110 protein-coding genes, 2 tRNA genes and 1 pseudogene (2 of these 113 only partly in view) are annotated in these 113,038 nt (G+C 60.6%); 48 read left to right on the forward strand and 65 right to left on the reverse strand.

Annotated features, from left to right (window positions below):
- On the forward strand, positions 1-591 hold the 3' portion of the coding sequence (locus tag FFM53_RS09755) for a sensor histidine kinase (RefSeq protein ID WP_138334391.1). It extends 126 nt beyond the left edge of the window; 591 of the gene's 717 nt are visible here — the last part of the coding sequence; its start codon lies beyond the left edge, outside the window; the stop codon is at positions 589-591.
- Between the two features lie 2 nt (positions 592-593).
- On the opposite strand, the gene FFM53_RS09760 is transcribed toward FFM53_RS09755, so the two are convergent.
- From FFM53_RS09760 to FFM53_RS09770, 3 genes are all read right to left on the reverse strand, one after another.
- A complete protein-coding gene (locus tag FFM53_RS09760) occupies positions 594-1,031 on the reverse strand; it encodes a response regulator (protein WP_138334392.1) in 438 nt (145 codons plus the stop codon).
- 30 nt (positions 1,032-1,061) lie between these two features.
- Entirely contained in the window at positions 1,062-1,766 is a 705-nt protein-coding gene (locus FFM53_RS09765; protein WP_138334393.1) for a helix-turn-helix transcriptional regulator, read from the reverse strand.
- A gap of 480 nt (positions 1,767-2,246) precedes the next feature.
- Positions 2,247-2,624 carry a response regulator gene (locus FFM53_RS09770; RefSeq protein WP_138334394.1) on the reverse strand — a complete coding sequence of 126 codons (378 nt, stop codon included), beginning with the start codon at positions 2,622-2,624 and terminating at the stop codon, positions 2,247-2,249.
- 28 nt (positions 2,625-2,652) lie between these two features.
- Between FFM53_RS09770 and FFM53_RS09775 the strand changes: the two genes are divergently transcribed.
- The 4 genes from FFM53_RS09775 to FFM53_RS09790 are packed head-to-tail and all read left to right on the forward strand — an operon-like array spanning position 2,653 to position 8,612.
- Positions 2,653-4,959, forward strand: coding sequence for a sensor histidine kinase (locus tag FFM53_RS09775; RefSeq protein ID WP_173883568.1), 2,307 nt, complete (start codon positions 2,653-2,655; stop codon positions 4,957-4,959).
- Positions 4,946-5,371 (forward strand): response regulator, encoded by a 426-nt coding sequence (locus FFM53_RS09780; RefSeq protein WP_003545468.1) that lies wholly within the window; start codon positions 4,946-4,948, stop codon positions 5,369-5,371. The genes FFM53_RS09775 and FFM53_RS09780 overlap by 14 nt, the downstream gene beginning before the upstream one ends.
- 4 nt (positions 5,372-5,375) lie before the next feature.
- Entirely contained in the window at positions 5,376-6,971 is a 1,596-nt protein-coding gene (locus FFM53_RS09785; protein WP_138388102.1) for a response regulator, read from the forward strand.
- Between the two features lie 21 nt (positions 6,972-6,992).
- Positions 6,993-8,612 carry a VOC family protein gene (locus tag FFM53_RS09790; RefSeq protein ID WP_173883569.1) on the forward strand — a complete coding sequence of 540 codons (1,620 nt, stop codon included), beginning with the start codon at positions 6,993-6,995 and terminating at the stop codon, positions 8,610-8,612.
- A gap of 3 nt (positions 8,613-8,615) precedes the next feature.
- On the opposite strand, the gene FFM53_RS09795 is transcribed toward FFM53_RS09790, so the two are convergent.
- From FFM53_RS09795 to FFM53_RS09805, 3 genes are all read right to left on the reverse strand, one after another.
- On the reverse strand, positions 8,616-9,509 hold the full coding sequence (locus FFM53_RS09795; RefSeq protein ID WP_138334397.1) for a DMT family transporter: 894 nt from the start codon (positions 9,507-9,509) through the stop codon (positions 8,616-8,618).
- A 216-nt stretch (positions 9,510-9,725) separates the two neighbouring features.
- On the reverse strand, positions 9,726-11,210 hold the full coding sequence (locus FFM53_RS09800) for an FAD/NAD(P)-binding protein (RefSeq protein ID WP_171599687.1): 1,485 nt from the start codon (positions 11,208-11,210) through the stop codon (positions 9,726-9,728).
- 54 nt (positions 11,211-11,264) lie between these two features.
- Positions 11,265-11,693, reverse strand: coding sequence for an OsmC family protein (locus FFM53_RS09805; RefSeq protein ID WP_138388103.1), 429 nt, complete (start codon positions 11,691-11,693; stop codon positions 11,265-11,267).
- Positions 11,694-11,838: 145 nt separating this feature from the next.
- On the opposite strand from FFM53_RS09805, the gene FFM53_RS09810 reads away from it, so the two are divergent.
- Genes FFM53_RS09810 through ku (FFM53_RS09820) form a run of 3 tightly spaced genes read left to right on the forward strand, consistent with a single transcriptional unit; the run spans position 11,839 to position 13,252 of the window.
- Positions 11,839-12,099, forward strand: coding sequence for a hypothetical protein (locus FFM53_RS09810; RefSeq protein WP_138388104.1), 261 nt, complete (start codon positions 11,839-11,841; stop codon positions 12,097-12,099).
- Positions 12,100-12,145: 46 nt separating this feature from the next.
- Positions 12,146-12,379, forward strand: a complete 234-nt coding sequence (locus tag FFM53_RS09815; RefSeq protein ID WP_138334400.1) for a DUF2188 domain-containing protein — start codon at positions 12,146-12,148, stop codon at positions 12,377-12,379.
- Between the two features lie 18 nt (positions 12,380-12,397).
- Positions 12,398-13,252, forward strand: a complete 855-nt coding sequence (ku, locus tag FFM53_RS09820; RefSeq protein ID WP_138388105.1) for a non-homologous end joining protein Ku — start codon at positions 12,398-12,400, stop codon at positions 13,250-13,252.
- 179 nt (positions 13,253-13,431) lie between these two features.
- On the opposite strand, the gene ku (FFM53_RS09825) is transcribed toward ku (FFM53_RS09820), so the two are convergent.
- Positions 13,432-14,238: a non-homologous end joining protein Ku gene (gene ku, locus FFM53_RS09825; RefSeq protein WP_138388106.1), complete on the reverse strand. Its 807-nt coding sequence runs from the start codon at positions 14,236-14,238 to the stop codon at positions 13,432-13,434.
- Between the two features lie 235 nt (positions 14,239-14,473).
- Here ku (FFM53_RS09825) and FFM53_RS09830 point away from each other — a divergent pair, with 235 nt between their 5' ends.
- The 3 genes from FFM53_RS09830 (at position 14,474) to FFM53_RS09840 (ending at position 17,700) form a co-directional block, all read left to right on the forward strand.
- Positions 14,474-15,208 (forward strand): GDSL-type esterase/lipase family protein, encoded by a 735-nt coding sequence (locus FFM53_RS09830; RefSeq protein ID WP_138388107.1) that lies wholly within the window; start codon positions 14,474-14,476, stop codon positions 15,206-15,208.
- A 43-nt stretch (positions 15,209-15,251) separates the two neighbouring features.
- Positions 15,252-16,607, forward strand: coding sequence for an O-antigen ligase family protein (locus tag FFM53_RS09835; protein ID WP_138388108.1), 1,356 nt, complete (start codon positions 15,252-15,254; stop codon positions 16,605-16,607).
- Positions 16,608-16,674: 67 nt separating this feature from the next.
- Positions 16,675-17,700, forward strand: a complete 1,026-nt coding sequence (locus tag FFM53_RS09840; RefSeq protein WP_343075046.1) for an acyltransferase family protein — start codon at positions 16,675-16,677, stop codon at positions 17,698-17,700.
- 74 nt (positions 17,701-17,774) lie between these two features.
- Here FFM53_RS09840 and FFM53_RS09845 read toward each other — a convergent pair whose 3' ends face one another.
- The 3 genes from FFM53_RS09845 to FFM53_RS09855 all read right to left on the reverse strand — a co-directional run bounded on the left by FFM53_RS09845 (position 17,775) and on the right by FFM53_RS09855 (position 20,530).
- Positions 17,775-18,920: a right-handed parallel beta-helix repeat-containing protein gene (locus FFM53_RS09845; RefSeq protein WP_138334405.1), complete on the reverse strand. Its 1,146-nt coding sequence runs from the start codon at positions 18,918-18,920 to the stop codon at positions 17,775-17,777.
- 74 nt (positions 18,921-18,994) lie between these two features.
- Complete coding sequence (locus FFM53_RS09850) at positions 18,995-19,645, reverse strand: esterase/lipase family protein (protein WP_138334406.1); 651 nt, start codon at positions 19,643-19,645, stop codon at positions 18,995-18,997.
- A gap of 189 nt (positions 19,646-19,834) precedes the next feature.
- Positions 19,835-20,530: an alpha/beta hydrolase gene (locus FFM53_RS09855; protein WP_138388110.1), complete on the reverse strand. Its 696-nt coding sequence runs from the start codon at positions 20,528-20,530 to the stop codon at positions 19,835-19,837.
- Between the two features lie 551 nt (positions 20,531-21,081).
- Here FFM53_RS09855 and FFM53_RS09860 point away from each other — a divergent pair.
- The 9 genes from FFM53_RS09860 (at position 21,082) to FFM53_RS09900 (ending at position 28,840) form a co-directional block, all read left to right on the forward strand.
- Positions 21,082-21,564: an MSMEG_0572/Sll0783 family nitrogen starvation response protein gene (locus tag FFM53_RS09860; RefSeq protein ID WP_138388111.1), complete on the forward strand. Its 483-nt coding sequence runs from the start codon at positions 21,082-21,084 to the stop codon at positions 21,562-21,564.
- Positions 21,565-21,639: 75 nt separating this feature from the next.
- Positions 21,640-22,686: a Nit6803 family nitrilase gene (locus tag FFM53_RS09865; RefSeq protein ID WP_138388112.1), complete on the forward strand. Its 1,047-nt coding sequence runs from the start codon at positions 21,640-21,642 to the stop codon at positions 22,684-22,686.
- The gene (locus FFM53_RS09870; protein ID WP_138388113.1) at positions 22,613-23,731 is read left to right on the forward strand and encodes an MSMEG_0568 family radical SAM protein; all 1,119 of its coding nucleotides are present in this window, start codon (positions 22,613-22,615) and stop codon (positions 23,729-23,731) included. Before FFM53_RS09865 ends, FFM53_RS09870 begins: the two co-directional genes overlap by 74 nt.
- A complete protein-coding gene (locus FFM53_RS09875) occupies positions 23,728-24,270 on the forward strand; it encodes an MSMEG_0567/Sll0786 family nitrogen starvation N-acetyltransferase (RefSeq protein ID WP_138334410.1) in 543 nt (180 codons plus the stop codon). Before FFM53_RS09870 ends, FFM53_RS09875 begins: the two co-directional genes overlap by 4 nt.
- A gap of 2 nt (positions 24,271-24,272) precedes the next feature.
- A complete protein-coding gene (locus tag FFM53_RS09880; RefSeq protein WP_138388114.1) occupies positions 24,273-25,247 on the forward strand; it encodes a sll0787 family AIR synthase-like protein in 975 nt (324 codons plus the stop codon).
- Positions 25,244-26,413, forward strand: coding sequence for an MSMEG_0565 family glycosyltransferase (locus tag FFM53_RS09885; protein WP_138388115.1), 1,170 nt, complete (start codon positions 25,244-25,246; stop codon positions 26,411-26,413). Before FFM53_RS09880 ends, FFM53_RS09885 begins: the two co-directional genes overlap by 4 nt.
- A complete protein-coding gene (locus tag FFM53_RS09890; protein WP_138388116.1) occupies positions 26,406-26,693 on the forward strand; it encodes an MSMEG_0570 family nitrogen starvation response protein in 288 nt (95 codons plus the stop codon). Before FFM53_RS09885 ends, FFM53_RS09890 begins: the two co-directional genes overlap by 8 nt.
- Before the next feature lie 12 nt (positions 26,694-26,705).
- The gene (locus FFM53_RS09895; protein ID WP_138388117.1) at positions 26,706-27,977 is read left to right on the forward strand and encodes an MSMEG_0569 family flavin-dependent oxidoreductase; all 1,272 of its coding nucleotides are present in this window, start codon (positions 26,706-26,708) and stop codon (positions 27,975-27,977) included.
- Between the two features lie 2 nt (positions 27,978-27,979).
- Entirely contained in the window at positions 27,980-28,840 is an 861-nt protein-coding gene (locus FFM53_RS09900) for a Pnap_2097 family protein (RefSeq protein ID WP_138388118.1), read from the forward strand.
- A gap of 70 nt (positions 28,841-28,910) precedes the next feature.
- On the opposite strand, the gene FFM53_RS09905 is transcribed toward FFM53_RS09900, so the two are convergent.
- The 4 genes from FFM53_RS09905 to FFM53_RS09920 all read right to left on the reverse strand — a co-directional run bounded on the left by FFM53_RS09905 (position 28,911) and on the right by FFM53_RS09920 (position 32,698).
- A complete protein-coding gene (locus FFM53_RS09905; RefSeq protein WP_138388119.1) occupies positions 28,911-29,684 on the reverse strand; it encodes an SDR family NAD(P)-dependent oxidoreductase in 774 nt (257 codons plus the stop codon).
- 39 nt (positions 29,685-29,723) lie between these two features.
- Positions 29,724-30,413, reverse strand: a complete 690-nt coding sequence (locus tag FFM53_RS09910) for a class II aldolase/adducin family protein (RefSeq protein WP_138388120.1) — start codon at positions 30,411-30,413, stop codon at positions 29,724-29,726.
- 90 nt (positions 30,414-30,503) lie between these two features.
- Complete coding sequence (locus tag FFM53_RS09915) at positions 30,504-31,259, reverse strand: DeoR/GlpR family DNA-binding transcription regulator (RefSeq protein ID WP_138388121.1); 756 nt, start codon at positions 31,257-31,259, stop codon at positions 30,504-30,506.
- A 20-nt stretch (positions 31,260-31,279) separates the two neighbouring features.
- Positions 31,280-32,698: a rhamnulokinase gene (locus FFM53_RS09920; RefSeq protein ID WP_138388122.1), complete on the reverse strand. Its 1,419-nt coding sequence runs from the start codon at positions 32,696-32,698 to the stop codon at positions 31,280-31,282.
- 319 nt (positions 32,699-33,017) lie between these two features.
- Here FFM53_RS09920 and FFM53_RS09925 point away from each other — a divergent pair, with 319 nt between their 5' ends.
- On the forward strand, positions 33,018-34,037 hold the full coding sequence (locus FFM53_RS09925) for a LacI family DNA-binding transcriptional regulator (RefSeq protein ID WP_138388123.1): 1,020 nt from the start codon (positions 33,018-33,020) through the stop codon (positions 34,035-34,037).
- Between the two features lie 15 nt (positions 34,038-34,052).
- On the opposite strand, the gene FFM53_RS09930 is transcribed toward FFM53_RS09925, so the two are convergent.
- The 12 genes from FFM53_RS09930 to FFM53_RS09985 all read right to left on the reverse strand — a co-directional run bounded on the left by FFM53_RS09930 (position 34,053) and on the right by FFM53_RS09985 (position 45,939).
- Positions 34,053-35,063 (reverse strand): zinc-dependent alcohol dehydrogenase family protein, encoded by a 1,011-nt coding sequence (locus FFM53_RS09930; RefSeq protein ID WP_138388124.1) that lies wholly within the window; start codon positions 35,061-35,063, stop codon positions 34,053-34,055.
- 89 nt (positions 35,064-35,152) lie between these two features.
- Entirely contained in the window at positions 35,153-35,941 is a 789-nt protein-coding gene (locus FFM53_RS09935) for an L-iditol 2-dehydrogenase (RefSeq protein ID WP_138388125.1), read from the reverse strand.
- A gap of 131 nt (positions 35,942-36,072) precedes the next feature.
- Complete coding sequence (locus FFM53_RS09940) at positions 36,073-37,131, reverse strand: carbohydrate kinase family protein (protein ID WP_138388126.1); 1,059 nt, start codon at positions 37,129-37,131, stop codon at positions 36,073-36,075.
- A complete protein-coding gene (locus FFM53_RS09945; RefSeq protein ID WP_138388127.1) occupies positions 37,131-37,802 on the reverse strand; it encodes a D-lyxose/D-mannose family sugar isomerase in 672 nt (223 codons plus the stop codon). Before FFM53_RS09945 ends, FFM53_RS09940 begins: the two co-directional genes overlap by 1 nt.
- A complete protein-coding gene (locus tag FFM53_RS09950) occupies positions 37,802-38,956 on the reverse strand; it encodes a Gfo/Idh/MocA family protein (RefSeq protein WP_138388128.1) in 1,155 nt (384 codons plus the stop codon). Before FFM53_RS09950 ends, FFM53_RS09945 begins: the two co-directional genes overlap by 1 nt.
- 22 nt (positions 38,957-38,978) lie before the next feature.
- Complete coding sequence (locus FFM53_RS09955; protein ID WP_138388129.1) at positions 38,979-39,803, reverse strand: class I fructose-bisphosphate aldolase; 825 nt, start codon at positions 39,801-39,803, stop codon at positions 38,979-38,981.
- A gap of 136 nt (positions 39,804-39,939) precedes the next feature.
- Positions 39,940-40,713 (reverse strand): SDR family NAD(P)-dependent oxidoreductase, encoded by a 774-nt coding sequence (locus tag FFM53_RS09960; protein ID WP_138388130.1) that lies wholly within the window; start codon positions 40,711-40,713, stop codon positions 39,940-39,942.
- Positions 40,714-40,724: 11 nt separating this feature from the next.
- Entirely contained in the window at positions 40,725-41,450 is a 726-nt protein-coding gene (locus FFM53_RS09965) for an SDR family oxidoreductase (RefSeq protein WP_138388131.1), read from the reverse strand.
- A gap of 30 nt (positions 41,451-41,480) precedes the next feature.
- The gene (locus FFM53_RS09970; RefSeq protein WP_138388559.1) at positions 41,481-42,758 is read right to left on the reverse strand and encodes a D-tagatose-bisphosphate aldolase, class II, non-catalytic subunit; all 1,278 of its coding nucleotides are present in this window, start codon (positions 42,756-42,758) and stop codon (positions 41,481-41,483) included.
- Positions 42,758-43,735, reverse strand: a complete 978-nt coding sequence (locus FFM53_RS09975; RefSeq protein ID WP_138388132.1) for a tagatose kinase — start codon at positions 43,733-43,735, stop codon at positions 42,758-42,760. The genes FFM53_RS09970 and FFM53_RS09975 overlap by 1 nt, the downstream gene beginning before the upstream one ends.
- Positions 43,736-43,765: 30 nt before the next feature.
- Positions 43,766-44,992 (reverse strand): ROK family transcriptional regulator, encoded by a 1,227-nt coding sequence (locus FFM53_RS09980; protein WP_138388133.1) that lies wholly within the window; start codon positions 44,990-44,992, stop codon positions 43,766-43,768.
- Between the two features lie 62 nt (positions 44,993-45,054).
- Entirely contained in the window at positions 45,055-45,939 is an 885-nt protein-coding gene (locus FFM53_RS09985) for a sugar phosphate isomerase/epimerase family protein (RefSeq protein ID WP_138388560.1), read from the reverse strand.
- A 297-nt stretch (positions 45,940-46,236) separates the two neighbouring features.
- Between FFM53_RS09985 and FFM53_RS09990 the strand changes: the two genes are divergently transcribed.
- The 6 genes from FFM53_RS09990 to FFM53_RS10015 all read left to right on the forward strand — a co-directional run bounded on the left by FFM53_RS09990 (position 46,237) and on the right by FFM53_RS10015 (position 51,553).
- A complete protein-coding gene (locus FFM53_RS09990; RefSeq protein WP_064647819.1) occupies positions 46,237-47,670 on the forward strand; it encodes an extracellular solute-binding protein in 1,434 nt (477 codons plus the stop codon).
- Between the two features lie 97 nt (positions 47,671-47,767).
- Positions 47,768-48,643, forward strand: a complete 876-nt coding sequence (locus FFM53_RS09995) for a carbohydrate ABC transporter permease (protein WP_003545408.1) — start codon at positions 47,768-47,770, stop codon at positions 48,641-48,643.
- A gap of 4 nt (positions 48,644-48,647) precedes the next feature.
- Positions 48,648-49,484, forward strand: coding sequence for a carbohydrate ABC transporter permease (locus FFM53_RS10000; RefSeq protein WP_003556379.1), 837 nt, complete (start codon positions 48,648-48,650; stop codon positions 49,482-49,484).
- 4 nt (positions 49,485-49,488) lie between these two features.
- A complete protein-coding gene (locus tag FFM53_RS10005; protein WP_003556377.1) occupies positions 49,489-49,695 on the forward strand; it encodes a DUF2160 family membrane protein in 207 nt (68 codons plus the stop codon).
- Positions 49,696-49,754: 59 nt separating this feature from the next.
- Positions 49,755-50,816, forward strand: coding sequence for an ABC transporter ATP-binding protein (locus tag FFM53_RS10010; RefSeq protein WP_017992891.1), 1,062 nt, complete (start codon positions 49,755-49,757; stop codon positions 50,814-50,816).
- A gap of 11 nt (positions 50,817-50,827) precedes the next feature.
- Positions 50,828-51,553 (forward strand): SDR family oxidoreductase, encoded by a 726-nt coding sequence (locus tag FFM53_RS10015; RefSeq protein WP_138388134.1) that lies wholly within the window; start codon positions 50,828-50,830, stop codon positions 51,551-51,553.
- A 3-nt stretch (positions 51,554-51,556) separates the two neighbouring features.
- On the opposite strand, the gene FFM53_RS10020 is transcribed toward FFM53_RS10015, so the two are convergent.
- The 5 genes from FFM53_RS10020 to FFM53_RS10040 all read right to left on the reverse strand — a co-directional run bounded on the left by FFM53_RS10020 (position 51,557) and on the right by FFM53_RS10040 (position 57,348).
- A complete protein-coding gene (locus FFM53_RS10020; RefSeq protein ID WP_064647809.1) occupies positions 51,557-51,814 on the reverse strand; it encodes a hypothetical protein in 258 nt (85 codons plus the stop codon).
- Positions 51,815-52,139: 325 nt separating this feature from the next.
- Positions 52,140-53,567, reverse strand: coding sequence for an L-arabinose isomerase family protein (locus FFM53_RS10025; protein ID WP_138388135.1), 1,428 nt, complete (start codon positions 53,565-53,567; stop codon positions 52,140-52,142).
- A gap of 28 nt (positions 53,568-53,595) precedes the next feature.
- Positions 53,596-54,600 (reverse strand): ABC transporter permease, encoded by a 1,005-nt coding sequence (locus FFM53_RS10030; RefSeq protein WP_138388136.1) that lies wholly within the window; start codon positions 54,598-54,600, stop codon positions 53,596-53,598.
- On the reverse strand, positions 54,597-56,156 hold the full coding sequence (locus FFM53_RS10035) for a sugar ABC transporter ATP-binding protein (protein ID WP_138388137.1): 1,560 nt from the start codon (positions 56,154-56,156) through the stop codon (positions 54,597-54,599). The genes FFM53_RS10030 and FFM53_RS10035 overlap by 4 nt, the downstream gene beginning before the upstream one ends.
- 22 nt (positions 56,157-56,178) lie before the next feature.
- Positions 56,179-57,348, reverse strand: coding sequence for a sugar ABC transporter substrate-binding protein (locus FFM53_RS10040; protein ID WP_138388138.1), 1,170 nt, complete (start codon positions 57,346-57,348; stop codon positions 56,179-56,181).
- Positions 57,349-57,538: 190 nt separating this feature from the next.
- Here FFM53_RS10040 and FFM53_RS10045 point away from each other — a divergent pair, with 190 nt between their 5' ends.
- Entirely contained in the window at positions 57,539-58,408 is an 870-nt protein-coding gene (locus tag FFM53_RS10045) for a helix-turn-helix domain-containing protein (protein ID WP_246413133.1), read from the forward strand.
- 550 nt (positions 58,409-58,958) lie between these two features.
- On the opposite strand, the pseudogene FFM53_RS36270 reads toward FFM53_RS10045, so the two are convergent.
- From FFM53_RS36270 to FFM53_RS10055, 3 genes and pseudogenes are all read right to left on the reverse strand, one after another.
- Positions 58,959-59,042: pseudogene (locus tag FFM53_RS36270) on the reverse strand (LysR family substrate-binding domain-containing protein); the annotation flags it as partial.
- Positions 59,043-59,097: 55 nt separating this feature from the next.
- On the reverse strand, positions 59,098-59,862 hold the full coding sequence (locus tag FFM53_RS10050) for a LuxR family transcriptional regulator (RefSeq protein ID WP_138388139.1): 765 nt from the start codon (positions 59,860-59,862) through the stop codon (positions 59,098-59,100).
- Positions 59,863-60,674: 812 nt separating this feature from the next.
- On the reverse strand, positions 60,675-61,763 hold the full coding sequence (locus FFM53_RS10055; protein ID WP_138388140.1) for a hypothetical protein: 1,089 nt from the start codon (positions 61,761-61,763) through the stop codon (positions 60,675-60,677).
- Between the two features lie 746 nt (positions 61,764-62,509).
- Between FFM53_RS10055 and FFM53_RS10060 the strand changes: the two genes are divergently transcribed.
- From FFM53_RS10060 to FFM53_RS10075, 4 genes are all read left to right on the forward strand, one after another.
- Positions 62,510-63,085, forward strand: a complete 576-nt coding sequence (locus FFM53_RS10060; protein ID WP_138334522.1) for a PE-PGRS family protein — start codon at positions 62,510-62,512, stop codon at positions 63,083-63,085.
- 103 nt (positions 63,086-63,188) lie between these two features.
- Positions 63,189-64,904, forward strand: coding sequence for a type I secretion system permease/ATPase (locus tag FFM53_RS10065; protein WP_138388141.1), 1,716 nt, complete (start codon positions 63,189-63,191; stop codon positions 64,902-64,904).
- A gap of 14 nt (positions 64,905-64,918) precedes the next feature.
- Entirely contained in the window at positions 64,919-66,343 is a 1,425-nt protein-coding gene (locus FFM53_RS10070; RefSeq protein ID WP_138388142.1) for an HlyD family type I secretion periplasmic adaptor subunit, read from the forward strand.
- Between the two features lie 7 nt (positions 66,344-66,350).
- Entirely contained in the window at positions 66,351-66,629 is a 279-nt protein-coding gene (locus FFM53_RS10075) for a transposase (RefSeq protein WP_164986455.1), read from the forward strand.
- A gap of 155 nt (positions 66,630-66,784) precedes the next feature.
- On the opposite strand, the gene FFM53_RS10080 is transcribed toward FFM53_RS10075, so the two are convergent.
- The 12 genes from FFM53_RS10080 to FFM53_RS10135 form a co-directional block, all read right to left on the reverse strand.
- A complete protein-coding gene (locus tag FFM53_RS10080) occupies positions 66,785-67,132 on the reverse strand; it encodes a helix-turn-helix domain-containing protein (protein ID WP_138388143.1) in 348 nt (115 codons plus the stop codon).
- Between the two features lie 8 nt (positions 67,133-67,140).
- Complete coding sequence (locus FFM53_RS10085; protein ID WP_138388144.1) at positions 67,141-67,386, reverse strand: type II toxin-antitoxin system RelE family toxin; 246 nt, start codon at positions 67,384-67,386, stop codon at positions 67,141-67,143.
- A 148-nt stretch (positions 67,387-67,534) separates the two neighbouring features.
- Positions 67,535-67,610 (reverse strand) — tRNA-Phe (locus tag FFM53_RS10090).
- Between the two features lie 179 nt (positions 67,611-67,789).
- A complete protein-coding gene (gene yacG, locus FFM53_RS10095; protein ID WP_138388145.1) occupies positions 67,790-68,002 on the reverse strand; it encodes a DNA gyrase inhibitor YacG in 213 nt (70 codons plus the stop codon).
- 32 nt (positions 68,003-68,034) lie between these two features.
- Positions 68,035-68,655 carry a Maf-like protein gene (locus FFM53_RS10100; RefSeq protein WP_138388146.1) on the reverse strand — a complete coding sequence of 207 codons (621 nt, stop codon included), beginning with the start codon at positions 68,653-68,655 and terminating at the stop codon, positions 68,035-68,037.
- Between the two features lie 57 nt (positions 68,656-68,712).
- Positions 68,713-68,931: a translation initiation factor IF-1 gene (gene infA, locus FFM53_RS10105; protein WP_003545338.1), complete on the reverse strand. Its 219-nt coding sequence runs from the start codon at positions 68,929-68,931 to the stop codon at positions 68,713-68,715.
- Between the two features lie 123 nt (positions 68,932-69,054).
- Entirely contained in the window at positions 69,055-69,540 is a 486-nt protein-coding gene (locus tag FFM53_RS10110) for an arsenate-mycothiol transferase ArsC (protein ID WP_171599721.1), read from the reverse strand.
- Entirely contained in the window at positions 69,537-70,010 is a 474-nt protein-coding gene (locus FFM53_RS10115) for a UPF0262 family protein (RefSeq protein ID WP_003545319.1), read from the reverse strand. The genes FFM53_RS10110 and FFM53_RS10115 overlap by 4 nt, the downstream gene beginning before the upstream one ends.
- 4 nt (positions 70,011-70,014) lie before the next feature.
- A complete protein-coding gene (gene hisD, locus FFM53_RS10120) occupies positions 70,015-71,313 on the reverse strand; it encodes a histidinol dehydrogenase (protein WP_138388148.1) in 1,299 nt (432 codons plus the stop codon).
- Positions 71,314-71,368: 55 nt separating this feature from the next.
- Positions 71,369-71,800: a DUF2948 family protein gene (locus FFM53_RS10125; RefSeq protein WP_138388149.1), complete on the reverse strand. Its 432-nt coding sequence runs from the start codon at positions 71,798-71,800 to the stop codon at positions 71,369-71,371.
- A 108-nt stretch (positions 71,801-71,908) separates the two neighbouring features.
- A complete protein-coding gene (murA, locus tag FFM53_RS10130; RefSeq protein WP_003545312.1) occupies positions 71,909-73,201 on the reverse strand; it encodes a UDP-N-acetylglucosamine 1-carboxyvinyltransferase in 1,293 nt (430 codons plus the stop codon).
- A gap of 107 nt (positions 73,202-73,308) precedes the next feature.
- Positions 73,309-73,503: a hypothetical protein gene (locus FFM53_RS10135; RefSeq protein WP_138388150.1), complete on the reverse strand. Its 195-nt coding sequence runs from the start codon at positions 73,501-73,503 to the stop codon at positions 73,309-73,311.
- A 154-nt stretch (positions 73,504-73,657) separates the two neighbouring features.
- Between FFM53_RS10135 and FFM53_RS10140 the strand changes: the two genes are divergently transcribed.
- Both FFM53_RS10140 and FFM53_RS10145 read left to right on the forward strand, forming a co-directional pair.
- Positions 73,658-73,732 (forward strand) — tRNA-Thr (locus tag FFM53_RS10140).
- A gap of 244 nt (positions 73,733-73,976) precedes the next feature.
- Entirely contained in the window at positions 73,977-74,219 is a 243-nt protein-coding gene (locus FFM53_RS10145; protein ID WP_011650393.1) for a DUF982 domain-containing protein, read from the forward strand.
- Between the two features lie 241 nt (positions 74,220-74,460).
- Here FFM53_RS10145 and FFM53_RS10150 read toward each other — a convergent pair whose 3' ends face one another.
- Positions 74,461-74,724, reverse strand: a complete 264-nt coding sequence (locus tag FFM53_RS10150) for a hypothetical protein (RefSeq protein ID WP_138388151.1) — start codon at positions 74,722-74,724, stop codon at positions 74,461-74,463.
- A gap of 170 nt (positions 74,725-74,894) precedes the next feature.
- Positions 74,895-75,155, reverse strand: coding sequence for a BON domain-containing protein (locus FFM53_RS10155; RefSeq protein ID WP_138388152.1), 261 nt, complete (start codon positions 75,153-75,155; stop codon positions 74,895-74,897).
- A gap of 177 nt (positions 75,156-75,332) precedes the next feature.
- Here FFM53_RS10155 and FFM53_RS10160 point away from each other — a divergent pair, with 177 nt between their 5' ends.
- On the forward strand, positions 75,333-75,608 hold the full coding sequence (locus FFM53_RS10160; protein WP_138388153.1) for a hypothetical protein: 276 nt from the start codon (positions 75,333-75,335) through the stop codon (positions 75,606-75,608).
- A gap of 107 nt (positions 75,609-75,715) precedes the next feature.
- Positions 75,716-77,776, forward strand: a complete 2,061-nt coding sequence (locus FFM53_RS10165) for an ATP-dependent helicase (protein ID WP_138388154.1) — start codon at positions 75,716-75,718, stop codon at positions 77,774-77,776.
- Between the two features lie 11 nt (positions 77,777-77,787).
- On the opposite strand, the gene FFM53_RS10170 is transcribed toward FFM53_RS10165, so the two are convergent.
- The 5 genes from FFM53_RS10170 to mscL all read right to left on the reverse strand — a co-directional run bounded on the left by FFM53_RS10170 (position 77,788) and on the right by mscL (position 83,973).
- Positions 77,788-78,852 carry an enoyl-CoA hydratase/isomerase family protein gene (locus FFM53_RS10170; protein ID WP_138388155.1) on the reverse strand — a complete coding sequence of 355 codons (1,065 nt, stop codon included), beginning with the start codon at positions 78,850-78,852 and terminating at the stop codon, positions 77,788-77,790.
- Positions 78,853-78,922: 70 nt separating this feature from the next.
- The gene (locus FFM53_RS10175; protein ID WP_138388156.1) at positions 78,923-80,884 is read right to left on the reverse strand and encodes a putative bifunctional diguanylate cyclase/phosphodiesterase; all 1,962 of its coding nucleotides are present in this window, start codon (positions 80,882-80,884) and stop codon (positions 78,923-78,925) included.
- 108 nt (positions 80,885-80,992) lie between these two features.
- A complete protein-coding gene (gene galE, locus FFM53_RS10180) occupies positions 80,993-82,027 on the reverse strand; it encodes a UDP-glucose 4-epimerase GalE (protein WP_138388157.1) in 1,035 nt (344 codons plus the stop codon).
- A gap of 220 nt (positions 82,028-82,247) precedes the next feature.
- Positions 82,248-83,414, reverse strand: coding sequence for a pyridoxal phosphate-dependent aminotransferase (locus FFM53_RS10185; protein ID WP_138334484.1), 1,167 nt, complete (start codon positions 83,412-83,414; stop codon positions 82,248-82,250).
- Between the two features lie 121 nt (positions 83,415-83,535).
- A complete protein-coding gene (gene mscL, locus FFM53_RS10190; RefSeq protein WP_138334485.1) occupies positions 83,536-83,973 on the reverse strand; it encodes a large conductance mechanosensitive channel protein MscL in 438 nt (145 codons plus the stop codon).
- A gap of 222 nt (positions 83,974-84,195) precedes the next feature.
- Between mscL and FFM53_RS10195 the strand changes: the two genes are divergently transcribed.
- The gene (locus FFM53_RS10195) at positions 84,196-87,711 is read left to right on the forward strand and encodes a PAS domain-containing hybrid sensor histidine kinase/response regulator (protein ID WP_138388158.1); all 3,516 of its coding nucleotides are present in this window, start codon (positions 84,196-84,198) and stop codon (positions 87,709-87,711) included.
- Positions 87,712-87,822: 111 nt separating this feature from the next.
- On the opposite strand, the gene FFM53_RS10200 is transcribed toward FFM53_RS10195, so the two are convergent.
- Positions 87,823-88,380 carry a TetR/AcrR family transcriptional regulator gene (locus FFM53_RS10200; protein WP_138388159.1) on the reverse strand — a complete coding sequence of 186 codons (558 nt, stop codon included), beginning with the start codon at positions 88,378-88,380 and terminating at the stop codon, positions 87,823-87,825.
- Positions 88,381-88,517: 137 nt separating this feature from the next.
- Here FFM53_RS10200 and FFM53_RS10205 point away from each other — a divergent pair, with 137 nt between their 5' ends.
- A complete protein-coding gene (locus tag FFM53_RS10205) occupies positions 88,518-89,720 on the forward strand; it encodes an MFS transporter (protein WP_138388160.1) in 1,203 nt (400 codons plus the stop codon).
- Between the two features lie 6 nt (positions 89,721-89,726).
- Here the strand turns inward: FFM53_RS10205 and FFM53_RS10210 are convergent, their stop codons facing one another.
- Both FFM53_RS10210 and FFM53_RS10215 read right to left on the reverse strand, forming a co-directional pair.
- Entirely contained in the window at positions 89,727-90,170 is a 444-nt protein-coding gene (locus FFM53_RS10210; protein WP_138388161.1) for a YybH family protein, read from the reverse strand.
- A 113-nt stretch (positions 90,171-90,283) separates the two neighbouring features.
- Positions 90,284-90,688 (reverse strand): GFA family protein, encoded by a 405-nt coding sequence (locus FFM53_RS10215; protein WP_138388162.1) that lies wholly within the window; start codon positions 90,686-90,688, stop codon positions 90,284-90,286.
- 58 nt (positions 90,689-90,746) lie between these two features.
- Between FFM53_RS10215 and FFM53_RS10220 the strand changes: the two genes are divergently transcribed.
- Positions 90,747-91,247: a MarR family winged helix-turn-helix transcriptional regulator gene (locus FFM53_RS10220; RefSeq protein WP_138388163.1), complete on the forward strand. Its 501-nt coding sequence runs from the start codon at positions 90,747-90,749 to the stop codon at positions 91,245-91,247.
- Positions 91,248-91,655: 408 nt separating this feature from the next.
- On the opposite strand, the gene FFM53_RS10225 is transcribed toward FFM53_RS10220, so the two are convergent.
- The 6 genes from FFM53_RS10225 to FFM53_RS10250 all read right to left on the reverse strand — a co-directional run bounded on the left by FFM53_RS10225 (position 91,656) and on the right by FFM53_RS10250 (position 98,549).
- Entirely contained in the window at positions 91,656-91,865 is a 210-nt protein-coding gene (locus FFM53_RS10225; protein ID WP_003545273.1) for a cold-shock protein, read from the reverse strand.
- Between the two features lie 281 nt (positions 91,866-92,146).
- Positions 92,147-92,710, reverse strand: coding sequence for a YdeI/OmpD-associated family protein (locus tag FFM53_RS10230; protein ID WP_138388165.1), 564 nt, complete (start codon positions 92,708-92,710; stop codon positions 92,147-92,149).
- A 117-nt stretch (positions 92,711-92,827) separates the two neighbouring features.
- Positions 92,828-95,041 carry a 3-hydroxyacyl-CoA dehydrogenase NAD-binding domain-containing protein gene (locus tag FFM53_RS10235; RefSeq protein WP_138388166.1) on the reverse strand — a complete coding sequence of 738 codons (2,214 nt, stop codon included), beginning with the start codon at positions 95,039-95,041 and terminating at the stop codon, positions 92,828-92,830.
- Positions 95,042-95,057: 16 nt separating this feature from the next.
- A complete protein-coding gene (locus FFM53_RS10240; protein WP_138388167.1) occupies positions 95,058-95,441 on the reverse strand; it encodes a cupin domain-containing protein in 384 nt (127 codons plus the stop codon).
- A 2-nt stretch (positions 95,442-95,443) separates the two neighbouring features.
- Positions 95,444-96,652, reverse strand: coding sequence for an acetyl-CoA C-acetyltransferase (locus tag FFM53_RS10245; protein WP_138388168.1), 1,209 nt, complete (start codon positions 96,650-96,652; stop codon positions 95,444-95,446).
- A 100-nt stretch (positions 96,653-96,752) separates the two neighbouring features.
- The gene (locus FFM53_RS10250) at positions 96,753-98,549 is read right to left on the reverse strand and encodes an acyl-CoA dehydrogenase C-terminal domain-containing protein (protein ID WP_138388169.1); all 1,797 of its coding nucleotides are present in this window, start codon (positions 98,547-98,549) and stop codon (positions 96,753-96,755) included.
- A gap of 272 nt (positions 98,550-98,821) precedes the next feature.
- On the opposite strand from FFM53_RS10250, the gene FFM53_RS10255 reads away from it, so the two are divergent.
- The 7 genes from FFM53_RS10255 (at position 98,822) to FFM53_RS10285 (ending at position 107,617) form a co-directional block, all read left to right on the forward strand.
- Positions 98,822-99,523 carry an SDR family NAD(P)-dependent oxidoreductase gene (locus tag FFM53_RS10255; protein ID WP_138388170.1) on the forward strand — a complete coding sequence of 234 codons (702 nt, stop codon included), beginning with the start codon at positions 98,822-98,824 and terminating at the stop codon, positions 99,521-99,523.
- 101 nt (positions 99,524-99,624) lie between these two features.
- Positions 99,625-99,990 carry a VOC family protein gene (locus tag FFM53_RS10260; protein WP_138388171.1) on the forward strand — a complete coding sequence of 122 codons (366 nt, stop codon included), beginning with the start codon at positions 99,625-99,627 and terminating at the stop codon, positions 99,988-99,990.
- Positions 99,991-100,317: 327 nt separating this feature from the next.
- On the forward strand, positions 100,318-104,094 hold the full coding sequence (locus tag FFM53_RS10265; protein ID WP_138388172.1) for a peptidoglycan-binding protein: 3,777 nt from the start codon (positions 100,318-100,320) through the stop codon (positions 104,092-104,094).
- Positions 104,095-104,410: 316 nt separating this feature from the next.
- On the forward strand, positions 104,411-105,334 hold the full coding sequence (locus FFM53_RS10270; RefSeq protein WP_003545257.1) for a sulfite exporter TauE/SafE family protein: 924 nt from the start codon (positions 104,411-104,413) through the stop codon (positions 105,332-105,334).
- On the forward strand, positions 105,334-106,134 hold the full coding sequence (locus FFM53_RS10275) for a TIGR02186 family protein (protein WP_138334500.1): 801 nt from the start codon (positions 105,334-105,336) through the stop codon (positions 106,132-106,134). The genes FFM53_RS10270 and FFM53_RS10275 overlap by 1 nt, the downstream gene beginning before the upstream one ends.
- Before the next feature lie 200 nt (positions 106,135-106,334).
- Positions 106,335-106,892, forward strand: a complete 558-nt coding sequence (locus tag FFM53_RS10280; RefSeq protein WP_138388173.1) for a dihydrofolate reductase family protein — start codon at positions 106,335-106,337, stop codon at positions 106,890-106,892.
- 143 nt (positions 106,893-107,035) lie between these two features.
- A complete protein-coding gene (locus tag FFM53_RS10285; RefSeq protein WP_003545252.1) occupies positions 107,036-107,617 on the forward strand; it encodes a transglycosylase SLT domain-containing protein in 582 nt (193 codons plus the stop codon).
- Positions 107,618-107,849: 232 nt separating this feature from the next.
- Here FFM53_RS10285 and pdeM read toward each other — a convergent pair whose 3' ends face one another.
- From pdeM to FFM53_RS10300, 3 genes are all read right to left on the reverse strand, one after another.
- Positions 107,850-108,587 (reverse strand): ligase-associated DNA damage response endonuclease PdeM, encoded by a 738-nt coding sequence (pdeM, locus tag FFM53_RS10290; RefSeq protein WP_173883570.1) that lies wholly within the window; start codon positions 108,585-108,587, stop codon positions 107,850-107,852.
- 77 nt (positions 108,588-108,664) lie between these two features.
- The gene (locus FFM53_RS10295) at positions 108,665-111,175 is read right to left on the reverse strand and encodes a ligase-associated DNA damage response DEXH box helicase (protein ID WP_138388174.1); all 2,511 of its coding nucleotides are present in this window, start codon (positions 111,173-111,175) and stop codon (positions 108,665-108,667) included.
- A 152-nt stretch (positions 111,176-111,327) separates the two neighbouring features.
- Positions 111,328-111,960 carry a YitT family protein gene (locus FFM53_RS10300; protein ID WP_138334503.1) on the reverse strand — a complete coding sequence of 211 codons (633 nt, stop codon included), beginning with the start codon at positions 111,958-111,960 and terminating at the stop codon, positions 111,328-111,330.
- Positions 111,961-112,093: 133 nt separating this feature from the next.
- Between FFM53_RS10300 and FFM53_RS10305 the strand changes: the two genes are divergently transcribed.
- Together FFM53_RS10305 and FFM53_RS10310 are read left to right on the forward strand one after the other, a co-directional pair.
- The gene (locus FFM53_RS10305; protein ID WP_003545245.1) at positions 112,094-112,594 is read left to right on the forward strand and encodes an RrF2 family transcriptional regulator; all 501 of its coding nucleotides are present in this window, start codon (positions 112,094-112,096) and stop codon (positions 112,592-112,594) included.
- 22 nt (positions 112,595-112,616) lie between these two features.
- Positions 112,617-113,038, forward strand: partial view of a carboxymuconolactone decarboxylase family protein gene (locus tag FFM53_RS10310; protein ID WP_011650365.1) — the 5' portion only. It continues 40 nt past the right edge of the window; 422 of the gene's 462 nt are visible here — the first part of the coding sequence; its start codon is at positions 112,617-112,619; its stop codon lies off the right edge, out of view.

Raw genomic sequence — 113,038 nt, forward strand, 5'->3', positions numbered from 1 at the left:
GCCGAACTGCTGCTCGACGATCTCGAGGAGACGCTCGACGGCGAACAGCTTCAGAGCCTGCGGATGATCATGGAAAAGGCGCAGACGGCGCAGCGCCTCACCAAGGCATTGATGAGCCTTGCCGGCGGCACACCCCAGGTGACGCCTGAAGAGGTCGATCTGCAGGCGCTCGCCGAAAATGTCTGGGGCGAACTGACCGACGAGACGGCGGTCGGCGAGGCGACGCTTGAAAGCGACGGCCTGCCCTCCATCCGTACCGACCCTGCCCTCTTCGGTCTGGTGCTGCGGCATCTGCTGACCAATGCCCTCATGTATCGCAGCGAAGCGCCGCCGCATGTGGCCATTGCCGCGGAGCGCGAGGGGACGGACTGGTTCATCCGGATTTCCGACAACGGCACGGGCATCGATCCCGCCTATCGGGAGCGGATATTTGAGCCTTTCTGGAAATTGCCGAAGCCCGGAACGGTCCAGGGCGCCGGTCTCGGATTGACCACGACGCGGGAGTTTCTGACGGCGCTCGGCGGCGATATCAGCCTCGAACATTCGGATGAAAGCGGCAGCCGCTTCATCATCCGCCTTCCCATCGCTTGAGATCAGATGCTGTAATCGTCCTTCCAGAAATCCGGGACGTCATAGGTCACATATTCGCGAATGATGTGTTGCAGCGTCTGGGCATCGATTTCGTCCTTGCCGATGCGGAAATCGACGCCGTAATCCGGGAATTCCTGGAAATAACCGCCCGATATATCGGTCGAGACGACGCCGATCGGACCGGTGTAACCGATGCCGCGCAACTCCGGCACCGTGTCGCGGAAATCGGCATTGGGCAAAAGGCGATTGTCGAGCAGGATGAGATCGAAGCGCGCCGCGCGGATCTTTTCCAGCGCGTCACCGATCGATTGCGAATATTCAACCTCGACGGCCGGCTCGGAGAGATCGGCGATCTTCTTCTTGAGCGCGCGGAATTCGATGAATTCGTCGTCGACAAAGAGAACCTTTACGGCATTCCTCCGGCCCGTTTCGGTGATCATCGTCTCATTTCCCCAATCCCGAAACCAACTTCACGAAACCAAACCATTCCTCAAGGCGATCGCCACCATATGAACGCGGTTCACAGCGTCAAGTTTGCGCGCGGCCGCGGTGATGTGCGAATTGACCGTATGTTCGGAAAGACCGAGAATGATGGCGATTTCCGCCGACGTCTTGCCTTCGCTCGTCCATTTGACGATTTCCGATTCGCGCTGGGTCAGCCGTCCGGACATTTCCGGCGTCAGGATTTCCTCGTAGAGCTTGTCGAAAATGCGCATGGCGTCGAGAAGCATGTCGGCGATCTCACTCTGATCCGGCTCCTGACGCTCGCCGCTGAGCACGAGACAATATCGCCGACCTTCCGGCGTGAACAGCGGGATGAAGAGAAAGACGCCGCCGAGGAACTCGTTGAAAACAAGATCGGACGGATAATCTTCCGGCTGTGCGCTCCTGCCATGGACCGGCGTGGCCAGGAACTGGGCGGTCTTTGCCCGGACGGTGCCCAGCGCTTCCTTCAACGTCGTGATGAAAAGGCCGACACGCCGCTCGGCAACATTGGTGATGACGATATCGCGTTCACCGAAAGGGGCCGAAGCCTCGGAAATGCGGGCCAGCGCGAAATTATCGAAGTTGTAATGCTGTGCCGCCGATTTCAGCAGACGGAAAAAATCGGTGCGGTTGATCGCCCGGCTCAGCTCCGGTCCGGCATGAAAGGGAATTGCCGGGGCATTGTTCATTCCCACTCTTCCTCTCCTCCCGCCAATGCCTCTAATCCCGAAATCTTGGGATATACGTCTTAAACGCGAAGAGCTACAAAAATTGCGAGACGATTGATGAGAGATATCGAAAACGGGGACTTTCGATATGTAAGGCGGAAATCATCAATTATCTCAACGACAGGTGATGCACGGGCAGATTTTACTGAGGGGCAGTAGTTCTTACCTGGGTATCGTATTCTTCCTGCATTCAACATCCATGAATGCGAGAAGGCAGTGCCAGACGTAAGCGCGAGAGAGCCGATAGACCCATTCAGCTAAGGGGTTGGCTGATGTTCGTGGCGGCGAACGCGGGTTGATCGGTTCTCTCAGCGCTTATTTTGCGTTCCATATTCTTCGCTTCGGTTGCATCTTGTGATGCGTCCTCGACCTTGTCAATTGCGGTTTGTCAGATGGCTTGGACGAATGGTAGGGAATAGGGCATACGGCTTTCGCCGTTTTCTACATCTCAAGATTGAGAATGATCTTGGCAAGGTCAAGTGGCTTTTCCAGATAGACATCGGCGCCGGCATCGAGTGAGCGCGCGCGGTCCTCGGCAGCATCCGATCCGCTGCAGATAGCAAGCCGCATCGCCTTGAAACGATCATCCAGGCGCAACCGAGTGATCAGGCCGATTCCGCTATCGAGCGGCATGTAGAGATCGGCGACCAGCAGATCGGGCGAGGTCTTGCCTTCCGCCGCGCGCGTCTCCAGTGCCTCCAGCGCCAATTCGGCGGTCGAAAAACAGAATAGATCGACGTCTAACTGCTGTTTTTTGCTCATATAGTCGACATAGAAGAGGTCATCCTTGCTATCGTCGACATAAAATAGGGTGGTCATCTAGCACCGTTATCTGGATATTGTTCGAATGAACCTCGCTGTCCTTCGACATCACCATACCGCGGTTCCACTAAAATTCGATATACCTCATCGCAGATCATTTCGCAAAAAGCGCGGCACCGCCCTGCCTTGCCTATTGAGTATTCCTCGATTTCGGAAAAGATGGCCGCGCAAACCGAAGGAGGACACACGGGTGCAGGATCAGGGCAACGTGGACCTGCAGGACCAGCCAAGGCGGCACTACCGTGCCTTTGCGATAGCCGTCGGCTGCCTGATGTTGCTTCTCGGCGTAACGGCGCTTACCGGCTGGCTGCTGCAGATCGAGATTGTCATTTCGCTGGTTCCCGGCTTTCCATCGATGGCCTTCAATACGGCGCTCTGCTTCGTGCTTTCCGGCGTGGGACTTGCCACTTCGACACTCGCCGCCCGCCGTTTTCGAGCAACGGCGGCGATCACGGCGGGGCTTGCGGCGGCGATCGCCGCTGCCCGGCTCGTGGAAATCGTCATGATCGGGCGAACTTTTCACAATGTCGACGTGTTGATCTCGCGCTTCCTGGTTTCGCCGGATTTCATCGCGGAGATCGGCGGCGGCATGGGGCCGAACACGGCGCTGGTCTTCCTGATCGCCAATCTCTCGCTGCTGCTCTCGCTCCAGGTGGAGAGGTCCAGAAGCCAGGTGGTGCAGGAATTGACGAGCTACGTCGTCATCACGCTCGGCATGATCGCGCTGGCCAGCTATGTCACCGATGCCGAACAGGGCTACCGCTGGGGACCCTATGCGGCGATGGCGCTGCATACGGCGGTCGGCATGGTGATCTTCGGCTCCGGGCTTCTCGCCCGCTCCTGGTGGATGCAGCCGGCAAACCGGGCGCAGATCCCGCTGTGGATCCCGGCTGCGGTCTGCTTCACCGGCCTTCTCGTCGATCTCTATACGCCGCTGGGTGTCGCCAACGGCATTCTCTATGTACCGCTGGTGCTGACGGCGCTCTGGTTCGGCAACAGAAATGCGCCGCTTTTCTTCGCCTTTGCCTGTACCGTGCTCCTGATGCTCGGCTTCTTCGCCGTCAAGCACGACGAGGCGGGGTTCTGGCAGGAGATCGCCAACCGCACCATTACGGCTGCCACGCTTTGGCTGATCGCGCTCTTCGTCTTCTATTTCATGCGCAACACCCATCATCTGGAAAGCGAGCGTGTCCGCTTCGGCGCGCTGGTGCGCGGCACGCCTGATGCCGTCGTCGTCATCGACGAGCGTGGAACGATCAAGAATTTCAATCCGGCGGCTGAAAGCATGTTCGGCTACTCCCCGCAGGAGACGATCGGCAAAAACATCAAGATGCTGATGCCCGAACCCTACCATTCCGAGCACGACGGCTATCTCGCGCATTACCGGCAGACCGGCGAGGAGCGCATCATCGGCACGACGCGCATGGTCTCCGGACGACGCAAGAACGGCATCGTCTTTCCGATCGATGTTTCCATCAGCGCCGTCGTCACCGGCCATACGAAAACCTTCGTTGGTATCGTGCGCGACATCAGCGAGCGCGTCCGGCAGGAAGAACGGATGAAAACGACGCTTTCTCAGCTCGAGGCCTATACGGCCGAGCTCGAGCGCAGCAACCACGACCTCGATGAATTCGCCTATATCGCCTCGCATGATCTCAAGGAGCCGCTGCGCGGCCTGCACAACCACTCCCGCTTCCTGTTGGAGGATTATGAAGACAAGCTCGATGCGGACGGCGTGCGCCGGCTGAACCGGCTCGTGCGTCTCAGCCAGCGCATGGAGAAACTCGTCAACGAGCTTCTTTATTTCTCCCGGCTCGGACGCCAGCAGCTGGCGGTCAAACGCACCGATATCGGCCTGATCGTCAAGGATGTCGTCGCGACGATGGAGTTGCTGCTGGAGGAACGGCACGCCAAGGTCATCATCGACGGCCGGCTGCCGGAGGTGGTCTGCGATGCGCCGCGGTTGACCGAAGTGTTCCGCAATCTCATTACCAACGCGATCAAATACAACGATAAACCGGCGCCGCTCGTCTCGATCGGCTATCTTGACCGGTTCGTCGGCAAGGACGGCACGGTTGCCCGCAACGTGTTTTTCGTTAAGGATAACGGCAAGGGCATTCCGCAGGAATTCCACGAGGATATTTTCCGCATTTTCAAACGGCTGGAAAAGTCGCAGGATTCCGACGACGGGACCGGAGCAGGCCTCACCTTCGTTCGCAAGATCATCGCGCGGCACAATGGCGATATCTGGCTGGAATCCGAGGTCGGCACCGGCACGACATTCTACTTCACTCTGGGAAAAAAGCGCGAGGGGCAGAATGCAGCAGCGTGATACGCAACCGATCCTGATCGTCGAGGACAGCGAAGACGATTTCGAAGCGACGATGCGCGCCTTCAAACGCACCAATCTGCGCAACTCGATCCGCTGGGCGGCCTCCGGTCAGGAAGCGCTCGACATGCTTGCCGAGATGGTGCCGAAACCGGGGCTGATCCTGCTCGACCTCAACATGCCGGGTCTTGACGGCCGCAAGACGCTGGAGGCGATCAAGTCGAACGCCGGCTGGCGCAAGATCCCGGTGGTGATCCTCACGACCTCCGACGACGAACGCGATATCGAAGGCTGCTATGCGCTCGGCGCCAATACATATGTGCAGAAGCCGGTGGATCTCGACGGGCTCTTCGCCGCGATCCAGCGGCTGAAGGAATACTGGTTCGAAATCGCGATCCTGCCACTCGAGGACTGACAGATTGGCGGAACACTGCTCTATTCTCATCATCGACGACAACATCGACGATCTCGAGGTCTATCGCCGCATATTGGGCCGCGTTTCCAGCACTGCCTATACCGTCGTGGAGGCGGAGACGGGCGAAGAGGGTCGTGCGCTGAATGGCCGGAAACGGCCGGACTGCATCCTGCTCGACTATTCGCTGCCGGGGCGAGACGGGCTGGGCGTTCTTGCCGATATCCTGGAGGATGATCCCGCCGCCAACGTCATCATGCTGACCGGCCAGGGCAACGAAACCGTCGCCGTCGAGGTGATGAAGAGCGGCGCACGCGACTATCTGACAAAGGATTCGCTGTCGCCCGAGACACTGCATCGCTGCATTCAGAACGCCATCATGCACGGCATGCTGGAAGCAAAGCTGGAGCAGAAGCGGCAATCGCTTGAGATCTTCACCCGCGCCATGGCCCATGATTTGAAGGAGCCGCTCCGGACGATCAAATCCTTCAGCCGCATCCTGCACGGTTCTGCGGCGCTCCCGGCCGAAGACCGGGAATTGCTCGATTACGTGCTCAGCGCCGCCGACCACATGGAAGACCTGATCGTCAAGGTCTCGGGCTTCACCAAGCTCGAGGCCTCCGGCGGGCTAGAGCTCAGGCCGGTCTCGCTCTCGGCCGTGCTCGACCAGGTGGAGGACAATCTTCGCCAGCAGACCGAAAGCCGCGGAGCCGTCATCATCCGCGGGGCGCTGCCGGAGGTCATGGGCGATGCGACGCTGCTGACCCAGCTCTTGCAGAACCTGGTGTCGAATGCCATCCGCTATTGCGAGCAGAAGGTTCCGGAGATCAGCATCACAGGCGAAGCGCTGGGCGATACCTGCCGCCTCACCGTGCGTGACAACGGGCCCGGCATCGACCCCGAGCACCGCGAGCTGATCTTCCAGCCGTTCAAGCGTCTCGTCGGGCGTGGCATCGAAGGCACCGGGCTCGGCCTTGCCATCTGCCGCCGCATCGCGCAGATGCATGGCGGCTCGATCTGGTGCGAGGCAGAAAATGGGCCGGGCGCCACCTTCGTTCTCGAAGTGCCGCTCGCCGAGGCGAGGCCCGTGCCATCATCCGCATCGGCCGTCCCGCACAGCGCCAGGCCGGCGGAGCAGTCAGGCGAAGGTTCGGGCAGGCTCGCCGAAGTGCTGCTGGTCGAAGACAGCCCGGCCGACATCCAGCTTCTGAAGATCAAGCTGATGCGGCGGGACAAGGTGAATTTCAACCTGCATGTCGCCACCAACGGACGCGAGGCGATGCGGCTGCTCGAAGAGCGCGCCGGCATCGCCGATGTGCCGCAGATCGACCTGATGCTGCTCGATATCAACATGCCGATCATGGACGGCTTCGAGGTGCTGCATGCGCTTTCAGCCGACATCCGCCTCAAGCAAATTCCCGTCTGTATCCTCAGCACCTCAAGCGACGAGAGCGACATGCGGCGGGCCAGAAATCTCGGCGCGCGCGCCTATATGGTCAAGCCGCCGACCCTGCAGCAACTGGAAGAGGCACTTGAAGATGTCGAACATTTGGAGTTGTTGCAGCGCGGCGATTCGCTTGCGCTTTGTGCGGAACAAAATTAAGCGATCGTCATTGGCAACGGTATGACCTTCGCAGCTCTCATACTCGCGCTCCTGACGACACCGCTTCAATCAGGACTGCTCTCGATGGTATCAGGCATACATCACATCACGGCCGTCACCCGCAAGGTGCAGGCGAATGTGGACTTCTACGCGGGATTTCTCGGCATGCGGCTCGTCAAGCAGACAGCCGGTTACGAGGACGCGACACAGCTTCATCTGTTCTACGGCGATGCAGTGGGGGCGCCGGGCTCGCTGCTGACCTTCCTCGCCTGGGAAGATGGCGCGCCCGGCCGGGCCGGTTACGGCCAGATCAGCGAAATATCGCTGTCGATCAATCCCACCAGCATCGGCTACTGGCTGACGCGCGCCATGAGCTTCGGTCTGAGCTCAGAGGGACCGGCCGACGAATTCGGCGAGCCAGTGCTCAGGCTGAAGGATCCTGACAACATCATCCTCAAGCTCGCGGGCGCAAAGAACCTCGCATCGCCGGCCGCCTGGGACGGCGCCTCGATCCCGGTCGAGCATGCCGTTCAGCGCGTGCGCGGCGCGACCATGCTGACGGAGAAGCCCGCCGAAAGCCGCAGTTTCCTCGAGACGCATTTCGGTTACCGCTTCCAGGCCAGCCGCGGCACGATCGACAGGCTGGTGTCGCAATCCGGTGACGTCATCGACGTGCGGGATGCGCGCGGCTTCTGGTCCGGCGCGCCGGGCACCGGGACGGTCGATCACGTCGCTTTCCGCGCTGCCGACGAGGAGACGCTGCTTTCCGTTCGCAAGGCTCTTGAGGCGACCGAGGCATCGCCGACCAACATGCATGACCGCAAATATTTCCGCTCGCTCTACGCCCGCGAGCCCGGCGGCACGCTGGTGGAACTCGCCACCGACAAGCCCGGCATGACCGTCGACGAAGAGCAGGCCGCCCTCGGGGGGAAGCTGTTCGCGCCACCCGAAGCCATCACCAACCTTCACGACCTGAAGGTGATGTTGCCGCAATTTTCAATGCCTGGCCAGCCGCGTGTCAATTATCGCGAGCTGCCATTCGTCCACCGGTTCTATACGCCCCCGGACCCCGATGGCAGCGTCTTCGTTTTGTTGCACGGCTCCGGCGGCAATGAGACGACGCTGATGCCGCTCCTGAACAAGGCGGCGCCGCGGGCGACGCTGCTCGGCGTGCGCGGCCGGGCGACGGAGGAAGGTTTTCCGCGCTGGTACAAGCGCATTACGCCCTTCTCCTTCGATCAGAACGACATCAAGACCGAGGCCGAAGCCTTCGCGGCCTTCATCGAAGGCGCCGTCAAATCCTACGGGCTCGATCCTCAGAAGGTCGTCTATGTCGGTTATTCCAATGGCGCCAACCTCCTGAACTCGCTGCTTTACCTGCACCCGAACCTGGTTCACAAGGCGGTGCTGCTCCGCTCCATGCCTGTACTCAGCGACTATCCGCATGCCGATCTGAAAGGCACGGACCTGCTCGTCATCAGCGGCAAGACGGATGCCTATGGCAAATATGCGAGCGAGTTGGAAGAAAGGCTGAAGAGTTCGGGCGCCACCGTCGATTCCGACGTCATCCCCGGCGGCCACGATCTCGGCGATGCCGACATTCCGATCATCCAGAAATGGCTGTTGCAGGAAAATCGCTGACGATCAGCCGCGGCGAGCAACCATGATGCCGGCAAGCACAACGGCGCCGCCGAGCGCCTGCATCGTCCCGATCGCCTCGTTGAGCAGAGCCCAGGCAAGGATTGCCGCAACGACCGGCTGCAACAGCAGCGTCAGCGAGGAAAAGGCCGCCGGCAGATAGGCGAGCGCATAGGTGATCGCCACCTGCCCGCCGGCATGGCTGATAAAAGCCAGGCCGAAGACGATCGACCAGCCATAGACGGTCGCGGGCAGCATATAGCCCTCGTAAATCAGGCCGATCGGGAAGATGCAGACGGCAGCGCAGGCCGTGCTCCACAGCATGATGCGGATCGTATCGAAGCGGCTGCGCAGCCTGCCGATCGCAAGGATGTAGCAGGCATAGAAGAAGGCGGCGATCATCGCCATGCCGTCGCCGCGAAGGTCGCCATTGCCGATGGCTGCCGGTCCGCCCTTCAGAATGACGACGCCTGATAGCGCCAGGACAAGCCCGAGCGCGAAGACGCGGCTGATCCTCGCGCTGAAAAAGGCGAAGGCGATCAGCGTGACGAAAACCGGTGCGAGATTGGCAAGCAGCGTTGCGTTGGCGACCGACGTCATGGTGAGCGAAAGGTGCCAAGCGGCGAGATCGAGCGCCAACATGACGCCCGGGAGAACCAGCATGCCATAGTCGGAAAGGCTTTGCGGCTTCGGCCCCCTTTCCTTCTTCATGAGCGCGACGATGACGATCGGGATCAACGCCAGCGCCACGCGCCAGAAGGCCGTCGCCATCGGACCGACTTCGGACAGCCTGACGAAAATCGGCGAGCCGCCGATCGCCGCCCCGCCGAGAAGGAGCGCGGCAAGAGCGAAACGATTGGAAGGCGAGGCTTCGGAAAGGGTGGGAGCGGCCTGCGACATGATCTCGATATTTCTGGTCGCCCAAATGCCGGGCCGGCGGGATATTACAGCGCCGCGCGTCTTTTCGAGAGCCGCAAAGGACGCTGTAACACTTTAAATTGCTGCATAATTTTATCCTTAAATCGATTTCGATTTAAGGAATTATGCAGTGATGGCCGACGGACTATCAGAAGTCGATCACCGGGGACAGTCGAAGAGCGACGTATTGGTGGAAAATCAGGCAGGATGCCTATTCGTCGTGCTGGTCCGCAGCTTTTCGGCGATCTCGGTCGCGACGAAGAAGGCATGCTCGGTCACCTGCGGCAGTCCCATCAGCTCGCCGAAGGTCCCGCGCGCCAGCGGACCGGAGATCAGCAGCGAAGGATCTGCGTTTCCTGACGGACCGATCGCCTCCGAGCGCTCGGTGCAGGCAAGGCCGAGGCCGGTCGGGTCGAGCGTCAGATGGCCACTTGCCGCCAAGGCTGCGAGCCAGGGCTGGGTTTGGAGAATACCGCCATGCGCCGGGCCGGTGGTGACGACGACGGCGTCATAGCGTCCCTCCAACGGCTGGCGCTGATGACGCGGCTGCAGGGTGCAAAGAATGAGCTCGCCCTCGATGCGCGTATCGGCAACCGACCCGGCCAGGATATCGAGGCGACCCGCAGCAACCGCCGCGTCGAGCACGGCCTCGACCTGCGGTGCGATACGGAAACGATGCACATCCCAATAGGGACGCAGATGGCGGACGAGACGGCGTCGTTCGGCAACCGGCAGCGTCTGCCAGAGATCGTATCCCTGCGCCCGCACCTGATCGATCACCCCATGCCAGCTGATGCCCTCTTCCTTCGCCGCATCTATGGCGGCGCGGATCCCTCTCAGCAGCGACACGGCGGAATGGGTCGCATCGGAGATGAAATCGCCGAAGAGCTCCTGCGGTACCGGCGGATGGCCGCGAGACCGCAGACCGCGGCGCGAGATCGCGGTCACCGGACCGTCATGCCCGCGCTCAGCCAGCGAGGCGATGACATCGGCGGCCGTCAGGCCGTTGCCGATGACCAGCACCCGGTCCTGCGGGCGGATCACGTCGAGCGCGCCGGGCTTGGTGGTGTCGGCGACGAAACGGGGATGGGCGGCAAGCCGGCTCGCAAGCCGGCCCGGGGCTGCCGGCGGCGGATGGCTGGTGGCGATCGCGACGATATCGGCCTCCGTCACGCCGCCTCTGTCGTCGAGGATCGACCAGCGGCCGGCACGGCGTTCGACAGCCGTCACTGCGGCGCGGCAATGACGCACGCTTCCGTCTTCCAGCAGCGGCTTCAGCAGCGAGGCGACATATTCGCCGAACAGCCGGCGCCGGGGGAAGAGCGAGCCATCGGGCTGCCTGGCCTCAGGGTCGCCGGCGACGGCGTCGCGGGCTTCGATCCAGGCCAGGAATTCGCCCAGGTCATCGGGCTGCAGGCTCATCTTGGCGGCTGGAACATTGATGCGGTGGGCCGGATCGGCCGTGTCATAGGCAAGGCCGCGGCCGAGTTCGGCGCGCGGCTCGAAGACCATAATGGCAGGGCGCTCGCCGCAGTTGGCTCTCGCGAGATGATAGGCGACACCGGCGCCGGAGACACCGCCGCCGATGATGGCGACGACGGGCTGTTCAGACGTCGGGAGAGGCTTGGGCTGCATGGTGGCCGGGATCATTGCTTTCGATGCCCGAGCATAGAAGCCGGGCATTGGTCACGCAATCCTCCGCCCCCGATTGTCTATAATTATTATGTAGATTTAGCCTTACCCCGATATCGTCGTCGAGAACTCGGGATTGCCGCGGATGGTGTTGCTCACCGTGCAGATCTCGTCTTCGGCGACATGGGCGATTTTCTGCCGGGTTTCTTCGTCGATATCGCCCTTGATCGAAAAAGCGATGTTAAACTTGGCAACGCGCGAAAGGCCTTCCGTCGCCTTCTCGCCGGTGACCTCGGCATTGATCTCGCTGATCTTGTCGAGAATACCCATCTGGCTGGCGGCGATGCGGGCGCTGAGCACCAGACAGGCCGAGAGCGAGGAATAGAGCAGATCGAGCGGATTGAAACCCGGCTGTGACGGCGCGGTGACGATATCGATCTCGCCCTTGGTGGCGGAAGTGACGTGCGGGAAACCGGTACGGCCGACAACGGCGGTGGCGCCGGTCGGGCGGGGACGAGCCTTGAGATCGGCCATGTTGAAAATCCTCTGACGAACATCTTGCAGATGGTGATTTCCGCCTGAGGCGGCAATGGCAAACGCCGCCCATGAGTTTCGGAACCTTTCCACCCGTCATCAGTTGAATACACCTGAACGAAATCCGTGACAAAGGTGGATTGCGATGCCTGACGTCCGCAGCATGGATAACCAAGGCCGGCGGTTGGATGCCCGCGATCGGCTGATCGTTGTGCTCTATGCGCAGCTGAAGGCCGAGCGCGAAACGCGCGAAACGCTGGAATGGGCGATCCGAAATGGCGCCGTCTCACGGGAGGTGCTGGAAGCAATCGCTGCCGATCCGGTTCCCGTCGTCACCAGCGAGGATATCGCATCGCTGGAGAAGATCATTGCGCTCGATGAACGCCGCAAACCAAATCGGAACTAGCCGACGACGACATGCACCCTATTTGAGTGAGAAGAGGAGATCCGAAATGGCCGATATCACCTATCAGGTCGTGCCGCATGACGATGGCTGGGCCTATAAGCTCGGCGACACACTTTCGGAAACCTATGCAACAGCTGATGAAGCGATTGTCCATGCCAAGGACGCCGCATCGCGCCAGAAGATCGGCAATGGCGATGCCCTGCTCGCCTATCCCGCGCCCGACGGCCGCGGCTGGGCTTTTCAGGAACTCGAAACCGACAAGAGCGGCAGCCGGCTCTGATCTGCAACGGAGGATGGAATGGCCGCTCGGGCAAGCTGGAAGGGTCATCTGAAGGTGGGTGACCTTGCCTGCGCCGTCGGGCTCTACACCGCCGTTTCCTCCTCCGACCGCGTCTCCTTCAACATTATCAACCGCAGGACCGGCCACCGGGTGGAACGGCAATTCGTCGACAGCGAGACCGGCAAACCGGTCGAGCGGGGCGACCAGGTCAAGGGCTACCAGATGGAGAATGGCGACTACATCGTCATCGAGGGCGACGAGATTGCCGAAATCATGCCGGAAAGCGACAAGGTCCTCAATATCAAGGCTTTCATCGCCTACGACGATATCGACAAGCTTTATTTCGACCGCCCTTACTATCTCGCGCCCGTCGACGAACATGACGAGGAGGCGCTGTCGCTGATCGCCAGGGGCATGCGTGACGGCAAGGTCGCGGCTCTGGCCGAAGCCGTGCTTTTCCGGCGCAACCGGACGCTGCTGATCCGCCCGCATGACGACTGCATCGTCGCGACCATGCTGAATTTCGACTACGAGGTGCGCTCGGCCGATACGGTTTTCAAGGACATTCCCGACATCCAGTTCGACAAGGAAATGATCGCGCTTGCGGGCCATATCATCGGCACCAAGCAGGGCAGTTTCGAACCGAGCACATACGAAGATCGCTACGAGGCTGCCCTCGTCGAGCTGGTGAAGGCGAAGATCGAGGGCCGGGCGCCACCGAAGAAGAAACCGGCTCCGGAACGCAAGGTCGTCGACCTGATGGAAGCGCTGCGCCAGAGCGCCAAGATGAGCGGCAAGGCGCCAGCAAAGAAGGCCCCGGCGAAGAAGAAGGCGCCGGCGCGCAGCGACAGCAGCAGCAAGAAGGCAAGCTGAGATGGCCTCGCCCCCTGGCGGGCGATGGGCAATCTCAGGCGCACCCGACCTCGCTCGAATGCATCGGTTTGTCGCGCCGGCGAAGCTACTGGACCTGAAGCGCGTCAAAGTAGATTCCCGCGGTGCGCTTTAAGTCCTTGATCTATTTATGTCGTTTCCCAAAATCGCTGGCCACTTTTTCATTGGCGCGGCTTCTCGCCGCCTTCCGCCGCCAGGCTCTTTTTCAGCGCATCCATGATATTGATGACGTTGCCGGTCGATTTCACCGGTGCAGGTTTTTGCGCGGGCGCTGCCTTCTTCAGGTTCTTCTGCTTGCCGCGGATCATCGACTTCAGACGTTTCTGGATCGGATCCTGCACCATGGTCGGGCTCCAATCCTTCGTCTCCTCCTTCACCAGTTGCGTCATCAGCGTCAGCAGCTTGGTGTCGATCTCGGTTTTGTCGTCGAGTTCAGCCACGGGATCACGCACCTCGTCGCCATAACGCAGGGTCCACAGAACGATGCCTTTGCCCAGCGGTTCCAGCAGCACCGCACGCTCGCGACGATAGAGGACAAGGCGGGCAATGCCGACAACGTCATTTGCCTTCATCGCCTCGCGGATGACGCAGAAGGCTTCCACCCCGACCTTGTCCTCCGGCGCCAGAAAATGCGGTTTGTCGTACCAGATCCAATCGATCGAGCCGCGCGGCACGAATGTGTCGATCTCGATGGTGCGGGTGCTTTCGAGCCCGATTTCCTCGATCTCCTCGTCTTCGAGAAGAACATAGTCGTCCTCGCCGCGCGGATAGCCCTTTACCTGGTCCCTCTCGGCCACCGGCTTGTGGGTGACGCTGTCGACATAGCGGCTTTCGACGCGGTTCTTCGTCTGGCGATTGAGGACGTGGAAACGGACCTTGTTGCTTTCGGTCGTCGCCGGCGTCAGCGAGACGGCGGCGGTGACAAGCGAGAGCTTGAGATAACCTTTCCAGAATGTCTGACGTGCCATGTCTGTCCTGTCTCCCGGACACGGTTGGGCATGGCAATCAACGGCGAGTTCGGTCTTTGGTTCCGGCAATTGAAGATTTCGTTGATCAGATACGGTCGGTGCATTTCCATTTCATGGATCGGCTGCCGTTGGGCCGAGCATTACGGGCGGAGAGCCAGAGCCACTCTTTCCTTGCCACCGCCATTTTCCTCTTCAATAATGAAAGCCCCAAGACGTCAGGATATCGGTAATCTGAATGTTGCGACTTTTCGCCAACCTCGTCATCGTCCTCGCATGCAATTTCTTTCTGATCGTCGGCAATGCTGGCCCGTCCTTCGCACAGGAATGCCCCGACCCGACAAAAGCGACGAATGCCTCGGCCCAACAAAAGCAGGCAAGCAAGCGATTAAATCGCGCTCTTCCCATCTATCGCGCCAGATCGGCCCGATACAATCTGGCTCTTGTCGGCGATTCGCTCGTCGAACTCTGGCAGCCCTGGATCAAGGACAGCTTTCCCACCCGCCCGGTGATGAACCTCGCGGTCGCCGGCGACACCACGCAAAATGCATTGTACCGCCTCGATGGTTTAGACCTTCCGGATTTCCATCCCGCGGATGTCGTCGTGCTGATCGGCACGAACAACCTGGGTGCGAAAACTGCGCCATGCGCAGTGGCAGCTGGTGTCGTGGCTGTTGTCAGCAAGGTTCGCGCTCTTTGGCCGGGCGCCCATATTTATGCGTTGTCCATACCGCCTCGGGGCAAGCGCTATGCCTTCTACGAGGATGTCAGAATTCCGGCCAACCAACTTGTCGCATCGTCATTGGCTGAAATGCCGGGTGTCACGTTTGTTCAAATGAACGATGATATGTTGCGGTGCGGTAAGCCAAGCGATAAGGATTGTTCCAACTACAAGCCTGACCATCTTCATTTCAATGAAGGGGCATACAAGCTGATCACGAGCTTCCTCGCCACAGCGGGTCTACAGCTTTGATTTTTGCCGCTCAGGTGGTTACCAAAACGTAAGGCGGAATGTCATGAGCACCTCATTTGACAGCTACCAACCGATTGGCCTGCAAAGACATAGACCCAGAGCTCGCGCGCAATATCGCATTCGGCGTGAAACCCTCGTTCGGATCCTCCTCTCGGTAATATTTTATGTTTCCCTCTGGAGAGCGACCGGCATGTGGTATGGGCTGCCCGCCGACTTCCAGGAGGGTGTCGGCAAAGATCCCATGCCAATGCGGCTCTTGCTGATGTCGCTCGTTCCACTCATTGGCCTCTACTGCTTGCTGGAGCCCAGGCGAGTCGTTGAATTGCTCCGCAGCGCTTCGCCGCTGGTCGGCATAGTCTGCTTATGCGTCTTTCTGTCGATTGCTTTTTCCGTCAGCGTTACAGCCTCGCTCCGGGCTCTCGTCGCCGTCGCATTGCTGACAGCTGGACCCCTTCTTTACAGAGCCCGTTATGGAGCAGTCGACACATTTGAAAGCCTGGCGAAATTTGCCATTGCGACGGCTTTCATCAATATTCTTTACACGGCAGCCTTTCCCCGGTTTGCGGTGATGAGAGGCAGTTATGCCGGGATGGTGAAGGGCGCGTTCTACCACAAAAACATGCTCGGCCAGTTTTCGGCAACAAACTTCATCCTGCTGCTTCCAGCCCTGCCGATGTGGCGTCTGCGCTATTATGATCTCCTGCGATGGGCGGCAATGCTGCTCTACCTCGTGCTCATCGTGCTGGCGAAATCATCAACGGCGATCATCCTGCTTTCGATCGGAATAGCCGTATACTACGGAATGAGCTGGATTCAGCGCTTTCCAGGCCGGATCTTCAGATCCTTCGTCGTTCTTCTTGCATTCGCCCTGCTGGGCTTTGTCGTCTCCGTCGCGTTGATGGGTGTGGCGCAGGCGATTGCCGAGTCATTCGGGAAAGACCTTACGCTCAGCGGACGTACGAATGTCTGGGAACAGTTGCTGCCGCTGATCTACGAGCGGCCGCTTTCAGGCTGGGGATTCGCCTTGTTTCGACAGCCCGATATCATGGAGCAATATGTTCGCCTTACGTGGGACGCTCAATCCACCCACAACACCTATATCGAACTTGCGTTGAACATGGGCATACCCGCCACCATCATCTGGACCTCGTTCGTCGTGGTGCGGCTCGTGGCGAAGATGACCTCGTCGCCCCTCAATCAAGCGCTCGCCATCACCAAGAGAAAGGAGGTTGTCATCATCCTCCTGATCTTGATCGGCGCGTTCACCGAAGCCGGAATGATGCTCGCCCCCTTCATCTTATGGCCCCATACCGTGATCGCACTTACGAGCCTCGGCCCGGAGTTCCTGTCCCGCTTCCGCAAACCGACCCAGGCAGGCGCGCAACATGCATCAGGCTAAAAAGATGACTTCAGATAATCGTAGACTGGTTGGCCTCGATGGGATTCGTGGCTTGGCGGCTATTTGTGTGGCAGTGCATCACACCGAAGGGTTTGTCGGATTTGATGCAGCACCTGCTGCCTACCTCGCCGTCGACCTTTTCTTTTGTCTCAGTGGCTTCGTGATCGGCCACGCCTATGAGAAGAAACTCATTCAAGAGTCTTCACTCTCTGCCAATGATTTCGCCATCAAGCGTCTCATCCGCCTATACCCCCTCTATCTGCTCGGTTTGTTGCTCGGCGTGCTTGCATATGCAGGCATGTCGCTCAGCAGAAATCAGCAAATGGATCCGATGCTGTTTGCCACCTCGTTGATTGCCTCGATGTTCTTCCTGCCGGCGATCGGTGGGACATCGCTGAAGGCGCCGAACCTGTTCCCCTTCAATGGTCCGTCATGGTCACTATTCCTGGAGATCGTGATCAACCTCGCCTACGGCTATACGGCAAGATTGCTGTCCAACGGTGTGCTCGCTGTCATCCTGCTTGCGTCATGGGTTTGGCTGGCGGCGCAAACGCTGGCCCATGGAAGCGCCGACCTGATCCCGCTCGACGGCGCCTTGCTCTCCGGATTTCCCCGCGTTCTCTTTTCTTTCAGCCTCGGCATCTTGATGTACCGCTACCGCGCGCGGCTTTCCCCTTCAGGCATCGGAAAAGCAGCCGCAGTGACAGTTATCGTCGTCGCGACTGCTCTTCTCGTCTTCCAGGCGCCAGCCGCCCTGGTTGGCATAAAGGACCTGATTGTCATCACTGCTTTATTTCCTCTCGCCGTGCTTGTCCTTTACACAGCCAACTTCGATGGCGTGCTGCGACAGCCCCTTCTTATTGCGGGGGAGGCGTCCTACGCGCTCTATGCAATTCATGTTCCGCTGCTGGGATTGCTGCTGGGAGCCTGGAAAGCTGCGGGCCTGGGACAACCGCCGGCCTGGGCGATCTTTGCCATCGTTCTTCCGCTGATCGTCGTATTGGCCATTGTCGTCACCCGCCTCTACGATGAACCGGTTCGCAAAGCGCTCAGCGCAGGAAAGGCCATGAGGCTTCGCTGGCGGCGATCCTGATTTTGGCGAATTAGAGCGTCCTTTCTCCGCCTGAACGGACGCTCTAATCCCCGTGTAGCCAAGCGATACGCCGCTTAAATCGAGAGATAGCGCTTCTGCCAAGGCAGCCTGTGTTCCTGCCATGCGCGCGGCGTGAAATCGTCATAGGCAGTTTCAGCGATCGCCAGCATCCAGTTCTGCGCCTTGCGGGCCAGCAGGACACATGACAATTCCATGCCAGGCTCGACCGCAATGGAGGGCCGGTTGGCGCCTGGGATATCGATCCCCTTGTTCCGCCATTGGATGCGGATTTCGTCGGGCTCGGATGTCCATTCGCCGGAGGCAACGGAGGCGTTGCCATCGGGCTTGAAGCGCAGCGGCGGCGGGGTAACATTCAGAAAGCTGCCATCGTTGCGATAGTTGCCATCGATATCACCCGCGGTCGCTTTGCCGTTTCCCTTGAGAACGATATCCTGTTCGCACCGCAGAAATATGTTGCGCCGAAAGCTGCCGGACCACCGACGGTTGGCGAAGAACGCGATGTCGCATTGGCTAATGACGTTGTCGTGGATATCGATGTCTTTGCGAAATGCCTGCTCCTGATCCGAAAAGCCGCTCAGGCTGACGCCGCGATTGGTGTTCTCGATCCAGTTGTCATAAATGTGATGGCCGGCGTGGTCGGCCTTGTCGCCGACGCCGTAGCCGAAGGAATAGTCATTCATCCTGCCGTCGCGCATGATGTTGCTGCGCACCACGGCGTCATCCCCGATCGACGAAAAGGAGAAATTCTTGCCGCCGATGAAATTGTACTCGACGAGGTATTTTCGCGTTTTGTCGCAGACCAGCGCGCCCTTGTTCGATGCGCTCGCCGGCGACTGCAGGAAGAGGTTGCCGCGGATCACGATATCGGAGCTGATATTGTCGTCGCTGTTTTGATAAGCGAACTGGCAGCAGTCTGCTCCCTCGCCCGGGGCAGCGCCGATGCGATTATTCTCCAGCAACACGTGCGTCGTCTTCGTCAGGTAGATGCCGTCGCCGTTCACATTCTCCGTTTCACAGCGCCTGACGGTGAGGTTCTTGCCATTGTGAAATTTGAAGCCTCGAGGAGAGTTCTTGACGATAACGTCTTCGATCACCGTATCGGAAAACACCTGATAGGCGACGCCAACATCCGGCGCACCATCGATGACCTGTCCGCGTGTAGACGCGCCGTGAACTTTCTTTCGCAGGATGGCGGTCATTGCATTTCCTTCGATACTGGTGCCGCGGGGAATTAAGCAGAGGGCATGTGGCGGATGTTTGAATATTTGGAAATTCAGCTTGTAAACCGCCCATCTTTCAGAAACGACAAGGCTTGGCTCCACATCATCTTGTTGACGGGCAAGAAAGTGTGGTTTGCCGGAATGACGATATGCGCCGCCGCGCCGTCGAGACGCGTGCTCTCCACCGAAACCTTCCCATCGTTCGGAACCCTGAGGCCGATGATAAGTGAAGAGACCGGATCAATGGTCCGGTTCCCAGCGATAATGCCAAGCTCGTAATCGACCGTGCCGAACAGCTCGGTCATTGCGGTTTGATCGGTAATCAGCTGCTGTCCCGCCGGTCCATAGACCTTTCTGTATAGCGGCCAGCTCTTGAGGAAATCGGCAATCTGACTGCCGTTGTTCGGCGTTCCGACCATCACAACTCTCCCCAGGTTGGCTGGGCGATAGCTCCTGAGAAACGCGCGGATGACCAGCCCACCCATCGAATAACCGACGAAATGGACCCGGCCATCGTCTGCTTTCTTCACGGCGTCGTCGATCTCCGGCCGAATGATGTCGACGAGGTCGCTGATCGAAAACCGGGTGGAGGGGTAACCGACATTCACAACCCGATAACCGTGGCCGGACAGGAAGCCGGCGAGCTTCGCCATGCTTTTTTTCGTCCGGGCGATGCCGTGAAAAAGGAGGACTGTGTCGTTCATCAGTGTCCGCTCAACTGCTATCGATCGGGTCTATCCTGTAGCTTTCAAGGTGAACCTTGTCGATCAATGCCGAATAGCCAGACATCCGAATAATTTCGTTGTGGCGCACATGTGCTCGAAGCCGGAGCATGCAGGGCGTGAAAGCAGGCGTGCGCTTATTCTCACACCCCCGCCACAAGCGCCTTGTTCTTATTTTGAGACGTCTACGGCCACCTCATCGATAAGGGCCGCGACCTCCAGGGGCTTTGATTGCGGCAAAGCATGACTTGCCTCCAAGGTCGCGACTTTCCGAGCATTGAGACGAGCCGACATCGCCTTTTGATTTTCAGGAGCAATCATTCTGTCTTCACTTGCTATTTGATACCAGGACGGCTTCTTCCTCCAAGCCGGGGCGGTGATGACGTCTCCAAAGGTGCCGGCGAGCGGCGCTTTTTGGGTCGCCGCCAAAACGAAAGCATCTTCCGGGGATATATCCTGGCAGAAGCTTTCGTGAAATTTGTCAGCCTTGAGCCATAGGTAGTTGTCGCTGTCCGGCTCGATATTGGCCATTGCCACAGGAGGATGCTGTTGGGTGATTCCGCCTGGACTTTCGCCTGCGTCGGGAGCGAATGCGGCGATATAAACAAGCCCCGCGACATTCGGTTGATCTCCCGCTTCGGTGATGACCGCGCCGCCGTAGGAATGACCCACGAGCAGGACCGGCCCTTTCTGCTGGGCCACCATCTTGCGTGTCCGTTCAGCGTCCTCAGCTAGCGAAGTCAACGGCAGTTCGACGGCGTGCACGGACTGATAACCCCTGCGCGCCAGTTCGAGTATGACCTTGCCCCAATGTGCGGCTCCACCCCAAAAGCCATGCACCAGAATGATTTTCGGTTTATTACTCATAGTTTTCTCCTGTTTCCTGGGAAGAGCGACACGGCCGTGATCGGCGACAAGGGAATCCGAGCCGCCTCCTTCCTCCGCCGTCGACGGATTTGGCGGCGTACTCCGGTGGCCGCCTTGCGAACGGTCCTACATATACATCCAACTGCATTAATTGATTGCATTCAATATAGCTAGATCTTTCCGATGGATGCGATAAGTCATCTTGCCGCAAACCGCGGCCGACACCAAAAAGCGGCCGCGAGTCGAGGCAGTCCCCTTCCTAAAGTCCCGCGTAAACAGGTGACAGAGGCTCGTGCTGCTCAAATATTCTGGCTCCTCCCAGTGATTGACGGCCAATTGAATGCATCTGATTTGGGCTTTCGTGCATTCGATTTTGGCGTTCTGTCGCACAGAAAAACAGCTATGAAATTTTCATTCTGAAAATTGATCGCATAAATGAATGCATTATAGGTCGATTTGACTGCTATTTATGCATAATCAATCTGGCATGGCGCTTGCAATTGGATGGATGCTCCCCGGATGGGGATCGGATTTCAATCAAGGAGCCATCCATGCCCGCAGTGACCAAGCCAGCCAATCAAAAAGGCGACTTTCTTGTCGATTACGAGGACAAGGTTTTCGAAGACATACAGGCCGGCGAAGGCGAAAAAGCCCTCGTCACCTTCCATACGGTGGCCTTCGAAGGTTCGATCGGATTCGTCAACCTGCTGCAGGCGACACGCCTGAAGCGGAAGGGTTTCGAGACCTCGATCCTTCTCTACGGCCCGGGCGTCACGCTCGGCGTCCAGCGCGGTTTTCCGACGCTCGGCGCGGAGGCTTTTCCCGGCCATCTGAATTTCAACAACCAGATCGTCAAGTTCATGGAGGAAGGCGGCAAGGTCTATGCCTGCCGTTTTGCCCTTCAGGCGCTTTACGGCCATGGCGAAGGCGCGTTGATCCCCGGCGTCACGCCGATCAGTCCACTCGACGTTCTCGACCTGATCCTGATCCATCGCCGCGACGGCGCCTTCATCCTTGATACCTGGACGCTCTAAGCAGCAAGCGACGCAAAGAATAAAGGGCGGAGCCTTGGCGCTCCGCCTCCCCACCCGTCAATCGAGGATTTCGTCATGGAGAAAAAACCGAGCGTCCGGGTTGCCGCTGCGCAGATCGCGCCGGATCTGACCTCGCGCGAGAAAACACTGGCCCGCGTGCTGGATGCAATTCGTGAAGCGGCAGCCAAAGGCGCCGAGCTGATCGTCTTTCCCGAAACCTTCGTCCCCTGGTACCCCTATTTTTCTTTCGTGCTGCCGCCTGTTCTCTCCGGCAAGGAGCACGTGCGACTTTACGAGGAAGCCGTCACGGTACCGAGCGCTGCCACCGATGCCGTCTCGGCAGCCGCCCGCGAACATGGCATCGTCGTGGCGCTTGGCGTCAACGAGCGTGACTACGGATCGCTCTATAATGCCCAGCTGCTGTTTGATGCCGATGGCACGCTCCTCCTCAAGCGTCGCAAGATCACCCCGACCTTTCACGAGCGGATGATCTGGGGCCAGGGCGACGCCTCCGGCCTGAAGGTGGTCGACAGCGCCGTCGGACGGCTTGGGGCGCTGGCCTGCTGGGAGCACTATAACCCTCTGGCCCGCTACGCCCTGATGGCACAGCACGAGGACATCCATATCGCCCAGTTTCCGGGGTCGATGGTCGGGCCGATTTTTGCCGACCAGATGGAGGTCACCATCCGCCACCACGCGCTGGAAAGCGGTTGCTTCGTGGTCAATGCCACAGGCTGGCTGACCGACGAGCAGATCGCCTCCATCACGTCCGACGCAGGGCTGCAGAAGGCCCTTCGCGGCGGCTGCATGACCGCGATCATCTCACCCGAAGGCAAACACGTCGTGCCGCCGCTCACAGAAGGCGAAGGCATCCTGATCGCCGATCTCGACATGAGCCTGATCGTCAAACGCAAGCGGATGATGGATTCCGTCGGCCATTATGCCCGGCCCGAGCTGCTGCATCTTGTCATGGATGGCCGCGCCACGGCGCCGATGGTCACCACCACCCAGCCATCCCTCCCCACAGCCGAAGCAAGGATCCTTTCCGATGGAGAATACGACACGTCTGCCGACCGAGGTTCTGATCAACGAATTGCAGTCCTACGGAGCCCGGCTCGTTGACCCCAAGGCCGGACATGAAAGCCGCCGCGGTGGTGCCGGACCTTCCGACCACAAGGCACTGACCATTGACGGCATGACGGTGATGGTGCCGGTTCACACCGCACCTGCGTTCGAGAGCCCCTATCTGGTCGAAAAGCCGGACGATATGGGCCGCAGCCGTATCAGCAGGGACGGCACGGTGCTGGGCGAGGTCTCCTTTCCCCTGCGCCCGCGCTTCTACGAGCGCTCGACCGCCGACGGCATTCCCTATTCGCAGATCGCCGTTCTGCACGGCAAGGACGTGCTCGCTACGACCGTGCTGCAGACCTGCATCCGCTATCAGAGCCGCACCAAGACCTGTCAGTTCTGCGCCATCGGCCAATCGCTGGCAGCCGGCCGTACCATCGCCCACAAGACGCCAGAGCAGCTCGCGGAAGTCGCCAAGGCCGCGGTCGAACTGGACGGCGTCAAACATATGGTGATGACCACCGGGACGCCGAAGGGCGACGACCGCGGTGCTGCGATCCTCGCCGACAGCGCCCGCGCCATCAAGGCGGCCGTCAACATTCCCATCCAGGCGCAATGTGAGCCGCCGGAAGACGATATATGGTTCACCCGCATGAAGGAGGCCCGCGTCGATGCTCTCGGGATGCATCTGGAAGCCGTGACACCGGAGGTGCGTGCCCGCATCATGCCGGGCAAGGCGCAGGTCTCGATCGCCAAATACATGGCCTCGTTCAAGGCCGCGGTGGAGGTCTTCGGGCGCGGCCAGGTCTCGACCTATATCCTGGCGGGGCTCGGCGACAGCCGTGAAGCCATTCTGGACATCTGCGAAAAGCTGGTTGCTCTCGGCGTCTATCCCTTCGTCGTGCCCTTCGTGCCGATCTCCGGCACGCCGCTCGAAAGCCATCAGGCGCCGAGGCCCGACTTCATGCACTCGATCCTCGGCCCCTTGTCCAGGATGCTGGTCGCCAGCGGCTTGAAGGCCGTCGACATCAAGGCCGGCTGCGGCAAATGCGGCGCCTGCTCCGCCCTTTCCACCTATGAAAGGATGCTCACCAAATGATGCTCGAAACCTTTGCTCCCTATCGCTCGAGCGAATTCCAGGTGAAGTTCGCGACCTCCGCCTGGGAACGCAGCCAAGCGCATGCGCTGCGCCGTGCCGTCTTCTGCGAGGAACAGCAGATCTTCGAGGGCGATGACCGCGACGCGATCGACGATCAGGCCATCCCGATCGTGGCGCTCTCCATGCTCGGCATTGCCGCCGATCAGCTGGTCGGAACAGTGCGCATTCATCAGGCCGAACCCGGCCTCTGGTGGGGCTCGCGACTGGCGGTCCACCAGGATTTCCGCAAGATCGGCGCCCTTGGAGCGACCCTGATCAAACTCGCCGTGTCCTCCGCCAATGCGATCGGATGCCACACGTTTCTCGCCAATGTGCAGGTGCAGAACGGTCTGCTGTTCCGCAGGCTGCACTGGGATGTGATCGAAGAGTTCGAGGTCTACGGCAAGCCGCATCTCAGGATGAAGGCCGACCTTGCCTATTATCCACCCTGCGCCACACCCGAGGCAGGCTTCACCGCCCTTTCCAGAAAGGCGGCGTGAGGATGGCCGCAATCGACATCAAGAGCCTGGCGGCAAAACTCTCGGCCAGCAGCGGCATCGCCGCCAAGCAGGATATCGGCACGATCGCGGCAAGGCTCGGTCTGCAGGGGCAGCAGATTGCCGTCGGCGACGATTGCGCCGCGCTGCCCGATGGCGACGGTTATCTGCTCTTTGCCATCGAAGGGTTCATGAACGAGTTCGTCGCCGCCGACCCCTGGTTCGCCGGCTGGTGCGGCGTCATGGTCAATATCTCCGACGTCGTTGCCATGGGCGGCCGACCGATCGCCGTGGTCGATGCCGTCTGGGCCGATGGCGAGGCTGGCGCGACACCCGTTCTGGAAGGCATGCGGGCGGCATCCAGCGCCTTTGGCGTGCCGATCGTCGGCGGCCATACCAATATCCGCAGCGAACGCGGCCAGCTATCGGTCGCCATTCTGGGTCGCGCCGGGAAGTTGCTGACGAGCTTCGATGCAAAGCCCGGCGATGTGCTGGTTGCAGCGATCGACCATCGCGGCCGTTACCGCGAACCCTTCAGCAACTGGGAAGCCGCCACCGATGCCGCGCCGGCGCGCTTGCGCGGCGACCTCGAGCTGCTGCCAGAGATCGCCGAGGCCGGGCTGGCGCTGTCTGCGAAGGATATCAGCCAGGGCGGCATCATCGGCACGGCCATCATGCTGGCCGAATGTTCGCATGTCGGCATCGATATCGACGTCACCGCCATTCCCCTGCCCGCCGGTGTCGCCCTCGACCGCTGGCTCGTCACCTTTCCGAGCTTCGGCTATCTGCTCTCGGTCGCGCCGGAACAGGCGGCCGAGGTCGTCACCCGCTTCACCGCGCGCGGCATCAGCGCTGCGGTCATCGGCGCAGTCGTGGCTGGCGCCGAGGTCGCGCTGGTCGATGGCGAGAGCCGTGCAGTGGTGCGCGATCATGCCGAAACACCGCTGCTGCAGCTTGGTCGGCAGGATGTCGCCGCATGAGCCTCCCGCCGCACCGAACGCTACGCATTGCCATGCTGACCCATTCCACCAACCCGCGTGGCGGCGTGGTTCATGCCATGCAGCTTTCGGAAGCGCTGACCTCGCTTGGCCATGAGGTGGTCTTGCATGCGCCCGATGCCAAGGGGGCGGGCTTCTTTCGTCAACCCTCCTGCGGCACCGCCTGCATTGCCGTGCCGCCGGCACCCGCGGACATGACGCAAATGGTCGAGCAGCGGATTGCCGATTATGTCGACTATTTCCAAAGAACCGGAACCAATGGCTTCGACCTCTTTCACGCCCATGACGGCATTTCCGGCAATGCGCTGGCGACGCTCAAGCTGGAAGGCTTGATCCCGAATTTTGCCCGCACTGTCCACCACATCGACCAGTTCGCCGACCCGCGCCTGATGGCTTTACAGGATCGCGCGATCGATGCGGCCGATATCTTCTTCGCCGTCAGCCGCCTCTGGCAGGACAGGCTGAGAGACGAGCGCGGCATCGCGGCGACAGTGGTCGGCAATGGCGTCGACACCAACCGTTTCTCGCCTGCCTGGAGCGGGGAGCAGGTCGCTCTGCGCGACAGGCTGCAGCTGGGAAGCGGGCCGATCTTCCTCAGTGTTGGCGGCATCGAGGCGCGAAAGAACACCCTTGGTATTCTCGAAGCCTTTCGTCAGGTCCGCGCCATCCGGCCGGATGCCCAGCTTGTCATTGCCGGCGGTGCCTCTCTCCTGGACCATGGCGACTATCAGGAGGAGTTCCGTTCGTGCCTCGCCTGCCTCGGTCGGGACGCCGCGGCGGTGCATATCTCCGGAGCGATCGCCGATGCCGACATGCCGAGCCTCTACCGGTTGGCGGATGCGCTGGTGTTTCCCTCGCTCAAGGAAGGCTTCGGCCTCGTCGTTCTGGAAGCCATGGCCAGCGGCATTCCGGTCGTGACATCCTCGATTGCGCCCTTCACCGAATATCTAGGCCCGGGTGACGCGATCTGGTGCGATCCGCATCATCCGGTCTCCATTGCCGAAGGCATGGCGCTGGCGCTGGTCGCACCGATCCGCGAGCAGATCATTCCCCGTGGTCTCGCGGTTGCCGCCCGCCATGGCTGGCAGCAAACCGCGACCGCCCATCTTGCCCGCTATCACACGCTGCTGGAGCCCGACCATGCCTGAAATGCGCTTTGTCATAACCTGGCCCGATGGCCAGGAAGAGAGCTGTTATTCCCCCTCGCTGATCATCCGTGAGTTTTTCACCGAGGGTGAAAGTTATTCGGTCGCCGATTTCGTCGATCGCAGCCGCAGGGCGCTTACCATCGCCAGCGATCGCGTGGAGGCGAAGTTTGGTTTTGCCTGTTCATCCGCAAACGAGCAACTCGCCCGAATTGAAAGCGCCGCTGTCGCCTTCCTGAATGACGCAGATGCCCGCGTCCACTGCAAAACCTTCATCCTCTGAAAGGACTAGTCCATGCCCCAGAACCTGAAGCAGCATTACAGCACCGCCGTCATCGGTGGCGGCCAGGCCGGCCTGTCCGCCAGTCACTACCTGAAGAGGCACGGCATCGATCATGTGGTTTTCGAGAAGAAGACCGTTGCGCATAAATGGAAGAATGAACGCTGGGACGCCTTCTGCCTGGTGACGCCGAACTGGCAGTGCCAGCTCCCCGATCATCCCTATGACGGCACGGATCCGCACGGTTTTATGGTCAAGGACGAGATCCTTGCCTATGTCGACCGCTTCGTGAAGAAGGTCGATGCTCCGATCTTCGAGCAAACCGGCGTGACGTCGCTCGAAAAGCATGGCGGCCTCTTCCGGCTCGAAACCTCGGCTGGCGCGGTGACCGCCGATGCCGTGGTGATCGCCACCAGCCTCTATGCGGATCCGGCCATTCCGCGTGCTGGCGAGCGCCTCCCCGAGGACATCACGCAGATCCATACCGCCGGCTACCGCAATGCCGGCCAACTGCCGGACGGCGGCGTCATCGTGGTCGGTTCCGGCCAGTCCGGCTGCCAGATTGCAGAGGATCTGCATCTTGCCGGCCGCAAGGTGCATCTCGTCACCGGCAACGCACCGCGTTGCGCCCGTTTCTATCGCGGTCGCGATGTGGTCGACTGGCTTTCCGATATCGGCCAATACGACATCACGGTCGAACATGATGGCATGACGAAGAAGAAGCACGACACCAACCATTACCTGACAGGACGCGACCGTGGACGCGATATCGATCTGCGCAAGTTCGCGCTGGAGGGCATGGCGCTATATGGCCGCATGTCCGGCATCGCCGCCGGCCGGATGCTGTTCGAGCCGAACCTGAAGGCCAATCTCGACGGCGCCGACCGTGTCTATAACGGCATCAATGCCCTGATTGACCGGCATATCGCCGAAAAAGGCATCGATGCTCCTGCCGGATCCCCCTATGTCCCTGTCTGGGAGCCTGAGGCGGAGATTGCCGAACTCGACCTGAAGGCGGAGGGGATCACCTCGGTGATCTGGGCCACGGGATTCAGCCCGGATTGGTCCTTCGTCGGTCTGCCGATCTTCGACGGCAACGCCTATCCTGTTCATCGCCGCGGCGTCACCGCCCTCGATGGCGTCTACGTGCTGGGACTTCCCTGGCTCTGGACCTGGGGCTCGGGCCGGTTCCTCAGCGTCGGCAGGGATGCCGAACATGTGGTCGGGCATCTTGCGGCTCGACGTTCGGCACAGACATCGTCTCTCAAGCAATCGGTCAGCGCCTGATCATGAGCGCAGCCCTTCTCGATTTTCCGCCCGCAGGGCCTTCGGCACGCGACCTGATGGAACGTACCCTTGATCCGCATGTGCTGCTCGGCATGCCCCATCTGAACGGAAGCGGGTTATCGGAGACCTGGCTGATGAAGGAACTCGGCCATCGTCACTGGCTGATGCTCGCCTGTCATCTTGGGCTCGAGAATGCGGATTTCAGAACGGCCGATGGAGAGGAGGCTTATGCCGCGATCTGTGCAACGTCCGTGACAGATGCATGTTTCGACGTCGTGCAGGCGAACGACATTTTGACCATTCATTCGAGATTGTCCGCAGTCTCACGAACCCGGACGTCGACCCGGCACGAGTTGTCCGTCCACGGACGAAGCGTCGGCGCGGTCGAACTCATCTCAACCTTCGTTTACAGAACGATCAAAGACAGCAATCACTCGATTGCCCGTGTGACGTTGCCTGAGCCGCAGGGACAGCGGTTCCAGCCCAGCCGTCTGGCCCAGAATGCTGCTGACATCCGGAGTGGGCGGTTAGGGACGCATTTCGGGTTTCCGGTCCCCGCCAACAAAGCGCTCCGAACCTTTCGGTTTGATCCCAGCACCTCCCAGGAGTTCAACGGCGCAGGACTATTTTACTTTGCCGAGTATCAGGCATTGGCCGATCGCGCTTTGGAAAACTGGTTTCCCCGCAAGGGGCCGGTCGTCCGAAAGGACGTCTTCTTCCTTGGAAATATCGAACAAAATGAAAGCGTTTTCTTCGACCTTGTTGATTTTTCTGACGAGCAAAAAGCTGTCCATGGGCAGTTGCGACGCGAAAATGGGAAAGTGATCGCCAAAATATTCGGGACGTGGACATGTCTTCGCTGAGGCATGCATTGCAGATTTCAGCCGCCTCTCACCTGTCGTTTGATCGCCGCCAAAATGCATTCGGAATAGACTACCAGCAGGTAAAACCAGCATCGGCAACGACTGTCGTACCGGTCATGAGGCTTGACGCATCCGATGCAAGAAAATGGACGACGGAAGCGATCTCGTCAGGTTTGCCGAGACGGTGCATCGGGGTATCTCGCAGCCAGACATCGATCATGCCCTCATTGTCGTGGCGATATGTGGTCATCGCAGTCTCGATATAGGTGGGCGCAACGGCGTTAACCCGGATGCCACGGTCGGCCCATTCCGCCGCGAGCGACGATGTCATCTGGTGCACGGCAGCCTTGGCGGCGTTATAGTAGGTTTGCTTCTGCGGGCGGTTCGATATCAGACCCGACATCGACCCGATGTTGACGATCGAGCCCGAATTGGCATTGAGCATATGCCGGGCGAAGGCGCGGTTACACCAAAATACGCCATTGTAGTTGACGTCATTGACGTGGAGCCAATGCTCGTCGGTCACCTCTTCTGCGGCGACGCCGGAACGAGCAATCCCTGCATTCGCAACCAGAATGTCCACCTTGCCATAGGTCGAGACCACCCAGTCGGCCAGCCCATCGACTTCCGCCGATTTCGTAACGTCGACCTGGTAGATGGCGACATCATATCCCTTAGCCTTCATTGCCGCCGCGCCCTCATCGGCGATTGCCTTATCAATATCGGCAATGACAACTTTTGCTCCGTGTTCGGCAAGCGCCTCGACGCAGCTTAGCCCTATGCCGCGTCCGCCACCGGTAACGACGGCGACCTTGCCATCCAGGCGAAACTTTTCTGCGTACATTGCGTCCTCCACATAGTCTTCAAAAGATCAATGATCTTCCTAACGAACTTGCTCTGCGAGATTCAAAAACGGATGGCGGCCCGGCTGGTTGAAGTGCTTGCGGCGAACATCGAGCAACCTCTCGATCTGATCTGCATTGAACTCCTTGGCGCCGCCGTAGGAGGCCGCGAGGTAGACGACCTTGGCGTAGTAATCGAGTGCTTCCATCTTGAAATAGGCGCTGTTCAAATCATGCCCGTAAGTCAGGGCACCATGGTTTTCGAGCAAAAGCGCATCGTGCCTTTGCAGGTAGGGTATGATGGCGTCGGACAGTTCCGGCGTGGACGGAAGGCCGTACGGGGTCAACGGGACTTCGCCCAAAAACATTGTCGACTCAGGCATGATCTGCTGGGTCAGCGGCTTGCCACAAATGGCATGCACGGTGGCGTAAAGCGGATGCGCATGCACGACGGAACGCACATCGTCTCGATGATCGTAGACACACAAATGCATGCCAATTTCGGTGGACGGACGATATAGCCCGTCACCGATGGGCTTTCCGCTGCGATCGATATGGCAGATCATTTCCGGCTTCATAAAGCCCTTGGAGACACCGGTCGGCGTGCAAAGAAGCGTACCATCATCCAGTAGAACGGAAATATTGCCGTCGTTGGCCGCGCCCATCTCACGCGCGTAGGCGCGTCGGCCCACCTCGCAGATAAATTCACGCAGTTCGAGATTATTTTCCATGATCCTCCCCTTCAATTCCGGATAGGACCATAACCGCAACAGCGATGCAGTCAACAAAAACAGAAATTTTAATGTTTGAAAATGTTGTTTTTAGTAGAGAACCGGGATATCAAGCTTCTGAAAATGTTTGATCCATTCGTCGGAAGGCTGACGATCGGTGATAACAGCGTTGATTTGATCAACAGGGCAGACGCTGGTGAGCGCCGAACCATCAAACTTGTCCCCGTCGACGAGGAGACACACCTTTCGGGCGGCGGCAATGAACGCACGCTTGACCTCAGCATCCGGAAGGCTCGCATCCATAACGCCTCCCGATATCGAGATGGCCTTGCAGCTGATGAGTGCGATATCGGCATTGAATTTGGCGATTGCCTGCGTCGCCAATGTTCCAACGAAGGTCATCGACTGCTTACGCAGCTCGCCGCCGACAGACACGATAGTGTGCTGGGTTGCTCCGGGATTGGCGGTAATGCGTACAGAATTGGTAATCAATGTTAGGTCGTGATGATCTTTAAGCGCGCTGAGCACTTCAAAAGCTGTCGATGAGGAGTCAATCATAACGGCATACGCATCGTGCACCAATGCAGCCGCGAGAGCGGCAATCTTCCGCTTCGCCTCGATATTGGTGACCTGACGCATCCGGTAGGGAAGATCTTCCGCTTCGGCTTCCCTTGCTACCGCCCCTCCGTGTGTGCGGCTCAGAAGTCCGCTTCCATCCAAGGTCTGCAGGTCGCGGCGGATCGTCTCTTCGGTGACGCCAAAAGACTTGCTGAGATCAGTGACCTGCACCGTTTTGTGACGATAGACCAGGTCAAGAATTTTCTGTCTTCGTTCGACTGCGAGCATTTTTTAGGGAAAACCCATTGTTATTTCTGAGGATAGTAATTCAGGATATCGGCCGACTTTTCAATCACGATGCGAGCCGCTGCAAGGTTTTCGATCAAACCAAGGCCAATCAGCTGCATTGCGATATTTCCCCAAGCACTTGCTTCGATTGGTCCGACGGTGACAATGCGGCTGGTGCGGTTTGCTATCATTTGGCACAAAAGAGCGTCCTGGCCCCCGCCACCACAGATCCGAAGGCGGGCCACAGGCTCGTTCGTCTGCCGTTCGAGCGCCAAAAGACTTTCTGCAACGTCTTCAATCAACCCGCGGTAAACGGCAAGTGCGAGAGTGCCGAGGTCGTCATTGGTGCATCCAGCGAGTTCGGGGCAGGTGCGCGTCAAAGCGGCCACAATGTCGGGCGGATCGAAGAAAACTGGATCCGACGGATTGATCGAGGCTGACATCCCACGTGCGGAGGCAATCGTCGCAAGGTCTGACATTTCAGCGAAGCTGATCTCCTGCCCGACGCGCTCCGACCAGTGCGCACGAAGCTTTTGCAGCAGATGTAACCCATTCAAACTTCGTAAGAAAAGCTGACGACCTTCAATGCCACCTTCGTTCCCGAAACCGCTTAACCGGGCGTCCTCCGAAGTGATCGCCTGACGCACCTCGCGGCCGATGATTGACCATGAACCACAGATCAGGAATGCTTCCTGCGTACGTAGTGGAAGTCCGCATACTGCGCTTGCAGTGTCGTGGGCCGCGACAGAGATCACGGGAATTCGGTTGTGTAGTTGAAGTTCCAATTGGAGCTCTTCCCGAAGCCGGCCAAGGACCGTGCCTGGCTGCTTTAACGGTGGAAGCAGGCCGAGGGGGATGCCGGCGCTGCTGCAGATGGAACGATCCCATTTTCCGTCCAACGAGAGAAGGCCGGAGGTGTGCGCAAGCGTAAGGTCGCCGCCGACTGCCCCGGTCAGGTAATAATTGACGGCATCGGCGATCATCAGCACGCGCTGGCTGGTAACGATCACCGATGGATCTTCCTTGCCTGCGCTGAAAAGCTGATAGACCGTGTTGATTGGGAGAACCTGCGAACCGGTCCGTTCGAACATTTCACCGGGTGTCATGGGAAAGGCGTCATAGCCTCGCTGGGAACGGGGATGCCGGTAGTGGTGAGGCGCAGCTTGCAGCTTTCCAGAGGCGTCAACGAGAGCATAATCTACCCCCCAACTATCCACGCCGATGGAATCGATCTTCGCGCAACGCTCGAGTGCCAGCTGCAAGCCTTTCTTGATTTCCTCAAGCAAACGATTGAGGTCCCAGTGAGGTCCATCATCGAGGCGCATCTCTATCCCGGAGACCCGGTGAACCTCCGAAAGATCGATCTTTTGTCCGTCGAAACGGCCCAGCATCGCCCGCCCGCTGCCAGCGCCCAAATCAACTACGAGGCAATTGATCATTTTGCTTCTCTCAATAAATGGCTCGGACGCCCGCCAAAGCGACAGTATCAGACCGCAAACACAAACCAATCTTTATAAATGTGACTTTATGTGATTTTATTTTTGACTTGTATAGCGCCCCGGTTTGCGGTTTCGAAGCGACAGAAAAGTCTTCGAACAGCGGCGCGCTTGATGCGGCGTTCCGCGAGTGATCTAGTGGACTGACAAATGGAAGTGAACTTCAGCAGTCCGTCTGATGAATGTTCGACCGCTCCTGTGCTAGCGTCCTTTGCGCGTCTGAAAAGACGCGCGGCGCTGTAGAGAAAGAAAATGCGAGCACGTGACGACCAGCATCAGACATATCGCTAAACTTGCAGGAACATCGGTCTCTTCGGTCTCGCGCGTGCTCAACAACAGCGGCTATGCCTCACCTGAGCTCAGGGACCGGGTCGAGGCGGCTATCCGAACGCTGAACTACACGCCCAGCAAGGGCGCCCGTATGCTGCGCGGTGCACCAAGCCGGATGATCGGACTGATGCTGCCGTCGATTGAAGTGCCTTTCTTCGGCATCCTCGCCCATGCGATCGAACAGGAACTGTTTCAGCAGGGCTATCAGACGCTGATCTGCAGCACGGCGGAAAATATGGACCATGAGGTGCGCTACATCTCCATGCTGCTCGCCCAGCGCGTCGATGGCGTCATCGTGGCAAGCGCCTTCGGCAGCACCGAGCATTTCGGAGTGCTGCGTGACGCTCACATTCCAATCATCGCCATTGACCGCGAGTTGAGCGGCATCGCCGACGACGCTGTCATGGCCGATCACGAGGAAGGCGGACGGCTGATGGCGCGCCATCTGATCGACCTCGGCCACCGGGCGATCGCCATCGTCGGCGCGCCGGCACACAGCCAGCCTATCCAGCTTCGCCTGCAAGGCATCACGGCCGAGATGGCGAAAGATGGGATCGCACCCGCCATCGTGGCGATGGCAGAAGAGCACAGCTTTGCAGAGACCTACCGGCTGGCGCGCGAGCTGCTGGCGTCTCGACCTGAGGTCACCGCAATCATCGGCACGACCGATGTTTCGGCGATTGCCGCAATCCATGCCGTCCAGGATCGCGGATTTTCCGTTCCGGGCGACTATTCGGTCGTGGGCTTCGACGATCTGCCCGAGGCAGCCTACGTCTTTCCACGGCTGACAACGGTCGCACAGCCGATCCGCGATGTCGGGCGACAGGCAGCACGGCTGCTGGAAGCGCTGATCGACGAGCACCAAACGGGAGACGAATCTCGACAGGGCGCGATCGTAAAAGTGCCGGTCACGCTGATCGAGCGCGATTCCACCGGTCGCGTCCGCAACTGAGATGTGACCCCGATGCTAGGGCCGGACGATGACCTTGATCTCGCCTGGCAATGGCGCGTTGCCCACCACGTCGGCGACCTCCTCGAGACCGATGGTTTTGGTGACCAATGCGTCCAATTCCAACGCCCCGCTCGCGACCATTGCCGCAGCGCGCGAATGGGTGAAGGGGTTGAGGTAGGCCGGCCTGATATCGACTTCGTTTACGAGCAGATCGAAGGGCAGAACCGGCACCTCGACACCCGCCGGCGTCACCCCGAAAAGCACGAAGGCACCACCGCGCCGCGCCATTTTCAGACCGGTTTGAAGCGTCTCGCTGACGCCGGCGCATTCGATGACCACGTCGGCGCCGCCTTTGGTGAGTTCTCGAACGGAAGCGATTGTGTCTGAAGAAACCGGGTCGAAGGCGTGCGTCGCCCCCAGGCTCAGAGCGGTTTGGCGTCTCGATTGCTGCCGCGTAATCAAAATGATCTCAGCTGCCCCAGCCAGGCGGGCCAGTTGCACCATGAGCAGACCGATCACGCCCCCGCCGAGGATCGCGACGCTGTCGCCCGGACGGATCCTTGCCTTGTCGATCGCGTGGATACAACAGGCCAGCGGTTCACTGAAGGCGCCGTGAACGGGATCGAGGTCGGCCGGCAGGATGAAGGCCTGCGCGTGTGGCACCGCCACATATTCCGCAAAGCCGCCATCCCGTGTCACGCCGATGGCGGTCAAGCTCTCGCATAAGTTCGGCCGCGCCTGCGTGCAAGCCCGACAGATGCCGCAGGCGATATTGGGGTCGACCGTCACAAGCTCACCGCCGGTAAAGCGGGTAACGGTATCGCCGATCGCTTCGACTATGCCGCAGAATTCGTGGCCCAGCGTCACGGGGATCGCCGTCGGATACTCGCCCTTGTACATGTGGCGATCGGAACCACAGATGCCGGCCACTGCAATCCGGACAAGCAGCTCGCCTGGCCCGGCAACCGGTTTCTCAACGCTGCGCATGGTCAAAGACCCGATCGACTCCAAGCGTACAGCCCTCATTTCACTCCTCCCGACCTCAAGTTCGATTGCCTATTCGTGCTGATGAAGCCGCCCTGCTGGATGATGCGCCCGCGACGCGGCTCAAGCGCTCAGCTCATGACATTGCCGCCATCGACATTGTAGCACTGCGCCACGATGTATGCTGCATCGGGGCCGGCCAGGAAGGCTGCCATGGCCGCTTGTTCTTGGGGCGCGCCAAATCGTCCGGCGGGGACGGCGGCGGCCACGCGGCGCTTGACGTCGCCGGGTTTCAAGCCTTCGCGGCTGCCGAGTTTTGCATCAACGACGTCCCACATCGGTGTATCGACGACGCCGGGAGCGATGGCGTTGACGTTGATCCCATAACGGATCAGTTCCAGAGCGCAGCTTTGCGTGATGCTGATGACGGCCGCCTTGGAAGCGCAGTAAGCCACTGCCGGTCCTTCGCCCCGGCGCCCAGCCTGGGACGAGAAGTTGATGATGCGTCCACCTTCCCCTCTTTCCACCATGTGGCGGGCAACGGCCTGCGTCATGAAGATCAGGCCTTCGATATTGACCTGAAATACGCTCGCGGTCCGTTCCCGGGATATTTCCAGAATCGACTCGACGTCGTAAATGCCTGCGGCGTTGACCAGGATGTCGATCTTGCCGGCGGTTGATATAGTGAAGCGGACAGCTTCTTCGATGCTGTCCTGGCTGGTCACATCAAGCGCCACACCCCAGGCACCAGGGCCGATCGCTTCCGCCACCCGTGCGCATCGTTCACCGTCAAGGTCCGCCACGACAACCCTCGCGCCTTCGGCGGCGAAACGTTCGCATACCGCCTTGCCGATGCCGCTCGCTCCTCCTGTGACCAATGCCACCTTGCCGGAGAGCCGCGCCGTTTCCGCATATGTCATCGCACTGCCTCCGCGGTCGCGCCTAAATCGGCAAAGGTGCCGTGCGCGGCTGCCATAATGAATAGCTTCATGTTTGCTCCTCCCCTTTATAACGATAATCGGAGTCGCCCTCCTGGGGCGACGCCAATGGGCTAAGCGGTTTCCGGGTTCGTCTCCTGCGCCTCGCGAAGAAGGACAGACATGTCGGGGATGCCATCGGTGGCTGTCGCCCCCTTGAGGCAACGCGCAGCTGCGGCATGGGCGACGGCGCAGATATGCTCGACAGGCCAGTTTTCATGCAGGCCGTAGAGCACGGCGGCGCAGAAAGCGTCTCCTGCGCCGACGGTACTGACGATGTCATCGGGATCGACAGGTCGTGAACGCGTCATGATCGGGGAAGCGCCAGGCGCGAACCAGAAGCAGGTTTCCGGCGCATGGATGATCGCTCCCTTGGCGACACCAGCCGCAAGCAGCCGCTCGCCCGCTTCCAAAAGCCCCGCCTCGATCAAATCTCCCTTCGCATCGCGAACGGCAACGCCGGTTGCCCGCCCCGCTTCCATCTCGTTGATGATCAGATAATCGCAGAAAGGCAGAGCGACACCGACCTTGGCCGCAAATTCCGGGTCTTCGCTCGAGACGAAATCCACGCAGGTCGTAAGCCCGGCGCGACGCGCGGCCTCCAGCAGGCGCGATGCTCCCGAACGGCCGTCGGATCCGATGCCGTCGAGACCCGGCAACAGCATGAGATAACCGAGATAGAACAGCCGATAGCCGGCCTTGGCGAAGGCTGCGGGTGAGACGAGCTCATCCGTGACGGCATCGTTGGCGCCGCCATGATAGAAGAAGGTTCGATTCTGACCGGGCACATTCATGACATGCGTATGCGCCGTCACCCGGTCGGCAAGCGCTGTCAGCCCAGCGACATCGACGCCGGCAGGTGCAAGGCGGGCCTTGACGATCTCTCCGTCCTGATCAGCGCCGATGCATCCCGCCGCCGCCAGCTTTCCGGGAAATCCGAGCGAGGCCAGGTCGGTGACGACATTGGCCGCCCCGCCGCCCACGCCCAGATCCTGGTGCAGGATATGGGCGAGATTGCCCTGTTCGGGCCAATAGGACAGGGTGTGGACGCGATCGACGATGAAGTTTCCCGCGCAGACGATGCCGCCCTGCTTCCGACTGTCGCGATCGTCAACCCCCTCCCCGGCTCGCATCAGCTGGCTCCTTCGTTCCACAAGGGTCTCAGCGGCGGCTCGTCTTCCTCGATCGCAGCAAAGCGCCCGATCGGCTCCAGAAAGAAATTATCGCTGTTGTCGTCGTTGATCTGGCTGACCTCGCCGACCAGGACAGGTCCGGCCGCTTTCCTGCCGTAAAAGCGATGGTAAAGCCCGGTGCGGATCGTCACGCTTTGGCCAGGCTCAAGAACCAGCGGCTCCCATGCAGCGAGCCGGTGCGGCAGCCCGTCTACCGGAACCGTCACATCCTCCGTCAGAACATTGCCATCGGCATCGGTTGCGGCGAATTCGATGACGAGATCGCCACCGGCGCGATTGATGATGTCTTCCATCTTCGCCGCATGACGGTGCGTCGGCGTGAGCTGCCCTTCCTCGACGAAGAGCAGCTTTTCGGCATAGGTCCGCTCACCCTCGATATCAACGATGCCATTGCGCAGGCAGAACAGCACGAGGCCGCATTCGGCGAACCGGTCCGAGCCGAAATCAGTGACATCCCAACCCAGCTGATGGGCGCGCAAATAGGCTGAAGCCTCGGGATGAGTGGCAAAATCCGCCGCCGTCCAATATCCCCATGCCGGCAGGGACCAGTGCCAGCGCTCGAGGGTCTCGGTTGCCCGCAGCAAGGCGGCGTTGATCACAGAGCGCTGCATCAGACGGATGCCCCGTCATACGCGACCGGTACCACGACGTCCTCGCGGCCGGATTTGAGGGCTGCCGTCAGGACCGCATGATGCGCCTGCGCTTCCGCCGGCGTCGCGCAGCCGAAACCGTTGGCGTTGCCGCCGGCAAGCTCATCGACGAAGGCCGCCCACATCTGCTGTATGGCGTCGGCAAAACCGAATTCGAAGATCTTGCCTGTAATGGCTGGAAACAGCGAGCCATAGCCGAGATCCTCGGTGCTCCAGGCCTGCGCACCGCCATTATAATCCATCCACTGCCACTGACGCGGCGACTTCGTGCTGAAGAATGCGCTTTTCTTCATGCCGAGAACCCTGATGTACCAGGTGTTGGATTCGCCGGGCGCGATACGCCAGGTTTTCAGCACCATCGGGAAATCCTGATCACCCGTGCGCACACGGCTGCTGATCGTGGCGTTGTCCCAGGTGGTGCAAGGCAGCATGCCGCCCTTGCCGTCAGGACGTTCGGTGACTTTTTTGACCAGTTGCGCATGCAGGGTCTTCGGGCGCCAGCCGAGACGCAGCGGCACGTGCAGCACATGCATGCCGAGATCGCCCATGCAGCCATAGTCGCCATTGATATCGGCCATGCGCTTCCAGTTGATCGGCTTCTGCCGGTCGATATCCGAAGAGTGCAGGAAACCCGCCTCGACTTCGAGAATATCCCCCATCTCGCCGCTTTTTGCCAGCGCGATGACCTTCTGTGCGCCGGGGAAGAACGGCATCTCCGACGAGCAGCGGACCAGGAGTTCGGGATGCTCGGCAAGAGCCGCCATGATTTCCCGGTTCTGCGCGGCGTCCATGCCGAAGGGCTTTTCGCCGAGAAGATGTTTTCCGGCCTTCAGGATGTCGATGTAGAATTGCTGGTGCAGCACATGCGGGACAGCGCAATAGACCGCATCGACCTCGGGATTGGCCAGAAGCGCCTTATAGTCGGCGGTCACTTGCCGAACGCTCGGCACATGATCCTTGAACCAGTCGAGCAGCGTCGTGTTGGTGTCGCAGACGGCGACGATTTCCGGTCGCGCCTTGACATCGGCCAGATGCAGCCAGCGCGCCGCAGCACTCGCGAATTCGCGCCCCATCAGACCGCAGCCGATGACGCCGAAGCGGAATATTTTCGTCATGACATCTCCTCCCAGACGCGCGTCAGCCAATATGCAGCGAGGCTTGCTCGACAGAAGCCTTGTCATGGACAATCGCCATCAAGGCCCGCGTCATGCCGCCGGGATTGTTGTGTTGGATGACGTTGCGGCCATAAACGATGCCACGGGCGCCCTGCTCCATCAACTGCTTGGTGCGGATCAGGATTTCCTGATCCGAAACGCGGCCGCCGCCGCGCACCAGCACCGGCAGACCTTGGGCGATCTCGACCACGCGATGATATTCCTCGACATTGTCGCAGGGGTCGGCCTTGATGATATCGGCGCCGAGTTCGGCCGCCTGGCGCACCAGCGGCAGGATCTTGTCGATCGTGCCATCGACCATGTAGGCGCCCTTGGAATTGTCCTGCATGACAAGCGGCTCGACCATCAGCGGCATGCCGTAGATCTCGCATTCGCGCTTCAGGCTGTTCACATTGCGCACGCAGGCGCGGTAGACTTCCGGCTGGTCCGGCAGCATCAAGAGATTGACGACGACACAGGCAGCATCCAACGCGACGCCCTGTTCCACCGCCCTGTCGATCATTTCGGAAAACAGCTGAGACGGAAGGGGATTGCCATAGATGTTGGCGATGTCGGTGCGCAGCACCAGTGCCGGACGATGCTTGCCGGGAATAGCCTGCAGAAGGGGTGCCGTCCCCGGCGGCAGCTGAATGGCATCCGGCGCCGCGTTCGCGATCACCTCGATGGCCGTCTTCATGTTCTCGATGCCGGAAAGGAAGGTGCGTTCATTGAACATGCCGTGATCGATAGCAACGTCAAAACAGTTTCCAGACACGCCGAAAAGTCGGTTCAACCGCGCGGATTTCATCAGCTTCCTCCCAATATGGCAACGTTTCCACACCTGGATAAACGCAGCAGGAATGCGAGTCAAGATAATGTGGTAACGTTTCCATACTGGTTTCGAGGTGTGGACGAGGCGCTGCTCGCACCTCGTCCAGGAAGGACTACCAGCAGGTAAAACCTGCATCGACGTTGACGATCGCCCCGGTCATCAGGCTGGCGGCGCCCGATGCGAGGAAGAGGACGGCGCTGGCAACCTCCTCCGGCGTTCCCATTCTTCCCATCGGCGTGTCGGCGAGCCAGAGCGGGATACGCTCGCGATTGGCTTCGACGGCCACCACCATCGGTGTCTCGATATAGGTGGGCGCGACGGCATTTACCCTGATGCCGTGCTGTGCCCACTCGGCGGCCAACGAACGCGTGAGGTGATGGACCGCCGCCTTGGAGACGTTATAGGCCGTCTGAGGCTGAGGCCGGTTGCAGATGTGCCCCGACATCGAGCCGAGGTTGACGATGGCGCCGCGTTTCATCGAAATCATCGGACGACCAAAGGCGCGCGAGCACCAGAAGACGCCGTTGAGATTGACGTCCATCATGCGCAGCCAATCGGCGTCGATGAGATCCTGCGCCGGGATGCCGCTCTGGCCAATTCCGGCATTGTTCACCAGGATCGTCGCCGGCCGCCCGCCATCGGCGAGCTCAGTCGCGATCGCGTCCATTCGGGCCGCGTCGGTGACGTCGCCGACCCGGACTTCGACGTCGTAGCCTCTGTCGCGCAGCGCAAGCGCTTGTTCGGCGTCGGCCTCGCTGCGTTCGATGACAACGACGGCGGCGCCCGCCTCCGCCAGCGCCTCGGTGCAGCAGAGACCGATCGCACGCCCTCCGCCTGTGACCACCGCCCGTTCGCCGTCGAGGCGAAATTTCTGCTGGTAGCTCATTTCACGTCTCCTCAAATGTCAAAGGCGCTTGGAAGCACTACGATATCGCGGATGGTGACGTTGCGCGGCCGGGTCAGCATGAAGATGATCGCGTCAGCGACTTCCTTCGGCTCGATCAAGGCTCCGGCCTCCTTGGCCTTGCGAAGGTTTTCCTCCGGCCAATCCGCAAGCAAAGCGCTGATCACCGGGCCTGGAGAAACCGACCCCACACGAATGCCACTTTTCAGAAGCTGGCGTCGCATCGTCTGGACGAAGCACGTCATCGCCCATTTCGATGACGAATAGACCGGTTCCCATGGAATCGCCGAGTGTCCAGCAACGGAACTGGTGACGACAATGTCGCCAGTGCCACGTTCGATCATGTGCGGAATGACGCTTCGAACGTTCTTGATGACGACGTTGACATTGAGATTGAGCATCCGATCGATGGTATCGAGGTCGGTTTCCATCAGGTCGCCGCCGATATAGGTGCCTGCATTGGCATGCAGGATATCGAGCTTGCCCGTCTTCGACAGGATGCCCTCAAGCAATCCCGCACACTCGCCCGGATCCAGCAAGTTGATCTTGAGCGGAATAGCGCGCTCGCCAAGCCGGGCACAAACTGTCTCAAGGGCCTTATCATCGCGATCCACCAGCACGACCGTCGCGCCAGCGGCGAGCATTGCCTCCGTCGAAGCGAGTCCTATTCCGGATGCTGCGCCCGTGACCGCCGCGATCTTCCCATTCAATTCCGTCATCGATTTTTCCTCCTGTCTTGATTCTGATTGCTAATTATTCCCGACGCCGCAGGCGGCGTGATAGTCCGCAAGACTCTTCGTCACCCTCCAGATCAAAACCTGTTCCGGATCGAGCGGCGCATCTGCGAATTCCTGTGCGGCCGGCATGTGCTGCCAAAACAAGGGCAGCGGTACGGTTTGCCCTCGAAGGGCCTCGCACAGCTGCCGGACGGCATCTTGGGCTTCAGCCGACGCCCAATAATAGCGAATGCGGTCAGACAGCGAGTAATGACGCAGCCAGCGCATCTCGGCGTTTGTGCCGTGGTAGTGGCGGCTCCAGTTGCCCGGCTGATCAAGCATCAGCGCTTCCATCGCCGCATAGAGCGGACGCTGGCCGTAATCGGGCAAGAGGTCCGACGCGATCGCATCCAGCGCGTAGAGCGCTTCGCGCAGGACGAAGGTCAGCTCGGGACCGACCTTCAGAATGGGAAACCCATCTCCCACCAGCGCGGTCAACGGCCGAGTCCCCTGATAATCCGTCGAGTGAGCCTCGAAGACGAACTGCGGCTCCTTGGTGAGCACCGATTTCAGCGCGTCTATCTTGCTCCGATCATACAGGATGACATTCTGATTGCCGAACTCGACACCCGGCTGAACGACCAGACCGATCGCCCGTCCAAACGCTTGGTCGAGTCCGGCCTGCGCAAAGATCCGGCGGTGGACTTCGATCGTCTTCAGCGCCGCTGCGGCAGCCGTCGGTTCGATGGTTGTCAGGGCATGATCGGCCCCGCCTGGCGGCGGCACTTCCGTGCCGATGACGTAAACCGGCATTGCGCCGCCAGCCCTCTTCGCCGAGGCCTCGGCGACCGCCGCAAGCCGGGCGGCGCGATGGGCCGTGGTTTCGTCATCGAGCGCCACCGGCTCGCCCTTGCAGCCCATCGAGGCATCGAGGTGAATCTTGCGGAATCCGGCCTCGACATAGGCGGCAACCATCTTCTCCGCCTCGGCCATGGCCTCTTCCGCAGGGCGGTCGCGCCAGGGATTGGGGCCGAGATGGTCACCGCCGAGAAGGATGAGATTTTCGGGACACCCCTCCTCCGCCGCGATCTTCATCACGAGGGACGCGAAGTCGCTTGGTGTCATTCCGGTGTAGCCGCCGAGGTGATTGACCTGGTTGCAGGTCGCTTCGATCAGGACTGTGCTCTCCTGTTGCCGCCCGTGTCGGAGTGCTGCCCGAAGCACGATCGGATGGGCCGAGCATACGGAGGTCACGCCCCTCGTGTGGCCTTCGATCCTCAGCCTGGCCAGTTCGTTGAGATGCACCTGCATCACGGGCGCCTTTCCGTTGAAGCGATGAACGCATCGAGTTCCTGCTGAGTGCCGGCACCTTCCATCGGACCGAGGACCGTCACGTTGCGGGCGCCAGCGGCCGAGCCGTAGGTCAGAGCTTGCTGCGGAGACATTCCGAGCCGCCGGCAGGTAAGATACGCACCGCCGAAGCAGTCGCCGGCGCCCGTGGGGTCGACCTCTTGAACGACAAATGCCGGAGCGTCGATGCGGTCTCCTTGCCTGCCGAAATAGGTCGCGCCGTCGGCTCCGCGCTTCAGCACGATCTCCTTGACGCCCATCTCGAACAAGCGGCGGATCGCTTCTGCCTCGCCTTCGACGCCGGCGGCACGCTCAAGCTCCTCTCCGGACGGCAGAAGCAGATCGGCGGCAGCGACAAGCTTGGAAAAGCGGCGCTCGGTGTCCTCGTTCAGCTTCAATTCCTTGCGAATGTTTGGATCCACCGAGAGCGTTCCCCCGCGCGCCTTGACGATGTCGACGGCCTTGTCGATCACTTCGCGCGCACTGGGGACCGACAGAGCGGAACCCATCACGTGAAGATGGCCGCTCCGATTGATGAGATCGCCGACCGCTTGAGACCAGCCGAAGCGCGCAGCTGCTGATGTGGCGATGTTGTAGACGAAATCCCGGGAGCCATCCTTGCGATAGCGGACAAAGGCGCTTCCCGTGGGATAGTCCGGATCGATCGAGATCGTCGAAACATCGACGCCGTCGCGTTTGAGGCGATCGGTATTGACACGGCCGAAATCATCGTCGCCGACGGCGCCGACCATTGCGGCCTTGCCGCCGAGGCGGCCACATTGCGAGATGAAGATCGCCGGCGCTCCGCTCGCGAACGGACCGACGAGCGGCTGGGCTTTAAGAAAACCGTCTCCGACCGTCGTGGCGACGATCTCGACGAGGATCTCCCCTACGCAAACCGTGGGACCAAGCTGGTCCGGAGCCAGTACTGAGGTCATTTGCAATCCTGCTTTCGATAGTTCTTGTCGTCAACTCGTCGCCGATTGGACCGGCGCACCGTCCTCGCTGCCGAACTCCTCGCTCTCCAATGACAGAAAGCGCTGGTGCAACATGCATGCCGCTCCGAAGGCGGAGCCGAACTCCGCATCATCGTCCACGACAATCTCAGGCATGGGGAAAGGTATACTCTGGCCCTCCGACATGTGAACCGCCACGCGGGCGGCCACCATCGGGTAGAGAGACGCCACGGAGCCCCCCAGCACGATCCTGTCCGGGTCGAGCAGACGACAGGCCTGCAGCAATGCATATGCGAGATGGCGCGACCAGGTTTCGGCGATATTGACCGCGGCCGGGACACGGTCATGAACGTCGCCAAGGAATTCCTGCAGATCGACGTGCTTACGTCCAATAGCCTCGCGATACTGCCTGATCAGCACTTCGCGACCGATCAGCTGTTCAAACTTCTGACCGCCGCTTCCCGGCACCAGAGTGTGGCCGATTTCGCCCGCCAGGCCGTGGCCGCCCCGGAACAGCTTGCCATCGATCATGATGCCGCCGCCGACGCCGGTTTCCATGAGCAGGAACAGGGTCACGCCTGAGACGCCGTGACGGTAGCTGTCGCCGATCGCAAACGCGTTGGCGTCGTTTTCAACCGCGATCGGGACAGCGGCCGGGACGGCGGCCAGGAAGGCAGATCGCCCAATCTCCTTCAACGACACCTCTCGCCAGCCGATGATGGGTGCGAGGGTGACAATTCCGTCCGGCCGGATGTGGGCCGGCGCCGATATGCCGAGACCCTTGCACCGTCCGATCATCCCTTTCGCCATCGCACTGACAATCAGCTCGACGCCCTGCGCCACGGCCGCCTCCACCGTCGAAGACGGTGTGTCGAACGCCATCTTCCGACATGCCCGAACTTCGGCGGAGAGATCAACAACTGCAGCCGATATATGCTCGACGCCAATCTCTATCCCGACGAAGAATGCGGCATCGGGAACCAGTTCAAGCATAATGCCTGGACGCCCGGCACGGGAAGGCTCCAAGCGCTGTTTGCCGCTCTCGTCCGACTCCTGAACGAACCCGCCTTCCGTCAACTCGGCGACGATCTCTCCCGAGGACGACCGATTCATCCCGAGCTTCCGGGCGAGATCGGCCCGGCTGAGGCTTCGGTGGGCATAGATCGTCTGCAAGGCGGCGACGATATTGTTCTGTCGGATCCTGCGCGGCGAACTTCCGATGGAGACGGTGTCGTTCATATTTCAATTCCCTTCAGTCGGCCCAACCCTTACACGACTGGAACAGGCTGTCAGAAGGATAATCAGGGCCGCGCGTTTGTGGCGCGGCGGCGCTTGGCCTCGTCATATTTCAGCTCGATGTAGCGCTTCGCGTGCGCCGCGAGCGGATCATTCTCCTCCCAGGTGTCGCGCCAGATGGCGCAGGCGAGCGACAGGCCTTCGTCCACGACCGTCGTCGAGAAGCTCTCGAACACGATGTCGCGCTTGTAGTCGATGTCGAGCAGGGCGTCGAAGATCAGATCGAAGTTGATGACGCCGTCTCCGAGGTAACCGCGGTTGCTCTCGCCGATGTGGAAGTAACCGATCTTGTCGCCGGCCAGGCGGATCGCGGCGGCCGGATTGGCTTCCTCGATATTCATGTGGAATGTGTCGAGGTGGAGACGGACATGCTCCGATCCGGTCTCGGCGATGAACTTCAGCCCCTGCGCCGCCGTATTCAGCAGGTTGGTCTCGAACCGGTTGACAACCTCCAGGACGAGGTCGACGTTCGCTTGTCTGGCGACTTCGGCGGTCGCGGCGATCGCGGCGACGCTGTTGTCCCAGCCCTTCTTCGTCGGCTGGCGATTGTACTTGGTATGCGCGGAATAGAGAATCCCGCCCAGCTTGTTGCCGCCGATATCACGGACCGCCCGAACGGCGTCGGCCAGCGTCTGCTTGCCGGCGGACACCGCAGAGGTATCCTCGCTCGATACGTCCTTGTCGAGCGGCAGACCCATCGTCACGCCAATCTCCACGTCAAGCGACTGCGCAAGTTTTGCCAGTCGATCGAGATTGAATTTCTCGGGGCGCAGATAGGCAAATTCGATGGTGCGATATCCGTGTTCGGCCGTCTTGTTGAGGGCCATTTCCAGCCCTTCCTGCGTTTGGCCGCCTGTCCATACAAATGAATGGATACCCAATCGACGCATAGCCTTTTCCTCCAAAAAATGCCTTTGGTTGCGCACAGTGCTATGCCATTTAGTTTGGCAAGACAACAAATAATTTTGGGTTAAAATCTTTTGCTGCTTTGCAAAATTACCTTGCAACGCAATATTTTAAGTCTTCGGACACCGCGTTCCGTCCTTCAACGGAAATTAGTTTCTGCAAAAATCAAAGGGATAGATCCACGATTTGCATGTTTAGACAACAAATGTTGCGTCGGTGGTTTTTTTGGCCTACACAAAAGGCCGGCGAAATGATCTCGCTGCACTTTGGGAGGATTGAAAATGAATTATGCTTTGAAGGCTAGCGCGCTTGCGCTGACGCTCAGCCTCGCCACTACCGCGTCGCCGGCCTGGGCTGACTTCTGGTCCGACGCCGGCGCCAAATTCAAGGGCGTGACACTGCATGGCGTCACCGAAAGCACGCCGCCATCGAACTACATCAGGAACGTGCTGGCTCCGGAATTCGAAAAGAAGACCGGCATCAAGGTCGACATCGAGACGACGTCCTGGGATCAGATGTACGACAAGGCCATCAAGGACATGGAAGCCAAGACCGGCATCTATGACATGGTCTACATCGAGCAGGACATCATCTACTCCTATCTCGCCAGGAATTTCCTCGTCGACATCACGAAGACGCTGAAAGACCAGCCGGATCTCAAGGCGCCGACCTACGACGACGCCAACTTCACCAGCTTTGCCGACTACTTCAAGGACGCGAGCGGCGATCTCTTCGGCGTTCCGATGGAAGCCTTCCTGAAGGCGTATCTCTATCGCAAGGACCTCTTCGACGATCCGAAGATCAAGGAAGCCTTCAAGAAGGAAACCGGCAAGGACTTGAAGCCGGCGACCACACACGCGGAATACACCGAGATCGCCGACTTCTTCACGAAGTACGGCAAGGACAACGGTATGGAGCTCTGGGGCACCACCGCTCAGGCACATACAGGCCATCCGGCGTCCTGGTATGAATTCTTCGAGTCCATCGCGCCGACCTTCGGCGTCTACAATTGGGGCATCGACGCCAAGAACAACTATGCGGCGACGGTCGAACATGGCGGCGCGATGAACGGCGACAAGGCAAAGGCCGCGTTGAAGTACTGGCTGCACCTGCGCGACATCGCTCCTCCGGAATCGACGCAGTCAACCTGGACGGAAACTGCAACGACGTTTGCCGCAGGCCGTGTCGCCCAGGGACTGATCTACGGTGAGAACGCCGCGTGGATCGCAAGTGATCCGGCGCAGTCGAAGGTGGTCGGCCAGGTCGGTTTCGCTCTGCCGCCGCTCGAGCCGGGCGTGCTGGACGACGCGAAAGCCGGAAAGGGTTATATCGGCTATTACGATGGCGGTGCCTTCGGCGTGCCGGTCACGTCCAAGAACAAGGAAGCGTCGCTGCTGTTCCTCGAATTCATCGGTCAGAACGAAGTGCAGCCCGATTGGGCCATCGCCGCACCGCGCATCACCAATACGGCGACGTTCGACGATCCGAAGGTGAAGGAGATGGACGTCAAGCTCGGCGGCTTCTACACAATGCTGAAGGACGACGGCAAGCTCTTCGCCGGCGCTCCCCCCTACCCCTTCCATGCGCAGGTGCGTGAAGCGACCGCTCCTATCTTCTACGACATCCTGACCGGCAAGATCGGGCCCGATGAAGGCCTCGACCAGATGGCGGCCAAGGCCGAAGAAGAGCTCACCTCGCTCGGCTATCGCAAATAAAACATCCTCCCCAACTTGACGGGTCGTTCCGACGACCCGTCATCTTCCGTTCCCAGATGGAGCGGACGTCCACATAACGTTCAATGGGGGATAGGCGATGCATTCGCAGAAGCTCGGGTGGCTGTTGCTGTCACCGACCATAGTGATCCTCGGACTGTTCGGGATCTTTCCTTTCATCTACGTCCTCTGGGTCTCTTTCCATTCATGGAACCCGTTCGCGGCCAATCCCGGCATGATCTTCAACTGGGCTGAGAACTATCGGCGGCTCGTCTTCGACCCGCAGTTCCTGGCATCGCTCGGCATAACCCTGACATTCGTCTTCTTCGCGGTCGTGTCGGAACTGGTCCTCGGCTACATCCTCGCCCAAGCGCTGCTCAAGGACTTCCCCGGAAAAGCGGTGTTTCGCACGATCCATACGCTGCCGCTGATCATGGCGCCGATCATTGTCGGCTCCGTCTGGAAGCTGATGACCACCCCGTCGATCGGCATCATTCCCTATCTCCTGAGGAGCTGGTTCGGCTACGATCTGAATATCGGCCAGAGCGCCGTCGCGGCCTTCACCGTCACTGTCATCATGGACATCTGGCACTGGACGCCGCTCGTCACCCTCTCGCTAATCGCCGCACTCGTCTCGCTTCCATCAGACCCGTTCGAGCAGGCGCAGATCGACGGCGCCGGCAAAAGCCAGATCTTCTGGCACATCACGCTCCCCCTGATCCGCCCGGCCCTGCTCGCCACGGTGTTCATCAGGCTTATGGACGCGCTGCGCACCGTCGACGAAGTCCTGATGCTGACCGGCGGCGGTCCGGGTTCTTCGACGCGCTACATCGGCGTCCATATCTTCAGGGAAGTCTTTCCCAAGACGAATTACGGCTACGGTTCGGCGATCTCCGTCATCGTCCTCTATCTCACCATCGTCGTCTGCTGGCTGCTCTATGTCGGCTTGATTGCGCCCCGCGTGAAGAGAGGTTGAAGCGATGAAGACCCGTTTTCCCTGGCTTCCGGTCGTCCTGTGGACCTTGATAAGCCTCGCGACCCTTTTCCCGATCTACTGGCTCTTCGTCATATCGGTGAAACAGCCGTTCGACCTGTTTTCGACGCCCGATGTCATTCTCCGGAGCTTCTTCTGGAAGAACTACCAGGACGTGCTGACCAATCCGACCTTGCGCGGATACATGCTCAACTCGATGATCATTTCGTCGGGCAACGCGCTGCTCGTCACCACGCTCGGCTTCCTTGCCTGCTACGCCCTGACGCGCTTCGACCTCGCCGGCAAGGAAAGCATCTTCTTCTGGACGATCACCAACCGCATGGCGCCGCCGGCGGTCTTCCTGCTGCCGCTTTTCCTGCTGCTGACGCAGGTCTACAGGATCGGCGACTTCTCGCTCGCCGATTCCAAGCTGGGCATGATCCTGGTCTACTGCTCCTTCAACCTTCCTTTCGCCATCTGGACGCTGCGCCCGACCGTGGAAGGCATTCCGAAGGAATTGGACGAGGCGGCCTATATGGACGGCGCGAGCCCATGGACCGTCCTCTATGATATCATCTTTCCTTTGGCACGGCCCGGACTTGCGGTGACGCTGATCCTGACCTGGGTGTTTGCGTGGAACGAATATCTGCTGGCGGCGACGCTTACCAACTTCCATGCGCGGACACTCACCACCGGCCTGTCGGAATATGTGACGACGACGGGGACGGCCTGGGGCATCATGGCCGCGATCTCAATGCTGACATTGGTTCCGGCGCTCATCGTCTTTTCAGTAGTCCAGCGTCACATCGTCGCCGGCCTGACCTTCGGCGCCGTGAAAGGATGAAACGATGACGTCTCAATCAGGAAACAACGAACGCAAGCCGGGATTTCTGCCGATCGAAACGAACTGGTTCGACCGGCTCTTCATCTCGATCGTGATCTGGGTCGCGCTCTCCCTGTTCTGGATGCGGTTCATCGAGCCGTTCGGGCCTTCGGTATGGTTTGCGGCGGCAATCTCGGCAGTCCTTGGCGCCTATGTCGTCTGGAAGGGATGAGCCGATGAATTCCGTCAACAACACCAAAACACAAGCCTTGCTGCTTTAGGAGAACGACATTGGCAAACGTACAGGTTAGCGACGTCACCAAGAAGTATGGCTCTCTTCAGGTCATGCATGGCGTCAGCGTCGACATCGAGGACGGCGAATTCGTCGTTCTGGTCGGTCCCTCCGGATGCGGCAAGTCCACCCTGCTCCGGATGATCGCCGGGCTGGAGACGGTCAGCAGCGGAGACATCCGGATCGGCGGCCGTGTCGTCACCGACGCTCCTCCAAAGGAGCGTGACATCGCGATGGTCTTCCAGAGCTACGCGCTCTATCCCCACAAGACCGTCGCGGAGAATATGGGCTTTCCGCTGAAGATGGCCAAACGTCCGAAGGCCGAGATCGACGAGAAGGTCGGCAGGGCGGCCGAGATCCTCGATCTGACGCGTTATCTCGACCGCTATCCGAAGCAACTGTCGGGCGGACAGCGTCAACGCGTGGCGATGGGTCGTGCCATCGTCCGAGATCCGAAGGTCTTCCTGTTCGACGAGCCGTTGTCGAACCTCGACGCCAAGCTCCGCGTCACCATGCGCGTCGAGATCAAGGAGCTTCACCAGCGGCTGAAGACCACCACCGTCTACGTCACGCACGATCAGATCGAGGCGATGACGATGGCCAACAAGATCGTGGTGATGCGCGATGGTAGGGTCGAGCAGATCGGCAAGCCACTCGATCTCTACGACTTCCCCGTCAACCTCTTTGTCGCCGGCTTCATCGGCAGCCCATCGATGAACTTCCTTGAGGGCCGCATAGCCACCCGCGACGGCAGGAAGATCGTCGTCACCGACCAGGGCATCGCCCTTCCGATGGCGGACACAAATGCGGATGAAGGACGAGCCGTTACCTACGGCATACGACCGGAGCACATCACGATCGGCGAAGAAGGCGTTCCGGTCGAAGTCTCGGTGTTCGAGCCGACGGGTTCGGAGACGTTGATCTTCGGCCGCACCGGAGGCGTGCCGATCGACGCGCTGATCCGCGAGCGCATCGAGGTCGACCCCGGACGGACGATGTACTTCCACATCGATCCCCGACGTGCGCATATCTTCGATCGGGAAACAGGCCAGAGACTTTAGGAGATCGACCCATGGACTTCAGAGGAAAGACGGTGATCGTGACCGGTGCCGGCAAAGGCATCGGACGCGAAATTGTAAGGATGCTCGTCGAACGGGGTGCGCAGGTCGTCGCCCTGACCCGCAGTGCCGCCGACGTCGAAGCGCTGCGAGGGGAATTCGGCTGCCGGGCAATCCAAGTCGATCTCGCGGACGCCGATGCGACCAGAGAGGCTGTCATCGCTGCCCTTCCCGCAGATTTCCTCATCAACTGCGCCGGCACAACCGAGCTTCAGCCATTCCTGGAGACAACCGTCGAAGCATTCGATCGCCTTGTCGCGGTCAACACGCGTGCTCCGATGATCGTTGCCCAGGAATATGCCCGCTCGCTGATCAAGGAAGGCCGTCCAGGCGCCATCGTCAATGTCTCGTCGGTCGCATCCTTCGTCGGCATCCCCGACCACGCAGCCTATTGTGCATCGAAGGGTGGATTGGATGGCTTGACGCGCGTCATGGCAAAGGAGCTTGCGCCTCACGGCATCCGCGCAAACGGCGTCCACCCAACGGTGACGTTGACGCCAATGGCGGTGAAGGCATGGAGCGATCCCGAGAAGGCCGCGGGGATGATGAAGCGAATTCCGGTCGGTCGCTTCGCTGAGCCGGCAGACATTGCCGAGGTTGTTCTTTTCCTGCTGTCCGACCAGGCTGCCATGGTGAATGGCATATCGATGCCGGTGGACGGCGGCTACATGATTGCCTGAAGTTCAGGACGAACGTGTCGTACGAGCCTGCGATTGCAATAGGGGATGCGGCGAGGTTGACCGCCGCACCAAACGGCGCAGCTCATCCTGATCAACAAAATGATCCGTCACGCCAGCCTCTTTATCCGGATGGCTGAAGACAAGTCCGTCTGAATCCTCAAGCTTCAGAGCTTGCTCCGTATTCATGATCCCCAGTGCCTGGCGCTCGTATTCGGACTCAAGCGCCGCCTCGACGATGGCTTTTTTCTTGCGCATGTCCATTTCCTCCGTTGCTCAAATGGTAACGGACGGGCGGACTCGCGGTTCCCATCAGGGCATCACGATATGAGACCCATTGAAACGAATGCTCGCCGATAACATTGCCCGCCATCGCGCGGGCCGAACTGTTTTTATGCCCTCGCTGCGAGGTTTGGCGCTGCCACAGCATGGCACTATCGATCACCGCGCCGCCGGTGAGGCGGCAAGAACGGGCAGTCGTATGAGATTTGATGAACAACGCCGGCAAGATAGGCGGAGGAGCTGCGATCGTTTTGAGGGGTCTTTTTATTCGTCAAGCAGTTCCCGCAGCGAGAAATATTTTTGACAATTAGCAAATCCTCACGAACTCGACCTCCAACAGCTTTCCTAACTTTTCGATGCTGCTCCCAATGTGTCCGACGCCGACTGCGCAATGATGCGCCGGTCCTTCGGCGTTCCAATTCTCGACGAACGCGCGCGCCCCGATTGGAAACTGATAGCGGCTGTTGGTGTTTCCAATCTCCAGGATCGGTCCGGGCACCGATTGTCCTTCGGCGCACAACAGCTTCACTTTTCCGGCGCACTCCACCACGGAGAGCAGTGTTACCGGGCCATTCTTAACCGACATTTCGACACTTACGCCGGAGCCGACCTTGCCGTGATAGACCTCCAGAGGACGGATCTTGGTTCGACCCTCTGCAATTTTGGTATGGCCTGGGCCATCATGGCCCATCAGGACCACATCTGCATCGAAATCCATTGCATAATATTCGGTGAAGGAACCTCCGGTGCCGAAGCTGTCCATGATCTTCATGGCCTGCGCGTTCTTGATCTCATATTCGCCAGCAACCGGTATGCCTTCGGCGGTGAGCATCGAACAACCAACGATTACCGACGTGATGACGTCCTCGTATTCATGCCCGGACACCGATTCATAATAATAGGCGAGCGAGCCGAGACGCTTCGCGTCGACGAGTTTGCGCAGCGCGACAGCAGTTCTTGCCGCCCGCGCCAGTTCGTCTGGATCGCAATCCGGCTGCACGTCGAATTCCGTTCGGATTCTGTCCAAGCAGGCCGCCACTTCCGCCTCGCCAACGTCGCGTCTGAGGCGTGCTAGTTCGTCAATCTCCACCACTTCGATGTGTGTCCCGAATGCCGTGCTTTGGGCTGTGAGATCGGAATAGATATCGAGCATGCCGTTGTAATAGCGCCCCATGACGCCAAGGCGATTATGCGACATGACGTGGGCTACCCGTGCGGCCTCGATCCACTCCTCGATCTCGTTGTCGACAAACGGGTCATCGTTGAGAACGCCTGTTACTTGGTGGAACCGAATGCCCGCTCGAGTGAACACATTGGCAATCTCGGGCACCGGGCATGCAGCGCAGTGCGCCAGCCACTCGCCGGTCATGGCAGTCCTGTTGCCGAGTGCGTTGAAGGACGCGTAGTCGATCGCACCAGCCGGCTGCAGATTCAAAATAATGACCGGCACCTTTGCACGCCGAACAACCGGCAAGACGGTCGACGATAGAGCGTAGGTGGTGATGTAAAGGAAAATGATATCGACATCGGCCTGGCGAAACAGATGGCCGGCATCGACGGCCTTCTCCGGCGTATCGACGAGGCCAAGATTGACGACTTCGACCCCGGGCCGTTCCAGCTTGGACGCGACGACATGTACATATCCCCGCAGCCTTGCTTCGAGACCGGCAAACTGCGGCCAATAGGCCTCCAGACCGATACCGAACAGGCCGGCCTTCAAAGGGCGATCAGACATTCCAATTTCTCCTGGAATTATAGCGGGGTCAGCCCTGCAGGCGGACACGAAGCTGGTCGAGGCCCACGGCCAGAAGCAACACGACACCGCGCGTGACATCCTGCCAGAAACTGGACACGTTCATGAGGGTCAGGCCGTTGTTCAGAGTTCCGAGGATCAGCACCGCAATCAGCGTACCCCAGACGCTTCCCCGCCCGCCAAAGAGGCTGGTGCCTCCAAGAATGATAGCGGCGATGATCGTCAGCAGATGCTGACTTGCTGCATTCGGGGCGGCCGCGCCGAGCATTGCTGCAAGAATGATACCGGCGGCAGCGCCTGAAATGCCTGAGATCACGTAGAGGATCATCTGGGTGCGCTCGACAGGCACGCCGAGAAGGCTGCTGGCCTCGGGATTGCCGCCGGTTGCGTAGACAAACCGTCCGAACGGCGTCTTGGCAAGCACGAGCCAAAGGACGGCAAAGACGATCAGCATGACGATGACGGGAAACGGCACGGAAAAGATGCGACCTGAACCAAGCCAGTTGAAGGCCGGCACGAAAAGCGGCTTGCTCAAGCCACCCGTCATGACCATCGACAGGCCCGAGAAGATGCTCATCGTCCCGAGTGTCGCGATCAGGGGATTGAGGCGCAGCTTGGTGACGATCACGCCATTCAAAATTCCGACCCCGGCGCCGATGACCAAGGCTGTCAGGCATCCAACCCAGATATTGATCCCGTTGGAATGCATCAATGCAACGATGACGCCGGCCAGTCCGGCAACGGCAGCCACCGACAGGTCGAGTCCACCGCCAATGATCAGCGGCGTTCCGGCTGCGGCCATGAGCCCGATGAAGGCCATGTTCGTGCCGATATTGGCAAGATTGCTCACCGACAGAAAGAACGGCGACAGCATAGCGAAAGTCGCAAGAAGGATGACATAGAAGCCCAGCAGAACCACGATCCCGGCGGCCGGTCTGGCAAGGATGTCCGTCATCGACTGGCGTTGGCTGGTCGTCTTGGGTTCGCTTGCAACGATCGAGTTTGACTTGTTCATGCTTTCTCCAATTCGTTCGTAGCAGACACGGAGTGCGACTCCGCCGCCTGCATCAGCTCGGCCGCCGATGCATTGGCTCCCAATGCGGCCACGGCCCGGCCCTCTTCGAAGACGATCGCTCGGTCGGCAAGACCGGCGACTTCCTCAGCGTCCGATGAGACGAGGAGTATGCTCAATCCGTTCGCTGCGAGCCGGCGGATCTCCTCATAAATCTCTCGTCGAGCGCCGAGGTCGACCCCGCGGGTCGGTTCCTCGAGAATGAGCAGCTTGGGGTCGCCGAGCAGCCATCGCGCCAGGCACACTTTCTGCTGGTTGCCGCCGGACAGGAGTCTTATTTCCTGCTCCGGACCCGTCGTCTTGACGCGCAGGGTGCGGATCCAGTGTTGCGACATTGCCCGCTCCCGATTGTCATCGACGAGCCCGAAGCGCGTAAAGCGCGTGAGGTAAGGAAGGGTCGTGTTGGTACGGACGGTGAGGTTGGCGATCAGGCCTTGCCGCTTGCGTTCGGCTGCAACGAAACCAATACCGCTTCGAATGCTTGCCCGCGGGTTCGACAACGCCGTTTCGGCTGTCCCCATCCGGATTGAACGGACCTTCGCCTTGGGCTCCGCCCCATAAATGGCTCTGCCGACCTTCTCAATCCCGGAGCCGATCAGGCCGAACGCACCCAGGACCTCGCCGCGGCGCACCGAAAAGGACACGTCGCTGAGCCAGCCTGGCAGCGACAGTCCTTCGACAGCCAGGATCGTCTCGTCCGGCAGGGATTGCGGCTTTGCCGGAAAAAGATCGCCGAGATCGCCTCCCAGCATCGCCCGCAGCACCTCGTCGTGACTGGTGGCGCTCGTCTGGAACTGTCCGCGTACCTCGCCGTCCCGCAACACGACGATCCGGTCGGAGAGGCGAAACACCTCGTCGAGGTAGTGGGAGATATAGATGATCGTGACGCCGTCGGCGCGAAGCGCATCGATCACCCCGAACAGGGTTTCGGCATCTGCTTCTCCGAGTGCAGCAGTCGGTTCATCCATGATCAGAATACGGGCCTGGCCGGCCAATGCCCGGGCGATCTCGACGATCCGCTGCTCCGGAAGCGATAGTGATCCCATTCTCCGGCTCGCAGAGACATGACCGAGCTTCAGTCGGCCGAGCAGCGTCGTCGCTTGCCTCTGCATGGCGGCACGGTCGACGAAACTTATGCCGGCGATCTTGCGCTGGGGCATCGATCCCAACGCGATGTTCTCCGCGACCGACAAGTCCGGATGCACGGACAGTTCCTGCGGCATCAAGCGAATGCCCGATGCTATGGCCGCACGTGCCGACGTGATGTCGACTGCGGCCCCATCGATCTGTATATGTCCGGCGTCGCAGGAATAGACGCCGGACAGGATCTTCATCAGCGTGGATTTGCCTGCACCGTTGGCGCCGAGCAGTGCCACGACCTCGCCGGCATCGGCCGAACATGTGACGTTTTTCAGGACCTGCACGCCGGAGAAGGACTTCGTGACGTTGGTGATTTGGAGCCGCGCTACGCGGCTCTCCGTGCTCGATACCGTCTGCATCAAAATCTCCTCCGACCCCAGATCATTGCTTGGGGAGAATTGCCTCGTAGCCCTTCAACCAATTCTCTTTTTTCAGACCAGAGAGATAGCTTGCGAACTCTGCCTCGGGAAAGGTGTAACCGTCGGCTTCACCGGCGCACGCGAATTCCTTGTAGAATTTGCAGATGTTTGCCTTGGTTACCATCTGATGGGTGACGAAGGTTGCCTCCGGCACGGCCTTGCCGGCGAGCGCAGACAGTGCAATCGGAATGAGATAATTCCCGTAGCTGCCTGGAAACGAACCCGTCGCCGCCACGAGTTTCGGGTCCGTGGCAAGCGCCTCGGCTTCATCCGCGCCGTTGCCGACGGCGATGGCCTGATCAACACGTCCGGCTGCTCGGACGGCCTGCAGCATGCCCATGGTCGCCTGGTCGTTGATCGCGATGATCAGGATCGGCGCTCCTGGCGGAATGCGGCCGAGTACGTTGTTCATCTGGGTATAGGATTCCTGCAGCGTATTCTTCGTATCGATCTCGATGATGTGGTCGGCCGGGAAATCCTTGGTCAGGGCTAGGAAGCCGGCGCGCTGACCTTCCGTGCGCATGCGCGGGATGACGCCCGACTGGGGCAGTGCGCCGATGACGAGATAGCCGCTTTTTACCGTGTCCGCGCCAAACTGTTTTGCCGCAGCCGTTGCAAGGTAGGACCCGCCCATGAAACCGGACTTCGGATTGTTCACGCCGAAGAAACTTGCACCGGGCATGGGGATATCGATTGCCGTGACCTTGGTGCCGTCTTGCTTGAACACGTCCATCACGGTCTGACCGAAGTTTGCGTCGGTCTGAAACTCGATGACATAGTCAACCTTGCGTTCGGCAAAAGACTTGGCATTGGCAAGCGCGGTCGGGCCATCGAGTCGGTTGTCGGCGACGACGAGTTCCACGCCGGCAGCATCCGCGTTTGCCTGAATGCCTTTCTCCACGAGCACGCCGAAAGCGATGTCACGCTGAAGATTGGCGAAGCCGATGCTGTACTTGCTGCCGTTTTTCGGAGGCGTCACTTTCGACGCGTCGGCGGCCATGGCCTGGAGAGCCTCGGCCGAAAGCATATTGCCGTCGAACTTCGCGGGATCGAACCCGTGGAAATCATCGGCATAGGCAGCAGATGCGGCGAGGCAAGCGGCTGCGACCAGCAGTCTGGCGTGAGTTTTCATATCTATTCTCCTCCCAGCCCCTACCCTCCCCGGCAGCGGCGATAGCTGATGCAATCAGCGTTCGGCAAAATTCGATCAACTTTGCCCTGACCTGATGACGGTACCATCGGCCACACCTGTTGACACGACGCCAAAATCCACAAAAGTGATCATTTGCATACAAAAAATGATCCTAAAAAGGCGACGTCAAATGACGGAAAACTACTTCGTCTACATGCCTGACAACAGAATTTCTGCAGCATGGGGCTGCACCGCTGTCTCGACGGGCTATTCGGTCATTGCGCCGCACTCCGATTACCCTCCGAGCCGTCATCCGGACGACCATCACTTCAGCTGGTCTCGCGGCCGCATCCTTCAGGCCTATCAGGTCGTGCTGATCAGCGCCGGCAACGGGAAGCTCGAATTCGGCAACCTGCGCCGACAGGTGCGCGTCACGGAAGGATCGATTTTTCTCCTGTTCCCGGGCGTGTGGCACAGGTTCGCGCCCGATCGGCGAACCGGCTGGACCGAGCACTGGATAGAGTGCCGGGGAACCGCTTTCGACTTTGCAGTGGATGCTGGCCTCCTGCATGTCGAACGCCCGCTCAACCCGGCAAGCGATGAGATCAATCATGTGTTCGCCGCCATCCATGACTTGGCGCGGCAGGATCCCGTGCTTCATCAGCTGGTGATATCCACGCTCGGGTTGCAGCTCCTTGCGCTGCTCTGCCGGCCGGACGATCTGGCAACCGGCGCCGGCGCGCGCCTCGTCGATCGGGCGCGCATGATCCTGATGGAGCGCTGCGGAACTTCACAATCGGTCGAGGATCTCGCAGCAGAGATGGGGGTGAGCTACCCCTATTTTCGCCGGCTGTTTCGTGAGCAAACCGGGATGTCGGCGAAACAGTATCAAATGAACGTCCGTGTTCAGCGAGCACGCGACTTCCTAGTAAATACCGACAAATCGGTAAAAGAAATCGCCGGCCTGCTCGGCTTTCATTCCGCCTTCCATTTTTCCAGCCAATTCAAAAATGCGGTTGGCTGCGCACCGACGGAATATCGTAGGACCTCTGAGAATTGAGAAGTCTGCCGATCCGTGGCACCGCGCGATCCCAGACGTCCCTCAGTCTGTCTTCGATGTCCGGAACCAGCGGCAGCGTCGAAGACGCAGAAAAGATCATCGCGCAATATGGAGCCGATCGGAAGGCATCCGACAAGGCTGCATGCCGTTTCGCGGCGTAGAAACGAGAGCGGCTGCTCGACGCTGCAACCAGTGGAGAAGCCGCATGTCCGCCAGTCGCTGAAGAGGCGGCGCGCCGGGCAATGGGAACCACAGTTTTCGGAAGACCTCTTATTTCATTGAAAGCTAATTTGAACTCCGTTAGCTTCCTTTGCGGGAGGACTACAATGCAACACATTGATTCGATTACTGCCGAGCCTATCGTAGCGGCGAAGGTCTGGTGCATCGCGGACTTCTGCTCGCAGCACCGATTGGATGGCAAGGAGCAAGCCAAGCTTACTGCTTTGTTCGGTGAGTTCGCGACCATCAGCGAACTCGTCCACAATGTAACGCGTAGATCAAGGTCAAGGTGAAGAGGCCGACCCGGCGAAACGGCTGACGTTCCATGCGCTCACCTGGCCGGCGGCACCAGCGAGCGTGCGATATCGATGATGTCGTCACGCGAGGTGGTCGGGTCTTCCCTGTTCCAGGCCATCACGATATGAGACCCGTTGAAACGAACGAACGAACGCCGGTACTGGCGACACCGCCTAACCCGGCGAGACGTCAGGCCCACCGGCGGCTCTTTGAATTAAGCGGGCAACCACTTCAGTGCGGTTCTGCGCCTGCAACTTGCGCATTATGTGTTGCAAATGCATCTTCACTGTATGCCCCGACAAATTGAGTTTTCCTGCAATCACCTTATTTGAACAGCCGCATTGCAACTCTGCGAGGACATCCGCTTCCCGGGGAGTGAAATCAGCGATCGCCAAGTACTGCGTCCTATCATCCAAGCTCTTTTCGGCTTCATTTCTGGCCGGACTATGCTCGTTTGAGCCGTTTGTACCAGCTCCCAATAGCTGCGGGAAAAATGTTCCTCCGGCCAGAACGAGACGAAGACCGGCAAGAGCAATGTCAATGGGAAGTGAAGTCGAGAATAAGCCGCGGATGCCCATCTTGAGTGCCTGACGGGCTATGATGGCGTCATCCGTACCTGAGAGCAACGTGACAGGAGCCTCAGGAAAACGTGCAGCAATCGCCGCGAGATCATCACGCAGGCTGGTGCTCTCAACACTTCTGCCAGCCAGGCCCAATACAATCAAACGCACCTCTGCTCCAAGAGCACTATCGAGACTCTCGGTTGAGATCAAATCTATAACGTTCCACCCGGCGAGTTCACGCTCAAGAAGCTTCACCACGGTGGTGCGCGCCAATGTAGAATTCTCGATGATGATCACAGTTGGTGCATTGCGCCCGATACGGCGCCTAGTTCCAGTAATGTCGGACACTTGCGTGCTCCCCACGAATATTTGCAACGCAACAGCTATTCATATTATTCCTGTTCTCACTACATGTCATGAGAAAAAGTGAGTGTATTTCGGATATTAATAGTCTGACCTCTCATGATAATTCTTATAGTTTATAAGATATCAACGATAGATAACTGGGCTTGCAGAGCACATTGAAGAGATTTTTCATGAATTCCTGCTGGTTCGACTTGTCGCTGCAGACTTTCCAGCTTCGCCGAATTCACGTACGGCAAGCGCGTCAACAAAGCTTTCAAAGGCACTGAAAAGGCAACCGATCTGCTACAGACCCATTTCGGAAAGCGCCATTGGATATAACGAGTTGCCGATCGGCTCGGCTTTGTTTCCATATCTCAATTCAAAGCAGTCGCAGACCCGACAGCAAAAAAGCCTGAGATCGCTGACTACCCGTTATGATTAGTGAAACTGTGCTCTAATGACGCATTAATACCAGTTAGCATTGTTCTCCCGCAGACAGCACTGCGCCGGCACCGACCGATAGCGGCCGGAGGTCACGGCCCCTGGCGGCCGAAATCGGCGACAATGCGGATGAGGTCATGGTGGAATGTTCAGTTCTGAGTGAGCCGACCGTTGCGTGCCATGTCGGCCCAAAAGACGAGAGCCCGGCGGAGGAAGCGTTCAACATATGGCCTGATAATGGCACAAAGAACGGTTTCGTGCGGTTGAGCCTCCGCAATGCAAGTGGGGAGGCTATTCGCTAGAGCAATTCCAGCAAAAGTGCATTGCGGTTTTTGCGTCCGGAATTACGTGGAAACAAAGAGATAGAGCATTTCCGTGCTTCGAAGAAAAATGGAAAGGCTCTAGCCATGCATGAAGCTCAGAATGTCGTCTACGAGAGCCGAATGGGCATCCGTGAGGTTACCGTCTCCACCGTGGCCCGCGATGCCGGCCAACTGAAGCGCTTGCTGATCATAGAGAACATGATCGGTCTGTTGGGCATCCGCCGTCCCGCCGGCGGGAACGGCAATGTTGATGGGATGGAAATAGCCGAAATTGACGTCTACCATGCTGCCGGTTGACGATCCGTCCCCACCGCCGCCACCTGCGTGATTGCCGGTATAAATCGTATCTGACGACAAGTTGAAGCCACCGCCATTGCCGCCGATGCCTGCGATCTGCACAGTGCCCTGATCGAAAATGACATTGTTTGTCTGATGAGCCTCTGCGGAGCCGCCTGCGGCGCCGATGGCGATGTTGATCGGTGAAAAGATGGCAATACTCACATCGACCATGCTGCCGACGAAATATCCATCGCCGCCATGGCCCGCATAAAAGTCGCCGGTCAATGTGAGCGCAGTTCCCGGGCTCATCGAAGTGCCGTGGCTCGCGACGTTATGGTCTCCGCCCGAGCCGCCCATGCCGCCGATCTGGGTTGCGCCCTGCAGGAACAGTGCGTTGTTCGATTGCTCAGCGTGAGCCGTCGCGCCAGGGCCTGCAGCCACGGCAGTATTCACGGGGGCAAACAGCGCGACTTCGGCGCTGACGAGTCCACCGTAGAAAAGCCCATTGCCCCCGCTGCCGGCATGATTGGCGCCATCGCCGCTACCGATGGCAACATTGCCGCTTCCGCCATTCCCGCCTATCCCCGCCATTTCGGTGGGATGCTGATTGATGAGCGCGTCGTTGCCCTGGAAGGCGTCTGCACCGGAATGAGGTCCCGCAATGGCGGCATTGGACGGCGTGAAGACGGCCAGTGCGTTGCTGCTGATCACGCCTTCGCTGATCCCGTCACCACCGCTGCCGGCTGAATTATGGCTCTGACCGGAAGCGACATCCAATGGAAGCCAAGTCGGCACCAGCGCCAGATGCCCCGCGGCCACGTTGGAGGCGAGGTGTTGATCGCTGCCCGTCTTGGGCAGGTCTTCCAATGAGGGACGAGTTTCCGCCATTACCGTCTCCATTCGCCGGCGACTGCACGTCCACCGAGCATGCGGCGCTTTGCAGCCTGAATTGTTCAGGCATTGTGCATCTGAACGTGGGAAAAGCAGAGCCTGCAATTCGTCTACATCCTGTCGGCTAGTGCTGTAGCCATTTGGCTGTCATGGCCGCAGCGCCCGTTGTGCGAGTTTGCGAGCATTAGAGCCTTTCCGGGTTAGATTGCAGCATTCTGTTGGCTCAAACGGAGTCGGATGGTCGACCGGCCGGCGCGCGTCGTAGCCCAGCTCTACGGCCAAGCCGGCCGGTCGATCAGCCGGCCCGTTTCAGCCAACCCGAAGGGCCGGGCATCTTTCCGCCAGGATCAAAGGCGATCGGCTCGGACGTACCAAGGGGTATGCCCTTCGCCAATCGCCTTTGCCCTGACGAAAATCTGCTCCGGCAGAATGCTGCAATCTAACCCGGAAAGGCTCTAAATCTGCCTATGGATCAGAGGCCCTGATGTCGCTTCGACGAGGTCGCAGACACGATCGACCATGCCACCCTGCACCAAATCAATAAGTACTGATCCAAATAACGCTCCGCCATTTCCAAGTATACGCCCAAATGAATGTCACCGAATATCTAGATAGGCCACAGATTAAATCGCAGGCAATATTCGCCTGCGGTTGTATTGGCTGCGGTGACATGCTGGAAATGCACGCCGTAGGGGGACGCCGTAGAACGAACACGGATGAAACCAAGTAAAGGAGTGACATCAATGCCTATTCCACAAATATCCGACACGATTCATCTCAACAACCCGGATGCGGGTGACGCGAATGCCGGCAACGGCGGTGATGGCCACAACGATGGGAACATCAACTACAACCCGGTTGCCTATGTAAACCCCGTGCAAACGGTCTACGGGGCAACGACCGATCTGCACAATGGCGATCACGTTTGGCAGAAGGCAGGTTGGGACGCCGGCAGTGGCGGAGACGGTGGCTTTGCTCAGGCCAAGAACGGCTTCCTGGCGGCGGTCACGAACAGCGGCGACGGCGGCGCGGGGGGAGATTCAAACTCCAACGGCAGCCAAGGAAACTCGAGCGGCGGCGACACGGCTACCGTGAATGCGGCTACGACCGCGACACAATATACGCAGCTTGTGGCCGATCAGCATGCCACCATCCTCGCAGGTGTCGGCGGCAACGGCGGCAACGGGAACAACGCTCTGGGCGGCGATATCTCGTCAGCTCTGGTGCACACGGATCCCGAAACGACGACGGTGAACAATTCTCTCGATCACTTCATAAACGCCTTCGGCCATATCGACGTCGACCATCTCGGCTCCTGAACTCTGACTCTGAGGGTCGCCGGTTTCGGCTGGCGACCCTCCTGAATTGCTGAATCAGCACGCAGCCTCTTCTTGTCAGAATCAAGTGCAGCGAGATCTGATAATGACAACGATTTCCATAAAGCCACCGCGCCCGCCGACACAGCTTGTTGTTGCGCTCAGGGCTTGTGCCGGAGCCTTCGGGTTGGTCTTCCTCTATAGCTGCGGCTACAATCTCTTTCTTCTCGCGCCTTCCATCTATCTCCTGCAGATCTATGACAGGGTCCTGTCGAGCCGAAGCGCTGACACGCTGCTGATGCTGACGATGATCATCGCCATCGGCGTGATGGTCGGGTCCACGCTGGATATCGTGCGCAGAGCAGCTCTTTCGCGCATCGGCAGTTGGCTGGACCACAGGCTACGGCCCATGGTGCTCACCTCATCGTTCGAATATGCCGCTCGCGCCGATACGGGAGCCGCCACGGAATGTTACAGGGACCTGGCCGCACTACGCCAGTTCCTCGATTCACCGGCTAGCTCGCTCTTTTTTGACGTTCCCTGGGCACCCGTATTCCTGTTCCTGCTCTTTCTCGTTCATCCGCTGCTTGGGACCATCGGTCTTCTGAGCGCGCTTGCACTTCTGCTGTTTGCGTTCCTGACGGAACTGGCGACGCGAGAGCCGCTTGCCTACGCCAATCTTGCCCTTTCGAGGAGCTATATCCGATTTGCGACCGCCCTCAAAAACATCGAGGTCATCAGGGCGATGGGCATGCAGGATGGCGCGGCGCTGATCGTCTATCGCGATGCGGAAATGGCAAGAAGGGCACAGGACATCGCGATGCATCGGACGGAGATCATTCTTGGTTTCTCCAAATCGATCCGCACACTCGCGCAGATCCTCATGATGGGATCCGCGACATGGCTAGTGCTCGTAAACAATGGCAGTCCCGGGATCATCTTCGTTGCGAGCCTGCTGCTCGGGCGCGGGCTCGCACCGATCGAGGGCGCAATAGGGGCATGGCGCTCCTTTACGTTTGCGCGCAATGCCTTCAATCGCTTGAACAAAATGCTGATATCAGTTGCATCGGATTGCGATGCCCGAATGGTGCCGCTGCCGGAACCCAATGGCCTCGTTCTCGATAATGTCAGCTATATCAAGCCATTCGCTGATCGGCCGATATTGACTGATATCACCTTGCGCCTCGCCCCCGGCGATTGCATAGCGCTCATCGGTCCTTCGGGATCGGGAAAATCAACACTCGGTCGCGTCATGGCAGGCGTTGTGCCAGCAACGCGCGGATATGCTCTTCTCGGTGGGGTCGATATCTCGGCTCTGCGCCTTTGTGGGGGGACCTGCCACGTCGGATACCTGCCGCAGGACATCGAACTCTTCGGCGGAGCGATCAAGGATGTGATCGGCCGGCTGGACGGAGGAGATCCCGGCAAAGCGATCGACGCCGCGAAGCTGGTTGGGTTGCACGAAGCGATCATGCGGCTGCCGCAGGGTTACGAGACCGATATCGGTGAAGGTGGCAACCTGCTCCTTCGAGCTCAGCGCCAACAGCTGGGACTGGCCCGGGCGGCCTATGGAAATCCGTCTCTGATCGTTCTCGACGATCCGAATTCGAGCCTGGATTATGACGGCGAACGCATGCTGTTTGCGGCAATCGAGCGCATGAAATCCAGGGGGATGACCGTCGTTATCATAACGCACCGGATGGGGATCCTGCCGGTCACCAACAAGATTGCCATCATGCGTAACGGGACGGTGGCTGCCTTCGGCGACAGCGAACGGATTTATGAAACTTATCTTCAACCACCGTCTCGAACAGGAACATAGGGAGAAACGCGGCCATGGCCCTTGTTCAACTGGATGCAACGCCGACGAAATTTTCGAATTCGCCGAGGACGGGTCGGCGGTTGGTCAAGCAACAGACGACCTATTTGCCGGTGATCGAGTCGAAACAGCGCGGACCCGCGCCCCCCTCGCCGATGCCGGGGCTCAGAGGCGTTGTTTGGACAGGCAACCTGTTGATCCTGGTTTTCATAGTCGGATTGGGAATCTGGTCTGTCCTGGCGCCGCTGAAAAGCGCTGCAATTGCATCGGGCGTTATCGAACCGGAGTCCAGCCGCAAGACCATTCAGCATCTGGAAGGTGGAATTGTCCGACGGATACTCGTTAAAAACGGCGATGCGGTCATGGCCGGACAGATCGTGATAGAACTCGACGACACGAAGTCTCGCTCGGAGCGCGACAGCATTCAAGGGCAACTTTGGGACGCCGAAGGAAGCCGCGCCCGCCTGCTTGCGGAGCAGACGGGCGGCGACCATATCGCCTATCCTGAGGACCTCAGGTCAGCCATGGACAGATATCCTTCGGTCAGCGCGATTCTGATCGGGCAACAGAAAATCTTCGAAGCCCGTCGCCGCGTCATGCAGGCGGAAATTCAGATCGCCAATGAAAAAATCGCGCAGGTGCGGCAGGAAATCGTCGGACTTGGCGCACAGAAGGCAGCACTGGCCGACAGAGCGACAATCTCGAGCCAAGAACTGGATCAGGTTACGATCCTCAGCGCCAAAGGACTGGAAAGAAGGAGCAGACTTCTCAACCTCCAGCGGGAAAAAGCAGACCTCGATGGCCAGCAGGGTCAAGTAGAGGCACAGATCTCTCGCGCCTACCAAGTGATCAGCGGCTCACAGGCCGATCTCGCAAAGCTTGAGAGCGACCGGTTGAGCGAAGTCGCCCAAGGCATGCGCGATACGGAAAGCCGGATCATGCAGCTGCGCGAGCGCTTGCGGGCGATCGACGACCAACTCGCAAGGACCGACATCCGCGCTCCCGACGATGGAACAATCATGAATCTGCGCGTCCACACATCAGGTGGCGTGATCGGCGCCGGTGAACCGCTCGTCGATCTTCTGCCACGCTCCGATCGCCTTGTCGTGTCTGCCCACGTCAGACCGGAAGACATCAACCTCGTTCATGCGGGGCTCGAGGCACAGGTCCACCTCCTTCCCTACAATCAGCGGCGCGTTCCACTCCTGAAAGGTCGGGTCGAGTATGTTTCAGCGGACCGTCTCATCGATACGCAGAGCGGCCAGCCCTACTTTGCCGCGACGATCCGTGTAACGGACGAGCGATTGGCGAAAATGAGTGATGTCGAACTGGTCGCGGGCATGCCCGCGCAGACACTGATCGAAACAGGCAAAAGCAGCGTGGCGCTCTATGCTGTCAGACCACTTCTCGACAGTTTCAACAGAGCATTTCGTGAGGACTGAAGCGGTGATGGGCAAGAGAAAATTCGACAACGACCAGATTACGGGCATTCTGAAGGAGCATCAAGCCGGAGTGACGGTGGCAGATGTTTGCCACAGGTACGGTATCAGCGAGCCGACTTTCTATCGGTGGCAATCCTTGCAGTTCGGAAATGTCGGTCTCCATGCCAAAAGATTGAGAGCACTGGAGGAAGAGAACCAGAAGCTCAAAAAGCTTTTGGCCGAATCCATGCTCTCGGCGGCAACACTGAGCGAGATGCTGGCGAAGACATCGAAAGGGCGAAACTAACCTCTGTCAGGGGTTTGTTGGCCGCCTTCTGGCCCCGCATATCGGGCGCGCGGCATCATATTTTGACGAGGGAGCCTCCCCAAATGGGGCAAAGGGATCCGGCTCGAAAAGTACCAAGCTCCATCACAACGTGGCCGCCTTGGGATGCGTATGCATCAAGCCACATCGTCAAGGTCGACGTCCAGCGCGCTGGCGATCGACCTGAGTGCGTCCAGGGAGCCCTCCTTCTTTCCGGTCTCGATTTCGGAAAGATAGGGCTGGGAGAGTCCGGACTTTTCAGCCAGCTCCTTGATGCTCATACCGCGATGCTTACGGAACACCCGGACAGGATCTTCGCCGGCAATCAGCGCCTTGACGACGTCTTCAGGCCAGGTCTCTTCACCAGCGTCGATACGCGCCTTTGCGGCGCGCGCCTCGCTGATGTCGACAAGGTCCTGATAGTCGTCTTCGGAAAGCAGCACGTACCCCTTGCCGTCGATGGTCAGTTTCTGGATTTCACCCATGGTGGTTCCTATTCGTTATAGATGTCGCCGCGTGGGCCGGCCTTGATGATGAGGACCTGCATGGTCTGATCGTCGATGATGACACGGTCCTGCCCGACACGAATTCGAAAAAAATCGCTGCCTTGCAGCTTCTTGAGATCGACCGTCTCGCCGTTGGCGAAGGCTTCGACCCTGGCGACGATCGCCGCGGCGCGCTTCGGCTGCATCTTGCGGAGTGCCTTCGTGGCGGCCTTGCTGTAGGCGATCTTTTTCATGGGTAAATATAGCTGAAAGCGAATTATTTCGCAACAATAATATTGCCAACGGCGATACTTGCGAAATTCTGCAGGTTCTTTCGATCGGATGCCCGCACGCATCGATGATGCGGATATAAAAATACAATGAAAACAAGATTGATAGCAGTGGTGCCCAGGACCGGAATCGAACCAGTGACACGCGGATTTTCAATCCGCTGCTCTACCAACTGAGCTACCTGGGCTAACCTGCTTCAGAAGTTCCCTTTCAGAAAAGGAACCGCGGGGCCTTGGTTCACCCCGGAAGCGAGCGGGGTTATAGCATCTTGTTCGCCCATGGCAAGCGTCAAATGACTCTTTTTTGACGGTCTTGCCGGCTTTGCGGATTCGTGAGGAAAAATAAGAGCTTCGGAGGCGAAATTCTCTAGTTTTCCTCATCGGGATATTCGGCCTTCGTCTCATCGTCGGCAACCGGGATGGCATAGGCGCCGGTCAGCCAGCGGGACAGATCGGCCTCGCGGCAGCGGTTGGAGCAGAAGGGGTAATGTTCGCGGTGGGAAGGTTTGCCGCATTCGGGGCAAGGGCGGGTCTTGCGCAGCGGTTCGACCTTGGCGGCCGCTTTCTTGTCGTCAGGCATATCGGTTTGTCCTATGCGATCGGCCGTCGGGCTCAACCCTCGGGCCACCGGCTATGCACATCGAAGCCTTCGCCGGTCAAAAGCAGAATGGTTTCATAAAGCGGCAGGCCGACGACATTGGTGTAGGAGCCCACCATCTTCTGCACGAAGGTGCCGGCGAGGCCCTGGATGCCGTAGGCGCCTGCCTTGCCGCGCCACTGGCCGGAGGCCAGGTAGTTCTCGATCTCGAAGCCCGAGAGACGCTTGAAGCGCACCTTGGTCTCGACGATCTTCTGACGGACCTTGCGATCCGGGGTCACCAGGCAAACGCCGGTGTAGACCATGTGGTTGCGTCCCGAGAGGAGATGCAACGAGTTCAAGGCCTCGTCGGCGAACTCAGCCTTGCCGAGGATACGCCGGCCAACGGCGACCACCGTATCGGCAGACAGGATATAGCTGCCCTTCCAGGTGATATCGCCCTTGATGGCGGCAAGGGCGGCTTCAGCCTTCTCAGCCGAAAGCCTGCGGGCGAGCGAACGCGGATGCTCCGACTTCCTGGGCGCCTCGTCGATATCCATCGGCATCAGGCGCGAAGGCTCGATGCCGGCCTGGTTGAGCAGGTCAACGCGACGGGGCGAGCCCGAGGCCAGAATGAGCTTGTATTTCAGCGCCATGGAACCTCGACCATCGTCAGACGGGAGCAAAAACCCTTGCAGGACCTTCGGGCAAACTTACTTGAAACGGTAGGTGATACGGCCTTTGGTCAAATCGTAGGGCGTCATTTCCACAAGCACCTTGTCGCCGGCGAGAACGCGGATGCGGTTCTTGCGCATGCGGCCGGCGGTGTGGGCGATGATCTCGTGTTCGTTTTCGAGCTTCACACGGAACGTCGCATTCGGCAGAAGTTCGGTGACGATTCCCGGGAATTCGAGGACTTCTTCTTTAGGCATATAAGTGTTTTCTTCCTGTGGGTTGAATAGGCAGCGCAGCGCGCGCCTTTAAAATTTGGGCGGAAACTACACAATCAACGCAGGTTTGTGAACCTCGTTGATCAGGCTTTCCTTTATTTGTTTTCATGCCGATTGCGCGGCAATGCCATTTCGTTTGAGTAGCCGGCTTTCGATGAGGCCGGCCAAGTGATCGCGGACCTCGCGGTAGCTCTCCAGAATCTGCTCGCGCGTTCCGATTGCAACCGTCGGATCCATCGTCGGCCAGTAGACCACATCGACCGCACTCGACCGCGTCAGCTCAAGTGCTGCATGATGGGCCTGCGGCGACAGCGTGATGATCAGATCGAAGTAATCGTCCTCGAGCTCTTCCAGCGTCTGCGGCTGGCGGCGCCCGAGGGAAAGCCCGATCTCCTCGAGCACGACATCCACGAAGGGATCGCGCTCGCCGGCGCGAACGCCGGCCGACCTGATATAGGTATTGGCCGGCAAAATGCTACGGGCGATCGCTTCGGCCATCGGCGAGCGGATGGCATTCATCCCGCACATGAAGAGGATGGCGCCCGGCCGCTTTCCCTCCTCGACGTCGACGGCGCGCTCCATTGCCGTCATCCGCGCCAGTAGAGCACGCAGACCAGCGTGAAAAGGCGCCGGGCGGTATCGAAATCGACCTCTATCTTGCCGGCCAGCCTATCCTTCAGCGTCTGCGAGCCTTCGTTGTGGATGCCGCGCCGGCCCATGTCGATCGCCTCGATACGGCTCGGCGTCGACGAACGGATCGCTTCGTAATAGCTCTCGCAGATCATGAAGTAATCCTTGACGATCCGCCGGAAAGGGGTGAGCGACAGGATATGGGTGGCGACGCCGCCGCCCTCTTCGGTGGTGATGGCGAACACCAGTTTCGAATCGACCAGCGAGATGTTCAGTCGGTAAGGCCCGCCGGCATGGCCGAGCGGCTCGAACCTGTTCTCCTCGATCAAATCGAAGATGGCGACGGCGCGCTCATGCTCGACATCGGGCGTCGAACGGCCGATCGTATCGTCAAGGACGACGTCGCAAAGCCGGAAATCGCCCTTCGCCATGCCCTCACCTTTCGAGGTTGAGGCGGATCGCGACCGATCGCGCATGGGCATCGAGGCCTTCGGAAACGGCAAGGGCGATCGCCGCCGGGCCGAGGGTGCGGAGCTGCTGCGGGCCGAGACGCAGGATCGAGGTGCGCTTGACGAAATCAAGCACCGAAAGACCGGATGAGAAGCGTGCCGACCGCGCCGTCGGCAGCACATGGTTCGAACCGCCGACATAGTCGCCGATCACCTCAGGCGTATGGGCGCCGATGAAGATCGCGCCGGCATTGCGGATGCCGTCGAGCAGCCGGTCCGGATCGACGACGGCGAGTTCCAGATGTTCTGCGGCAATACGGTTTGCCAAGGGAATGGCCTGTTTCAGATCGGCAACGAGGATGACCGCGCCGAAATCGCGCCAGCTTGCTGCCGCCGTCTCGGCCCGGTTCAGCGTCTTCAGCTGGCGTTCGACCGCCTGCTCCACCGCCTTGCCGAATGCGGCATCATCGGTGATGAGGATCGCCTGGGAACTGACATCGTGCTCGGCCTGGGCCAAGAGGTCGGCGGCGATCCAATCCGGATTGTTGTCCTTGTCTGCAATGACAAGCACTTCGGAGGGGCCAGCGATCATATCGATGCCGACGGTGCCGAAGACATGGCGCTTGGCGGCGGCGACATATGCATTGCCGGGGCCGGTGATCTTGGCGACCGGGGCGATCGTCTCGGTGCCATAGGCAAGAGCCGCGATCGCCTGGGCGCCGCCGACACGATAAATCTCGGTGACGCCGACAAGCTTGGCGGCAGCAAGCACCGCCGGATTGACGGCGCCGCCGGTGGCGGGAACGGCGATGACGATGCGATCGACGCCGGCGACCTTGGCCGGCACGGCATTCATCAGCACCGAGCTCGGATAACTCGCCGTACCGCCCGGAACATAGAGGCCGACCGCTTCGATCGCCGTCCAGCGCGAGCCGAGACCGACACCGAGGTCATCCTCGTAAATATCGTCCTTCGGCAGCTGCCGGCGATGATGGGATTCGATGCGCAGCGCCGCGAGCTTCAGCGCCCCCAGCACCTCCGAAGGCACTGCCTCGACGGCGGCGTCGATTTCCTCAGGGGTAACGCGCATCGGCACGGTGGCGTAATCGATGCCGTCGAATTTCAGCGAATATTCGGCAAGCGCGACATCGCCGCGGACGCGCACATCATCGATGATGGCGCGGACGACGACGTTCACATCCTCGGAGACTTCACGCTTCGTCGTCAGGAAGGCGGCAAAATGCTGCTCGAAACCTTCCGATGCCTGATCCAGCCAGATTGCCAAGGCCGATATTCCTTCTCAACTCGAAACTGCGATGTTCAAACTTTAGGGCGTCACGTCAGCGGTGGCGAGGCTTGGAAGACGCCTCCCAGGCGCCGCCGATATCGGCCAGCTGGACCTCGATGCATTCGACATCGAGCGCAATCGAGGCCGTGCCGGACAGCGACAACTCGACCGTGCCCTCCGGCCCCTCGCCCTTCTTCTCGAAGCGCAGCGCCAGCAGCGACAGCACTTCGTCGCGTTTCCCGCGATCGATGCCGAGCGAGCGGACGGCAAGCACACGCTTGAAGACCAGCGCAGCCCGGCGGCGCTCGAAACCCTTGCGCTTGCGCTCGGCACCTTCCCAGACGAAACGATTGGCGGCAAGCGCGAACTGCGCGTCGCGCGGCGACCAGTCGATGTCGCCGACCTTGAAGACGCTGTCCTGCATATGCGCGGAGATGATCGCAAGATCCTCGTTATCGAGCGCAACAAGTTTCAGGTCGGTCATTCAGCCTCATCCCATTACCGGCCTAGGCCGGGCACCGCCGGAATGGCGATGCGTCAGACAAGGGAAATAAGGCGCGGCGACCAATTACGCAACCGGGATGAGCGGTGCTTACTCGCTGATGCGCTCGACGATGGCGCCGCAGCGGGTCAGCTTCTCCTCGAGCCGCTCGAAACCGCGGTCGAGGTGATAGACGCGGGACACCGTGGTTTCGCCCTCGGCGGCAAGGCCGGCGATGACGAGCGAGACGGAGGCCCGCAGATCGGTCGCCATGACGGGGGCGCCGCGCAGGCGTTGGACACCCTCGATCTTCGCCGTCTGGCCGGACAGCGAGATCCTGGCGCCGAGGCGGGCAAGCTCCTGCACATGCATGAAACGGTTTTCGAAGATGGTCTCGGTGACATGCGAGACGCCGGAAGAACGGGTCATCAGCGCCATGAACTGCGCCTGCAGATCGGTCGGGAAGCCCGGGAAGGGATCGGTGACGATATCGACCGGCCTGATGCCGGCGCCGTTGCGCTTGATGCGCATGCCGTTGTTGGTCGACGAGATTTCCGCGCCGGCGCGGCGCAGGGTTTCCACTGCGGTCTCGAGCAGCGCTACATCGGTATTTTCGAGCACGACGTCGCCGCCGGCCATGGCGACGGCCATGGCATAGGTGCCGGTCTCGATGCGATCCGGCAGGACGCGGTGGCGGGCGCCGGAGAGCGAAGTGACGCCTTCGATGGTGATCGTCGCAGTACCCGCGCCCGAGATCTTGGCGCCCATGGCGTTCAGGCAGTTGGCGAGATCGACGACCTCAGGCTCTCGGGCGGCATTGCCGATGACCGTCGTGCCGCGGGCAAGCGTTGCCGCCATCATCATCACATGGGTGGCGCCGACGGAAACCTTCGGGAAGGTGTAGCGTGCGCCGATCAGGCCGCCGGCAGGCGCCTTGGCGTTGATATAACCGGCATCGATCTCCATGGTCGCGCCGAGCGCCGTCAGGCCCTCGATGAAGAGATCGACGGGGCGCGTGCCGATGGCACAGCCGCCCGGCAGCGAAACGCGGCAATGGCCTTCGCGCGCCAGCAACGGCCCGATGACCCAGAAGGAGGCGCGCATCTTCGAGACCAGCTCATAAGAAGCCGTGGTATCGACGATGGTGCGGCAGGTGAAATGGATCGTGCGCGAATAGGAATCTTCCTGGCGCTCGCGGCGGCCATTGACGGCAACGTCGACGCCGTGATTGCCGAGGATGCGCATCAGCAACTCGACATCGGCCAGATGCGGCACGTTTTCGAGCGTCAGCGTATCGCTGGTCAGAAGCGAGGCGATCATCAGCGGCAGTGCGGCATTCTTGGCGCCGGAAATCGGAATGATGCCATTCAGCTCATTACCGCCGACGATTCTGATACGATCCATGTGCGCTTACGGGCAGCGCCCGCCTTTCCTGAAAGTTCTGCCTTGGAATAAGGAGTGAGGTGTTTAGGGGATTTCTCGACACGCTTCAATTCGCGACGGACGGAACATTACGATTCGTCCAATTTTGCGGCGGGCAGCCCATTTGTTTCGTCGGCTTGGCCGGAACGGCGGGCTCGGACCTGCTGTTTGCGTCGCCCCAGATTTTCCCTGAGCTTTTCGGCGGCGCGCTCACGGCGCAGTTTCGCCTGTGCCTCGATCGCCTCTTTGCGGCTCTGCTGGCCGGTTTCGGTCTTTTCATTCATGCGACAGGATTAGCCGAATTCGCGCCGATCCAAAAGTCCCTTGCGTGCCAATCCACGCGAAGTTGGAATTTGCTGCTTGCGCTGGCCGTCAAGCTGTGGCAATAGCCGCCCCGTTCCCGCGATTGAGCCACCCGGCTCTACGCGGTCTGGTCCTGCTGCCGTAGCTCAGTGGTAGAGCACACCCTTGGTAAGGGTGAGGTCGGTGGTTCAATCCCACTCGGCAGCACCAGTTTTCTTGAAAAGACAGTCCATCTCCCGGCGAAAACACCTCATAAGTTAGCGTTTCTCATCAGCTGGCAGCCATAGGCTTTCCTGTCATGGGTCGAGGCAAAACCATTCGTTGCGGCATCAGCGACGATCCGCCCATTGCTGACGGCAAAAATCACGCTAGAATATTAACTATCGCAAAGTCTCCCCGGAGGAACTGGGAGATGCTGCACTTCGTTTCTGTCGAAAATCGTGGAGGAGCGTCGATGGCAACTGAAAGATGGAACAGCCCGGTCAAGGTTGGTTTCGAAGGTGCCGATGCGCGAACGGTCAATGGGCCGTTCGATGCGCTGAAGTGCCTGGCGGATCTCTGGCCGAGTATGCGCGGGCTTCGTTATATCAAGGCCCGCAGCGCCTGCCGGGCGGCGCTCGACGGGCGCAAGAGCGTGGAAGAAGCAAGAGCCGAGTTTCTGGCGGCCGCCGAAGAGGCGAAGCTGAAGCTGCATTAGCACTTCGGCAAGGAATTTTGGGCGATTTTCGCCTTCTGGGCGTGCAAGCGTGCCGGAACGGGATAATGCTTTAATTTCGGTTTAACCCTGCAACAAGTGCGTGCCGGGTTTCGGTGCAAAGGGCGTTGCGCCTGGTACAGGTGCATCAATAGAAGACGACCAGCCATCATGATGATGGTTAGAGGCTCGTCACCTCTGCGGAAACGCAGGCGAGCCTCGTCCGAGCAGGACCGCCTTTTTTTCAGCAATCCGCGCCGCTCTCATTCTCGATCTCGACATAACCGACACCGATGATCGTGCCATCTGCCGCGCGAATGAAGGAGGGGAGATAGTGGGGTTCTACCGGTGTGCAGGCGACGGCCCCGGTATATTCGTTGAGGGCGATCTGGTCCTTCGGCAAAGCGGAATAATTCGTGCCGGTTTCCAGCGAGGCATGGGCGGAGCCGGCAAAGACACCGCAACCCACTATCAAGGTCGTTGCCCAGAGGCGAGGAAGCAACTGCATGAGAGTCTCCAGCGTTTAGGTCCGGCCTTTCAACACCCGAGAGAGCATTTTGGTTCCCTTCATGGATCGTAAAGACATGCGCGCCGACCGGCGCAACCTCTCCTTCGCCGGACTTTTATTTGATGCATGTCGTTGTCCTAAAACCGCTGCACACTTTTAGGCGACATGCATTAGCGTCGCAGCAGGCGAGCACGCACATAGCCTCGTCCGACGACGCCCTCGGCGATCTCGATCGCCCGCTCGACATCACCCCGCCGGCGCACGAAACCTTCCAGGATGACATAGGAGCCCGATATGCTGACGGTGATTTCGCCGGCTTCGATATCGGCGGCCGCTTGAAGGGCGCTCTCCACCGAGGCGCGCGTCGCGGCATCGCTGTGGCCCTGACGGCCGGGCTCGCCATGCCCCGTGAATGCTGGAAAGCCGAGCACCGTGAACGTTTCCTAATGTTGGTTGATGTCTGTTAACGCCGCAGCGACGCATTCGTTGCGTCCCCCGGAAAAGAAGAGCCTGCTCGACAGCGATACCTGCGCGGTGGCATGGGCTACCATTGGCGAAAGGCGCCACCGCTTCTATATCTGGCTGCAGTCGAAAGAGGGATGACGACGATGAAAGCGCTTCTGCCTGCCTTGTTGGCCGGAGGATTGTTTGCCGGGCTTGTCGGCTGTTCCTCGGCCGATAGCCCGGCGCTGGATCCCATTCCCGGCAGCATTACCTATGGCGGCCAGCCGCGAACGAAGCTTGCCAAGTCGCCGGTCGGCAGCGCCGTCTACAACCAGTTCTACAACGGGACGGGACAGCGCGTGGAGGAAACCTATATTCTTCAGCCCGACCGCAGCCTGAAGCTGGTGCGGCGCGAGATCGGTCCGGATTTCCCCGACTGAGATGTTGCCAGCGCACCAGATCGCTTGACAGAGGCGGCAATCGCGAACATTCAAGGAACATCTAATCTTTCCCCAGTGATTCTGCGGGAGCCCGACCGGACGGCTGGATGTATCTCGAAAAGCTCAATCCGCAGCAGCGCATGGCCGTCGAGCACGGCACGCTCATCGACGGCAGCCATATTGCCGGGCCGCTGCTGGTCATTGCCGGCGCCGGCTCGGGCAAGACGAATACCTTGGCGCATCGCGTCGCCCATCTCATCGTCAAAGGCGCTGATCCCCGCCGCATCCTGCTGATGACCTTCTCGCGCCGGGCAGCGGCCGAGATGGCGCGGCGTGTCGAGCGCATCTGCCGCGATGTGCTTGGTTCGAATGCCGGCGTGATGGCGGACGCGCTGTCCTGGTCCGGCACCTTCCACGGCATCGGCGCGCGGCTGTTGCGCGATTATGCGGAGCAGATCGGTCTGGATCCTGGTTTTACCATCCACGACCGCGAAGACAGTGCCGATCTGATGAACCTGATCCGGCACGACCTCGGCTTCTCGAAGACGGAAAGCCGTTTTCCCACAAAAGGCACGTGCCTTGCCATCTATTCCAGGGCGGTGAATTCGGAAACCGCGCTCGACCTTGTGCTGCGCGACGTCTTTCCCTGGTGCGCGACGTGGGAGAAACAGCTGCGCGAACTCTTCGCCTGTTATGTCGAGGCCAAGCAGAGCCAGAACGTGCTCGATTACGACGATCTGCTGCTCTACTGGGCGCAGATGGTTGGCGAAGCGATGATTGCCGAGGATATCGGCAGCCGCTTCGACCATGTGCTGGTCGACGAATATCAGGACACCAACCGGCTGCAGGCCTCGATCCTGCTGGCGCTGAAACCCGGCGGCCAGGGGTTGACCGTCGTCGGCGACGATGCGCAGTCGATCTATTCCTTCCGTGCCGCGACGGTGCGCAATATCCTCGATTTTCCCGCCGCCTTCAGCCCGGCCGCCAATATCGTCACGCTCGACCGCAACTACCGCTCGACGCAGCCGATCCTCGCCGCCGCCAACGCCGTCATCGATCTCGCCTCGGAGCGCTTCACCAAGAACCTCTGGACCGAGCGGCAATCGTCCGAGCGGCCGCGCCTGGTCACGGTGCGCGACGAGGCCGAGCAGGCGCGCTACATCACCGACATGGTGCTCGACAACCGCGAGGAAGGCCTCACGCTCAAACAGCAGGCCGTGCTCTTCCGCGCCTCGCATCACAGCGGGCCGCTGGAGGTCGAGCTGACCCGGCGCAACATTCCCTTCGTCAAGTTCGGCGGGCTGAAGTTTCTCGACAGCGCGCATGTGAAGGACATGCTGGCCGCCCTTCGCTTCGCGCAGAACCCGCGCGACCGTGTGGCGGGCTTCCGGCTGATGCAGATCCTGCCGGGCGTCGGGCCGTCGACGGCGCAGAAGACGCTCGACCTGATGGCCGAGGATGCCAGCCCGATTACTGCTCTTGGCTCCATGCCGGCGCCGCCGCGCTCCGGTGAGGACTGGACAATGTTCGTTTCGATGCTGCAGGAGCTGAAGACCGGCAAGGCCGGCTGGCCGGCAGAGATCGGTTTGGCGCGGCAATGGTATGCGCCGCATCTGGAACGGCTGCACGAGGATGCCGCGACGCGGCAGGCCGATCTGCTGCAGCTCGAGCAGATCGCTAGCGGTTATGCCTCGCGCGAGCGCTTTCTCACCGAGCTCACCCTCGATCCGCCGGATGCGACCAGCGACCAGGCGGGCGTGCCGCTTCTCGACGAAGACTATCTCATCTTGTCGACCATCCATTCCGCCAAGGGCCAGGAATGGACGAGGGTCTTCATGCTGAACGTCGTCGACGGCTGCATACCGAGCGATCTCGCCGTCGGCACCACCGCCGAAATCGAAGAGGAACGCCGCCTGCTCTACGTCGCCATGACGCGCGCCCGGGATGGTCTCGACCTCGTCGTGCCGCAACGCTTCTTCACCTATGGGCAGAACTCGCAGGGCGACCGGCATGTCTATGCCTCACGCAGCCGCTTCATTCCCGCGACCCTGCTGCAGTTCTTCGAGGCCTGCAGCTGGCCGCAGGTGAAATCGCAGACTGCCGCTCAAGCGCAGGCGCGGCAGGTGCGCATCGATGTCGGCGCCCGCATGCGCGGCATGTGGCGATAACTGGATAGCGTTCAGAGTGAAAGCGGCGGCTCGGCCGGTTTCAGGAAATGCTTGATCCTTGCTGCTTCAACAGCCTCGACTGAGGCCGGCGACCATTTCGGATTGCGATCCTTGTCGATGACGGCGGCGCGGATACCCTCGAAGAAATCGGGATTATCAAGCATCTGCAGACAGGCGCCGAGTTCGCGGCCGAGGCATTCGGCAAGCGAGGCGCTGCGGCGGCCGGCCCTGAGCAGCCGCAAAGCGAGCTTCAGACTGGTCGGTGAACGCGTCAGCATCACTCGGCGCGTCTCGGCGGCAAATTCGCCTTCCTCCCCGGCGAGTGCTGCCAGGATTTCCTCGACGCTGTCGAAACCAAATGCGCGATCGATCACCGCCGCGTTCTGTCGCAGCCGGCTTTCTCCCTGAGGCTCAGAAAGCGCCTGCAGCAGGGCATCGACATCGCTGGATGAACTGCCGCGCGGCAGGCTCGAGAGAGCATCGGTCACCTCGCCGAGCCGCGACGAAGCGATCTGAAGGTCGGCAAGGCGGGCGTGGATCGCGTCCGCGGCACCGATATCGAGCCCTGTGAGACCGAGCCATGTTCCGGCTTCGCCGGGTGCGCGCGGCAGCAGCCAAGTGGCGCCGACATCCGGGACATAGCCGATGCCGGTTTCGGGCATGGCAAGCCGTGTGCGCTCGGTGACGATGCGGTGGCGGCCGTGCGACGACAGGCCGACGCCGCCGCCCATGGTGATGCCGTCCATCAGCGCGACATAGGGTTTGGGATAGGCGGCAATCATATGGTTCAGGCGGAACTCCTCGCGCCAGAAGTTTCCGGCGAGGCCATCGCCGGCGCGGGCACTCTCATGCAGGGCGCGGATATCGCCGCCGGCGCAGAAGCCGCGTTCGCCCTCTCCCGTCGCCACGACGCTTGCCACCTCGGAATCACCGGCAAAATCGTGAAGGGCTTCAGTGATCGCCCGGATCATCGGCAGGGTCAGGCTGTTCAGCGCCCGCGGCCGGTTGAGCCGGATGACGCCCGCGGTACCCCGCCGTTCAATGATGACATCGCCTGCCCGTTCGCCGTCCTGCATGGTTCACCTCATCTGTTGCGACCATGAATAGACGACGATGACGCATCGCTCCAGTCGATTTAAGGTCGGTTCAGGCAGACAGCGAATTGCGGGCGGAGGCTTCGGCCTCGCACCGGGCGGCGTAATCGATGGCAAGTTCCAGCGGCAGCGGCCGCGAGAAGTGATAGCCCTGCGCCAGACGAACGCCCATCGCCTTCAATCCCTCGGCGATCTCTTCGCTTTCGACGCCTTCGGCGACGGAGGCTATGCCGAGATTCTGGCAGAGATTGGCGACCGAGCGGGTAATGTTCATGCAACGGGCGTCACGATCGAAATTCATCACGAAGGACTTGTCGATCTTCAGCTTGTCGAAGCCGAGACGATGAATATGGCTGAGGCTCGAATAGCCGGTGCCGAAATCGTCCAGCGCAATCGAGATGCCAGCAGCGCGCAGCATAGTGATCACCTGGTCGGCGGTGTCGAAATCGGAGAGCAGTGCCGTCTCGGTAATCTCGAATTCGATGCGCCTGGGATCGATGCCGGAGCGGGTGATCATGGCCAGCAGCGCCATCGAGGTCTCGTGGTCGCAGATATCGCGCGCCGAGAGATTGAAGGACAGCCTCAGATGCCGTGGAATGATCGCCAGCGCTTCGAGCGCCTTGGCAAAGAGAATGCGCGTCATGCGGCCGATGACGGCCGTGCGCTCGGCCGCCGGGATGAAGGCGTCTGGACTGATGCGGCCGAAGCGGGCGCTGTCCCAGCGGGCGAGCGCCTCGTAAGCGACGACGCGGCCGCTCTTCAGCTCGACGATCGGCTGATAATCGAGTTTCAATTCCTTGGCGAAGTCGTTCGCCTGCAGCTCGAGTTCGATCAGGTGGCGCTGCGTCAGGATCTTCTCGTGCTCGGCCGAGAAGAATTCGACGCCGCTGCTGCGCTTGCTCTTGACCTGGTAGAGGGCGAAATCCGCTTTCTCGTAGAGATCCTCGGCGGTGTATGTGCCGATATCGGGATAGACGATGCCGCACGAGCCGAAGACGCGGACCGAGCCGTCGGGGATTTCGAAAGGATCGCGGACGGCAGCACAGAGCGTCAGGCCGAGATCGGCGATCGCTTGGCGTGTCATCGAACAGGGGAAGATGATCCCGAACTCATCGCCGCCGAGACGGGAGACGATGCCCTCTTCGCCGACCAGGGCGACGAAGCGGCGGGCCGTCTCCTTGAGCACGAGATCGCCGGCGGCATGGCCGAAGACGTCGTTAACAGGCTTGAAGCCGTCGAGATCGAGAATGCCGAGGACAGGCGGCGAGGACGGATTCTTCTGCAGCCGTTTTTCCAGCGAGAGAAAGAAGCTGCGGCGATTGGCAAGGCCGGTCAGCTGGTCGTGCAGCGCGTTGCGGCTGTTGACGAGGTTCAGCTCTTCGGCTTCCGCCTGCTTCTTCTTCAGCTCCTCGGTCAATTGCACGAGACCGACGAAATTCTGGAAATAGCTGTTGATCACCCTGAGGAAGGGCAGGATCAGGAAGAGGCCGCTGATGGCCGTCGCCACGAAAACGGGATTGCCCGAGAACAGGAAGGTCGCGACCATGGCCGAGAAGGTGATGACCGTGGTCAGGGCTGCCGCCATCGGCAGGTGCATCAGGCAAAAGATGCAGGAAATGCCTGTCACCACGAGGAAATAGGCGATCTGACCCTGCTGGGAAGCATCGCCATATTGGTAAAGCGCGATCGCCCAGCCGCCGAAAGCGACGGCCAGGATGCCGGCCCCTGATATCGTCACCTTCATCAGCCTGTAGGCCCGCTCGGCGGTCACATCTTCCTTGCCCCGGATCTCCCACCAGCAGAGACGGAAGACACAGACGACGCTCAGGGCCACGGGAATATAGAGCGAAAGCCAAAGGGGCGCGGATTTGAGGTGGGTGATCGCCACCGCAAGGGCGTTGATGATCAGCAGGACATAGAGAATGGGAATCTGCGACGACAGGGCTCGGAACTGCGCCAGCAGAAGCGTCGGATTGTCTTTTTGCAGCTGCAATGAGGCCAGAAAGTTCTTCATCGTCTCTTTTCCGTTGGCCCGAGCCAGCCAGAGAAAGCTTGATTTTTCCTTATTCACGTTACGGCATGCAAACCCCTGCAGGCGCGGGGATGGGAAACGGGTTCTGGATCAGAAGGACGCGGCGGCGAGTGCCCGGTGGATGCTGTGCAGGTCGTCGACATTCTTGTTCGACAGGAACAGTTCCCAATCGAGCGAGCTCTGGACGATGGTTTCCAGCGAATCGTATCTGGGCTTCCAGTCGAGCACCTGCCTTGCGAGCGAAGCGTCGGCGACGACGCTTGCCGAATCGCCGGCGCGGCGCGGCGCCATGTGGATCTTGAAGGAATGCCCGTGCAGGCGGGTGACCATGTTCAACACATCGAGCACGGAATAGCCTCTGCCATAACCGCAATTGGCAACGAGCGAACCCTTGCCTCTGCGCAGGTGCTGCAGCGCTTTCAGATGTGCATCCGTGAGATCGCTGACATGGATGTAGTCGCGCACGCCGGTGCCGTCATGGGTAGGATAATCGATGCCGTAGACATTGACGCTGTCGCGCGTGCCGAGCGCTGCCTCGCAGGCGACCTTGATGAGGTGCGTGGCGCCTGAGGTCGACTGGCCGGCTCGGTGGTGCGGGTCGGCGCCGGCGACGTTGAAATAGCGAAGCGCGACATAGTTGAAATCATAGGCGGCGGCGGCATCGCGCAGCATGAATTCGGTCATCAGCTTCGACTGGCCGTAAGGATTCTCCGGATTGAGCGAGGCCGTCTCCTTCACCGGCAGGTCGGTCTTTTGCTGGCCGTAGACGGCGGCTGTCGAAGAGAAGACGAAGTTGCGGATACCGGCCTTGATCGACGCGCTCAGCAGCGCCCGGGTCTTGCCGGAATTGTTGTCGTAATAGGAGAGCGGATCGGCGACCGAGACCGGAACGACGGCGGAGCCGGCGAAATGGATGATCGCCTCGATGTCGTTTTCGATGAAGACCTTTTTCAATATGTCGGGATCGGCAATGTCGCCGAGATAGAAACGCGCCGCCGGCGCCACGGCCCAGCGAAAGCCCGTGGAGAGGCGATCGAGCACAACCACATCCTCGCCTGCATCGAGCAGCGCCCAAACCATGTGACTGCCGATATATCCGGCCCCGCCCGTCACCAAAACCGCCATGTCCCGCATCCCTGCTTTCGTTTTTATAAGCAGGGGCATCAGGCGCCGGTTTTTCTTTCCAATTTTCTTATCGAACGGCCGTTGGAAGGCCTTTGAACGGGTATGTTTGGAGTCGTGGTTAGAGGCCGATTTCGGGCTTTGCTAGAGTTTTATCGATCCGGCGATTCCGGCACAAAATCGACTTGGCCGACGCCACGATATCTCTTGCGGGCAGTGCGTCTCAGAGCTTGAGGATATAGTCGCAGAGGCGCTCGGCGGCGATCGCCACCTGGGTGGGATCACGCAGGAAACAGGCGCGCAGGAAGAGTTCGCCGCCCGGTCCGAAAGCGGTGCCGGGAGCAAGGCCGACGCCTGTCTTGTCGACGATATCAAGCGCTGCCCTGCGGCTATCGGCGACGCCGTCGATCTTCAGGAAGGCGTAGATCGCGCCGTCCGGTTTCAGTGTCTCGACGCGGTTGGTGGCGACAAGCGCATCGCAGAGAATATCGCGGGAGCGGGCCGCCTTGGCGATATTGGCAGCGACGAAATCGTCGCCTTGATCAAGGGCTGCAACGGCGCCCTTCTGCATGAACTGCGCCACGCCCGATGTCGAATACTGGATGAGGTTTTCGAGCACCTGACCCATTTCAGGGGGTGCTACGATCCAGCCGACGCGCCAGCCGGTCATCGACCAGTTCTTCGAGAAGGAATTGACGAAGATGATCTTGTCGCCCTCGTCCATCACATCGAGGAAAGAGGGCGCTCGGCCACCGGCAAAGGAGTAGCGGGCGTAGATTTCGTCTGCCAGGATCCAGAGGTCGTGCTTGCGGGCAAGCGCCAGGATATCGCCAAGATCCTGCTTCGTTGCCGTCCAGCCCGTCGGGTTCGAGGGCGTGTTGATGAAGATGCCCTTGGTCTTCGGGGTGATCGCGGTTTCGATACGGTCAAGATCGACCGCCCATTTACCGCCTTCAAACTGCAGCTCGACACTGAGCGAGCGCGCACCTGCTATCTCCAGGGCGGCGGCGATATTCGGCCAGGAAGGCGAGAGGTAAACCAGCTCGTCGCCCGGCGAGGTCAGCGCCTGCACGGCGATCTGGATCGCCTGCATGCCGGAGCCGGTAACGTAGAAATGCTCGACCGGAAGCCGGATTCCGAAATGTCTGTCGTAATAATCGGAAAGTGCCTGGCGAAGCTCCGGAATGCCGCGCTGCCAGGTGTAGAAGGTCTCGCCGGCAGCAAGCGCATCCATTGCCGCCCTGCTGATGAAATCAGGCGTCGGCAGATCGCCCTCACCCACCCAGAGCGGCAGCAGGCCTTCGCGGCCACGGGCATAATTGACGAGTTCGACGATCCCGCTTTCGGGCGCCGCCAGGGCGCGCGGGCTGAGGCTGCTGACGATCGACATGCAAATCTCCGGTTTCCGCCTTCATAGCGGATTTGCGCCGGCAAATCCCATGACATCCAGTGATGGCATATCGATTTTGGTGATGAATGAGCCCGGCCGAAGCGGAGGGGCTCCAGCCGGATCAAGCCGTCGGGCGCGTGGCGAGAAGATCGCGGATTTCCGTCAGAAGCTGAACGTCTGCCGCCGGCGCTGGCAGCTCTTCCGGTGCAGCCTTTTCCTGGCGCTCGACCTGGGCACGCAGGGTGTTCACGCCCTTGACCATCAGAAAGATGATCCAGGCGAGAATGAGAAAGTTGATGAGCACGGTGAGGAAGCTGCCATAGGCAAACACCGCTCCCTGCTCGCGGGCGGCGGCGAGCGACTGCGCGTTGACGGCCGACGAGAGTGGGAGGAAGTAATTCGAAAAATCGAAGCCGCCGAAAATGGCGCCGACGATCGGCATAATAAGGTCATCCACCAAAGATTTGACGATGCCACCGAAGGCGCCGCCGATGATGACGCCGACTGCAAGATCCATGACATTGCCGCGGGCGATAAAGGCCTTGAACTCATTGAGCATCGGATCCGTCTCCCTTCGATCCATTTCAAAGACATGCAATGGAATTTATTAGCTACATCTTCATTGCAATTAATCAATCGGCAATCGCAATTATTCAGCAATACCTCTCCCGCGGTCTTTGACTTAAGGCCTAGACGGCCAGGAATTTTCAAAGCGTCTGAAATGACTTAAGCTGACCCACGTTGCGGGAGGTCCGGCGGGTTTTCCGCCGGCGGAGGGTCAATGCTTCCAGGCTGGGTCATATTCGCGTCTGCCTTCGGCTATCTGCTCCTGCTTTTCGCCGTGGCAAGCTATGGCGACCGCAAGAACCGCGGCCAGGGCACCCTCGGCCCGGGCACGCTGGGCGGATGGCCGGTTGTCTATGCGCTGAGCCTTGCGATCTACTGCACCTCCTGGACCTATTTCGGCAGCGTCGGGCTTGCCGCGCAGCGCGGGTTGGAATTTGCCGGCATCTATATCGGCCCCATCCTGGTCTTCACGCTCGGCATGCCGTTGCTTCGCCGCATCATCGAGCTCGCCAAGGCGGAGAAGCTCACCTCCGTTGCCGATTTCGTCGCCGCGCGTTACGGCAAGAACCCGACGGTCGCAACGATCGTCGCGCTGATCTCGCTGATCGGCGCCATTCCTTATATCGCGCTGCAACTCAAGGCGATCTCGAGCACCGTCAGCGCCATGGTCAATCCGTCCGATTACGGCATCGGCAGCGGCAATCTCTATTTCCTCGACCTGCCGCTCCTCGCGACGCTGGTGCTTGCCTGCTTTGCCATCATGTTCGGCACGCGGCATACGGATGCCACAGAGCACCAGGATGGCCTCATCCTCGCTGTCTCGATGGAATCCGTGGTCAAGCTCGTCGCCTTCCTGACGGCCGGCGTCTGCGTCATCTGGTTTCTGTTCGACGGCCCGACCGATCTCTGGCGCAAGACCGTCGACAATGAGCTGGTCATGTCGGCGCTCAGCTACCACACGCCGATCAGCCGCTGGATCACCCTGATCATCTTGTCGGCCTTTGCGATCATCCTGCTGCCGCGGCAATTCCACGTGACGGTTGTCGAAAACCGGACACCGAAACAGCTGAAACTCGCGGGCTTCCTGTTTCCCAGCTATCTCATCGCCATCAATCTCTTCGTGCTGCCGGTGGCGATCGGCGGGTTGCTGACCTTCGGCGGCACCGGCAATGCCGATTTCTACATGCTGTCGCTGCCGCTTGCCGGCCAGATGCCCGTCATTTCGCTGATCATCTTCATCGGCGGCTTCTCCGCCGCAACGGCGATGGTCATCGTCGATTCTGTGGCACTGTCGATCATGGTGTCGAACGACATCATCATGCCGATTTTCCTCCGGCGCAAACTCGCTGGCCGCGCCAGCCAGCGCGACAATTTCGCCAAGACGCTGCTCAACATCCGCCGCAGCGCCATCTTCGCCGTGCTGCTGTTCGGCTACGCCTATTACCGCTCGACCGACAGCACCGCCGGCCTTGCCTCGATCGGCCTTCTTTCCTTCGCCGCGATCGCGCAAATCGCCCCAGCGATGTTCGGCGGGCTGATCTGGCGGCGGGCGAATGCGCGCGGCGCGATCCTCGGGCTGACCTCCGGCTTCGTCATTTGGATCTACCTGCTGTTCCTGCCCTCGCTCGGCGGCCCAGATTATTCCTATGTGGCGAGCGCCGTGCTCGGCTTCATCTTTCCCGGGACCACGCTGTTTACGGCCCCCGACGCCGATCCGCTGGTCAATGCGACGGCGATGAGCCTGCTCGTCAACAGCGCCTTCTTCGTCGTCGGCTCGCTCACCCGCAACGCCAAGCCGCTGGAGCGCATTCAGGCCGGCATCTTCGTCAAGCGGCATTCGCGCTCGCAATTTGCCACGCGCGGCTGGAAGACCCGCATCAGCGTCGGCGATCTCAAGGCGGCGATCTCACGTTATCTTGGCGAAGAACGCATGCAGCGTTCTTTCACGACTTACGAACAAGGCTCCGGCCGCAAGCTGGAGGACGAGCAGCCGGCCGACATGGCGCTCATCCATTTCAGCGAACAGCTGCTCGGCAGCGCCATCGGCTCGTCCTCGGCCCGGCTGGTGCTGTCATTGATCCTGCAGAAGATCGAGGATGCCTCTTCCGACACCGCCTGGTTGCTCGACCAGGCGAGCGAGGCGCTGCAGTATAACCAGGACATGCTGCAGACGGCGCTTTCGCAGATGGACCAGGGCATTGCCGTCTTCGACAGTTCCAACCGGCTGACGATCTGGAACCGGCGTTTCCGGCAATTGCTGGATCTTCCGGAAAGTGCCGGCCAGGTCGGTTTTCCTTTGTCCGATATCGTCACCACGCTCATCCAGCGCGGCGACATCGCGCCCGGCGATCTCAGCCAGACGGTGCGGCATTTCCTGACGCTCGACAAACCTTTCGCGCTGGTGCTCGGCGGCGGCGAGCGGATCATCGAGGTGCGCTCCAACGCCATGCCGGACAAGGGTATCGTCGCCACCTTCACCGACATCACCCAGCGCGTGAACGCCGACCAGGCGCTGAAACAGGCGAATGAGACGCTGGAGCAGCGTGTCGCCGAACGCACGGCCGAGCTTACCCGCGTCAACCGCGAACTCGGCGAGGCACGCGCCGCCGCCGACGAGGCGAATATCGGCAAGACACGCTTTTTTGCCGCCGCCGGCCACGATATCCTGCAGCCGCTCAACGCCGCCCGGCTCTATTCCTCGGCATTGGTCGAGCGCATGGCGCAATCCGAGAACAGCCCAATCGTGCGCAATATCGATTCCGCGCTGGAATCGGTCGAGACCATTCTCGGCGCGGTGCTCGATTTATCCAGGCTCGATACCGGCGCCATGCGGCCGCGGCTCGCCTCCGTCGCGCTCTCTGACCTGCTGGAGCGTATCCAGACCGATTTCGCGCCGATCGCCCGTGAAAAACAGCTGAAGCTGGTGATCATGCCGACGTCGCTGAGGGTCCGCTCCGACCCCAATCTTCTGCGCCGGCTGGTGCAGAACCTGGTTTCCAACGCCATCAAATACACGATCACCGGCAAGGTGCTGGTGGGCGCGCGGCGGCGCGGCAACCAGGTGATCATCCAGGTGATCGATTCCGGCATCGGCATCCCACCGTCGAAATTCCGCACGGTGTTCAAGGAATTCGCGCGACTGGATGAAGGTGCCAAAACCGCCTCCGGCCTCGGGCTCGGCCTGTCGATCGTCGACCGCATCGCCCGCGTACTCAACCATCCGGTCGAGTTGCAGTCGACGCATGGCAAGGGGACGCAATTCCGCATCGCCATGCCGCTCGACGTCTCACGCCCGGCCGCGGCTGCAGCAGCGGTTGCGCCCGCCGACCGTCCCGGGCAACCGCTGAGCGGGCTGAAGATCCTCTGCATCGATAACGAGCCGAAGATCCTCGAAGGCATGCGGCTCCTGATCAGCGGCTGGGGCTGCGAGGTGGAGGCGCTGGATTGCCTCGCCAAGGTCACCGCCCTCGATGGCCAAGAGGGACCGCCTGACATCGTCATCGCCGATTATCATCTCGGCGACGGCACCGGCATTGCCGCGATCCTGCATCTGCGCCGGCAGTTCGGCGCCGATATCCCTGCCCTGATGATCACGGCCGACCGCACGCCGGAGGTGCGCAGCGAGGCCGAGCGACACGGTATTGCCGTTCAGCACAAGCCGGTACGGCCGGCGGCGCTGCGCGCCTATATCACCCAGATTTCCGGCCTCAAGCGCGCCGCCGCGGAGTAACTGAAAACTTAGAGCATTTCCGTTTTTCTCCGAATCACGGAGATGCTCTATCTTTTTGTTTTCACGCAATTCCGGACGCAAAACCGCTACGCACTTTTGCTGGAATTGCTCTTAGTCCGTCGCGCTCATGACACGCGCAACCAGATCGCGCACACGCGCTGTCGCCGGCACATCGCCGAACAGGATGCGGTACATGATCGGCGCCACGACCTGGTCCATGACGCGGTCGACATCCGGAAAGGCCTCGCCGCGAGCCTTGGCCCTCTCGGCGATGACGTCGATCTGCTGGCGGGTAAATTCAGCGCATTTACAGGCATTCGCGCCCGCCTGCGCCGCCAGCACGTCGCGGATCATTTCGCGGCCGGGGCCGGAGGACATTTCCTCGGCATATTGGTCGGCCCAGGTTTCGAGATCGGCCTTGCCGCTGCCGGCATCGATCGGCTGCATGTCCGGCCGCAGCCGATCGACGGCGACATCGGCAAGAAGCTCCTGCAGGTCGCCCCAGCGGCGATAGATGGTCGACGGCGTTACCCCCGCCTTGCCGGCAATCAACGGGATCGTCACGTCGGCGCGGCTTATCTCGGCCATCAGCTCACGGACCGCCTTGTGCACCGATGCCTGAACCCGGGCGCTTCTGCCGCCCGGACGGAGATTCTCTTTCACTGTCATGCGCGCAACCCGACTTTCTCTCCTTGGCACCGATGGTTCAAAATCTTTGACAGACCTATTAACGCAAATAATTTGCTTTTATAAAGCAGTTGCTCTACCTAAGTTAACGCAACAGCTTAGCTTTAAAGGGCTTATATATGTTCGCCGCAGCCAAATCCACCGAGAATTCGCCGCGCCCCTGGATCGGCTTTCATGCGCTGACGCTCGCGACCTTCTTCGGCGCCTCCGCGGCGCCGACGCCGCTCTACCGGATCTATCAGGAAAGTTTTTCCGTCTCGCCGGTGCTGATCACGGTGATCTTCGCGGTCTACGCCTTCGCGCTGCTGGCGGCGCTGCTGATCGCCGGTTCGATCTCGGATCATCTCGGCCGCAAGCCGGTGATCTTTTTCGCCCTCGTGCTCGAAATCGCCGCCATGGGCCTCTTCGTCATCGCAAGCGGTCCCGGCTGGTTGATCGCAGCGCGGATCGTGCAGGGGCTGGCAACCGGGATCGCCGGCGCCTCGATCGGAGCGGCGCTCGTCGATGTCGACCGGGCAAAGGGACAGATCGTCAACTCGATCGCGCCGCTTTGCGGCATGGCGGTGGGTGCGGTCGGCACCAGCGCCCTGATCCAATACGGCCCCTTCCCGATGCATCTGGTCTATGCGCTGTTGTTTGTCGCCTTCACGCTGCAGGCGGCTGCCATCTGGCTGACAGGCGAGACCGGCGGCACGCGGCCGGGCGCGCTCGGCTCGCTGATACCGCGGGTCACCATTCCCAAGCAGGTGAAGCGGCCGCTCTCGCTGGTGACACCGATCAATATCGCCAACTGGACGCTTGCCGGCTTCTATCTCTCGCTGGTCCCGTCTTTGGTCGCCAGCACGACCGGCAGCCGGGCGCCGCTGACGGGTGGGGCCGTCGTCACTGCGCTGATGGTGAGCGGAGCAATCGCCGTCTATCTCAGGCGCAGCATGACGGCATCGGCCAATCTGGTTTTCGGCGTATCGGCCAAGACGCTCGGCATCCTGACCGTCGTTGCCGGCGTGCATCTTGCCAGTGTGCCGCTGTTGCTCGTTGGCACAGTTTTTACCGGCGTCGGTTTCGGCACCAATTTCCTCGGTTCGATCGGCACCATCATGCCGCTTGCCAAGGCAGACGAGCGGGCCGGGCTGCTATCGGCCTTCTACGTCCAGAGCTACCTCGCCTTCAGCCTGCCGGCGATCCTGGCCGGGTTCCTAGCGAAATCGGCCGGTTACGCATTGACGACCGATATCTATGCGACGGCGATCCTGCTTTTGATGGGCGTCGGATTGATGAGCATTCGCGCCGACCGGCGCAAGATCGCGGGGAGTGATGCCTGACAGTCTTCACGGTTTGAGATCCAGCAGCGCCCGGCCGCTGCCGTCCATGGCGAAGGGCACCGAGGCGTGCTGGTGGGCAACCAGCCATCGGCCATCCTGCTTGACGAGGCCAAGCGTCTGGCGGAACCAGAGATCGACGGCGGCGCCATCGGTCTTGGTCCCGGTCATGCGCGTGAGGCCGCTCCAGAAAGCGACATCCTCGCCAACCATCAATCTGGCATCGCGCACCTCGCCGCCGATCGGGCCTTCCCAGGTATCGAACCAGGCCTGCAGACCCGCTTCGTCCTGGCCGTGGTATACGAGCGGCGGCGCCAGCGAAAATTCGATCTCATCCTCGGTCTCGTAGGAAAGCGCATCCTTGGCGTTCTTTTCGCCCAGCGCCTTGGCGCGCATCATCAGCATGGCGATGATCGCGTCTTCCTCGATCCTGGCATTCGCTTCGTCTTTCACGATCGTTCTCCTTTTCCGTTATGGACAGAGGACGAAGGGGAGGACGAGGATCCGACATAGACATCTGCGCAATTCCGGACGCAAAACCGCTGCGCACTTTTGCTGGAATTGCCCTAGAGATAACGCGTCACCGCCGGTTCGTTCCACCAGGCATCGTGCCTGCCGTCGGAGTAACGGACCGGCAGTGCCGCCAGTTCCTCAGGGGTAATATCGTCGAGGCAGGCGATGTTGATCGAGACATAGGCGCCGCCGATCGCTTCGACATAACCGTCGCCATAGGCCGGCACACCGCAGGTGCGGCAGAAGCGGTGATGACCACTCATGGTGTTGAACTGATAGTCGGACGTTTCGGCCTGGTCGCACATCAGCCGGAAATCCTCCGGCTTGACGTTGGCGCCCCAATAGCGGCGCTTGGCGCAGATCGAACAATTGCAGCGGCCGGTGCCCTCCTCGAGGTCCATGTCCACCTCGTAGTGCACTTTGCCGCAATGGCAGCTTCCCTTGTAGGTTTTCTTCATGGCGCTCTCCTCCTTCGGCGTTGCCTTCAGTATCCACATATGACAATATGTTGTCATTATGAATGAGATACAAAATCGACAATATGTTGTCAAACAAAATCGACCGGAGCGGACGATGGAGGGGGATGCTTTTTCCGCTTTCGCGATCACCGCCCTTCGCCTCGCCGGCCATCTGACGGCGGCGGGCGACCAGTTGGCAAAGCCGGCAGGGCAAACCAGCGCGCGTTGGCAGGTGCTGGCCGCGGCAAGGCGCGGCAACATGTCGGTGGCGCAGATCGCCCGTGCGCTCGGCCTGGCCCGCCAGGGTGTGCAGCGGCTGGCCGACGTGCTGGAGAGCGAAGGGCTGATCGCCTATGCCGACAACCCGCAGCACCAGCGCGCCAAGCTGGTGCGGCTGACGGAAGAAGGGGCCGTGCGGCTCGGTGCCATCGAGATTGCGCAAGCCGGGTGGGCCGACGGGCTCGGCGCCGCGTTTACGTCAGCGGAACTCGATGCGGCGCGGGCGGTGATGGCGCGGGTCATGGAGATGCTGGAGGGTAGCGAGGCGGCAGGCGGTTGAGCGCGCTACCTGACTTGCGGGCCTGTTATCGCCGGTGGACGCACTCGGCTTGGCGATGCGAAAGATTCTCTAAGGTCATGCCGTGATCGCCCCCCTCTGCCCTGCCGGGCATCTCCCCCACAGGTGGGGAGATCGGCAAGAAGCCATGCCTCGCCCTCAATTTACGATTCACGTGACGGCCAGTTGTTTGGGGAAACCATCGCGCCCAGCCAATCTCCCTCCTTGTGGGGGAGATGCCCGGCAGGGCAGAGGGGGGTGTCGCGGACGCATTTCTTGGGAAAGGGCACAACATCAGCCGGCCAGACACAAAAAAAGGCCGGGTGAACCCGACCTTCCCTGCTATCTCAACGAACCGTGCCAGTACATCCGTGGTCACGATCCGGAGATGATATTTAGAGCCTTGAAGGCTCAGGCCGCCTGGAGGCGGTCTGCCGACATCTTGCCGGACTTGTTGTCGCGGACGAGCTCGTAAGACAGCTTCTGGCCATCCTTGAGATCGCGCATGCCAGCGCGTTCAACGGCGGAGATGTGGACGAAAACGTCGGCTGCGCCGTCATCCGGCTGAATGAAGCCGAAGCCCTTGGTTGCGTTGAACCACTTTACGGTACCAGTGCTCATGACGATATCCTTTTCGAATCGTTCATAGAAGAATGCAGCTCGGATAAATGCCAAGCGGCGATGAAAACCGATTTTGGAGGAAGTTCGCCAGGAACGACACGAGGCCGTTTCAAAGTTCATCTAGCAAGATCGATGCGCGGATATGTAATCGGAAATTGTGTCCGTGACAAGGCCGCAGCCAGGGAAATCGGTGACGTTTCAGACACCGCGGACAGGTCTTTGCCTGCCGCGCGGCGGGGAAAACCGAGGGCGAGATTTTTTTTCAGAAGCTGAAATACCGTCTATTCGGCCTGCGCCAACCTGGTGATCGCCTTGCCGAGGCGGGCGACCCGCACTTCCGGGGTCGTTGCCTTCAGGAGCGGCAGGACGATTGCATATTGGCCGGTCTTGTCGAGCCGCGCAAAGGTAGCACTGGCGGCAGCGTTCTCAGCGAGCGCCGCCGCCAGATCGTCCGGCAGGCCGGCATCGCGTTGCGGAGCGTAGGCGACAGCCCATCGTCCGTCGGCTTTGGCGGCAGCGACTTCGGCAAGGCCCGCGGGCCGCATGCGCCCGGCTTCTGCGAGTGCTGCGACCCGATCGACATTGAGCTTGGACCACGGACTTTTGGCGCGCCGGGGCGAATAACGCTGCAGGTAGGAATGCGCGTCAAACCCCTTGCGCTGGCTGTCAATCCAGCCGTAACAGAGCGCCACATCCAGCGCCTCGTCGATGGTGATGAGAGTTCGTTTCGGATTTTTCTTACCGATCTTCAGCCAGGCGCCGGTCGATGCCGCGTGATGCAGGCAGAGCCAAGATTCCCACTCCATCGGATCGGCAAAGGCGAGGATGTCGGTTGACGGTTGCATGGGCGGTCCGATCCGGGTGACAGCGAGGCGTGGGTTGCTTGCGGTTCAGATTGCCGACGCCACCCGCCCCATTCAACGTTTGAAACCCGGCAAGAGCGGCACAGCTTAAAAGACGGCCTAAGCCGCCTTCCCCACCTTCGCATAGGGGTCGAACCGCCCGTAGAACGTCTCACCTTTCGCGGCCATGTCCTTCAGCAGTGGCGTCGGCTTGAAGTGGTTCCCGTAAGCAGCAGCTAACTTTTCTGCCAATTCCACGAAAGCCTTCGCACCCATCCCGTCGATATAGCTCAACGCCCCGCCGGTATAGGGCGCGAAGCCAAAGCCCAGGATCGAGCCGACATCGGCCTCACGTGGATCGGTGACGATGCCCTCCTCCACGGTGCGGGCGGCTTCGAGCGCGATGGTGACGAGGAAACGTTGTTTGAGCACGTTGACGTCAACCTCAACCGCCGGTTTCTGCGGGTAGAGGGTCTTGAGGTCGGGCCAGACGGACTTCTTCGCCGGTTTCGGCGGGTAGTCGTAGAAGCCCTTGGAATTCTTGCGGCCGAAGCGGCCCTCCTTTTCCACCATGCGGGAGATGAGCTCCATATGCCTGGGGTCGATGGCTTTTTCGCCGAGATCGGCGACCGTCGCCTTGAGGATCTTCAGCGAGAGGTCGATGGCGACCTCGTCGTTGAGCGCCAGCGGACCAACCGGCATGCCGGCCATCTTGGCGGCGTTCTCGATCATCGCAGGCGGCACGCCCTCGATCAGCATGTCGTAGCTTTCCGACATGTAGCGCAGCACGCAGCGATTGACGAAGAAGCCGCGGGTGTCGTTGACGACGATCGGCGTCTTCTTGATGGCTGCGACATAATCAAGAGCGACGGCCAGCGCCCTGTCGCCGGCGTCGCTTCCGAGGATGACCTCAGTCAGCATCATCTTCTCGACAGGCGAGAAGAAATGGATGCCGATGAAATCCGCCGGGCGTTTCGAATTCTTGGCGAGACCTGAGATCGGCAGGGTCGAGGTATTGGAGGCGAAGATCGCGCCTTCCGGCAGCACGGCTTCGACCGCCTCGATGACCGCTTTCTTCACCTCGCGATCCTCAAATACCGCCTCGATGACGAGATCGGCATTGGCGAGATCGGCATAGTCGGCCGAGGGCGTGATGCGGGAGAGCAATGCGGCCGCTTCATCCTGCGTAAGACGCCCCTTACCGACAGAATCCTTGACCAGGCCTTCGGAGACGGTCTTGCCCTTGGTCGCCGCTTCGATGTCGCGATCGATCAGCGTCACGGGAATGCCGGCGGCGGCGGTGACATAAGCGATCGAGGCGCCCATGAAGCCGGCGCCAACGACGCCGACATGTTTCAGCTCGGTCTTGGGGTGACCGGCCGGGCGACGGGCGCCCTTGCCGAGCTCCTGCATGGAGATGAACAGCGAACGGATCATCGAGAAGGCTTCGCGGGTCTGCAGCACCTCGGTGAAATAGCGCTGCTCGATCTTCAGACCCGTATCGAACGGTACCTGCAGGCCTTCGTAGACGCATTTCAGGATGGCAAGCGCTGCCGGATAATTGCCCGATGTTTCCCTGCGCAGGATCGCCGGGGCTGCCGGCCAGAGCTGGGCGGAGGCCGGCGTCCAGATGCCGCCGCCCGGTACCTTGAAGCCCTTCTCATCCCAGGGGGCGACCGGCTTCAGGCCATCCTTGATCATCTGCTTTGCGGCCGGGATAAGCTGATCCGGCTCGACCACCTGATGCACGAGGTTCATCGCCTTGGCGCGGGAGCCGGTCAGCGACTGGCCCGTCGTCATCATCTGCAGCGCATCCTGGGCGTTCGCCAGCCGTGGCACACGCTGCGTGCCGCCGGCGCCGGGGAAGATACCGACCTTCACTTCGGGCAGCGCGATCTTGACGCTCTTGGCATTGGAGGCGACGCGGCCGTGGCAGGCGAGCGACAGTTCGAAGGCGCCGCCCATGCAGGTGCCGTTGATGGCGGAAACCCAGGGCTTGCCCGACGTTTCGAGCTTGCGGAACAGGCCGCTCATGCGGCCGACCAGACCGAAGAGGTTCTGCACCGCCGTCTCGGGGCTCTTTGCCTTCTCCTCCTGGTAGGAACTGAACATCGACTTGATCATCGACAGATCAGCGCCGCCGGAGAAGGAGGACTTGCCGGAGGTGAAGACGACACCCTTGACGGCGGCATCAGCGGTCGTGGCGTCGATGATCGCGTCGAGCTCGGCCATCACCTCGGCGGTGAAGACGTTCATCGATTTGCCGGGCATGTCCCAGGTGACGAGAGCGATGCCGTCGGCGTCGGTTTCGAGCGTGAAATTGGTGTAGGTCATTGGGTTTCCTCCCCGATCAGGCCGGCAAATGGCTGCGCTGCGCGTCTAAGGTCTTCGTCTTTTCGGTGACGACATCGCCGGTATGCTTGGTCTGCGACGGCTCGAAAAGCACGATCCAGCATTCCTCCTGCGCCACCGGATTATGCTCGACACCCTTCGGCACAACATGAAAATCACCGGCCTTCAGATGCACATGCGGGCGGTCGCGATATTCGATGGTCAGCGCCCCCTTCCAGATGAGGAAGAGCTCGTCCTCGTCACGGTGGGAATGCCAGGCGAGCTGGCCCTGGACCTTGGCGAGCTTGACGCTCTGGCCGTTGAGATCGGCGATGACGCGGGGCGACCAGTGCTCGGTGACCTCGGCATATTCGGTTTCGATCGTGCCGGTGTTGAAGCCCATCGTCAGACCCTTTCAATAACCGTTGCCGTGCCCATGCCGGCGCCGATGCAGAGCGTCACCAGCGCGGTGTTGAGGTCGCGGCGTTCAAGTTCGTCCAGCACCGTGCCGAGGATCATCGCGCCGGTGGCGCCGAGCGGATGGCCCATGGCGATGGCGCCGCCATTGACGTTGATTTTGTCGTGGCCGATGTCGAAGGCCTGCATGTAGCGCAGCACCACGGCAGCGAAGGCCTCGTTGAGTTCGAAGAGGTCGATGTCGAACAGGCTCATGCCTGTCCGCTTCAACAGTTTCTCGGTGACGTCGACAGGCCCGGTCAGCATCAGGGCTGGATCGGAACCGATATTGGCGAAAGCCTTGATGCGGGCGCGCGGCTTCTTGCCCATGCTCTCACCGCCGGCCTTGGAGCCGAGCAGGACGACGCCGGCGCCATCGACGATGCCGGAGGAATTGCCGGCATGGTGGACATAGTTGATGCGCTCGATCTCCGGATGGGCCTGAATGCCGACGGCCTCGAAGCCGCCCATCTCGCCGGGCATCTGGAAGGACGGATTGAGGGAGGCGAGCGCCTGCATGTCCGTGCCGGGGCGCATGTGTTCATCCTTATCAAGGATCGTCAGGCCGTTCTGGTCCTTGACCGGGACGACCGACTTGTCGAACCAGCCGTTTTCCCAGGCATGGGCGGCACGCTTCTGGCTCTCGACCGCGTAAGCATCGACATCCGTTCTGCTGAAGCCATATTTGGTGGCGATCAGATCGGCCGAGACGCCCTGCGGCATGAAATAGGCCGGGAAATTTACTGAAGGATCCATGAACCAGGCGCCGCCGGACATGCCGAGACCGACGCGGGACATGCTTTCGACGCCGCCGGCGATGACGATATCGTCGGCCCCTTGCGCGATCTTGCCGGCGCCGAAATTGACCGCATCGAGACCGGAGGCGCAGAAGCGGGAGATCTGCATGCCGGGCGCCTTGGTGGAGTAACCGGCTTCGAAGGCGGCAGCCTTGGGGATGACGGCGCCGGCATCCATGACCGGATCGACGCAGCCCATGATGATGTCGTCGACCGTGCCCGTGTCCAGCCCGTTGCGGTCGCGGATCGCCTCCAGCGTCTTTGCCGCGAGGCGGACGGAGGGCACCTCATGCAGGGCGCCGTCCTTCTTGCCGCGGCCGCGCGGCGTACGCACGTGGTCGTAAATGAAAACCTCGGTCATCGTCTCATCTCCCTGACGGCAATCTATCTTGCCTCAAATCTTGGCGGGAGGAGAAAAGACCCCTCCCCAACCCTCCCCACAAGGGGGAGGGAGAACCGTCTCAAAACGCTTCGGCGGCCAGTTCCATCATCGTATCGGCTCCGGCTTCGATGCGGGCCTTGCGAAGCGCGGTCTCCGGCATCAGGCGTTCCATGAAGAAGCGGGCGGTGACCAGCTTGTTCTTCAGGTAATCCTCGCGGGCGGCATCACCGGATGCAAGGCCGTCCTCGGCGGCTTTGGCCATCTTCGCCCACATATAGCCGAGAATGACGAGGCCGAAGAGGTGCATGTAATCGGTCGAGCCGGCGCCGGCATTGTCGGGCTTGGCCATGGCGTTCTGCATGAACCACATGGTCGCGCCCTGGGCGTCGTTCAAGCCCTTCTTCAGATGCTTGGTGAAGAAGGAGAGCTTTTCGTTGCTGCGGTTCTCCTCGCAGAAATCACCGATCTCCTTGAAGAGGGCCATGGCGGCGCGGCCGCCGTTCAGCGCCAGCTTGCGGCCGACGAGATCGAGCGCCTGAATGCCGTTGGCGCCTTCATAGATCATGGCGATGCGGGCATCGCGCACATACTGGCTCATGCCGTGCTCTTCAATATAGCCGTGGCCGCCGAAGACCTGCTGGGCCATGACGGCGTGATCGAAGCCCTTGTCGGTCATCACGCCCTTGAGGATCGGGGTGACGAGGCCGAGAATATCGTCGGCCGTCTGGCGCTCCTTCTCGTCGGCGGCGCGGTGGGCGATATCAGACTTGAGCGCGGTCCAGAGCAGGAAGGCGCGGCCGCCCTCGTTGAAAGCACGGATGGTCATCAGCGTGCGGCGAATGTCCGGATGGACGATGATCGGATCGGCCTTCTTGTCCGGCGCCTTGGGGCCGGACAGCGAGCGGCCCTGGATGCGGTCGCGGGCATAGCTGGCGGCGTTCTGATAGGCGATCTCGGAAATGGCGATGCCCTGCAGGCCGACCATCAGGCGGGCCTCGTTCATCATCACGAACATGGCGTTGAGGCCGCGGTTTTCGGCGCCGATCAGGAAGCCGGTCGCCTCGTCGTAATTCATCACGCAGGTGGCGTTGGCGTGGATGCCCATCTTGTGCTCGATCGCGCCGCAGGAGACAGCGTTGCGGGCGCCGACCGCGCCGTCCTTGCCGACGAGGAATTTCGGGACGATGAAGAGCGAGATGCCCTTGGTGCCCTCGGGCGCACCCTCGATGCGGGCCAGCACCAGATGGATGATATTGTCGGTCAGGTCGTGCTCGCCGGCGGAGATGAAGATCTTCTGGCCGGAGATCTTGTAGCTGCCATCAGCCTGCGGCACCGCCTTGGTGCGCAGCATGCCGAGATCGGTGCCGCAATGCGGCTCGGTGAGGTTCATGGTGCCGGACCACGTGCCGTCCACCATCTTCGGCAGATAGGTGGCCTTCTGCTCGTCGGAGCCATGGACGAGAAGTGCTGCGATCGCACCCTGCGTCAGGCCCGGATACATCATCAGCGACATGTTGGCGGCCGAGGTATATTCGCCGACGGCGGTATGCAGCGTATAGGGGAGCCCCTGCCCGCCGAATTCCTCCGGCACAGCAAGGCCGATCCAGCCGCCTTCGCGATAGGCTTTATAGGCCTCCTTGAAGCCCTTCGGCGTCGAGACGCTCGCATCGTCGTGACGCGTGCAGCCTTCCTGATCGCCGGAATAGTTCAACGGAAAGAGAGCTTCCTCGGCAACCCTTCCGGCCTCGCCGAGGATCGCTTCGATCATATCGGGGGTCGCATCGGCAAAACCCGGCAGATTGTTGTAGCGCTCGAGACCCAGCACGTCGTTGAGGACGAAAAGCGTATCGTTCACCGGGGCCTTGTAGACTGGCATCTCTCAAATTCCTCCCATTCGACTGACCGGATCGCGCCGGCCTTGGGCACTGTCTTACAAAATATTGACGTTTGCGTAAACGTCAAATTCTGCGCTTGTGCTGTCTTTTCTTGAAAAAATTCGAGAGCACGAATCCGCGGGCCATGAAGTACTGAGAGGAGCAGACGCCATCTCATCTTGCTTGTCCATCACGGAACGGAGTCGCGGCCGGGCAGTGGCGCAACTCGTTCGGACTTCCTAAGTCTTTGGGACGATTCATCGAGGAAGGCATCATGACCGATTTTCCCTATGAGAGTGCGCTGATCGTCGGCGCGGGCTCCGGCATCAGCGCATCGCTTGCCCGGCAATTGTCGGCGCAGGGCGTCAAGGTCGGGCTTGCCGCCCGTAATATTGAAAAGCTCCGGGCATTGGTCGAGGAAACCGGTGCCAGTGCCTTTACAACAGATGTCTCGCAACCTGCGAGCGTCGCAGCGCTTTTCGAAGAGGCTGCCGCCGCAATCGGCGGGCCTGACGTGGTTATCTTCAATGCCAGCGCCCGTCAGCGTGGCCCGCTCGCCGAACTCGATCCCGCCGAGGTCGAGAAGGCGATTGCGACCACCGCTTTCGGCGGCTTCCTGGTGGTGCAGCAGGCGGCGCGGCGGATGATCCCTCGCGGCCGCGGCGCCATCCTGATCACCGGCGCGTCGGCAAGCGTGAAGGGTTTTGCGCAATCGGCCCCGTTCGCGATGGGCAAGTTCGCGTTGCGCGGCCTTGCCCAGAGTGCAGCCCGCGAACTCGGGCCGATGGGTATCCATGTCGCGCATTTCGTCATCGACGGCGCGGTGCGGTCGCAGATCCGGCCGGACCGGGTGGAGAAGCCGGATGGCACGCTGCTGCCGGATTCGATCGCCCAGACCTATATCGACGTGCTTCGCCAGCACCGCAGCGCATGGTCGCTGGAGGTGGAAGTCCGGCCCTGGACGGAGAGCTTCTAAGTCTCCCCCCTGGCCGCGGCCTGCCGCCGCAGGGGAAGCAACTTTCACGACACTCTCAGACAGGTTAGGCTTTGCCGTCAAGGCAAGCTGGGAGGATACCGATGCCGCGTCTAGACCATGTCACCATCGAGACCCGCGATGCGCCTCGGATGATCGGCTTCCTGGAAGCCGTGCTCGGCGTCAGGGAAGGCTACCGGCCGCCCTTCGCCTCGCCCGGCCATTGGCTCTATCTGGACGAACGTCCGGTCATCCATCTCAGCCTGACATCGCGCAGCACCGATTTTCCGCCCGGCATCTTCAACCATGTCGCCTTCAGCCTTTACGAATTCGGGCCGGCGCTGGAACGCATCAAGGCTGGCGGCTATCGCTTCGAATATTACGATATTCCCGACACCGATCTCGGCCAGGTCTTCGTCTACGGCCCCGAGGGCGTGAAAATCGAACTGCAATATCCGCGTCCGGCCTGATTGCGCGAGCGGCCATTCGATCTGACGAATTGAACGGCAATTGCCGTCAAAAACGGCGTTTGGAACACAAACGTTAAAAAATTCCCATCGGCATTAACGGCTTGTTTACCACGTTTCGTGAAAGGTGCGGATTGAGCAGTAGCGATCCGCATTCCTTTCCCCCGTCTCGCGTTCCTTAAGGATGCCGCTACATCGTTCAGCTTGAGGAAAGTCTAATTGACTATCGTCTTATGAATGGTGCGCTCAGGCCCGCGTAAAGCGGGCAGCAGACGAAAAGCCAACGATCGAGCTCTGACGAGGGGTCGAGCAGTCGAAGCGAGCAAGAAGATGAACGGATCGCGATCAAATCCTTCCCGACAGTCCGACAGGACCTCGCTCGATGCGCTGAACCGCACGATCGAAGGGCTGGAGGCGCGCATCGAAGGGCTGATGGGCAGCGGGCGCGAACAGCGACCGCGCACGGCAACGGCCGAGCGCGATCCATATGCCGGTTCCCATGCTCCCCGGGCCGCGAAGGCCCCGCCCGAGCCGCGGCCGGATCCGCTCGCCGAAATTCGTCAACGCCAGCGCGCGCTCGAAGCCAGCCGCGAGCGGCCCTATGCACGCGAACAGGCCCCGCAGCTTCGTGAACCGACGCCGCGCGCAGCCGCCCCGGTGCCGGCACCCGCCTTGCGCGCCGGCGACGACACGATGACGGAGATCGCCCAGGCGCTCGTCAGTCTGCGGCAGGACCTGAAGCGCGACATTTCCGAGGGCGTCACCCGCGAGATGAACGCGCTGCGCGCGGAGCTCCGCGAAATCAAGACAAATGCCGGAGACGGCCGTTTCGCCGACGACATGCGCGCCGATATGGGCCGCCTTGCCCAGAGCATCACCCAGCTGACCGGCCGCTCCGCCGCGCCGGAGGCCACGGGCCTTCGTGAGGATTTCGAGGAGCTGCGCTCACTGATGGACGGGCTGGCGCGCGAAGATTCGCTGCGCCATATGGAAAACCGCTGGGACGGTTTCGAAAACCGGCTTGCGGCACTCGATACCGAGGGGCTGCAGGAAGAGCTCGTTTCGCTCGCCTATCGGCTTGATGACATCAAGCGTCATATCGGCGGCATGGGCGAGAGCCCGGCCGTTCGGGCACTGGAAGACAAGCTGATCTCGATCGCCACAGCGATGGAGCATTTCGGCAATATGATCCAGCCGCACGACCGGGTCATGTCCGAGCAGTTCGCCGCCATGGACATGCGGCTCGACGAGATCAGCCGGGCAATCGCGGCAAGCGGGCGCACCGCCACTGCGAATGATCCGGGCCTGATGCAGCGGCTGGAAAGCCGGCTTGCGGCGCTCGCCGACCAGATCGACCTGATGAGCCATGATGCGGCCAGCCGCGTGAACCCGGCCGACGAGCTGGCGATCCGGCTGGAGGCGCTGACGGGACGCGTCGAGGAGCTGACGAAGGCGGAAGCGACGTCACGGCTCGACGAACGGCTGGAACATCTATCCTATCTATTGGAACGCACGCAGGAGACGGCACCGCAAGCCGACCTCACCGGCACGCTTTCCGACATTTCCCGCAAGATCGACGCACTTGAGAACGGCGCCGTCAACGACGTGCTGGCGCAGCGGCTTGACCATCTCGCCCGGCGCATCGACGAGATGGCCCATCAGCAGCAGGCGCCGGCGCCCGCCGCTGTAGCCGACGACAGCGCCTTCCTGCGTCTCGAAGGACGGCTGAGCGACATCGCCGCCCGGCTGGAGGAGAGCACATCGGCAGCGCCGACCGATCCGCGGGCGCTGAAGAACCTCGAAGACCAGATCGCCAATCTTTCGGCGCTGATGAGCGCGCCGCGCGAGAGCGCTGTAATACCCCCCGAACTCGACCAGCGCATGGGCGCGATCGAAGATTACATGGCGACGAGCGACGAATATATCATCGAGGCGGCACGCCAGGCGGCAGAGGCCGTTGTCGAAGCCTATTCGCGCCATGGCGGCCCGCAGGGTGTCATGCCCGCCGCCGACATGTCGGCGCTGACGGCGCTGGCCGAGGATCTGCGCCACCTCGAGGATCTCAGCCGCGACAGCGAGGAACGCACGCACAAGACTTTCCAGGCGCTGCACGAGACGCTGGTGCATATCGCCGATCGGCTCGACGGTATGGAAGATCGCGGCCGGCCGCTCGCCCAGATGCCGGTCGCCGAGGTCGATTTCGATGTCGATCCCTATGCGCTGATGGTGGCCGAAGCCGAGATGAACAGGACGCTGGCCGCTGCCCCGGCGGCAAAGGCTTCTCCTGTTATCCGCACGGCCGAGGTTGCAGCCGAAGCTGCCGTCCCTGCGCAAGCCACCGCCATGAGCGGAACGAGCGCGATCGCCATCGAAGCCGCGACCAGGACGACGGAAGCTGCGACATCGGCAGGGACACAGGTACCGGCAAAGGCCAGCCTGCTCGCCAGCCTCGGCAAGCGGCTGATGCCCGGCAAGAAGGCCGAGAGCCGGACGACCGAACGGCCGATGATCGACCCCGCGCCGTCGATCGATCCCACCGATGTGGTGCCGACGGATGCGGCAAACGAACTGCTCGAGCCGGGCTCGGGCGCACCTGATGTGAAGAAGATCCTTGAACGGGTTCGCGCCAGCCAGAGCGCGGCGCGCGGCAAACCTGCCGGCGAAACCGATCGCGCCGATTATATCGCTGCTGCGCGCCGTGCGGCGCAGGCGGCCGCGATGGAGGTGGATGCCAATCCGAAGCAGGCAGCCGGCAAGGCCGAGAAGAAGGGCGCGAATGCCGACAAGGCCGGCAAGGCTTCTGCCAAGACGGGCAAGACCAGCGCCTTTTCGCGCTACCGGCGGCCGATCCTGCTGGCGGTCGGTGCCGTGCTGCTCGCCATCATGGCCTTTCCGCTTGCCCGAACGCTGACAAGCGGCGAGCGCGCGCCGCAGCCGCCAGCAGAAGTCTCGGCGCTGACCGGCGCGGAAAACCCGTCGCCGGCCTTGCCTGACGCGACACCTGCCCAGCCGGATGCCGCCGCTCTCGGAACGACCGCTCCGGCAGCGGATGCTATGCCGCCCGCTGCCGAACAGGCGCAGCCGGAGGCAACCCCGCCTGACGCCCGCGAGCATCTGACCGACGTGGCGCCGCTTGACGGCGAAGGGGCAGCGACCCTTGCCCCTCCCGGTCCGTCGGGCGCGGCACAGGAGACATCGGGCTTCGTTCCCGCACCTGCACCGCAGGCTGCCATCACCATTCCCGACACCGTCCAGCCGAAATCGCTTGCCGATGCGGCGAGCGGCGGGGATGCGTTGGCGCTGTTTGAGATCGGCGCGCGTTATTCGGATGGCCGCAACGGCATGACGGTCGATCAGAAGCAGGCCGCAGGCTGGTACCAGCTTTCAGCCGACAAGGGCTTTGCGCCGGCCGAATACCGGCTCGGCAGCATGTACGAGAAGGGCAACGGCGTCGAACGCGACATCTCCAAGGCGAAGGGTTTTTACGAGCAGGCGGCAAACCAGGGCAATGCCAGCGCCATGCACAATCTCGCCGTGCTCTACGCCTCCGGCGCCCTCGGCCAACAGGATTATGCGACGGCCGCCTCGTGGTTCACCAAGGCTGCGAACCTCGGCATCACCGACAGCCAGTTCAACCTGGCAATCCTCTGCGCACGCGGCAACGGCGTTCCGGCGGATCTCGAAGAGTCCTACAAGTGGTTTGCGATCGCCGCCAAGGGCGGCGACAAGGATGCGGCACAGAAGCGCGACGAAGTGGCCAAAGCCATGAAACCCGACCAGCTCGAACGGGCGCGCACCAAGGCCGATCTCTGGAAGGCGGAGCCGGTCGACCACCGCACGAACGCCATCGACATCCCCGACGAATGGGCGGGAACCGGCGCGAAAACGGCGAGCGTCGACATGAAAAAGGCGATCCGCAACATCCAGGCGATCCTCAACAATAACGGCTTCGACGCCGGCGTGCCGGACGGCGAAATGGGCGCGAAGACCGTGACCGCGATCAAAAACTTCCAGAAGTCGGTCGGGCAGGAGCCGGACGGCAAGGTGACCGATGCAACCGTGAAGGCGCTGCTCGAACGCAACAAGCAGGGCAGCAAGGCAATCTGAGGCCCGCGTCGCATCGACGCGGGATCGTCTGGACTCTCTGTTCCGGCGATGAAAAACGCCTGGCGGCACTATGCCGCAAGGCTTTTTCCAATTTTGCCGTCGTCTGTCACAAAACCTGAAAAAAGCCGGATTATGCCCGGACATATCGATCCGCACATTCGGCGAATCCTCTGCCACCGATCTCTCCGTCAATCTCTATGGCTAATCACGGGGCCGATCGAAAGCCTCTGGCAACGATTTCACAGTATGGTGCGCATTCGAACGGGGACGTGACAAGAAACCGCCCGGCAGGAGCGGTCATCATTCGGGGTCGGCTGTGACAATCTATCTGCCCATCGCAGAATTGTCGGTGAACATCTTCATCATTCTCGGCATGGGGGCGGCCGTCGGATTCCTGTCTGGAATGTTCGGCGTCGGCGGCGGTTTTCTCATCACGCCGCTGTTGATCTTCTACAACATTCCCCCCGTCGTCGCCGTCGCGACCGGCGCCAACCAGGTTGTGGCGTCATCGATATCGGGCGCGATCACGCATTTCCGGCGAGGCTCGCTCGACGTCAAGCTCGGCACGGTGCTGCTGGTCGGCGGCCTTGCGGGTGCGACGGTCGGCATCTGGATCTTCTCTTTACTGCGCGCCATCGGCCAGCTCGATCTCATCATCTCGCTGATGTATGTGATCTTCCTCGGCACCGTTGGCGGACTGATGCTGCTCGAAAGCGTCAATGCCATGCGGCGGGCAGCGCGCAATGAGCCGCCCGCACCGCGCAAGCCCGGCCACCAGCATTGGGTGCACAAGCTGCCGCTGAAGGTGCGCTTCAAGAAATCGAAGATCTTTCTCAGCGTCATTCCGATCGTCGCGCTCGGCTTTGCGATCGGCATCCTCACCTCGATCATGGGTGTCGGCGGCGGCTTCATCATGGTGCCGGCGATGATTTACCTGCTGCGTATCCCGACCAATGTCGTCGTCGGCACCTCGCTGTTCCAGATCATCTTCGTGACCGCCTATACGACGATCGTGCAGGCGGCGACGAACTTTTCCGTCGACATCGTGCTCGCCTTCATCCTGATGGTGGCGGGTGTCATCGGGGCACAATACGGCGTGCGCGTCGGCCAAAAACTGCGCGGCGAACAGCTGCGCGCCCTGCTCGGCCTGCTGGTGCTCGCCGTCGGTGTGCGTCTTGCGATCGCTCTGGTGGTGACGCCGGCCGACGTTTATTCGGTGGTGATGGGAGCGGGCAATTGATGCGCCTGGCTGCCGCTGTCATCGCATTGCTTTGCCTGCTGCCGGCCTCTGTCGGAGCGCAGTGGTTGCCGGGGCAAGCAACGGAAGCGGTGCGTGAAGGGCTGGAAATCGGCACGTCGACCAGCGAAATCGCCATCACCTCGGATTTCCACGGCGCGGATCTGACCATCTTCGGGGCGCTCTCGAATACCGATCAGTTGCTGCTCGCCATCGGCCAATATGACGTCGTCGTGGTGCTGGAGGGCCCGCGCGAGGATGCGACAGTGCGCAGGAAGGAACGCGTCTTCGGCATCTGGGTGAACACCCGCTCGATGACCTTCGAAGCGGTGCCGCATTCCTATTCGATGTCGAGTTCGCGCATGATCGACGATCTGACGACACCGCTCGAGCTGACCGATCAGGGGATCGGCATCGACCACATTCCGCTGACTCCGGTCGGCTTCGTCGGCGACGGCAGCAATCTCGGCGAGTTCCGCGATGCCTTCCGGCGACTGCAGCAGGGTGGCGGGCTCTACGACCGCAACCCGAGCGGCGTGCGGTTCGTTTCCTCCAACCTCTTCAAGGCGAGCCTGCGCTTGCCGGCAAACATTCCGAACGGCGTGCACACCGTGCGCGCCTATCTGTTCAAGAGCGGGCTTTTCGTGACCGAGAAATCGCTGCCGCTGCGGGTCATCAAGACCGGCATCGAGCAGACGATCACCGACGCGGCGCATGATCAGCCGATCCTCTACGGCTTTGCTGCCGTGCTGCTCGCTGTCATCACCGGCTGGGGTGCGAGCCTGATCTTCCGCAAGGACTGATCCACAGCCAAGGCGCTCAGGATTTCTTCCAAAATAGACTCGGCAAGGCGCTGAGCACGAAGGCCTGCGGGAGCAACTGCTTGCCTTGAATGTTGTGCTCCAAAAAAACCGCTTGCATTTCGCTATCAGTCGGCCTAACTTTCAACCAGTTGTTAACCGCAACCAGTTTTGATGGATGGCAATTCAGAAGGAGGATGGAAATGAGAAAGCTTGTTGTCTGGAACCTGATGACGCTCGATGGTTATTTCGAAGGCACGAAGCCATGGGATATCGACTTCCACAATCTCGCCTGGGGGCCTGAATTGCAGCGCTATGCCGAACAGTTCGGCAGGGAAAGCGATCTGCTGGTCTTCGGCCGCAAGACCTATGAGGGCATGGCCTCCTACTGGCCGACCGCCGAGGGCGAAGGTGAGATCAAAGCCTATATGAACGGCATCGCCAAGATCGCCGTGTCGCGGACGATGGGCGAGCCCGGCTGGCACAATGCGCGCGTCGTCAGCGATCCGATCCCCGAATTGACGCGGCTGAAGCAGGAGGACGGCAAGACGATCTTGATCTTCGGCAGTGCCGAGCTTGCCGACAGTCTGCTAAAAGCCGGCCTTATCGACGAAATCAGGGTTTGCCTGGTGCCGGTGATCCTCGGCGGCGGCAATCCGCTTTTCAAACCGGCAGAGAGCCAGGTGCCGCTAAAGCTCATCGAATCCTCGACGACGGAAGGCGGCGCGATGATCCTGCGCTACGAACCCGTCAAGGCGTAGTGGATGGGATGCCGTCCCGATGGTCAGGCCAGGGTATCGATCCCTGGCCGCACAAGGAGGCAGCCGGGGAAGTTCGCATTCGACTAAAAACCGGTTTTTAACATTTACGAGTTAGTAATCTCTCGGAAACGAGAGGTTTTGTCATGCGTACTCGTATCGTTCTGACGGCCGTAGGTCTCGCGCTGCTTGCCGGCTGCGCGACGGCGCCGAAGCAGACGAGGAACATCTGTGCCGTCTTCGACGAGCGCGACGGGCTCTTCTCCAGCTGGCAGAGCGCCGCCGAACGAACGGAGAAGAAATACGGCGTGCCCGTGCCGATCCTGATGGCGACGATGTATACCGAATCCGGCTTCCAGCCCTATGCGCGGCCGCCGCGCACCAAGCTGTTCGGCTTCATTCCCTGGACCCGTCCGTCGACAGCCTACGGCTATTCGCAGGCACTCGACGGGACCTGGGATCACTACCAGTCGCAGACAGGGAACTGGACCGCGCGGCGGGCGAACTTCGCCGACGCGATCGATTTCATCGGCTGGTATCACTACCAGAACAGCGTGGAGACCGGCATTCCGCTGAACGATGCCTATAATCTCTATCTTGCCTATTATTCCGGGCCGACGGGGTACAAACGCGGCGACTGGCGCTCGAACGGGCAATTGCAGCAGACGGCGCAGAAGTTTGCGCGGATGGCAGGGACGTATCAGCGGCAGCTGCAGGAGTGCGATTAAGGGTATTGAAGGGCGTGCCGTGTGGTACCCCCTCTGCCCTGCCGGGCATCTCCCCCACAGGTGGGGAGATTGGCTGGGCTCACTGGCTTCCCCAAACAACTAGCGTCACAGCCCGGTGAAACCTTGGAGGGACGCGAAGGTTTGGCCACTTGTGATCTCCCCACCTGTGGGGGAGATGCCCGGCAGGGCAGAGGGGGGGCGGACACGGCACGCCGTCCAAATATGAAGGGCGCTATCCCCACAAATTCCCATATCTGACAGAATAAATCCGGTCCTTGCCGAGCAGATGCGCCACCAGCAAAGCCTTGTCGAACAGACCCTTCATCGCCTGATGGCCGAGATCCAGACCGCCGCTCATGACACCGAAGGCCGGCATCAGCAGGCGGGCGCCGTCGGTGGCAAAGCACGGGCGGCGGACGGATTTCTCGCGGCGGCGCACGGTCGCCGACGGGTGCAGGTGGCCGGCGATTTCGCCGCTCTGCAAGCCGTTCTTCGGCTCATGCCGGAAGGTCAGGCCAGCATAATGCATCTCGTCAGCAGATGTGCCCGGCAGATCGACGATGCCATCCGGATCATGGTTGCCATTGATCCAGATCCATTCGCGGCCGCGCGCCATCTCAACGATCAGGGCACGAAAATTCTCCGGCAGATGCTTCGAACCGATACGGTCGTGGAAATTGTCGCCGAGCGAGATGACGAGCTTCGGGTCATAACGCGAGATGACGGCGGCAAGCACGGTCAGCGTCGCCAGCGTATCGTAAGGCGGCAGCATCATGCCGCGGCGCGCAAAGGCTGCGCCCTTCTCCAGATGCAGGTCGGAGACGACGAGCAGGCCGGCATCGGGCAGATAGAGGGCGCCGAGCGGATCGCAGACGGCGGCAATGCCATGGACCGACGTCTCGATGCCCGGCATCGCGGCAAGTCCCGATATGTCGCGCGCCAGCGCCAGGCGGTTCATCACGGTCGTCATTCCTAAATCGTCGTCGAGCCTAAACCGTCGTCAGGCCTAAATCGTCGCGCCCTAATTCTCATCAGGCCCGATTCTCGTCAAGCGAGCGCTTCGGCGATCAGATCGTCCGCCGCTTCGGCCAGGAGTGCGTCATGGGCCTCGCCCGGCACCGCCTCGCGTCCGATTTCCAGCATCACCGGTACGGCGAGCGGGGAAATATGATCGAGAGCGCGGTGGGTGATGTGGCCCCTGATTCGTCTCAGCATATCGCCAAGACGGCCAATATCCAAAAGCCCCGTTGCCGCATCCTGCCGCGTCGCCTGCAAGAGGATGTGATCCGGTTCGTGGCTGCGCAGCACGTCGTAGATCAGGTCGGCGGAGACGGTGATCTGGCGGCCGCTCTTTTCCTTGCCCGGATGGCGGCGCTCGATCAAGCCTGCAATCACGGCGCAATTGCGGAAGGTGCGCTTCAACAGGAAGGATTCGTCCAGCCAGGCTTCGAGATCGTCGCCGAGCATGTCCTCGTCGAAGAGGTCGGAAAGGCTGAGCCGGCCATTGCCGATCATCAGCCCCATATCCTCGAGGCCCCAGATGGCCAGCGAATAATCGGTGGCGACGAAACCGAGGGGCTTGGCGCCTATCCGCTCCAGCCGGCGGGTCAGCAGCATGCCGAGCGTCTGGTGGGCGAGACGGCCTTCGAAGGGATAGGCGACCATATAGGCGCGGCTGCCGCGCGGGAAGGTTTCGATCAGGAACTCGTCGCGCTTCGGCAGCATCGACTTGTCGTTCTGCAGCGACAGCCAGTCGCGCACCTGATCCGGCAGGCGGCGCCAGCGATCGGGATCGGCAATCATCGCCCGCACCTGCTCGGCGAGATAGGTCGACAGCGGAAACTTGCCGCCATTATAGGAGGGGATCTTCGGATCGAGCGAAAAGGCCTGCGACGCCAAGCATTCGTTCTCGCGGATGCCCTCGAAACGCAGCACCTTGCCGGAGAAGACGAAGGTATCGCCCGGCGACAATTGCTCGAGGAAATATTCCTCGACCTTCCCCAACGTAGCGCCGCCGCGGCCGATCCTGCCGCCCTCGCCGCGCTTGACCATGCGGATATTCAGCATCGGGCTTTCGACGATGGTGCCGAGGTTGAGGCGGTATTGCTGGGCGACTGCAGGATTGGAGACGCGCCAACGGCCTTCCTTGGTCTTGCGGATGCGGGCGTAGCGCTCATAGGTCCGCAGCGCATAACCGCCGGTCGCGACGAAATCGACGATGCGCTCGAAGGTCTCCCAGCTCAGATCGGCATAGGGCGAGGCGCTGATGATTTCATCGTAGAGTTCCAGCATGTCGAAAGGCTCGGCGCAGGCCATGCCGAGCACGTGCTGGGCGAGCACGTCGAGCGCGCCGCGGCCGACGGGCGGGGTATCCTGCGCGCCGATATAATTGGCGTCGAGGGCTGCCTGGCACTCCATGACCTCGAAGCGGTTGGCGGGCACGAGGATCGCCTTCGAGGGCTCGTCCATGCGGTGGTTGGCACGACCGATGCGCTGGGCAAGACGCGAGGCACCCTTCGGCGCGCCGACATGGATGACGAGATCGACATCGCCCCAGTCGATGCCGAGATCGAGGGTGGAGGTGGCAACGACGGCGCGCAGCCGGTTTTCGGCCATCGCCGCCTCGACCTTCCGGCGCTGGGCGACATCGAGCGAGCCGTGATGGAGCGCGATCGGCAGGTTGTCGTCATTGATCGTCCAGAGCGCCTGGAATAGCATTTCCGCCTGGCTGCGGGTGTTGACGAAGAGCAGCGTCGTGCGATGTTCGACGAGCTTGTTGTAGACATCGGGAATGGCATACCGGGCGGAATGGCCGGCCCAGGGAATGCGCTCTTCGGTCGACAGGATCGAGATATCGGGCTTGGCGCCGCCTTCGACGACGACGAGGCCGGCATGATGTTCGCTACCCTCTTCCTGGCCGACCAGCCATTTCTGCAGATCCATCGGCTCGGCGACGGTTGCCGACAGGCCGATCGTCTGGAGACCGGGGGCAAGGCGGCGCAGGCGGGCAAGGCCGAGCGAGAGCATATGGCCGCGCTTGGAGGTGACGAGCGAATGCAGCTCGTCGAGGACGATATATTTCAGGTCCTTGAAGAAGCGCTCGGCCTCCCGGTTCGCCAGCAGCAGGGCGACCTGTTCCGGCGTCGTCAGCAGAATATCCGGCGGGTTGAGCTTCTGGCGCTGGCGCTTAGCGTTCGGCGTATCGCCGGTGCGGTTCTCGACGTTGACCGGCAGGCCCATCTCCTCGACCGGCTTCATCAGGTTGCGCTCGATATCGATAGCAAGCGCCTTCAGCGGCGAGACGTAGAGCGTGTGGATGCCGGTGAAGGCGGAGCCGGGCGGGATCCGGCCGCGGCGGGTGAGATCGGTGAGCGAGGGCAGGAAACCGGCGAGCGTCTTGCCGGCACCGGTCGGCGCAATCAGCAGCGTGCTTTCGCCGGCCTCGGCGCGGGCAAGCAGTTCCAGCTGATGGGCGCGCGGTCGCCAGCCCTTTTCCGCAAACCAGCGGGTAAAGGCGGCAGGAAGCAGGGTACGGGCTTCGGAATCGATCTGGTCCACGCCCTGAAACTAGTGAAACGCCGGGGAAAGAGAAGAGCGGCCAAAGCATGTCGCGCAAAAGTGTGCCGCGGTTTTGCGATAACGACATACGTAAAAACAAAGACCTAAAGCGCGAGGAGCGAATCTGAAAGATCGCGACGCGCTTTAGCAATTCACATGGCGATATAGCGGTCCTTGCGGTGGTTGATGGCAATCGTGAGGTTGAGAACGATCGCACCGAGCACGGAGCAGGCGATGATGAAGGGGCTGGCGACGAAGAAGGAGAGCGCCAGGATGATGCCGTCGAAGCCGAGCTGGACGAAGCCGGCGCGCCAGCCGAAGCGATCCTGGATATAGAGGGCAAGAATGCCAATGCCGCCGAGGCTGGCGCGGTGGCGGAAGAGCGCCAGCATGCCGGCGCCGATGACGAGGCCGCCGAAGAGCGCACCGGCGATGGGATCGACATGCGCCATGCTGATGAAGCCCGACACGAATTCGGACAGGACCGACGTCAGCGCGATGGCGGCGAAGGTCTTGATGGTAAAAGCGGCGCCCAAGCGGCGGAAGGCGAGATAATAGAAGGGCAAGTTCACGACAAAGAAGCAGAGGCCGAAGCTGAAGCCCGTCGCATAATGGGCGAGGAAGGCAAGGCCCGCCGTGCCGCCGGCAAGCAGCCCGGCGCCGGAGAGAAGCGTTACGCCGAGCACGGCGAGCATGCTGCCGGCGACGATGCCCTGGGCGTCGTCGAAGAGCGAATGACGGTCGGCGCTGGAATTCAGAAGGCCTGCGAAGGCGTTGGATGCCATGTTGTTCCCCTGTCGGCTTTTCCGTCTTCTATCCGGGGTCAGGATAAAGGCAAGTGGCAAGCAACGAGGACACCTCTTGACAGCTGGCATAATCGTGGATATTTTTTATCCACGAATTGAGGAGGCCAGATGCATGAAGATGGGCGATGGGGTCGAGCAGGCCATTCACAGCGTTGCGATGCTTTCCGGCCTCTCCGAAGGCGGCGTGCTTTCGGCGGCCGCGCTGGCGGAATTCCACGGCGTTTCGACAAGCTATCTGCTGAAGCATCTGCAGGCGCTGTCGGGCGCCGGCATCCTCGATACCGTACCGGGGCCGAAGGGCGGATATCGGCTGGCAAAAGCACCGAAGGAGATTTCGCTGCTCGACATCGTGCTCGCGGTCGAGGGGTCTGCACCGGCGTTCCGCTGCGCCGAAATCCGCCAGCGCGGACCGAACCCGGTCTCCGATCGCTTGTTCGCCCAGCCCTGCACCATCAACGCGGCGATGCTGAAAGCCGAACGGGTCTATCGCGCCGAACTCGCCAAGACGAGCCTGGCCGATATCGGCATCGAACTTGCCGCCGTCGACGACGGATCGATCGCAGCCAGAGGCTGCGCCTTCCTTGAAATCCATGAACGCAAGACGGCTCGTTGAGCCATAACAAAGGAGAAAGAGCATGCAACCACGTTTCAACTTCGCCAAAGCAGCCCCCGATGCCTACAAGGCAGTCGCCGCGCTCGAGCAATATGTCCAGTCCTCCGGGCTGGAGCGCCGCTTCATCCACCTGATCAAGCTGCGCGCTTCACAGATCAACGGCTGCGCCTATTGCGTCGACATGCATGTGAAGGAAGCCCGCCATGATGGGCTCTCCGAACAATGGATCAACCTGATGTGCGTCTGGCGGGAATCGCCGGTCTATGACGCCCGCGAACGGGCGCTGCTCGGCTGGGTGGATTCAGTGACCAATATCGCCAAAACAGGCGCGCCTGATGCCGACTACGAGACGCTGAAGGCCCATTTTTCCGAAGAAGAAATGACGAAGATCACGGTGGCGATCGGCGCCATCAACATCTGGAACCGGCTTGCCGTCGGCTTTCG

This window comes from Rhizobium indicum (genome assembly GCF_005862305.2).
Taxonomy (GTDB): Bacteria; Pseudomonadota; Alphaproteobacteria; order Rhizobiales; family Rhizobiaceae; genus Rhizobium; species Rhizobium indicum.

Bases quoted from the DNA above. Each gene is read 5' to 3' on its own strand.
- infA (WP_003545338.1), bottom strand. From the start codon at position 68,931: ATGCCTAAAGAAGAAGTCCTCGAATTCCCGGGAATCGTCACCGAACTT.
- FFM53_RS10250 (WP_138388169.1), bottom strand. From the start codon at position 98,549: ATGCCAGTCTACAAGGCCCCGGTGAACGATACGCTTTTCGTCCTCAAC.
- FFM53_RS09845 (WP_138334405.1), bottom strand. From the start codon at position 18,920: ATGACCGCCATCCTGCGAAAGAAAGTTCACGGCGCGTCTACACGCGGA.
- FFM53_RS10170 (WP_138388155.1), bottom strand. From the start codon at position 78,852: ATGCAGGACGGCGAACGGGCAGGCGATGTCATCATTGAACGGCGGGGT.
- FFM53_RS09850 (WP_138334406.1), bottom strand. From the start codon at position 19,645: ATGAACGACACAGTCCTCCTTTTTCACGGCATCGCCCGGACGAAAAAA.
- FFM53_RS10040 (WP_138388138.1), bottom strand. From the start codon at position 57,348: ATGAAAACTCACGCCAGACTGCTGGTCGCAGCCGCTTGCCTCGCCGCA.
- FFM53_RS10285 (WP_003545252.1), top strand. From the start codon at position 107,036: ATGCGTACTCGTATCGTTCTGACGGCCGTAGGTCTCGCGCTGCTTGCC.
- FFM53_RS09865 (WP_138388112.1), top strand. From the start codon at position 21,640: ATGGAGAAAAAACCGAGCGTCCGGGTTGCCGCTGCGCAGATCGCGCCG.
- FFM53_RS10185 (WP_138334484.1), bottom strand. From the start codon at position 83,414: ATGTCGATCGTCAGCAGCCTCAGCCCGCGCGCCCTGGCGGCGCCCGAA.
- FFM53_RS09920 (WP_138388122.1), bottom strand. From the start codon at position 32,698: ATGATCAATTGCCTCGTAGTTGATTTGGGCGCTGGCAGCGGGCGGGCG.
- FFM53_RS10060 (WP_138334522.1), top strand. From the start codon at position 62,510: ATGCCTATTCCACAAATATCCGACACGATTCATCTCAACAACCCGGAT.
- FFM53_RS09945 (WP_138388127.1), bottom strand. From the start codon at position 37,802: ATGCAGCGCTCTGTGATCAACGCCGCCTTGCTGCGGGCAACCGAGACC.
- FFM53_RS10150 (WP_138388151.1), bottom strand. From the start codon at position 74,724: ATGCAGTTGCTTCCTCGCCTCTGGGCAACGACCTTGATAGTGGGTTGC.
- FFM53_RS10125 (WP_138388149.1), bottom strand. From the start codon at position 71,800: ATGACCGACCTGAAACTTGTTGCGCTCGATAACGAGGATCTTGCGATC.
- FFM53_RS09885 (WP_138388115.1), top strand. From the start codon at position 25,244: ATGAGCCTCCCGCCGCACCGAACGCTACGCATTGCCATGCTGACCCAT.
- FFM53_RS10240 (WP_138388167.1), bottom strand. From the start codon at position 95,441: ATGGGCTTCAACACCGGCACGATCGAAACCGAATATGCCGAGGTCACC.
- FFM53_RS10085 (WP_138388144.1), bottom strand. From the start codon at position 67,386: ATGAAAAAGATCGCCTACAGCAAGGCCGCCACGAAGGCACTCCGCAAG.
- FFM53_RS10015 (WP_138388134.1), top strand. From the start codon at position 50,828: ATGGACTTCAGAGGAAAGACGGTGATCGTGACCGGTGCCGGCAAAGGC.
- FFM53_RS10030 (WP_138388136.1), bottom strand. From the start codon at position 54,600: ATGAACAAGTCAAACTCGATCGTTGCAAGCGAACCCAAGACGACCAGC.
- galE (WP_138388157.1), bottom strand. From the start codon at position 82,027: ATGGCGGTTTTGGTGACGGGCGGGGCCGGATATATCGGCAGTCACATG.
- FFM53_RS09970 (WP_138388559.1), bottom strand. From the start codon at position 42,758: ATGCAGGTGCATCTCAACGAACTGGCCAGGCTGAGGATCGAAGGCCAC.
- mscL (WP_138334485.1), bottom strand. From the start codon at position 83,973: ATGCTCAATGAGTTCAAGGCCTTTATCGCCCGCGGCAATGTCATGGAT.
- FFM53_RS09815 (WP_138334400.1), top strand. From the start codon at position 12,146: ATGGCCGATATCACCTATCAGGTCGTGCCGCATGACGATGGCTGGGCC.
- FFM53_RS10235 (WP_138388166.1), bottom strand. From the start codon at position 95,041: ATGACCTACACCAATTTCACGCTCGAAACCGACGCCGACGGCATCGCT.
- FFM53_RS10110 (WP_171599721.1), bottom strand. From the start codon at position 69,540: ATGACGGCAATGGAGCGCGCCGTCGACGTCGAGGAGGGAAAGCGGCCG.
- FFM53_RS10165 (WP_138388154.1), top strand. From the start codon at position 75,716: ATGTATCTCGAAAAGCTCAATCCGCAGCAGCGCATGGCCGTCGAGCAC.
- FFM53_RS09870 (WP_138388113.1), top strand. From the start codon at position 22,613: ATGGAGAATACGACACGTCTGCCGACCGAGGTTCTGATCAACGAATTG.
- FFM53_RS10145 (WP_011650393.1), top strand. From the start codon at position 73,977: ATGGCAACTGAAAGATGGAACAGCCCGGTCAAGGTTGGTTTCGAAGGT.
- FFM53_RS09960 (WP_138388130.1), bottom strand. From the start codon at position 40,713: ATGAGCTACCAGCAGAAATTTCGCCTCGACGGCGAACGGGCGGTGGTC.
- FFM53_RS09780 (WP_003545468.1), top strand. From the start codon at position 4,946: ATGCAGCAGCGTGATACGCAACCGATCCTGATCGTCGAGGACAGCGAA.
- FFM53_RS09980 (WP_138388133.1), bottom strand. From the start codon at position 44,992: ATGAACGACACCGTCTCCATCGGAAGTTCGCCGCGCAGGATCCGACAG.
- FFM53_RS09965 (WP_138388131.1), bottom strand. From the start codon at position 41,450: ATGACGGAATTGAATGGGAAGATCGCGGCGGTCACGGGCGCAGCATCC.
- FFM53_RS10070 (WP_138388142.1), top strand. From the start codon at position 64,919: ATGGCCCTTGTTCAACTGGATGCAACGCCGACGAAATTTTCGAATTCG.
- ku (WP_138388106.1), bottom strand. From the start codon at position 14,238: ATGGCACGTCAGACATTCTGGAAAGGTTATCTCAAGCTCTCGCTTGTC.
- FFM53_RS10075 (WP_164986455.1), top strand. From the start codon at position 66,351: ATGGGCAAGAGAAAATTCGACAACGACCAGATTACGGGCATTCTGAAG.
- FFM53_RS09880 (WP_138388114.1), top strand. From the start codon at position 24,273: ATGGCCGCAATCGACATCAAGAGCCTGGCGGCAAAACTCTCGGCCAGC.
- murA (WP_003545312.1), bottom strand. From the start codon at position 73,201: ATGGATCGTATCAGAATCGTCGGCGGTAATGAGCTGAATGGCATCATT.
- FFM53_RS10265 (WP_138388172.1), top strand. From the start codon at position 100,318: ATGAACGGATCGCGATCAAATCCTTCCCGACAGTCCGACAGGACCTCG.
- FFM53_RS09950 (WP_138388128.1), bottom strand. From the start codon at position 38,956: ATGACGAAAATATTCCGCTTCGGCGTCATCGGCTGCGGTCTGATGGGG.
- FFM53_RS09835 (WP_138388108.1), top strand. From the start codon at position 15,252: ATGAGCACCTCATTTGACAGCTACCAACCGATTGGCCTGCAAAGACAT.
- FFM53_RS09995 (WP_003545408.1), top strand. From the start codon at position 47,768: ATGCATTCGCAGAAGCTCGGGTGGCTGTTGCTGTCACCGACCATAGTG.
- FFM53_RS09985 (WP_138388560.1), bottom strand. From the start codon at position 45,939: ATGCGTCGATTGGGTATCCATTCATTTGTATGGACAGGCGGCCAAACG.
- pdeM (WP_173883570.1), bottom strand. From the start codon at position 108,587: ATGACGACCGTGATGAACCGCCTGGCGCTGGCGCGCGACATATCGGGA.
- FFM53_RS10020 (WP_064647809.1), bottom strand. From the start codon at position 51,814: ATGGACATGCGCAAGAAAAAAGCCATCGTCGAGGCGGCGCTTGAGTCC.
- FFM53_RS09905 (WP_138388119.1), bottom strand. From the start codon at position 29,684: ATGTACGCAGAAAAGTTTCGCCTGGATGGCAAGGTCGCCGTCGTTACC.
- FFM53_RS09775 (WP_173883568.1), top strand. From the start codon at position 2,653: ATGAACCTCGCTGTCCTTCGACATCACCATACCGCGGTTCCACTAAAA.
- FFM53_RS09860 (WP_138388111.1), top strand. From the start codon at position 21,082: ATGCCCGCAGTGACCAAGCCAGCCAATCAAAAAGGCGACTTTCTTGTC.
- FFM53_RS10305 (WP_003545245.1), top strand. From the start codon at position 112,094: ATGAAGATGGGCGATGGGGTCGAGCAGGCCATTCACAGCGTTGCGATG.
- FFM53_RS10260 (WP_138388171.1), top strand. From the start codon at position 99,625: ATGCCGCGTCTAGACCATGTCACCATCGAGACCCGCGATGCGCCTCGG.
- FFM53_RS10025 (WP_138388135.1), bottom strand. From the start codon at position 53,567: ATGTCTGATCGCCCTTTGAAGGCCGGCCTGTTCGGTATCGGTCTGGAG.
- FFM53_RS09935 (WP_138388125.1), bottom strand. From the start codon at position 35,941: ATGACATATGCGGAAACGGCGCGGCTCTCCGGCAAGGTGGCATTGGTC.
- FFM53_RS10255 (WP_138388170.1), top strand. From the start codon at position 98,822: ATGACCGATTTTCCCTATGAGAGTGCGCTGATCGTCGGCGCGGGCTCC.
- FFM53_RS09800 (WP_171599687.1), bottom strand. From the start codon at position 11,210: ATGCCCGGCTTCTATGCTCGGGCATCGAAAGCAATGATCCCGGCCACC.
- FFM53_RS09915 (WP_138388121.1), bottom strand. From the start codon at position 31,259: ATGCTCGCAGTCGAACGAAGACAGAAAATTCTTGACCTGGTCTATCGT.
- FFM53_RS10160 (WP_138388153.1), top strand. From the start codon at position 75,333: ATGAAAGCGCTTCTGCCTGCCTTGTTGGCCGGAGGATTGTTTGCCGGG.
- FFM53_RS09890 (WP_138388116.1), top strand. From the start codon at position 26,406: ATGCCTGAAATGCGCTTTGTCATAACCTGGCCCGATGGCCAGGAAGAG.
- FFM53_RS10225 (WP_003545273.1), bottom strand. From the start codon at position 91,865: ATGAGCACTGGTACCGTAAAGTGGTTCAACGCAACCAAGGGCTTCGGC.
- FFM53_RS10275 (WP_138334500.1), top strand. From the start codon at position 105,334: ATGCGCCTGGCTGCCGCTGTCATCGCATTGCTTTGCCTGCTGCCGGCC.
- FFM53_RS10065 (WP_138388141.1), top strand. From the start codon at position 63,189: ATGACAACGATTTCCATAAAGCCACCGCGCCCGCCGACACAGCTTGTT.
- FFM53_RS10175 (WP_138388156.1), bottom strand. From the start codon at position 80,884: ATGAAGAACTTTCTGGCCTCATTGCAGCTGCAAAAAGACAATCCGACG.
- FFM53_RS10055 (WP_138388140.1), bottom strand. From the start codon at position 61,763: ATGGCGGAAACTCGTCCCTCATTGGAAGACCTGCCCAAGACGGGCAGC.
- FFM53_RS10215 (WP_138388162.1), bottom strand. From the start codon at position 90,688: ATGAAGAAAACCTACAAGGGAAGCTGCCATTGCGGCAAAGTGCACTAC.
- FFM53_RS09990 (WP_064647819.1), top strand. From the start codon at position 46,237: ATGAATTATGCTTTGAAGGCTAGCGCGCTTGCGCTGACGCTCAGCCTC.
- FFM53_RS10135 (WP_138388150.1), bottom strand. From the start codon at position 73,503: ATGAATGAAAAGACCGAAACCGGCCAGCAGAGCCGCAAAGAGGCGATC.
- FFM53_RS10200 (WP_138388159.1), bottom strand. From the start codon at position 88,380: ATGACAGTGAAAGAGAATCTCCGTCCGGGCGGCAGAAGCGCCCGGGTT.
- FFM53_RS09805 (WP_138388103.1), bottom strand. From the start codon at position 11,693: ATGGCCGATCTCAAGGCTCGTCCCCGCCCGACCGGCGCCACCGCCGTT.
- yacG (WP_138388145.1), bottom strand. From the start codon at position 68,002: ATGCCTGACGACAAGAAAGCGGCCGCCAAGGTCGAACCGCTGCGCAAG.
- FFM53_RS09760 (WP_138334392.1), bottom strand. From the start codon at position 1,031: ATGATCACCGAAACGGGCCGGAGGAATGCCGTAAAGGTTCTCTTTGTC.
- FFM53_RS10245 (WP_138388168.1), bottom strand. From the start codon at position 96,652: ATGACCGAGGTTTTCATTTACGACCACGTGCGTACGCCGCGCGGCCGC.
- FFM53_RS09795 (WP_138334397.1), bottom strand. From the start codon at position 9,509: ATGTCGCAGGCCGCTCCCACCCTTTCCGAAGCCTCGCCTTCCAATCGT.
- FFM53_RS10045 (WP_246413133.1), top strand. From the start codon at position 57,539: ATGACGGAAAACTACTTCGTCTACATGCCTGACAACAGAATTTCTGCA.
- FFM53_RS09830 (WP_138388107.1), top strand. From the start codon at position 14,474: ATGTTGCGACTTTTCGCCAACCTCGTCATCGTCCTCGCATGCAATTTC.
- FFM53_RS09930 (WP_138388124.1), bottom strand. From the start codon at position 35,063: ATGAGGGCTGTACGCTTGGAGTCGATCGGGTCTTTGACCATGCGCAGC.
- FFM53_RS09875 (WP_138334410.1), top strand. From the start codon at position 23,728: ATGATGCTCGAAACCTTTGCTCCCTATCGCTCGAGCGAATTCCAGGTG.
- FFM53_RS10115 (WP_003545319.1), bottom strand. From the start codon at position 70,010: ATGGCGAAGGGCGATTTCCGGCTTTGCGACGTCGTCCTTGACGATACG.
- FFM53_RS10205 (WP_138388160.1), top strand. From the start codon at position 88,518: ATGTTCGCCGCAGCCAAATCCACCGAGAATTCGCCGCGCCCCTGGATC.
- FFM53_RS10005 (WP_003556377.1), top strand. From the start codon at position 49,489: ATGACGTCTCAATCAGGAAACAACGAACGCAAGCCGGGATTTCTGCCG.
- FFM53_RS09975 (WP_138388132.1), bottom strand. From the start codon at position 43,735: ATGACCTCAGTACTGGCTCCGGACCAGCTTGGTCCCACGGTTTGCGTA.
- FFM53_RS10100 (WP_138388146.1), bottom strand. From the start codon at position 68,655: ATGGCGCTGAAATACAAGCTCATTCTGGCCTCGGGCTCGCCCCGTCGC.
- FFM53_RS09855 (WP_138388110.1), bottom strand. From the start codon at position 20,530: ATGAGTAATAAACCGAAAATCATTCTGGTGCATGGCTTTTGGGGTGGA.
- FFM53_RS09810 (WP_138388104.1), top strand. From the start codon at position 11,839: ATGCCTGACGTCCGCAGCATGGATAACCAAGGCCGGCGGTTGGATGCC.
- FFM53_RS09910 (WP_138388120.1), bottom strand. From the start codon at position 30,413: ATGGAAAATAATCTCGAACTGCGTGAATTTATCTGCGAGGTGGGCCGA.
- FFM53_RS09895 (WP_138388117.1), top strand. From the start codon at position 26,706: ATGCCCCAGAACCTGAAGCAGCATTACAGCACCGCCGTCATCGGTGGC.
- FFM53_RS09955 (WP_138388129.1), bottom strand. From the start codon at position 39,803: ATGAAATCCGCGCGGTTGAACCGACTTTTCGGCGTGTCTGGAAACTGT.
- FFM53_RS10000 (WP_003556379.1), top strand. From the start codon at position 48,648: ATGAAGACCCGTTTTCCCTGGCTTCCGGTCGTCCTGTGGACCTTGATA.
- FFM53_RS10080 (WP_138388143.1), bottom strand. From the start codon at position 67,132: ATGGGTGAAATCCAGAAACTGACCATCGACGGCAAGGGGTACGTGCTG.
- FFM53_RS10035 (WP_138388137.1), bottom strand. From the start codon at position 56,156: ATGCAGACGGTATCGAGCACGGAGAGCCGCGTAGCGCGGCTCCAAATC.
- FFM53_RS09900 (WP_138388118.1), top strand. From the start codon at position 27,980: ATGAGCGCAGCCCTTCTCGATTTTCCGCCCGCAGGGCCTTCGGCACGC.
- FFM53_RS10230 (WP_138388165.1), bottom strand. From the start codon at position 92,710: ATGCAACCGTCAACCGACATCCTCGCCTTTGCCGATCCGATGGAGTGG.
- FFM53_RS10195 (WP_138388158.1), top strand. From the start codon at position 84,196: ATGCTTCCAGGCTGGGTCATATTCGCGTCTGCCTTCGGCTATCTGCTC.
- FFM53_RS09765 (WP_138334393.1), bottom strand. From the start codon at position 1,766: ATGAACAATGCCCCGGCAATTCCCTTTCATGCCGGACCGGAGCTGAGC.
- FFM53_RS09940 (WP_138388126.1), bottom strand. From the start codon at position 37,131: ATGCGAGCCGGGGAGGGGGTTGACGATCGCGACAGTCGGAAGCAGGGC.
- FFM53_RS10300 (WP_138334503.1), bottom strand. From the start codon at position 111,960: ATGGCATCCAACGCCTTCGCAGGCCTTCTGAATTCCAGCGCCGACCGT.
- FFM53_RS09790 (WP_173883569.1), top strand. From the start codon at position 6,993: ATGACCTTCGCAGCTCTCATACTCGCGCTCCTGACGACACCGCTTCAA.
- ku (WP_138388105.1), top strand. From the start codon at position 12,398: ATGGCCGCTCGGGCAAGCTGGAAGGGTCATCTGAAGGTGGGTGACCTT.
- FFM53_RS10220 (WP_138388163.1), top strand. From the start codon at position 90,747: ATGAATGAGATACAAAATCGACAATATGTTGTCAAACAAAATCGACCG.
- FFM53_RS09770 (WP_138334394.1), bottom strand. From the start codon at position 2,624: ATGACCACCCTATTTTATGTCGACGATAGCAAGGATGACCTCTTCTAT.
- FFM53_RS10280 (WP_138388173.1), top strand. From the start codon at position 106,335: ATGAGAAAGCTTGTTGTCTGGAACCTGATGACGCTCGATGGTTATTTC.